The organism is Peribacillus sp. RS7, assembly GCF_041956845.1.
Classification (GTDB): domain Bacteria; phylum Bacillota; class Bacilli; order Bacillales; family DSM-1321; genus Peribacillus.
The window spans coordinates 57672-173014 of the sequence record NZ_CP168136.1; the positions used below are offsets into that span (position 1 = coordinate 57672).

Consider the following 115343-nt stretch of genomic DNA (forward strand, 5'->3'; position numbering starts at 1 on the left):
ACAGATTTACTGTTTGTTCCATTCATCATGAGATCACGACCAAGACTTTGTAATCCATATAAATAATCCTGTTTCCAATCACTCATTGTAAGCGATGGAAGATGTTCTGACGGGATATATTTTGAGCTACCTACGGCAATTTTGTCTAAAATAACTTTTTCAACTTCATCGTTACTAAAAATGATGGTATGAGGGTTAATGATAGCTACAAACGAGGCTACTAACCTGCTAATTGCATCAATCTCATAATCCTCACAAATAGTTACTTTTTTAGGTCCACTTCCATTTTCCAAAGCTTGCCGAAAATTTCGGTCATTATACTGAGGGACGAATGAAACCTCTCCTGAGAAAAAAGTACTTCCTCGCACCACATCGCCATTTATCATAATTCCTGCACCTGGGCCATTTTGACCAGAATACAAATATATAAGGGATTGCTTGTCCTTAATTCCCCTATTATTGTGATATCCGAGAACAGCAGCATTCATATCGTTCTCTACTACGACAGGTATAGAAAATTGATCCTCATAGTATCCTTTTAAATCAAAATTTTGAAACTGCTCATATCCTGGTATATAGAAAATCCGGCCACTATCAACCGAACCAGGAACGCCAATTGCCATAGAACTGATTTTCGAATTTTTAGTCATTATGTTTTCAATGCACGTAGTTAATAAATTTAAACCATCATCCATTAATACACTCGGTGCTTTTCCTTGTTCCTTTACTTCTCCCACACAATTAAAAATTGTATAATTCGTCTCTGTTTTCTCTAGAAATATTGCCAGACCTAACATATGCTCGGGATTGTATCTATATCTTTTTGCTCTTCTCCCACCACTAGAACCGTCTAAACCGACTAAAATAATTTCCCCATCCTTCTCCATCTGTGCTAGGAACTTACTTATTGTCGGGAAACTAATTCCTAATGTATGGCTGAGTTCAACTTTTGTTGCACTTCCAAGTTCTAAAAGAGTTGTACGAATACCACGAAGGATTATCTTCTTAATAGATTTTGGAGTAGCTACTAACTCATTCACTAGATTCACCACCTAAAGAAATAAACTTATTAAAGAATTTTAATAAGTTACGGTGTTAATATACCATATACAAATTTGTTTTTGTACTATCCTGCCCCGTTAGTGCCATAAGAAAAAGCTGTCTTAAAGACAGCTCCGATCTTCAGCTAACGCACCCTATAGTTTAAGTACATTTTTTCACAAATAAGAAATACAAGCTGATTTTGTTGATTAAGCAATCATTAAATACAGCCACCGTATTTAAACACACGTTTTCTTTCGTGATAAAAACAGGAGGAGCTAATAAAACTCTTCGAAGGTTTATTTTTTTTCATGAAAAGCTAAGTTTATAGCTAAGGCACCTAAAACAGATGCCATGAACCAGCGTTGAATTTTAACCAAAAAAGGTCTTCTTCCAACCCAAACCGCGACCTGCCCAGCAAATAAAACAATTAGTAAATTTACAGCAAAGCTAACAAAAATTTGCACCGTTCCTAATTGAGCAGTTTGAACAAGCAGTGAACCACTATTAGGTTCCATAAATTGAGGTAAAAGTGAAACATACAAGACCGCAATTTTTGGATTTAACAAATTTGTCATAAGGCCCATAACATATAGTTTTTTTGGTGACTCTACAGCTAAATGCTTTGGCTCCAGGATTGAACTTGCTCCTGGTCTTATTGCATTCCATGCTAACCACAACAAGTAGATAACACCTAACCATTTAATGATGTCATACATTACTGGAACTAATTCGAACAAGAAGGATAAGCCCAACATTGTAGCTATGATATAAATCATAAAACCAGTAATTACACCTAAAAGAGAAATTATCCCGTCCCTTTTACCTTGCGAAATTGTCCTAGATATTAAATAAATCATATTAGGACCAGGTGAACAGACCATCCCTAAAGATACTAGAGCAAAAGCGCCTAGTGTTCCTAATTCAATCATTAAATCGCCCCCTTTTCAATCATCACTATACACGTTAAATAACGTAAGTTTCTACTAATGTACGGTCTCCTCTAAGGCACTTGATGAGGGAATTTCATCTTTATATTCCATAAAAGTCTTAATTATTAAATCCTGAATTAATGGTGCATCTGAAACTTCTGCAAAATATAATATCCCTCTCTCTTTTGTAATAATTATACATTATTATTTTACTGTTCTTATTGAACTATCCTGCCCCGTTAGTTCATTAAAAAAGGCTGCCGCATCACCCTAGTTTTTGAAGTAAAGCACCGTTAGCTTAATAAAGATAGCCTAAAAAATCTAGATCTCCTTCGCGCCAACCATACTTACCAACTTCTTTAATCATTAATCCCTCAATTTCTTCATAACCTATACCCCTTGTAATTTGACTTTCATGGTCAATTTTTAACCATTTACATTTGTTCGTAACTGACCTGTATCCATTTTTTAAATACAACATTTTGTTGTCAGAAAATAACAATAAAAAATCAATATTTCTATTGCAACAAAACTGTTCAATTTCTAAAAGTAACATCGAACCTATCCCCTGTGAGCGAGTGTTTTGGGTGACACATAAATCAATTAGACCAAGTACTCTTATAGGATCTCCGTTAAGATTCATCACTCTGTAATCTATTCCTACCTGTCCTACAAGTTGATTTTTTTCGTTAAAAGCTACAAATCTAAAATGAGGTAATTGTTTAAAATAAATTCTGTTTTTTGGATAGTCTTTTTGAAAACATTCGCGTAACAATTCTTGTATATTTGAAGTTAAATCATTACCCATCTCATAATCAAATACCATATCTATCTTCACATTATCTTCTCCAATTATCTGCATTAGGGCAGTCCTTGTCTTCTTGAACTAACGCACCCGTTAGTTTAAGTACATTTCTGCACAAACTTATATTAGTTCGCAACTAAGATTTAAGAACATAATTGATAAATTCTGTTTTTGCTTTAGTGTACGCTTCACGATCATTGCTATATTTTTTTGCTAAATTTCTTTTAAGAATAGCGTATTCATCAATAAACTGCTGATTAGTCCGTAATAAATCACGAAAAAGTAGCTGATTATCCCACCGTCCTTCTCCCTCAAGTAAAATATGTAAATGTACTACTCGTTTGTCGTTAACTACTTTCACAAAAAATCTTTGCCAAGGTCGATTGTCTATGTTAGGTGGTACATAATTCCAGTCATGATTAGCTAACAATGAAGATATTTCTTTAATTTTTTGAAATGAATCAATTTTAGCCATTAAATCAATGATTGGTTTAGCTGGTAAATTTGGAATAGATGTACTTCCATAATGTTGAATTTCCGTTATGCCGAAAGTTGAAAGAAGATTAAGAAGAAGTGCTTTTTCCTGATTACCTTTTTCTACCCACTTGGGATTTGGTTCGACAATGTCTATTGTCTCAATAGCCCAAACGGGCCATGTGCTTTCATCATGAATATCTTTCATTTTACTCTCCCTCAGATTTTAATTTTTTCAGTTTCAGAAAAATCTTTGTACCTGCATTCTTTTACAAACCTGCCTCGATAAAAGAAAAAGCTGCCTTAAAGACAGCTCCGATCTTCAGCTAACGCACCAGTTAGTTCATTAAGGAAAAACTGCAGTAATGGCAGCTCCCGCATTTTCAACTAGCTCAACTTTAGTTTGCTAAGTTTTCATTTAACCTAATTTATTCAAGAGAAGTGCAAATTTCAATATAATGTCCATCTGGGTCTGCTACATATGCAACTGTTTGTCCCCACGGCTTTGTAACAGGCTCCTTTAGGATTGTAACGCCTTTTTGACGTAGGGTTTCGATTGTTGCAACAACATCTTCTACAACAAATCCGACCTCAAATGTTTGTGTTGAGGCAGAACCTTCAGGGACATTTAAACCTGTTAACTCTTGTACATCCTTACGAGTGTTAATTGATAAGGTTATGTTACCAGTATCAAATTCAACATATGTATCTTGTTGCATTTTAATTGGTAGCCCAAGAATACCTTTGTAGAAATCCATTGTTTTTTCAAAATCATTCACATATAAAATTACATATTTCATTGATAACTTCATTTTTTCACCCTCATTATTTAAAATATAATAACCCAAATGTTACCAAAAATTGTTGTAAAAATCTAACGAGTAAACAATTTACTTTTTATCTCTTTAGATATTTTCTATTTTTGTAATGAGAATTCCTTCTTCCACTAACCTGCCCCTTTAGTTCATTAAGAAAAACCGAAATTAGCTCATTTCGGTTTTTCTTTTTAATATACGGTTAAACTCTTTTCAAAACGAAACGACTTTTTTATAGACAGTACAACCTTTTTTCAAATCCACACAAAAAGCTATCTCTAGATAGCCAGTGGAATCAAGTGTACAACCTGATTCTTTTTTCATTCAGTTAGTGATTTAATCAAAAAAGATTAAATGCATATCACTGTCAGTCCTTGATTTCGCAAAAAATTCCGCTTCATTTCCACCATCAACAAATTTACCAATACCCCAGAAATACCCACATTTTCCTCGTTCTATATATCTTGTTCCTACATGATCATTATAACTATCAGGATCGTACTCCCATAATTCAACTTTTAACTTTCCTGCTGGACCCACGTAAGGATCGCGACAAATCTTATAATCTCCACCAGTAGAGGCATACACATCACTTTCAGCACCATTAGAATAAAGAGTTTGTTCTCCCAAGTAATCCCAGCCACTTGCAAATGTAGAAGAAGGGACCAACAAAGCAGCTACCAATGCCACGACACTCATTATAAACTTTTTCATGCTCATTCTTCCTTTCCCGTTTTGACTTGAAAAAATTATGCTCCATATAATATGTTGCTTTGATAAAAGTTTGATTAAAATGGATTCTTTTCTTTTTGAATGAACATTCCATTTTATAAAAAAGTTTGATTAAAAATCACTTAGAATTCTTTAATCGAAAAGGAATGAAACGGTGCAACTTTTTTACAAACGGTACGACTTTGTTTCAAATCTACAATCACTTATACCAGCAAAAGAAATTTATATAGATTTATAGATGAACAAAATCAAAAACAAGGCATAACCCCGTCCTGATTTTCTGATTTGAATTAATTTGAACCTCGCTTTTTCCATAATGGTAATCAAGGGATTTATTTCTTTATTTTATCATTACCAATTCATAAATGAGTTATTGAAATCCATATTTCCTTTAATTAATGAACTAACCTGCCCCTTTAGTGCCATAAGAAAAAGGTTGCACTTAAACTCGCTTCACACTCCGCTCTCCAAATTTAATCAATGTAATACAAGTAAGAGCAAGATTTCTTCAAAATGTCAAATAGTCTAACATATCGTAGAATATATTAATCATATTTTGTTAACACGCAATATATTATATCTATTTGAAAATATGGTTCTACTGCATAGCGATTCTACAAGAAAGCTAACATACTATATATCTATGGGTTTATTGTAAGTAATATCTAGATATGCTAGTATTTTCATATGTCGTACATAATTTAATAAAGTGCATAATTTAATAAAGAAGGAGCTAACTAGACATGAACATTAAAAAATATCTAGGAATCACGTTTCTATTGGTTACACTATTATTTTCTGGATCTATCACTGCTATCCATAGCTCAGCAAATAGTAATCCAAAAGAAGAGAAAGTAGAAGCAACTTCAACAAATCCCAAGTTAAGCAATGTGAAAATTATAGCTACTGGAGGAACGATTGCAGGTTCTGCTACATCCAATACTGACACAACTGGTTATCAAGCAGGTGCACTTGGTGTTGAAACACTAATTAAAGCTGTTCCTGAATTAAAACAAGTAGCAAATGTGAGTGGTGAACAAATCGCCAATATTGGCAGTAACAATATGGATAATAAAACCTTATTAAAGTTGGCGAAACGAATTAATGAGTTATTAAAATCTAAAGACGTTGATGGAATTGTCGTAACGCATGGAACAGATACCTTAGAAGAAACTGCTTATTTTCTGAATCTGGTCGTAAAAAGCAACAAACCTGTCGTGATTGTTGGATCAATGAGACCGGCTACAGCTATAAGTGCAGATGGACCTTTAAACTTATATAATGCTGTAAAAATCGCTGCTAGTAAAGATGCTAAGAACAAAGGTGTTTTAATCTCATTAAATGACCGGATAGGTTCTGCACGTTATATAACAAAAACCAATACTACCATGACAGATACATTCCAATCTGAGGAACAAGGCTATTTAGGAGCAATCGCAGGTAATAAAATATTTTTCTACAATGAACCCACTCGTAAACATACAACCAAATCGGTGTTTGATGTATCAAAACTAGATAAACTTCCTCAAGTGGACATTATTTATAGCTATCAAAATGATAGTAGATATTTTTACGATGCTTCTGTGAAAGCAGGAGCTAAAGGGATCATAATAGCAGGTGAAGGAAACGGTTTAACTTCTGATACTGCTTTTGAGGGTGCTAAAGACGCTGTCAAAAAAGGCGTGATTATTACTCGCTCTAGCCGTGTAGGAAATGGTATTGTTACGAGAGAAAAGATTGATGATGAAAATAATTTTGTTACAGCGGACTCACTTAATCCTCAAAAAGCACGAATTTTGACGATGCTTGCATTAACAAAAACAGATGATCCAAAGGAAATTCAGCAATTTTTTAACGAATATTAATAATTAAAATTAGAATTCCTTGATTAACTAAAAGTGAATGAAATTTAAAGCATACGATGGTATAAATCCAACGTATGCTTCTATTTATTTTTATCCAACCCTTGGTTGAATTATTAATTTATATTTATGTTATTAGAAATTGCAATTTTATAGTGTATCTCACTCTACCTCTCTAGGGGGAAAAATAGCCTCCATCCAAAATGTAAACGATAATAGGGGTACATATTAAATAGATAATAGTAAAAAGTCCCCCATTTCAATGGTAATTATAGAATGTTTATAAAGGTGTACTTTTATGAACGGTAGCAACAAGGCTATATCGCCATTTCGGAAATTTTATACGCTAAGAGAATTCCAACCTAAAAAGTCGATCTCCTCTACGTGAACTGACCCCCTAAAGTTAGACAGGTTATATCGTTAGGCAGCCTGTTGGGCATGAGTTCGGTATTGTACCGGGCTCATGCCTTTTAATTTTGCCTTGATTCGTTTGTGATTATAGTATTCTATATATTTTGCTAGTTCTTGTTTAAAGTGTTCCACACTTTCAAATTCTTTTAGATAAAGAAGTTCCGATTTCATGATACCAAAGAAATTTTCCATAACAGCGTTATCGTAACAATTCCCTTTGCGAGACATACTTTGCGTAATGCCACGTTCCCTAAGGGCATCACGGAATTGTTTCATTTGATAATGCCAGCCTTGATCTGAATGAATAAGGAGAGTATCGTCGTCTGTTAAACGTTCAAAAGCTTGATCTAACATCGTTGAAATGAGTGAGTAGGTTGGTCTTGAACCGATTGTATACGTAATGATTTCTCCATTAAATAAGTCCAATATCGGCGATAAATATAGCTTTTCTCCAAATAATTTAAACTCTGTAATATCCGTAACCCATTTCTCATTTGGTTGTTCAGCTTTGAAATTGCGATCTAAAATATTTAGTGCAATCTTGCCCACAGTTCCTTTGTAAGAGCGATATTTTTTCATGCGGACAAGACATTTTAGCCCTAGTTCTTTCATGATACGTTGCACCTTTTTGTGGTTTACTTTGTGTCCTCGATTTCTAAGTTCATCACGAATACGCCGGTAACCAAACCGACCTTCATGTTCATCGAAAACAGATTTAATCAATACTTTCAGTTCTGCATCTGCATCAGGACGACCGAAGTTTTTCACCCAATAGTAATACGTGCTACGCGGAATGTCTGCGAGCTGTATAAGTGCTTTCACCGAGAATGCATTCCTTAATTCATAGACTACTTGTGCTTTGTCTTGTTTGGTGATTTTTCCTTGTTTTGAACTAAGGCATTCAACTTTTTTAAATAGGCATTCTCCATACGTAAACGTTCATTCTCCGCCTGTAAAGCCTCTATTGATCCTTCATCGGGTAATTGAGAATTTGATGTCTTATTATTTTTATTTTTCATGGATGGACGCCCCTTTTTCTTTGATTGTAGGGCATCAAATCCATCTGTTTCATAAGCAACTTTCCATTTTCGAAGCGTTTCATAAGAAGGAATATTAAAAATCGCTGCTGTTTTCCTGATAGACGTCCCTTGTTCGTTCATATAATTAAGTACATCTAGTTTAAACTGTGCAGGGTAGGGTGTATAGCGTTTTTCAAAAGCATCATCACCAAAAAGTTCAAATTGTTTAATCCACTGATGGAGTAAACTCGGATGAACACCAATAGATTTAGCAATGGTTTGTCCTCCCTCATTACCATCTATATATTGTCTTACTGCCTGTATTTTTTCTTCTGAAGAAAATCTCGCCATAAAAAAACTGCACCTCCAATTGTTAGTTGTGTCTAACAATTGGGGTGCAGTTCAACGTTAAGGAATCGACTTTTTTACTTCTTCTTATAAAAACTAAGGTACCTTTTATTTAATAAAGGCAAGCCAACAATGGGTCTCTGTCCCACACCATTAGCATATTTTCAGAAATCACGTCACACTTTGCCCCCTAAAAAAGACCGTCTCTTTAAAAGTAACGGTCTTTTCATTCTTATTCAATTGTTAACTGCTGATTTCATCACTGCTTTCATCATGGTGATGGTCATGATGATCCTCTAAATTTAACCTTGCTGATACTCCTGCGTGATCGGATGGCCAAAGCCCTGTTTCTGTTCGGTCTTTCTGCGATTCTCCTACTAATTCTGCTTCTATTGGTTCCCAGCCGTTATTAAATAAAATATAATCTATTCTTTGGTTCAATATAGAAACTGCATTTAATAAATCAGGAGATTGACAACAGGTAAACCCTGGTCCTTTACCAACTTTACTCCATACATCATGAAAGCCTGCATTAATAAACAAATTATAAGTGGTGCTATTAGGGATGGAGTTTAAATCTCCCGTAATAACCACGGGTAACCGTGTATTTGCAGGTCCCTGAAGAATTTCATTTGCTTGAGCATTCCGTATTGCTTCAACAGTTGGATCCAAATGTGTGTTGATCATCCTGAAAACTTGTCCATCTATCTTAACATCTACAGAGGACCATCCTCGAAGTACTGTTACAGGTTGTCCTCCTACGGGTACAATTAGATTTGTTTGGAAATTAGCTTCTTGGCGTCTAATTACCTTCAAATTTTTTTCTTTTCGAATCAATATTACATCCCTATCCAAAAATCGAACCAAATTTCCATTGCTATCAGGAAGTTCCACCGATAGATTTCGGTTCTGAGCTGCAACTTCGTAGTTCAACCCCATTTCCTCTAACTCTTTCAATAATAATTCTATAAAGTCGTAGGTAACAATTCCGAAAGTAGGGATAATAAGTTGCCATAGCTCAGCTTCTTGCAAACCGATAAGATCAGGTTTTTCCAAAGCGATAGCTCTAGCAATTGCCTTCGCACGAACAGGAAAATTGGTCGCAAGAAATTGTCGAAACACTTCTGTTACCCGCTGGGGAATTTGTGCTGGCGTTGCGGTTAAAATCGGGGTCAGATCCGCACCTAAATAAAGATTCCATGTTAGGAACGAAACATCAAGTTTGCTTCTTGAATTCATTTACACTTCACTCCCATCAATTTCATCTACTAGTAGTAGATGAAATTGATGGAGAATTGAAACGGCAGTTATACTACTACTGCTATTTATAATCAGAACTTCTTTTTGATACAGCAAAAAAAGATTTGACCTTTGAATGATTATTTTAGTTGAAAAATAAAAATCAACAGCATTGTTTAACAGGTATATTTAAAAGAAGTAACAATCAAAAAAAGTTCGTAAAAGTGTACTTTTACGAACGGGTGTAACAATGCTATACCGCCCATTTCGGAAATTTTTTAGCTTTAAACGGCGCTCAACCATTTTTGTGAAATACAACATTTTCTTTTTGGGATATTATTAAAATAATAGATCTGCTGATTTTGTTAATTTTAGTCCCTTCATCCTATCAGCCTGAAATCCTTTTATCATACCAAGAGGTTTTTGCTCGTATTTCCAAATGAAATCCTTGACAATGTAAGCGCTTTCTTTTATGATGATAATAGGTTGGATGGCATGCGTGGCCGTCATAGTATCTGGCGTAGGTGGGGCCGATACCCGGAACAGTACATAGAAGAAATCCCCTATTTTATGCAACAGCTAGCTTCTTCCGAATAGGAAACAGTGATTCATCAATCATGTTATTCAAATACAAAAAAACTCTGTATTCGGTCAAATTCAGGGTTTCCCTAGCTTGAAAGCTCCCCTTAAGATCCCTTATGTTATTACAAAATATGTATGCTTGTTTTATTGTAGAATGAGGAGGTGCTTTATGGAGAACAAAAAAAGTTCCCTTTACGATGAATTACCGTTAGAATTATTGGCAGGATTTTATTATGAAATAAATAAGAACATTGAAAATGGAATCTTGTCTGGTGCTATGCATCATGAAATTAGATTAATGGAACAAACAGCATTAAAGAGGGGTATCTCACTTGAATACCTACATGACAAGGGTGCTTGTATAATTGAAGCCGAGAAACTACTAAGAGAAACTACCCTGCAACCCTAAATTGTAGAATAAGAAGTCCAATGATGTTTTCTAGTCTACCCTAGGTGAGGCCACTACCTGGAACATTATATAGAATAAATTCCTTTTAATTAACCCTCTTGGCTACCAAAGGGTTGTTTTGGGTGGCATTCACCAAAAGAGATCATCGCCTTAAAAATTCCTAGTCTTTTTAATCTGTCCTTTAAAAGGCCTACACTATAAAAGAAATGCTATTTTTAAATCATCAGCAAGAAATTCCCCTTGCTATTGGAACTTATATAATGAAGGAAAACTTCTTGTATATCGTTAAGTATTCCCAATCCTACAAATTATCAAAAGTATTTTCAATGGCTGATTCCAATTCTTCTTTTCCTTCTCTTATATAACGTTTGGTCATGTTCAAATCTTTATGCCCCATCAATTTTGAAACGGTTTGAAGGTCTATCCCCTTATCGATTAATGTTTGGCAAAACGTATTCCGCAGCTTATGGGGAGTCGCATTATATTTAGTCAACATATATTGCACGGACCTTGGCGTTATGCGTTGATTCACACTGGATATGAAGATGGCTTCCGTTTCCATATTTAAAAATTTCTTGTATGCCTTGATCTTTTCACTAGCAGTCATGGAGAGTGGAATCTTCCTGTCTATATCACCTTTTGAATCCCGGATGAGGATATATTGCCTTTCTCCCTCTTTTTGAATGTCACTATGGTTCAAATCACAAAGTTCGGACACCCGGATACCCGTATGAATCATTGTGTAGACAATAGCAATATTCCTGAAATGCCCAGAGGCCTCGATTTCTTTTAGGAGAGCAGCTTGCTCAAGCATGTTCAGGGCTTTTGGCGGATCTTCTTTCTTTTCCTTTGCTTTACGATCGATGTTGAGGACGATTTCGGGTTTATCAAGGAACCTGGAAAACATGGTAATGGCTGAATAATGTTTTTCAATCGTTCCTCCACTCTTGTTTGACTGTTCCATATCGTCTAAATAGGTTTGGACGTGGGATTTTTCAATCTCTTCCGCCTCATCTTTAAACCATTGAAGAAGCTGGGAGATGACTCCCACATAGGTTTTAATCGTACCATCGGATTTATTTTGACCCATTAACCATTTCGCAAAAGAATGAAGAATTTGTTTATTGTCCAGGATTTCTTCTTTACTGGTCATTCGAGAAGCCCCCTACCAAAATCATGCTATTAATAAGCCTTTCCAACGAATTGTGGAATTTATACAAAAAAACCTTAGGATAATCCTAAGGTTTAGAATGCGTAGATAGGATTTGAACCTGTTTATACGGGTTTATGAATCCTAATTGATGTGATAAACATTGCTTGGCGGCGTCCTACTCTCACAGGGGGAGACCCCCAACTACCATCGGCGCTGAAGAGCTTAACTGCCGTGTTCGGAATGGAAACGGGTGTGACCTCTTCGCTATCGCCACCAAACAATAAAGGAACGTTGTTCCTTCAAAACTAGATAATAAGAAGGTATTTCATTTTTTAAAAAGCGTTGGTTAAGTCCTCGATCTATTAGTATCAGTCAGCTCCACATGTCGCCACGCTTCCACCTCTGACCTATCAACCTGATCATCTTTCAGGGATCTTACTAGCTTGCGCCATGGGAAATCTCATCTTGAGGGGGGCTTCATGCTTAGATGCTTTCAGCACTTATCCCGTCCGCACGTAGCTACCCAGCTATGCCTTTGGCAAGACAACTGGTACACCAGCGGTGCGTCCATCCCGGTCCTCTCGTACTAAGGACAGCTCCTCTCAAATTTCCTGCGCCCGCGACGGATAGGGACCGAACTGTCTCACGACGTTCTGAACCCAGCTCGCGTACCGCTTTAATGGGCGAACAGCCCAACCCTTGGGACCGACTACAGCCCCAGGATGCGATGAGCCGACATCGAGGTGCCAAACCTCCCCGTCGATGTGGACTCTTGGGGGAGATAAGCCTGTTATCCCCGGGGTAGCTTTTATCCGTTGAGCGATGGCCCTTCCATGCGGAACCACCGGATCACTAAGCCCGACTTTCGTCCCTGCTCGACTTGTAGGTCTCGCAGTCAAGCTCCCTTGTGCCTTTACACTCTACGAATGATTTCCAACCATTCTGAGGGAACCTTTGGGCGCCTCCGTTACTCTTTAGGAGGCGACCGCCCCAGTCAAACTGCCCACCTGACACTGTCTCCCACCCCGATAAGGGGCGCGGGTTAGAATTTCAATACAGCCAGGGTAGTATCCCACCAACGCCTCCACCGAAGCTAGCGCTCCGGCTTCTCAGGCTCCTACCTATCCTGTACAAGCTGTACCAAAATTCAATATCAGGCTGCAGTAAAGCTCCACGGGGTCTTTCCGTCCTGTCGCGGGTAACCTGCATCTTCACAGGTACTATAATTTCACCGAGTCTCTCGTTGAGACAGTGCCCAGATCGTTACACCTTTCGTGCGGGTCGGAACTTACCCGACAAGGAATTTCGCTACCTTAGGACCGTTATAGTTACGGCCGCCGTTTACTGGGGCTTCGGTTCAAAGCTTCGCTTGCGCTAACCTCTCCCCTTAACCTTCCAGCACCGGGCAGGTGTCAGCCCCTATACTTCGCCTTGCGGCTTCGCAGAGACCTGTGTTTTTGCTAAACAGTCGCCTGGGCCTATTCACTGCGGCTTTTCCGGGCTATTCACCCTAAAAAGCACCCCTTCTCCCGAAGTTACGGGGTCATTTTGCCGAGTTCCTTAACGAGAGTTCTCTCGCACACCTTAGGATTCTCTCCTCGCCTACCTGTGTCGGTTTGCGGTACGGGCACCTTACATCTCACTAGAGGCTTTTCTTGGCAGCGTGGAATCAGGAACTTCGGTACTATATTTCCCTCGCCATCACAGCTCCGCCTTAATGGAAACGGGATTTGCCTCGTTTCCGGCCTAACTGCTTGGACGCGCATATCCAACAGCGCGCTTACCCTATCCTTCTGCGTCCCCCCATCGTTCAAACGATGTATAGGTGGTACAGGAATATCAACCTGTTGTCCATCGCCTACGCCTTTCGGCCTCGGCTTAGGTCCCGACTAACCCTGAGCGGACGAGCCTTCCTCAGGAAACCTTAGGCATTCGGTGGAAGGGATTCTCACCCTTCTTTCGCTACTCATACCGGCATTCTCACTTCTAAGCGCTCCACCAGTCCTTCCGGTCTGACTTCAACGCCCTTAGAACGCTCTCCTACCATCGACACCTAATGGTGTCAATCCACAGCTTCGGTGATACGTTTAGCCCCGGTACATTTTCGGCGCGGAGTCACTCGACCAGTGAGCTATTACGCACTCTTTAAATGGTGGCTGCTTCTGAGCCAACATCCTGGTTGTCTAAGCAACTCCACATCCTTTTCCACTTAACGTATACTTTGGGACCTTAGCTGGTGGTCTGGGCTGTTTCCCTTTCGACTACGGATCTTATCACTCGCAGTCTGACTCCCAAGAATAAGTATTTGGCATTCGGAGTTTGACTGAATTCGGTAACCCGTTGGGGGCCCCTAGTCCAATCAGTGCTCTACCTCCAATACTCTCATCTTGAGGCTAGCCCTAAAGCTATTTCGGAGAGAACCAGCTATCTCCAGGTTCGATTGGAATTTCTCCGCTACCCACACCTCATCCCCGCACTTTTCAACGTGCGTGGGTTCGGGCCTCCATTCAGTGTTACCTGAACTTCACCCTGGACATGGGTAGATCACCTGGTTTCGGGTCTACGACCTCATACTCATTCGCCCTATTCAGACTCGCTTTCGCTGCGGCTCCGTCTTATCAACTTAACCTTGCATGAAATCGTAACTCGCCGGTTCATTCTACAAAAGGCACGCCATTACCCATTAACGGGCTTTGACTACTTGTAGGCACACGGTTTCAGGATCTATTTCACTCCCCTTCCGGGGTGCTTTTCACCTTTCCCTCACGGTACTGGTTCACTATCGGTCACTAGGGAGTATTTAGCCTTGGGAGATGGTCCTCCCTGCTTCCGACGGGATTTCTCGTGTCCCGCCGTACTCAGGATCCACTCAGGAGGGAACGAAGTTTCAACTACAGGGTTTTTACCTTCTTTGACGGACCTTTCCAGATCACTTCATTTACCCCGTTCCTTTGTAACTCCATGTTGAGTGTCCTACAACCCCAAGAGGCAAGCCTCTTGGTTTGGGCTAATTCCGTTTCGCTCGCCGCTACTCAGGAAATCGCATTTGCTTTCTCTTCCTCCGGGTACTTAGATGTTTCAGTTCCCCGGGTCTGCCTTCAGTACCCTATGTATTCAGGTAAAGATACTGTTCCATTACGAACAGTGGGTTTCCCCATTCGGAAATCTCCGGATCAAAGCTTACTTACAGCTCCCCGAAGCATATCGGTGTTAGTCCCGTCCTTCATCGGCTCCTAGTGCCAAGGCATCCACCGTGCGCCCTTTCTAACTTAACCGTTAAAAAGATCTTACAGATGCTTTGAAAAAAATTAATTGCCTTCTATCTATTATCTAGTTTTCAAGGAACAAAGCAGAAAAAACCCATCACATCGTGATGCTTTTCTTCCTATCTGAATGAATTACTCATTCAAAACTGAACAAAACAAAAGCGCTCTCGTAATTATCCTTAGAAAGGAGGTGATCCAGCCGCACCTTCCGATACGGCTACCTTGTTACGACTTCACCCCAATCATCTGTCCCACCTTAGGCGGCTGGCTCCATAAAGGTTACCTCACCGACTTCGGGTGTTACAAACTCTCGTGGTGTGACGGGCGGTGTGTACAAGGCCCGGGAACGTATTCACCGCGGCATGCTGATCCGCGATTACTAGCGATTCCGGCTTCATGTAGGCGAGTTGCAGCCTACAATCCGAACTGAGAATGGCTTTATGGGATTCGCTTACCTTCGCAGGTTTGCAGCCCTTTGTACCATCCATTGTAGCACGTGTGTAGCCCAGGTCATAAGGGGCATGATGATTTGACGTCATCCCCACCTTCCTCCGGTTTGTCACCGGCAGTCACCTTAGAGTGCCCAACTGAATGCTGGCAACTAAGATCAAGGGTTGCGCTCGTTGCGGGACTTAACCCAACATCTCACGACACGAGCTGACGACAACCATGCACCACCTGTCACTCTGTCCCCCGAAGGGGAAAGCCCTATCTCTAGGGTTGTCAGAGGATGTCAAGACCTGGTAAGGTTCTTCGCGTTGCTTCGAATTAAACCACATGCTCCACCGCTTGTGCGGGCCCCCGTCAATTCCTTTGAGTTTCAGCCTTGCGGCCGTACTCCCCAGGCGGAGTGCTTAATGCGTTAGCTGCAGCACTAAAGGGCGGAAACCCTCTAACACTTAGCACTCATCGTTTACGGCGTGGACTACCAGGGTATCTAATCCTGTTTGCTCCCCACGCTTTCGCGCCTCAGTGTCAGTTACAGACCAGAAAGTCGCCTTCGCCACTGGTGTTCCTCCAAATCTCTACGCATTTCACCGCTACACTTGGAATTCCACTTTCCTCTTCTGTACTCAAGTTCCCCAGTTTCCAATGACCCTCCACGGTTGAGCCGTGGGCTTTCACATCAGACTTAAAGAACCACCTGCGCGCGCTTTACGCCCAATAATTCCGGACAACGCTTGCCACCTACGTATTACCGCGGCTGCTGGCACGTAGTTAGCCGTGGCTTTCTGGTTAGGTACCGTCAAGGTACCAGCAGTTACTCTGGTACTTGTTCTTCCCTAACAACAGAACTTTACGACCCTAAGGCCTTCTTCGTTCACGCGGCGTTGCTCCGTCAGACTTTCGTCCATTGCGGAAGATTCCCTACTGCTGCCTCCCGTAGGAGTCTGGGCCGTGTCTCAGTCCCAGTGTGGCCGATCACCCTCTCAGGTCGGCTACGCATCGTCGCCTTGGTGAGCCATTACCTCACCAACTAGCTAATGCGCCGCGGGCCCATCTATAAGTGACAGCCGAAACCGTCTTTCCATCTTCTCTCATGCGAGAAAAGAACGTATCCGGTATTAGCTCCGGTTTCCCGAAGTTATCCCAGTCTTATAGGCAGGTTGCCCACGTGTTACTCACCCGTCCGCCGCTAATCTCAGGGAGCAAGCTCCCATCGATTCGCTCGACTTGCATGTATTAGGCACGCCGCCAGCGTTCGTCCTGAGCCAGGATCAAACTCTCCGAAGAAATGTTTGACTTGCTCATTTGCTTTTTGATAGTGTGTGCTCACTTAAAATTTAACGTTGGCGCTTTGTTTTGTTCAGTTTTCAAAGAGCAATTTTTTGTAGGTTTTTTTCAACTAATTCATCTTAACATAACGTTGAATAGTTGTCAACTTCTACGAAGTATTTCTTTTGTTAAAATCGCTCATTAATTAAGCGACTTCATTATCATACTGCTATTTTTCTTTAGTGTCAACATTTAATCCGTAAAATAAGAATCTCTAATAACACTTTCCTCTTGAAACCATCTTGTTAATGAATACAAAAAAACCACCGTCCGTGTTTCATCATTAAATTAATCAACTGGGATGCACTAAACTTAAGATTTTATCAAAACATGCCCTTATACTATTTAATGGATTATTCTTTTATAAAAAAAATTGATCATTTTAATGTTCCTTAATCAACTAACGCACCCGTTAGTTCATTAAGAAATATTGTAAACATAAATAATGCAGTAAGGATTAATGTCACAGGCTATGTTAAAATTCTTGGTTAGATTTTGAAAATACCGTAATCATTTGTGTATCCTGATTGCAGTTATTGACAAAAGGAACAATTCAAATGATCGTAGCAAACATATTAGCCGATATTTCTTTAGCGGTAGATATAAAGAATATATCTAAGGATTTCTCACCCTCCAAATTCATTTATTTAACTGTCATCTTTTTACTAAAGCACCCGTTAGTTGAATTATTTTTCTTGGTTTTTAACACACTCCATGATAGTAACCATGTAACACCCAGAAAAATCATTTCTATAATATAAGATTCAAAGTCATTCATATGTATAGCAAAAAATTCAGATGAATTAGATGAATAAAAATATACCCAAATCCACAAATAGAAAAGCACGGATAATATACCATGAACGAAGGGTCCTACCACTGCTTTCTTAGTTAACCACGCTGATAAAGTTCCCAATATAATAACAATTGGTATTTCAAGAACCTCCAAGACGTAAGGGTCAAACCAAGTTGATGCACTTATCATTATCATATACCCCATTACTATTATATAATTCTTGTCACTTTTTTTACTAAATAACTAATGTGTAAATCAACCTTTACCTTTAACATAGTCATGTCAAAAGGGAAAAAGATTACTTTTTCTTATCCTTTTCAAGTAAATCAATAATTCTATCAAGCTTTTGTTCGATACTTTCTGACTTGCTTGGCTGTTTAGTTACGAGAGAACGAACAAGAAAAAATACACCAGAAAATATCCCAAATATTAAAATAAGGAAAACCAGTTGAAATATTACATCACCAATATTCATATTAATTCCTACCTTTACAAGTATTGGTATTATTGTACCATATTTTTCACTTCACAGTTCTTTACACTACGCTTCTTGAACTCCCTCAGTTTGATGCGAATATCTCTCGAATGCTCACTTATTCGCAGGATTTCATACCCCTTGTAATTAGACTTACGGGTAAATGAAATGAGTTCAGATAAGTTAGGCTTCGTGAAGGCATCATAGTTAAATAAAGGAGTCAGCTACCACTCCACATTTTACCATATAATGTACATCTCCACGCCGCCCCTGGAGGCTTTCCCTCCCATGTCTCAACGGGTCAATTGCCCTCTCATTCCTTCGTCATGCCTATCCAAGGGGTGGAGGCCAGTTATGCTAACCTGATGGGTCACAGTGCCCTTTTGTTTAAGAAACCTGGTACTCGTACATATTTGAAATCCTACGAATAAGACAATATTCAAAATTAAAGTTAACTATTTTGAATGATACATTCTATATAACTAATGTTTTATTTCTATGCTGCTAATGGGATTAATACTTGGACTTTATTTGGACAATAAGACTCGTTTCGTCGTGCTATCCCTACAAAAATCCTTGCTAGTTTACCTATGAGTTTCATGATTGATTTCATTTTCTTTATCTTCTTTACCTTCACATTATGGGAATGGACGGCCTTAAACTCAGGGTTATTCATCACAAGGCTCATAGTTGCTAAGTAGAGAAATCGTCGTAGTCTTGACCTTCCACGCTTTGAAATGACAATCTGACCTTTCCATTTGCCTGAACTTGCTTCAGCTAGATGTAATCCCGCATGCCGCAATAGAGAGTTTCCGTGAGAGAAACCACTTAGATCTCCTGATTCACCCAGTATCCCGGCTAATGAAATTTCACTTATTCCTTTAATCATAAGTAGTTTTTTTGCAAATGGTATTTTGTAGAGAACTTCTTTAACTTGTTGTTCAACTCTTTCGAGTTGTTTGACAGCGAGGTCATATTCCTCTAATAATTGTTCTAAATGGAATTTGTAAGCATCAAGAGCTTGTCCGGTCCCAATAGAGGATTTTGCTAGATTGATTAGTAATTGAGCCTTCTTGGGTCCTGGTTGTCGTTTCATTAAAGACTTCCAACCCCTCATGACATCTAGTGTTTCTAGTGAAGATATTTCATCCGGTGTAGGAAATAAACGAAGGGTTGCGATCGCCCCTTTGCACGTTACATCTTTAAACACTTGTCTGAGTTCAGGAAAGACCACATCCACCCATCGATTTACTTGATAAATAGACATCACGAGACGTTTAACAATCACATCACGATTAGACATTAGAACTCTAAGCTTCTCAAATGATTCTGATGATGGGCGAATAAAGGAATAGTAGCCGTTTTTGACCATATCCGCGATAACGAGCGCATCTTTTTTATCACTCTTAGATTGGGTATTATCACGATTCTCTTTATTCCTTTTTACTAAGTGGGGATTGACTGTTACAACCTCAATGTTTTGGTTATATAACCATTTTGAAAGGTTAATCCAGTAATGGCCTGTAGGCTCCATACCTACTATTGCTGCATCTAAGTTTTTTAATCTTTTTAAATCATGAATCCATTTTAATAGTTTAAGGAACCCCTCTTCATTATTTTCAAATGTAAGAGGGTCTCCAACTACAATTCCACGGAAGTTAACTGCTCTTGCAACGTGTAGTTGTTGAGCGATATCCACACCAACAATAAGGTGTGTATCGGAAATTCTTTCTATTAGTTGATTTTGTTTGTCTTGCATTTTAAAATTCATAGTAGGGCTTCCTCCTTAAGACTCTGAGTTAGATTGGACTCTATACTCGTATCTTACTGAGGGGCTCTATTTTTTTCAAACCTGATATTTAACGATCTACAGGAATGCTAACCTGCCCCGTTAGTTCCATAAGAAAAAGGCAGCCTCGCAACCTTCCTTTTTGAAGTAAAGCACCTGTTTTTTCTATAAGAAAAGCACATTATTTGTCTATCTCTTTTACATAATCACAGTTCTAGGTAGTATACCTAAATATAAATAGCCTCATCAAGTTTTTGATGAGGCTATCCACTGCGTATAGTGTATTAAAGTTTTTGCACTAGAACCAATATATCTTTAGGAGCTTTTCTTTAGTTTTGAACGGCTCTAGTATAATAATATTCTTCAAGTGTAATTCCGTGGCTCATAATAATTTGAGCTATTGATTTGCCTACATATCGAAGATGCCATGGTTCATATTTATAACCAGTAACTGATTCTTTTCCTTTAGGGTATCGGATAATAAATGTTTTTCTTTTGATAAATACATCATTTTCTGTCCTGCTCCATTTGCTTCTTTCCGTTCCCTTCTTGAAACATAATCCTTGCATCACTAAAAAAATTCATAGTGTACACTTTGTTATCCATGGTTTCTTTATCAGATATTGTTCAAATACTGGCTTAATATATAAAAATGACTTCAGTATTAAACCGAACGCTGATTATGTTAACTAGAATTGCATACCGTATACGCTTAAAAACAGAAAAAACTACCCTGGTGTGTGATAGGGTAGTTTTTTCTTGCTTATACAGTTTTCACTAGAAGCTTTCCAGCTTCGTGAGTAGTTTGTTCAAGTGTCTCAGTTAAGATTACTTGATTTTATAATGGTTTTATCAATTGAGAATATTCCACTAGAAAACTTTTGCTGCTTTACATCTTCCCCAAGTATTTACACCCGAACCACCACAACAATATTAATGTCGTCTATTTTGAGAAGTAAGATTGAATGTTCTACTGAGAAATAATTACTCTACCAAGCTATAGAGTAAACTGATTACGACATCAAGTCGATCAATTGAAAATTATAGAAGTAAGGAGAACTATGATTTCAACTTATAAATCATCTGCATCATTAAATTGCATTCAAAAAAGATTGAATAGATGGTATGGCAGCACCTATAGGAACTCCATTTTTAGGTGAACGGCTAATATGAATAAATGGCTCATTATTTGGGAATGCAGTTTTTTCATAAACTTTTTTATGAACAATTTCAATGTCTTCTTCCTTTAAGTAAGAAGAGATATGCCCACCTAGAATAAATTCTCTATTAATAACAAGATTAATATTATTGATTGAAAATGCCAAATTATCTAAAAAATAATTCCACCTCTCCACATACGAAGGGATTCCAGAACGTAACTCTTGGAAGAAAAATTCTAATGATTCACCTTCTTCTAGAAGTGCACTAATAGAACAAAACGTTTCCATACACCCTTTCTTTCCGCAATAACAAGGAGAACCATGGGGATCAATTGTCATATGTTCTACCGTACCACTTTGCCCTTCTTTCCCCATATAAATTTGATCATTTATAATAAGTGCACCCCCAAGGTGGGTACCAATCGAAAGATAGACAGCATCTCCAGTATCATTACTTATCCAAAGCTCTGTGGTTGCTGCACACTTTGCATCATGGAAAAACATACAAGGATAATCGAGATGCTGTGAAAAAGCCTGAATATCCAAGCCTGTACAGTTTAATATTTTTCCGTATGTAATACTCTGTCCATCAGTTGATGTTAAAGCTTGTACTGCAAAACCAATACCAAGAACTTGCTCTTTTTCCACATTAAGAGATGAAATGAAAGCATCTACAGCATGGCTTACCTCTTTGAAATAACTATCTACATTTGAATATTCGATTGTTAGTTTTGTTTTCTCAAATGCAATACCAAGTAAATCGATTGCTAAAATGCTAACTGTCTTTTTTAGAATTTCGACACCAATACTAATACGAGCCTGTGGACAGATTGCATAGGCAACTGCACGTCTACCAACAGAGGATTCAAATTGTCCACTCTTTTCAACCAATTTTTTCTCTTCCAAACGAACTAAATTCTGGGTTACAGTTGGTAGACTCAGATGAAGTTCGTTCGCAATTTCTTGTTTTGAAAGTCTCTCGTTTTGATAAATAAGATGGTAGATCGACGAGTAGTTACTTTTCTTTATATCTTTAAATGTTATGTTATTATCCATGAAAAGAACCTCATTATATAAAAATATTTTATAAAATTATTTCATTTAACTTCAATTAAAATATATCACAGAAGCTGAAGCAATAACAACTTTCGAAAAATGCATGAAGGAAAAATTCACCTTTTTTCTATTTTTTATATTGACTACTACAAAAAAAGGCGATATTATGTAAATTAATTTTATAAATCTATTTTACAAAACTAGTTTTCAAAAGAGAAAGGAAATAGAATATGGGAATCATTGAAAAAATGAGATTGGACGAAAAGAAAATTTTTGTTACAGGGGGAGCAAGGGGTATTGGAAAGAGTGTTGCAACCGCTTTCGCTGAAGCGGGAGCAGATGTAGCGATTGTGGACTTGGATTTCGAAGAAGCCCAAAAGACTGCAGCAGAACTAGAAGAAAATCATGAGGTTCAAACGATTGCTATTAAAGCAGATGTTACAAAACCAGAAGATGTAGATTCCATGATTGAAAAAATACTGGACGTTTTTGGACGTATAGACGTTGCCTTCTGTAATGCAGGAATCTGTATGAATGTTCCAGCAGAGGAAATAACCTTTAAGCAATGGACAAAAGTGGTTGATATTAATCTTACTGGTGTGTTTTTAACAGCCCAAGCAGCTGGAAAAGTGATGTTAAAGCAAGGTGGCGGTTCAATTATTAATACAGCTTCTATGTCCGGGCATATTGTGAATGTGCCACAACCGCAGTGTTCCTATAACGCTTCTAAAGCAGGAGTGATCCAGTTGACAAAATCTCTGGCAGTGGAATGGGCTACAAGAAATGTACGTGTAAATTGTATTAGTCCAGGCTATATAGGAACAGAACTTACATTAAATTCTCCAAGCTTACAGCCATTAATTGAACGATGGAATCAAATGGCGCCTCTTCAGAGAATGGGAAGACCAGAAGAACTTCAGTCTATCTGTGTCTACCTTGCCGGAGATACTAGCAGCTTTACTACAGGAGCAGACTTTGTAGTAGATGGCGCTTTTACTTGTATTTAATAGACTGAGAATTCTGATTTTTAAAGATTGGAGGGCTATCTATGTATTATTTACTCGGTACAGATATTGGAACATCTGGTACCAAAACAGTTTTAATGGACACAGAAGGTAATCTAATTGCCCAAGATTTACAGGAATATGATGTGTTGACTCCAAAGCCGTTATGGGCTGAACAATGGCCAGAGGTATGGCTCCATGCCACGAAAACCTCTATAAGAAATACAGTGCAGAAGTCAGGAATTCCAGCGAAAAAAATACGCGGAATTGCCATTAGCGGTTTGTATGGTGGTTCTGGCATTCCATTAGATGAAAATATGGAACCTGTTAGGCCGTGTATGATTTGGATGGACCGCAGAGCAGAAGAAGAAACAAAGTGGGTTTTAGATCATATTGGAGAAAAAAGGCTTTTAGAAATTACTCATAATGGAGCCGACCCTTATTATGGTTATACCAAAATATTATGGATGAAAAATCATGAACCAGAAAACTGGAGGAAGACAAAGCTTTTTTTGCCGCCAAATGATTACATCATTTATAAACTAACAGGAGAAATTGCGATTGATTATTCTTCTGCAGGAAATATCGGCGGCATTTTTGATATGAATAACAGAACCTGGTCTAAAGAAATGATGGATGCGATGGGTATTCCTCTGTCATTAATGCCAGAAAAAATCGTAGATTCAACAGATGTTGTGGGTGGACTAACTAAAGAATCTGCATCCGAATTGGGTCTTTCTGAAGGAATGCCAGTGATAGCAAGTGGTATCGACTGCGGGGCTGCCAATATCGGCCTCGGTGTATTTGAATCTGGTATTTATGCAGCGGCAATTGGAACTTCGATGTGTGCAGCATTGATTTCAGACAAACCAGTGAAAGGAAAAGATCTGATTGTTTGGCCATATCTATATGATGCAAAAAGACTGTCCTATTATTTTGCAGGCGGGGCTACCGCAGGGGCAATTGTAAAATGGTTCCGTCAAACGATGTGCCAATTTGAAATGGAAATGGAAAAAGCCGGGGGGGGAAATGTCTATGACGTGTTAAATGAACAGGCGGCAACAATTCCAGTTGGTAGTGAAGGTCTGATTGTACTTCCTTACTTTATGGGAGAAAGAAGTCCTATTTGGGATTCGAATGCAAAAGGTACAATTGTTGGACTTTCATTAGCGCATACAAAGGCTCATATTTACCGTGCATTTTTGGAAGCGGTCGCATTTTCTTTGCGAGATGCTATGGAAGCGACTGGGGAAAACCTAGGCGAATCTATCTTGATTGCCGGAGGAGTGACAAAGTCAAAATTGTGGAGACAAATCTTTGCTGATGTGACTGGCTATCCAGTTGTCTGTCCAGTACATGATGTAGAGGCAAATATGGGAGATGTCATGCTGGCTGGAATTGGAACAGGTCTTTTATCTTATGAAGATGTGAAGAAATGGCAAGTATTAGATAAAAAGATTATGCCAAATAAACAGAATCATGAAAAGTATAACGACTATTACAAGGTTTACAAATCTATATACAAGAACTTAAAGCAGGATATGAAAACATTAACAAAACTTTCCTTAAAAGTAATGTAGAACGTGTACTAAAAAATAGATCAAAAAATTGGGGTGATACACATGGTTAAATGGAAAAAAAGAATTGGATATGGTATTGGCGATCTAGGGTGCAATCTAGTATTTAGTACAATGGCATCTTACCTTTTGTTTTTTTACACGGACGTTTTTGGAATAACAGCAGCAGTTGCCGGTACTTTAATGTTAGTAACAAAAATAATTGATGCTTTTGCAGATACTGGTATGGGATTATTGGTTGATAGAACACATACTAGATGGGGACAAGGAAGACCTTATTTCCTGATAGGGGCTATTCCTTTTGCTATATTTACTGTAATGACTTTTATTGTTCCTGATTTCAATATGACAGGAAAAATTATTTGGGCTTATGTCACTTATACCTTGTTAAACATTGCTTATACTGTGGTAAATATACCATTAAATACGATCATACCAAGGTTAACCTCAGATAACCATGAACGAAACTGGTTAGTGTCGACTAGAATGATTTGTGCATTGATTGGAACTGCTTTAGTAATGTCCATTACAACGCCTCTAGTAAATTTTTTCGGGCATGGAGATACACAAAAAGGTTTTTTATTTACGATGTGCATTTATGGCGTTGCAGCAATGTTAATATTTGTCTTTACCTTTATGAATACAAAAGAGGTTATTCCACCGTTAACCCAACCAGGGAAATCCTCTTTTAAACAAGATTTTAAAGGATTGACGGACCAAGCAGTTATTTTTTTTGTTTTGAATTTTCTCTATTTTGCCCTTTTTGTGATAAGAAATACGGCCGTAATCTATTATTTTACTTATAATCTTGGACGAGAAGACTGGCTAACTTTTGTTGGTTTATTCGGAATTCTATCAGGACTGCCGATATTAATTATTTTACCTTGGCTTCAAAAGAAGATGACGAAGAAAAATGTACTGCTCTTCAGTACTGCCATTTATATTTTCGGAGATTTATTAATCTATTTCGGGAAATCTTCAGTCTTTTTACTCATAGCAGGACTGGCAATAACCGGGCTAGGGATTTACGGCATCTTTGGCATTACATTTGCGATTCAGCCAGATGTTATTGATTATTCAGAGTACAAAAATCATAGAAGTATTTCAGGGATGATTGCTGCTTTTCAAGGATTTTTTGTAAAAGTAAGCTTGGGACTTGGGAGTGCGTTTATAGGGATTATTCTAAAAATGGGTGGTTATGTTCCAAATACCACACAAACCGCCACGTCTTTAACGTACATTGAAATGGTTTTTATATGGGTACCTTTGGCTATTTGTCTACTCATTGGAATAACGATGTGGTTCTATAAACTTGATGGTAAACGCGCAGCAATGGATGTGGAACTCAAACGTCGCCGTGCATCGGCTAACCAAAAAGTTATAAACCTTTAGTACAGCGGATTCATTAAAATAAAAAGAGATAAGATGAACAGAGCTAAAAACTCCTTGTAGAAATGGGTAAGCAACCTATATTTAGATTTATTAGCTAACTACTAAAAACTTTAAAATAATATGATTTCCAATAATAAAACAAGGGATTATACGCAACGTAATCAAAGTATTTTGCTTCCCAAAAACGAACAATCAAATCTTATAATCTAAATAATGAAAGCGTTTAAAATACTATTTGAGTGCTACCTTAAGGTTGATTTAAAAAAAGTTTCTGGATTTGAGTCAATATTTTGGACATTTGAAACTGGAAAAGCTAATTGAGGATGCCGGATGGTTTGGCCATTTTGGTTCCCTCGGGGAGATTGATTTTTCAAATGAAATGATGACGGATTTTATCTTTGTAACGATTACCTATACGCTTGGCTGGGCCGGGTCCTTGCTTGGTCTGCTGTTTTTATGGATAATCTGGCTAATTTCCCGTATATTTCAAACTGTGAAAGACCCATTTGGGAAAATGCTTGTTTCCGGCAGTTTTGCCATATTCACTGCACAGGTAACTGTCAGCATCGGAATGTCTCTCGGCTTATTACCGATAATAAGCCTATCCCTGCCATTTATGAGTTATGGTGCTTTATCAGCGATGATTAACGCCTTCTTGTTTGGTCTGGTTTTAAGTGTGTATCACAAAAAAATATTATACTGATGAAGAAAATATGAGAGTACGGTACTGTAGCTCATACTCTCTTTTCTGAAGAAACTAGGAATGGGTAAAGGCATGAAGCTTTGAAAGATGCAATGAATCATGAGGATAATTACCAGGTGGAAAATTCCCTAAAAGTTGAATATATAGGAACTGATAAATGATCAGTAAGTCGATTTATCCAAATATAGAACTAATTAAGGTCTATGTGTAGTTTTAGAATCAAGATTGATCAAAATTTTCTCCTGAACCCCCATATTAGCGTAAATAAAAAGAATCCATTTTGAAAAAAGATTGATCGAAATGGATTCTTTTCTTGTGATTAAGTATACAGTTATTATAAAATAGTTTTATTATTTTTAGTAATCCATAATGAACTAACGCACCCGTTAGTTTTATAAGAAAAGCGAAACTTCTTCAAGAATCGCGCCCTTTAATTGAAGAATACTTTGCTAATATTAGTTAGTATTGCTGTTAACTAATTGCAAAAATATCAGGTGAAAACTCAATGGTATTGTTGCTTTAAATAAAGTTTGATCAAATTGATACTAATAACCTTGATAAACGAACAAAAAGAAAAAGCGTGTTTTGAAAAAAGATTGATCAAAATACGCTTTTAATATAATTAATGAATCATTCTTTTATTAAAAAAACTTGCCGTAACTTGGTTAATAAAAATTAGAATTACAGCTGCAATCGATTTTATAGATTGGGCTTTATACAAACCCCCTTTATTTCACGGAGACTGACATGATTGATAAAACTGGAATTTTAATAAATTTATTTTAATAATGATAATATCATCGCTACAGAATTATCTACAAATGAACGCTCTGGACGAGATTTCATTAACACGGTAAGTCCGATTAATGAAACGACTAGTGTCTGTGCTAAAACTTTAGCATTAAGGCTGCTTTCGAGCTCACCTGAGCGAATACCTCGGACAATCGTTTCTTGAAATATGATCGAAAGATACATCTGATGCTCTCTTGTAAGGATTTCAAATTTTTCATCGTGAGGGGCAAGTTCCACTATTGTATTAATGCAAAAACATCCCTTGTTCGGACTTTCTTTATATTCCTCTTCCACCAAATCTTCAAAAAATGTGTGAAATGCTTCCTTTACAGATAGATTGTTTTGAAGTTTTGTTCGAATATGGGAAGCATGTAGCTTTGTATATTTGCGTAATGCAGCCTCAAACAATTCCTCTTTATCTCCAAAAGCTGAGTATAAGCTTGGTCGTTGTATCCCCATTTTGGCAGTCAAATCGCTTAGCGAAGTAGCCTTGTACCCCTTCTCCCAAAAAAGCAACATAGCATCATCCAACGCTTTTTCCTCATCAAATTCACGTTGTCGAACCATAATAAATACCTCATTTCAAAAAACAAAATTTCTTCACTAGATAATTAATCTTGTTCTTGATTCTTTTTTATTTGCTCAATGATTCCGAATCTGTCCACTTGAATCCAGTATTCCACTATTTTTCGATCCTCTAATCGGTATACGGCACTACCTATTTCAATAACCTCTTTATTTGTAGGCAGATAATCCTCATACTCTCCAATATGCATTCCTGTCTGCTTCCATCTGACATGAACTTTTTGATTTTGAGAAATTAATTCTTGAATTTCTATTTTAAAATTCCCCCATGAATCTATCATTTCTCTTATATGATCAGCATAATTCTCAGGTGACCTTATAATTGTCACCATGCTTTCTGAATTCACTTGATGTGCTCTTACCTCTTTCGCCATAAAAACCTTAGCTTGTTCGGGAGTGCAACCTGATCTGACAACTTCAAAGAAGCTTTTTATAATCTGTTCGTTTGTCTGTAGGAATTTTGGAGCTGGTGAATCGCCCCCAGATATTTCAGTTAATTCGTTATTCCCCGGTAATTGATTCAATTCATCTAATGTCCTTTCCTTATCAATTTGCCGAATTCGATTCACGGATATTTAATCCTCCTTTTAATTACCAATCGGTATATTATGATTTTATTTAATTAAAGTCCTATTGTCAAATTGTGATGATTCTTTCAAGAACAGCATTCAAATAACTGCATAACTTACTTGACATCAAAACGTTTTGTTGGTTATCCTTATTAGGAATTATTTTATACCGAACGATATATTATACCGTTAAGTACAAAAAGGGGATGTAAGTAATGGTAAAGGTGAAGGTTAAAGAAAAAACAACAATTAAAGTTGAAGATCATGATACGAAAACGGATCAATTACAAATAGTATCCGGATCAACCATGACTCGCTATATGGCACTATTGTTTGCAACAGCCTGTGGGATGGCTGTCGCCAACATATACTATGCACAACCGTTGCTAGACTCACTGGCGACCGAGTTCGGTATCGCCCATTCATCCATCGGCATTGTCATTACCATTACTCAGCTTTGTTACGCGCTAGGACTGCTACTGCTGGTACCGCTCGGTGATCTACTGAATCGACGTCGGCTAATCGTCGGTCAGATGCTTTTATCCGTGTTGTCTCTGATTGTGGTTGGCATCGCCCCCATCATCACAGTGCTGTTCACGGGGTTAGCTGCGGTCGGACTGCTTGCTGTGGTAACTCAGGTGCTCGTAGCGTTCGCATCGACTTTGGCTGTCCCAGCCGAGCGTGGACGTATAGTCGGCTTGGTGCAAAGTGGAGTCGTGATCGGCATTCTGCTCGCACGAACATTCGCTGGTGTACTAACCGATCTCGCCGGTTGGCGTTCGGTCTATCTAGTTTCTGCCGCCATGATGCTCATCATGACTGGCGTGTTGTTCCGAGTACTCCCGCGTGATGAAAGCGAAAGAGAGTCACTATCCTATCCGCAGCTGCTTCGTTCGGTGCTCACATTGTTCATGCAAGAACGAATCCTACGCATCCGCGGAGTACTGGCTCTGCTGATTTTTACCGCGTTTAGTACATTGTGGACTTCGCTGGTGCTACCTCTCAGTGCTCCACCATACTCTCTTTCACATACCGCTATTGGAGCGTTTGGTCTTGCTGGAGTTGCCGGAGCATTAGCTGCTGCTCGTGCTGGGGGTCTGGCTGATCGAGGTTTAGGGCAGCGAACAACCTGCATAGCCCTAGTTTTATTGCTAGCATCATGGTTTCTAATCAGCTTTACCGAACACTCACTGATCGCATTAGTCATTGGCGTTATCTTTCTTGACCTGGCTGTGCAAGCAGTACATGTCACCAATCAGAGTATGATTTTCACAGTGCGTCCTGAGGCGAGAAGCCGACTTACTGCTGCTTACATGATTTTTTATTCCATCGGCAGTGCCATGGGTTCAATTGTTTCAACTAATATATACGCAAACTATGGATGGATCGGAGTATGTCTATTTGGTGCCTCTGTCAGCGCTTTGGCCCTTTTGTATTGGGTAATTACCTACCGTCTAACGGAGCAGATTAGAGAGAAATAATACCGATTTTTATGTTGGTTTGAAATTTTTCAAGACCTAAAATCATACAAAGTTACAAAAAGGGGTGATACATATTAGTCATGTATAATATGTATCACCCTTTTACTTCTTGTTCAACAAACACACGCTTATATACAGGGTTTTTTCAAAGCAGTGCAGCTTTATTTCAAATATACACTTATTCAATTAAATGGCCCAATTGTTGAATAACAGCACTCTTCAACTATCCTGCCCCTTTAGTTTAATAAAAAAAGCCGGCTGGGATAGCAGCCGGCTCTTTTACTCTTGCACACTTTAATTGAAGTATATTATTTCACAAACTTTATTGTAGTAAAAAACGATCGTCACCCGAAGAGTCGTACTCATTCTCTATAATGTTAATCTATTTGTTGTTAGAGTATGCCTGAGCAATCACTTTTGCAGCCTTAGCGATGAGTTCATCATTAAAGCTTGCTTTCTCTTCATTGCGACTTGACATGATCGCTATAATAATCGGTTCTCGATTTGGTGGCCACACAATCGCTATATCATTTCGAGTTCCATAGCCACCGGCTCCGCTCTTATCTCCAACCTCCCAACTTTCTGGTACACCAGCTCGAATGAGGGAATCACCTGTAGTATTCCCTTTTAGCCAATTTGTGAAAATTTCTTGCTTATCGGTAGGAAGGTACTCACTGATTCCAAACACCTCAAGGGTAGTTGCAAGTGCTTTAGGGGTACTTGTATCCCGTGATTCCCCAGGAATAGCTCCGTTCAAATCGGGTTCAATACGGTCAACCATTGTGATAGTATCGCCACTTTCTCGTAACGCCTTTTCAAATCCATCTGGTCCGCCTAATTCTTCGAACAGAAGATTTCCTGCTGTATTATCACTATACTGCATCGCTGCTTCAGCTATTTTTCCGAGACTCATCCCTTTGTTCACAAAGTCTTCTGTAATCGGAGAATAGGTAACAATATCTTCATTGGTGAATGTCCTTATTTCCTCAAGCATTGATATCGGATTTTGCTTTAACAAAACAGCTGCGGCTAGGGCTTTGAATGTAGATGTGTACGCAAAACGTTCGTTCTCACGAAATTCCACGGTTTCTTTTGTTCCTGTATCAATGGCATAGACCCCAAGCCTCGCATCATATTCCTTCTCAAGTTGTTCAAATTTATCAATTGTGGTTTCTTTTGCCGTTATATTTTCTGACGTTTGGTTAGTTCCCCCCGTATGCTCTGTTTCTGATTGTTGTACAACCTGTTTTTTCTCATCTGAGCAGCCTGCAACCATAAGCACCAAGCCTATTGGTGCTAGTATTTGATAAAACCATCTTTTGTTCATGATGTAAACCTCCTAATTATTTGATTAGACTCTTATGTACGAATTGAAAAAACAACCTCATGCAAGGAGTTTTTACAGATTACATTTGTAGTCTGATTACATCTGTAGTATAGTATTACATATGTAATCAAATAAAGTCAATTCTTTATTTTTTAACCATCAAGCTACTATAAATATGCTATATACCTGTTTTTTAAAATTTAAAAATCCAGAGAGTTGGTATTGAAGGACATGTTTTTAACACATTTTATAATAGGTCTATTGGTGTCTTCATTTTCCGTTACTGTTATTCTACTTATACGAAAATGGTTTGGAAGACAATTAACCGCAAAATGGTACTATCATTTGTGGATGTTTCTTTTTATGGCTTTAGCACTTCCATTCATACCTACTGATTTATATAATTTTAGTTCTCTCTTTAGCGGTGGGGATGCATATCAGACTAATGCACCTAGCTCTACTAAGGAAATAAATGGTACTGATATGATGCAGGGCCTACACCTGATACAAGACTTTTCTTTATCGGTCAATCGGCCGGACCTGTCCTTACTTAATATGGGAGTAATGGGTTTATGGATGTCAGGGATGCTTTTATTTACCTTTACTATGGTTCGTGGATGGCTCACACTTAGAAGGATAAAGAATTATTCTTCTGCGTTTTCCAATCAAGAAGTTCTCGTACTTTTCGAAGAATGCAAGAAAAGACTACAGATTAAAAAATCAATAAAGATTGTTATTTCGAAAAGAGTCCAATCTCCAATGATATTCGGACTTTTTCAAACATATATCGTCTTACCATCTCAACATGAAAACTGGCTTAGCTTGAAAAATTACGAGTATATTTTTCTTCATGAACTGAGTCATTATAAAAACAAGGATTTGGTGACAAATTACGCGATATTGTTCTATCAAATCATTTATTGGTTTAATCCCCTTGTCTGGCTTGCTTTTAGAAAAATGAGATTGGATCGGGAAATCGCATGTGATACATCTGTTTTACAGTTACTAGATGATAATTCATTTAGTGAATATGGAAATACAATCATTAATTTTTTGGATCTTTCAAAACGGTCAAGTAAGCTACCGTTAGTGACACAATTAAACGGTTCTAAGCTTCAAATCAAAAAACGAATTGAACAAATTTCTGCCTATAAGCATTCCGCAAAAAAATCAATAAGAAAAAGCGTCTTTATTTATGTGTTGGCCAGTATCATTTTGACAATCCAATTACCTTTCGTTTCCGCATTAGCGACGGAAAACGACCGATACTATTTTAATAATGACGGAGCAGTTTATGAGGATTTAAATCAATTCTTTAAAGGGTATGAAGGAAGCTTTGTTTTATATGATCATAACGCACAGCAATATCGTATTTATAATGAAGAGAAAAGTACGTTGCGGGTATCACCTGATTCCACATACAAAATCTATAGTGCCTTATTTGCACTAGAATCAAATGTGATATCACCCGAAGAATCCACCCTTTCATGGGATGGGACGGAGCAACCCTATGACGCTTGGAAAATGGATCAGGATGTCTCATCTGCTTTGCAAAAATCTGTAAACTGGTATTTCCAAGAATTAGATCGTAGAACAGGATTTGAAACAATACAATCCAATCTACAAGAGATAAACTATGGAAATTCCGATATATCTGGAGAATTTGGCGAATTCTGGAACGAATCCTCATTAAAAATTTCTCCAATCGAGCAAGTCCAACTGCTGCAAGCCTTTTATAACAATCAATTGGGATATAAGGAAACGCATATCCAAACTGTGAAGGAAGCACTACTCTTAGAAAAGAATGAAGAAGCTCGCCTATCAGGAAAAACAGGTACAGGAGCAGTGAATGGAAAAAGCATCAATGGTTGGTTTATCGGGTATGTAGAGACGAAGAACAATACTTATTTCTTTGCTACCAATATACAAAATGACGATGATTCATCTGGAAGCAAGGCGGGAGAAATTACTTTATCAATTTTAAAAGATTTAGGAATCTATAAAGAAAATGGAGGGGAGAAATATGGAAAAAAACATTCCTAGTATATCAGAATCAGAATGGGAAATCATGAATGTGCTTTGGGATAAAGCCCCTCAAACAGCGAATGACATCATATTTTCCTTACAGGAGAGTACCGATTGGAAGCCGAAAACCATACGCACTCTTCTCGATCGATTGGTTCAAAAAGATGTAGTAGGTGTCAATAAAAATCTAAGAGTTTACACCTTTTACCCGCTCTATACACAGGAAGAGTGCCAGCGTGCCGAGACCGAATCATTTATCAACCGTATCTATGGAGGTACCCTGAAATCCATGCTTGTCCAATTCATTCAGGAAGATACCCTAACTGATGATGATATAAATGAACTACGCTTTATTTTAAATAAGAAACCTAAAAAGTAATATTTAAAAAGTCGATTTGGAATGTTTCCAAATCGTTTTTTTTCGGTCGAAATCGAAATAGCGGAGACATATTTGTCATGTAATTATCGCTTTCTTGCTCAGATTAAAAAAGAATTGCTTTCTTCTCTGTAAATACTACGCCCGTTAGTCATAAACTAAAAAACAAGTGTAGATCTATACACGAAAGGAGCCAATAACTATTAAGGATGTATTTATTCAACTAACTGCCCCTTTAGTTCATTAAGCAAAAAGTCACCAAATAGCTACCTCGGATCTCAACTAACGCACCTATTCAGTTAAGAATTTTCTATTTCGAATTTATGTAATAAACCAGATTATCAGTCCATTCACCAAATTAATATCTGTCCTTGTCCATATTGTGGAACACCTTCAGAACGATACTGAACGCAAAAAAGCGTATTATATACGCTTTCTTTGGCTTTGGTTCCCCTTATTTTAGGCTTTGCAGCAATTGCATATAGAAATTTTATAGTCTTTTTCAATTATATTAGTAAGTTTTTTAATTCCTTGCTGTACTCCAATGCTTGATATCTTTCTTCATTCTTTTTTCATCACAACATTGTATACACATCGAAATTTTAAGTAAATCAATGTTAAACTGGTTGTATTTCCCGAATTTTTTGTCAATATTAGATGATTAATTACCAGATCAGGGTTCATTTAAAACAAATCCTATCCGGTGTATTTACGGTGACAATATGCTCGATTTAGGTATTATTCTTCTAAATCTCTTGACTCCAAATACCGCTCCAACTTCCTTTTAACCCGTTGAAGTGCATTATCGACCGTCTTTATTTGAACATTAAGTTTCTTTGATATTTCATAATAAGTTTGTCCTTCCAGGTATAAGTCCACAACACTACTTTCCAACTCACTAAGGACTTCCGCTAAATTTAGTTCAATATCAGAAATTTCTTCTGATTTTATTAGGATTGTGACAGGGTCGATTTGTCTCTGTTCAGGGATTATTTCAATTAGGGATTGTTCCGACTCTCCTTGATAGATAGGCCTATACAATGAAACATAATTATTTAACGGAGAATGTTTTTGGCGAATAGCGGCTTTAACAGCCGTTATGATTTGTCTGGTAATGCACAGCTCCGCAAATGACCTAAAAGAAGATTTTTTGCAGTCCTTATAGTCGCGAATGGCCTTAAATAGTCCAATCATACCCTCTTGAAAGACGTCTTCCTTATCTCCACCCGTTAAAAAATAATTCATAGCTTTGGATTGGACAACACATCTGTATTTTTTGATTAAATAGTTCAGTGCATCTTCATCACCATTTTGTATTTTTCCAACCAACATTACATCTTCCATATGAGTATAGTTTTCCACTCGGTTCTTCTCGATGATTACACTCATTTAATTTCCCCCACTCACTAAGTTGAGCACCGACATAAAGGTTGCATTATCACTTCAATGTATTAAAGACCATACAATATAATAATATCTCAGAAATGACGATAAAGATATTCGCAAATATCGACATTTTCCTACAAAAAAACCTATAGTTATTCCTATTAAAAAGTACTGCTCTAAAACTAATTCCACGTAACGTATAATCAATTGATTGCATTTACACCTATAAAAGGATGATCAGAGGTATGAAAAGGAGATAATGAACAATTAGAGTATAATAGTAGGGAGTTTAGCAGTTATTGCAATTAGATTTACATTGGGAAAAAGGCATTTTTCTTAGCAGAATTTTTTTAGATTCATAAGAAAGCTTGATGCGATCAAAAAAAAAATCCAGATCTATGATGATCTGGATTTGTTAATTCCGATTGGTTTTTTTTCGATTACGCTTTATAATGGCTATCCATTCCTTTACCTTACTTATGTTGAATAATTAATGCTTACTACTGGAAGATTCATCTTAATTTATTTTCATTATTTTTATCTGGAAACAATAGAGAGAAAACAATTCCAAAGATTGTTTTTTTAGAGGTGTACCTATCCAGATTATTCTACTAATTAATCCAGACACTATTGTAGCCACAACACCTAATTGAAGATCGCTCGCGATGCAAGGCAATTTATTAACATCTTACATTTTTGCGTTTGAATCCAAGCTGCCCTTTATCTACTGCCTTTTGAATACTTTCGGAAGCTAGTAGGAAACTGCTTTTTTTCTTGTCCCGTTTGAACTCTACTGGGCCTACTGCCTTTGCGGTCTCGACCGCCTTATCATGTAGCGGCAAATATGAAATCCCCACTGTGTATATAAAATTATTCATAGCGTATTTAGTTCGTTCTGGAGAATCGTGAATCATATTTTCCACATTTTCAAGCATATTAACAATCTTGCTTTCGGAAAATTCACTGTCCGGGCGATTGCCCAATAGCCAGCAGTAGCAACTCCATCCCGCTGACATTCTCAGCTCTTCACCGCTTGCGATCCATTTATCGGCAACGTCTTGTGCAATATTTGTTTCAGCTAAAGTTACTGCAACCACATAATCGGACAGCATATAAAAATACGCCGCATCCATCCAACGCTCAAAATCAGCCTCTTCCATTGTTTTTGGGTCTGCAATTATGCCTGCAAGGTACATTGCGTCGTAGTTTCCTGTGGCGTAAAGCTGATCAGCCAAAAGTTGATTGTTTTTTATTTTCTTGGCGATTGGCTTCATAGCGCCTGTAGCCACGCCAAAAAGCGGCTCGTGCGCACCATTGGATTCGTAAATTTTCTTGGTTCGTTCCTTGCCGAGAGCTTCAAGTTCCTGCATAACAATTTGTAAATTCATCGTTTAACACTTCCTTCTTTTTGGAGGTTTTTCCCTCTTAAGATTTAAGCCCATCAAATCCATCCCCATTATCCTATAACAAATCTTTACACTTTATAGCTCGAAGGACAAATGCAAATGGAATAGTTATTTAATTATCGACGATAATTTTTGCTCGACCCATTTACTGATACTAATCCCTTCTTGTTCAGCTAAATCAGAAATCGTTTCTAACAAATTATTAGGTAATTCAAAACTAGTTTTTCTATTTGGACTACGTAATATCAAAGTATCATCTTCATGGTGCATTTCTCCATTGGTTAAATACGGTAAGATATCAGCAATACTAATCATCTCTGGCATTAACGGTCTTTCCCCTGCCCGAATGAAGAGTAAAACTGAACTATCTTGCTCTCTCATTCTTACGTTTTCAACACCCCAGTTTTTATATAAATAGTCAATGAAGGGATAAAATACAACTTCGTTTTTTGGTACCTGAAGCTCAACATAGCCTTTATAATCCAAAGTAGGTTGGTGGATCGAGTATGATGCCTTTAATGCATAATTTTTAACTCCTTCTTCATACGTCAACCACATTTGGATATTGGGTAGGTAGAAACCAAATACATTATCTTCATTACGAACCACACGTGCCTCTGGTATTTTAGTTGAATGAAATCTTTGATACAAAACAATGTCTTTTTTTGAATCATAATATTCATATTTTTTTGGTCGCTGTGTTTCAGATGGTTTGAGTGATTTCTCTGCTTCATGATAGGCTGTTTCCGAAATTACATAAGTGATTCTTTCATCACCATAAGGGACGGCCTTAGCTTTTATCGAACCATCTTGTATATACTTATAAACACTTTGTACAGATAATCCCAATTTCTTTGCAACATCATTTGGACTCATACCTGTAGGTAAAGATTGCTTTTCATACACTAATCGATCCACTTCCGCTTTTCCATAACGTGCCTCTTTATGTAATCGATGTGGATCCAGAATTTTAATGATTTTCTTCTGTTTTCCATAATGATAGACAGTTGCCTTGGATACTCCTAATAAATCAGCTACTTCTTTTTGTGTATACCATTCCACTTTATCCCCCTCCCATCCTTCTTGATTAACCGTTAATTTTATTGGAAAATCTCGTTGGTTCCCTTTCGTCAATTCCTCATGATACAAGACTGCTACCGCCTGGCCAAATTTTACACGATATTGGAGACGTGGGTGTTCGATTACTTCCAAAATCACTCCTTCTTTTTTTTCAAATTGTTTATAGTAGTAAAAACTCTCTGCGTCTTCTTCTTCCGTACATGTTTGAAGAACATAAACAGATTCCCCAATTTCATAGGATGTAGTTTGTGTGTGTTTTTCATGGTTTAGTTTATTCATTATTTGTCTAGTTACCTTTCATATCTTATCTTTAATTGTTATATGTATATCTCATGATTAACTATTTATTTCATATATCTATCATAATATATAATATTGATTTAAATAAGTATAATTTTAGATTTATCTTATATTTACCATTATAAATTTATTATTTAAATCCTACATTATTATTATAATTTTTGAATCTAGTTATATAGTTAATTAAGGCTTACCTAAATAAATATAGAATTTATTTAGGTTATACATAATTATTTAACTCTAGTAATTTGTTATAATGTAAGTAATGTTAGTGAAAAGGTAAGTACTACATATATACGTTATCTTATTAATAGGTGCATTATAAAAGTGAGGTTACAGGGATGCATGAACTGGTAGAGAAAACGAAAGAGCTTCAGAATAGTGCTTGGAAAAAAAGTTTGTCAGAAATTTCTATCCACACTTTACAAGAACGATTAGATACGACAGAAATAAATGGAGAACATCCTTTTTCGGATTTTAGCGATATAGAGATGCTACAGTGGTTTCTACAACGACGAGAGCATTTAAAACGGCAACACGAAAAATCCACCCGCACCGTCCAAGCCTATGAGCGGGAACTCATTCAATTTATTGAACAATTGCTCACTTATTCGGTAGAAATCAATGTAGACTTTGAAAAAGTTGCAGACGGTTCCCTCTTTAAATCTCTATCTACCCGGCACATTCGTAGATATCAGGAATGGTTATCAGAAAAAAGCCCCTATGTCTTAACAAAAGGAGCTTATTCCGTAGCCACATTATCCAGAAAGACAACCATCATTAAGAATTTTTTGACATTCCTGTTCGAATCAGGCTATATCACGGAGCCAATTCATGAAGGTTTCTTTAAGATCAATATTCGTAAAGATGATCGGCCGAACCGTGATTTGGGACCGAAGGAAGTCATTCAGCTACTTGATTATTTCAGGGAAATCAACCACCCCATCGTTTTTTCGATCATTCATATCCTTACGATGACAGGCATGCGCAATGAAGAGTTTACAAGACTCCGAGTCAAGGATCTTCAATATGATTCCATTACCAGCACGTATTATATAGAGGTCCTAGGTAAAGGAAATAAAAGAAGGCAAATACCATTGAAGGAAAAAGGAATGAATAGTATTCGAATGTTCCGTTCAGCTAGAGGAATCGACGATATAGAAGCAGCGGAAGGAGACGACCCGCTCTTTACGACCAATACAGGCCGTGCTTACTCTCCCTCTTATTTATCTCAATATCTAACAAAAGCCATTAAAGAGAGTGGATTGCCTTTTTTGAAGTTTCGTTCTTCTTCCATTGGTCCTCATACATTTAGACATGCTTTTGCCATCATTTCTCACCTAAATGGAGTTGATGTTTATCAGATTATGAAGAGTCTGGGTCATGAGCAGCTCTCCACTACAGAAATATATTTGGAGAAAGTTTTTGAAAAAGAACGCCATGCGATTCATTTGTGGAAACCAGACGTGTTTGGTGAGTATGTATAATAGAAGAAAGTCATCATATTCAGAGGGATTTTTGATGAATTTAGAACTTTAATTAAGTGGCCCGCTCTTAAAAGATCCGTTTCGAAAATGGTTTTAAGGACTGAAGGTATGAAAAAAGGTCGAGATTTAATAATAGATTTGCAAGTAATTTATTCAGACATCTATACAGACTTTCAATAGATGATGTCTAATGTTTTTACATCTAATTCACGTTTTGTTTCTTATCATCTTTTTATAAAGAAATAGATCAAAAGCGGGAACATCCAGTTTTGACTTGTTCCTCTTTTTAGAATAATCAATTATTTTATTAAAAACCTATGAATTTGCTGCTTATCATCTTTATATTTTTCCAATGTTATAAACCAACCTTCGAGAAAGACCAAAATGACTTATATGCTCGATAAATTTCGAACCCTCTTATAAAGCCCTTATGTTCTCTTGGATGATTCTTGAGATAGCATTAAAATCATACTTATGGTTGACGACATCTACAACAGAATCCTGTTCTTCTATTCCCATTATCCATTGATAATGATGATCTTCAGAAACATAATAAGGGAAGCGAGTCCCTGCCTTTTGTTTGCGTTGGAAAGCATGATTTTTAGAAATGGCTTCGAATAAGTTAAGTTGAAGCTTAGTTTACCTTTGTTTCCAGTTTCACTCTGACAGTAACACTATTATTATAGAAAAATTCAATTAAATATATTTAATACAGCTTTGAATCTTATGAAGATCTAGCCCGATTATTTTATTTTATAAAGAGGATGTAAGAAGGGAAGATAGACTGTTTTTGTGTTAAGTTTGCATAAGAACTATTATTGGTAGTTTAATATTTGGATTTGAGTCAATATTTTGGACACTAAAAAGTTAAATCTTAAGCTGTATTCCTAATTCGATCTTCAATGGCTTGTGGGGTTTGATAACCCAAGCTGCTGTGAATTCTTTTTCGGTTATACCAACCTTCAATAAATTGGAACATCGCTAATTTAGCTGTTTGATAGTCTAGATATTGTACGTGGTTGACTTCTTCCTTCTTTAATAGGGCATGAAAGGATTCAATACAGGCATTATCGTACGGGCAACCTTTCTGACTAAAGGATTGCTTAATATGATGGTTTTGGATATGTTGAGTAAACTCACTGCTTGTATATTGTGAGCCAAGATCGGTATGAAGAACTAAGCCCTCCGAGGGCTTTTGTGATAGGTGTGCGTTATTGAAAGCTTTTATGACCAGTTCTGTCGTCATTGAACGAGAAAATGAATACCCTACTATTTTCTTAGAATGAAGGTCTAATACCGAAGCTAAATAACACCATCCGTCTTTTAACGTATGGATATACGTAATATCTGCTACCCATTTCTCATTAATGGTCTGAGTAGTGAAGTCTCGTTTTAACAAATTATCCAATTGAATAACCTTTTCTTTAGATGGATAGGGACGGTATTTTTTCTTAGTAATAGAACGAATTCTCGCCTTGCTCATTAAGCGTTGAACACGCTTTAGACTTAGGGAAAACCCTTTGGTTAATAAGCTTTCATGAATCTTTGGAGCCCCATATCGTCCCTTGCTTTCCAGGTAAATGAGATGAATTTCCTTCGTGAGTTCTTGGTTTTCCTGTTCGCGATTTGATACGACTATTTGAAGGGACTGATAATGGCTGCTTCTTGGGATTTCTAGTATTTCACACATCTTCTGTACGGGATATTGTTTCTTGTGTTCCTCAATAAACTCGGTAAGATCTGTTTCGGTTACTTTTTCGCGAATATGGCCATAGCCTTTTTTAAGATTTCAACTTCTTGCTTTAACCGAAGGTTTTCCTTTTGAATGGCGGCTAATTCCTTTGGAGTCATGGACTCTTCCCCTAAACCGATTGGAGTAAATTCTTTAACCCATTTATAAATGGTAACTTCTGATACGCCATATTCGCCGCTTAATTCTTTGACCGAATTACCCGAGTGATAAAGATCTACAATAGTCTTCTTGAATTCATTATTGTATTTTTTACCTGTATTCTTACGTTCCAAGACGGACACATCCTCTCAAAAATCATTGTAAGGACTTAACTAAAATGTGTCCATGAAACTATACTAACTCCAATTAGACATTTAACACAACTCAATACAACAAGTAATCTTTTGATAGTTTGACTAGTGACAAAACGACAAAAAACCTCCTGGGAGGTGTGATAAAAAGTTAACTTTTTCTTATTTATTAAACTATTTTATTTTCGTCTTTAAACATTCCAATAGCTAGAAATTATTCATCACTTCTTCAATAGTAACATTGGTTCTCTCTTGTAATGAGCATTACTTTGCTAACAGAAATAAAATATATTTCAGCATGACATTTTTCCTTGCCACACATAGGATAATAGGTGTGTCTTACTGATAATGCAGGTCATGGATCTGGTACATGTATGGATATAAAGTCATGCTGTTTAGCTAATCACCGTGCACTCATATGTTAGACTGATTAATTAAATCGATTAATTTCTTCCCAGAAAATCCGTCGTTATAAGAGTCGGATAAATACTGGTTTCTAATATTTTCATATATAGCTTTATGATCGCTAGAAATAAAATAATTATTCAAAACTTTGGTAAGTTGATTAGGATCTGTTTGTATATAATCACCTAATTTGTCGAAATAATCGTATGTTCGATTACTATTTAAAAAGTTATAAATAAATACAGGTTTATTAAGTAATATACTTTCTAAAACGACTGTAGATAGTGAAGAAACCACACCGTCGACATGAGAAATTAATTCGTATAGGTTATTTTCTCTTGAAGTGTAGACTTTAATTGATTTGTATTTTTTTTCAAGTTCTAAATAAACTCCATATTTCTTCTTTCCCATCTCCCACGGATGGGGTTTTATTATTATTTGGAAATTTGGGTTATCTAAAAGATTCTTAATTAGAGTTTCTAACTTAATAAAATCTAGTTGCGGCCCAGTGATTACTAATAAGGTTTGCTTATTAGGGTCAAGTTCATACTTTTTAAAAAAGGTTTCTTTGTCCGTCCTAGAATTTGTAAAAATCTCATCAAATTTAGGATGACCTAATTCAGATATTCGATTTATGGTTAGTCCTCTTTTCGAATACCATCTTTTCTCATAATCGCCATAGACCCCAACGAATGTTGTAAAGACTGGCATAAACGCTTCTTCCCCCATTAATATCCCGTGCTGTAAACAGATACTTTTGATACCTCGCATTGAGCCAATAATAGAAAGAGCTCGACTTTGCATATCTTCAGTAGTCCCCACAACGACAGAGGAAATATCAAGTTTATCAAAAAGGTTAAATACTGTACTAAGGGTTTTCACGATTAAGGGAATTCGATTTAGAAATGTTTGTTGAAAGAATTCATTACCAAAGGCCGGATGATTTTTATACTTTTCGAATAAGATGGTAGCATTTTTTACAATTTCTTCCGAACCCTTAATATTTTTCTCTTCATATTTTGCAATACTTTCGCTTGGGATCCCAAAAATATTTGAACTTTTTGAACGAGAAAGAATAATCGTTTCATTGGGATTAAACCATTTATTATAAGTTAATTCAGGAATTCGAGTATAATCAGAGTTGATTAAAATTTTCCCATTATTAGACTTTAAAGGTACCCTAATTTTTTCAAGCCATTTTTCAAATAATGGTTGGATCATCTCCTGATTCAATTTAGGTGATTTTAAATTTGTCTGAAAGTCTTTATTCTCCATTTTGATTTTAAGTTCGTTATCAATTTGTTGATAAAAGTTAGTTAACAACACAATAGGGATTTCCCTGAATTTTAGATGATTAAATGTTTCAACAAACTCCTGATAAAGTGTCCAATAGTTTGATAAGTAGGTGTTCATCCTCCCTCCCTCCGTCTATATGCTCTAATGGATTCTCTCAGTTCTTTACAAGTTCTTTGTGGGGGTAACATTTTTGAAAAATCATTTGGGGTATCATTAAATAATTGAGCATGGATAGATTTAGGAGTAATATAATTAAAATCAAGAATTTCATTAATGGGATAAAATGGCCAAAAGTGATTGATCCTCCAAAAGAACCTAGCATCGCCTATTCTATAAAATTGAGGATCCTCATCCCAATATGAATCAAAGGTTTCTTTTATTTTAGGAAGAATGGACATTCGGTGCATAATGGAACAATGGTCGGTCATACAAGAGGCAATCCATGAAACTGATTTTGCGGGTCTGACAATCTGGTTGGTAATTTCCCCCTTCTCATTTAGATGAAACGTTTTTGATGCTGAGTATACTACCATTGCATTAGTTTGTTTATCTAAGTACTCTACCATCTGCTCAATTTTCTGCCTGTGGTGAACATTATCATCCGTAGCATAAGTAACATACTCTCCCTGTGCTAATTCTAGTGCTTTATTGATTAAAACCGCATATCTCGTTTTCTCTACCCTTTCCTCGATTGTTTGAATATCACTCTTGAAAAATTTTACTCTTTCATCATTTAAAAATGGTTCAATAACACTTCTAGTTTCGTCATTTGAATTATCATCCATAATAAACAATTCAAAATCCTGATAAGTTTGGTCTAAAATTGAACGAATAGAATCCGACACATATTCTTGTTTATTAAAACTTGTTAATATTACCGTAACTTTTGGCAAAAAATTTCCTCCTCTATATAAGGTATTTGATTCATCAGGAATGTAAACTATCAAGAGCACAACTGTTATATGGGAGACTGTGAGTGGATGATAAACACGATCGGGCATTTTTAAAACAGGAGGGCCGCAAAAAAAGCATCTCCTGCAAGGAATTCCTATTTACAAATACTATAAAAAACTCCAATCCGCTGGGGTACCTGCTTTTATTTCTTTATCTACCTTTTTCCCCAATAAATGTTCGTAATATTTAGGGGCTAATCCATAACCTGGTCTTATGACCCTTAAATTTTCTTTTGTCAAAATGTCTCCGGCCTTTATGTCCTTTACAATATAGATTGATCTTCTAAATTTCATTGATTTATGCTCTTCTTCAGTTGGACCATAAGTTATATGCCCCAAAGCTTGCCAGGCTTTTTCAGTATCTACTACTAAAGCCTGCATTTCATTCGGTTCCATAGAAAAAGCAGCGTCCACACCACCATCGGCTCGAGATGTAGTAAAATGCTTTTCAATAACAGTCGCGCCAAGTGCAACACTTGCAACAGAAACGGCAGTACCCATCGTATGATCAGATAACCCTATTTGGCAGTTGAAAAGCTCTTGCATGTGTGGAATCATCGATATGTTTGTATTTTTAGGTGAAGCTGGATAAGTACTCGTACATTTTAAAAGAATAATATTTTTACACCCAGCATCTCTTGCCGAACGAACCGTTTCATCTAACTCAGCCAGAGTTGCCATGCCTGTAGATATAATCATTGGCTTGCCTGTTGAAGCAACCTTTTTAATAAGGGGGATATCATTGTTTTCAAACGAGGCTATTTTATACATAGGTGGGTTTAAATCTTCAAGGAAATCAACGGCTGTTTCATCAAATGGAGTGCTAAAGGGGATAAGTCCCAGTTTTCTGCATCTTTCAAAAATGGGCTTATGCCACTCCCACGGAGTATAGGCTTGTTGATAAAGTTTGTAGAGGTTATTTTCATTCCATAAACTATTTTTATCTTCAATTTTAAATTCTTTATTATCTATATTCAATGTCATTGTATCGGCAGTATAGGTTTGTATTTTCAATGCATGGACGCCAGCTTTAGCTGCAGATTCAACTATTTCTAAAGCACGTTCCAAAGATTGATTATGATTTCCTGACATTTCCGCTATAATAAAAGGAGGATGATTAGGTCCAATCAATCTTCCTTCAAGATTGATATCATTCATGTGATCACGCCTCTGCTGTAAAATTCAAGTTTAATTTCCCTTTATGCATTTCCCACACTTCTTTTTGTAATCCAAAACTGATTACATCGATAAACTGATCTTCTCTGCTAATTTTGTTTTTATAAATCTCCTCATACTTAAATCCTAATTTCAGATGAAACCTTTCACTTTTTTCATTAAATGACAAGACTTCACCAACAATTTTTCTCATGAATAAACAATGAAAGGCGTAATCTAATCCTAAACACCCCATTATCGTACCCGATCCTTTAGGTGCATTACTTTCTCCAATATAAAATCCCCAGACACAAGATTGATTTTGATGGTTAATATTCTTAAAAGAGATGAGACCCAATGGTTTTTGCTGATAAATAAAAAGTCGATAATAATCCTTTTGATTTTCCAGCATATCTTCAAACCATCGACTATGATCTTCATAGGCAATTGGTTGATCATTATACATGTTCATACGAATATGCTCCGTATTTCTCCAGTTAAAGATCATTTCCTTATCTCTTTCTGATAATTCCCTTAAACAAAAGTCCATACTATTCATCCAATCTCACTATTTCTTTTATCATTGTTTGCTGGTTTACAATATTATCTTTCATTAAAAGATATGATAATCTTGACATTTCATTTCGTTCGACTTCATTTCCTATTAAGTTTGCCAATTGTTGCGTTAAAAATGTCTGTTCAAGCGTTTCCTTTTCCCCTAAATATTTAATAATTTTTTTTCTCCCTAGAGTTTTACAAATTTCCACTTGATTATCGGCAACACTCCACACTATAGAAGGCAAACTAAGAAAACACCGTTCCCATGTAGTGGTTCCACCTGCCCCAATTGACAGATCAGCTTGACACATCAATTCGGCGATATTAGTCACTTGGCAATAAAAATGCAGAAAATCATACTGTTTGCAAATTGATGCAAGCTCAGTTTTATGAAGGTTAGACCGACCAACAATAACATCTACTTGGATGTCATTACGGCCCATTTTTAGAAAAGTGGCTAGAGCTTTTCCAGTTTCATTCGTTTGATCGATTCCACCAAAAAAAATTACAATCCGTTTCACAGAGCCACTTCGTATCCTCTGCTTTCTCCACTGGTCATAAAACTCATCTCTCAACAAGACGTAACTCGGTCCTAAAAACGTTTTACAATGTGGTGGTACAAGAGAATCATAACGACTTGGATAATCCTCAAAATAATTTTGATCTATTAAAAAATCACAATCATGCTTACGGTCCGCCAAATCATCAATAACCAAAATTTTATTTGAAATTTCTCTAAGATTTCGTTCCCAGACTTCGTTAATTGCATAATGATCGACAATTAACAAATCAACGGGGCCCTTCCTTAGTAATTTTTTTGTTTGAATAGCATCAACACTCATTGGAACACCTAACCATTTAGAATGTTGCGTGTAATTTGGAATTTTGACATTCACTTGAGAAGCTGGAAGTCTTAAAACTTTATATCCGTTTATTTCGATAAAATCACATAAATTTCCGTTATGTTCTCTACAAATAAAACTGACACTGTTACCTTGTCTTCTTAACCTTCCTGCAAGAGCTAAACATCTCGTAACATGCCCTACTCCAATGTCAATTGAGGCATCAACACGTATAAATACATTCATATTTAATCCTCTAATTCTGAATTACATATTTTACTTTTCGATACTTTCTTTTGTTCAATATGGGAATTTATTAATACCCACTCAGGTTTATCTTGTAACAAATTAATAATATCTTCGAATGTAAAATATTTTTTATTCTTTTCATAAAGACTGTTAATTAATAGTTTAATCAACACTAAATCTTCTTCCGTATCAACGGTTAAGCGAAAAGGGCTTAAATCGATATGATGTTTAACACATGCTAATTTAAACTTATCAGGATGATGATGAATATAAGGTGTAACATGTTCACGATAAACAGTATCTATTGCTTCTTTATACGATTGTTCTAGTGCCCTTTTGGAGAACACCTCAACATCGAATCCACGAGGATAAGTTCTTTCGATCGTATTTGAAATATAATCGTACAGACTTATATTCGATAGGTATTCATATATGACTTTATCAATAATATTAGGATCGATTAACGGGCAATCTGATGTAAGGCGAACCACCACTTCGGCTTCGTATTTATTTGATGCTTCAAAAAATCTCATTAAAACATCATCTTCCGAACCTCGAAAATAGTCTACCGATAATCTTTCACATAGATCAACAATTGGCTGTTCCGTTTCCTTTGTAGTTGTTGCCACAACTATTTTATTGATTAATTTGGACCTTCTTACACTTTCAATTTGATATTCAAGCAAAGGTTTACCTAAAACTTCCTTCATGACCTTCCCTGGTAACCTTGTTGATCCCATTCTTGCTTGAATAATAGCTACTACCTTCAAAGAATCACCTTCTAATCAACTAGAGTAATGGGTGATAACCTTATACACAGCATTAATAACGTCGAGTACATCATTTTCTGTCATTGCTGGAAAAAGGGGTAATGTAAGGACTTCTTCATACAGCTTTTCAGCATTTGGACAAAGTCCCTTTTGAAAACCTAACCCTTGATAATACGGTAAAAAGTAAACCGGAATATAATGCACATTCACCCCAATATTTTCTTGAACCAAGGCGTTGAATATATCCTTTCTATTTCCTGTTAATTGCTCTAATTGAAGCCGAATGACATACAAATGCCAGCTTGAACTACTTTCCTCATTTTGATACGGAATAGTAATTGCACTAATTTTTTTAAACGCCTGATTATACATCGAGACATATTTCTTTCGTAAACCCAAAAATGCATCTAATTTCTTTAACTGGCTAGATGCAAGGGCTGCCTGCATATCTGTCATCCGATAGTTATAACCCAAAAAATGCATCTCATAATACCAAGGGCCATGATTTTCAAACATTTTGCCAGAATCACGAGTGATTCCATGCGAACGGAATTGTATTAGCTTGTCATAATACTCTTTATTATTAGTTGTAATGATGCCACCTTCACCGGACGTAATATGTTTAACAGGGTGAAAACTAAACATGGTCATATCGCTATCCGAACCTATCTTTTTCTGTTTATATGTTGCCCCTAATGCATGTGCTGCATCTTCAATAATAATTAAATTATGTTTTGTTGCAATATCATGTATTTCGTCCATTGAAGCAGGTGATCCCGTAAAATGAACAGGGATAATTGCCTTTGTTTTATTGGTAATCTTCCGCTCAATATCTTTTGGATCGATATTATATGTTTTTTCATCAATATCAGCAAAAACTGGCTGTCCACCTTGATATAAAACACAGTTTGCACTAGCTGCAAACGTTAAGGGGGTTGTAATTACTTCGTCCCCTTCACCTATACCGGCTGCAAAGCATGCGCCATGTAGAGCTGCCGTTCCATTGGAGAACGTTACAGCATACTTTGCTCCTACATAATCAGCTATATCCCGTTCAAAGTTTGAGACGTAAGGACCAGTAGTAAGATAATCTCCTTTTAAAACATTAACAACCGAATCGATATCTTCATCATCGATCCATTGTCGTCCGTAAGGAAGATAAGTATCTCTAATTGGTCTATTATTCAATATAGCCTCCCTCCTTCCTCTTTTTATTAACTAAGTACTATGAATCTCATACTAGGTTTCTTAACTCTTCGACAGATAGCCATTGATCATTCGTGTTGCTTACATAGCTAAAACCATCAGGCAATGGCTTTCCACCTTTGGAAGATTCAGCATTCCACCACGGAAATTCCGGTTGGATTACATAGTATGTGCCGTAGTCTAATGTCCGACGAGCATCATCTTCGGTTATCATCGCTTCATGTAATTTTTCACCTGGGCGAATACCCTTAAACTCAACTTCACATTCCGGAGCAATCGCTATTGCTAGATCCGTAACTTTCATACTAGGAATTTTCGGAACGAAAATTTCTCCGCCTTTCATTCTATGGAGGTTATCAATAACAAACTGTACACCTTGATCTAATGTAATCCAGAATCGTGTCATACGCTCATCTGTAATCGGTATTTTACCAGTAGCTCTAATTTTCTTAAAAAATGGAACTACACTACCCCGACTGCCAACGACATTCCCATAACGAACCACACTAAAACGAGTCTTCTTATTTCCAGCATACGAATTTGCTGCAACAAATAATTTATCTGACGCTAATTTTGTTGCCCCATATAGATTAACCGGGCTTGCGGCTTTATCAGTGCTTAAAGCTATGACTTTTTCTACCCCTCTGTCAATAGCTGCCTCAATAATATTTTGGGCACCATTGATATTTGTCTTAATGGCTTCAAACGGATTATATTCACAAACACCCACATGTTTTAAGGCAGCAGCATGAATTACAACATCGACACCGTCAAATGCACGAAATAATCTCTCTTTATCTCGTACATCCCCTATAAAAAAGCGAATTCTGGGATCAGTATACTCCTGAGCCATTTCATATTGCTTTAATTCATCCCGACTGAATATAATGACTTTCTTAACATCCATCTCCAATACCTTACTGACAAATTTTTTCCCAAACGAACCCGTACCACCAGTTACCAAGATTGTTTTACCTTTCAAATAAAACATACCTTCCCCCTCTTTTTTACTTTTTTTGATTAATTGAAAGTATCATAATATTTTCTCTAGGATAAATTGAATTCTATGAAAAAAGGTATGACCATTCAAAACCCTTTCTTTTGCATTTTTACTATATTGACTTCTTGCCTTTTCGTTATTCAGAAAATGATTAATCAATTCTATACAATGATCATTATTTGCATAGGAAACAATTTCATTAGAAACATTAAAATGCATATCTAAATCTGGTTTATTAGGAATTAGTTGAAAGCCACCACAGGCTGCGATATCAAAGGTTCTATTATTTACACTTTTACTTTCAATACCAAGTGTATTTATATTTTTTTCAAAGTCGTAAGTACGATGAGGGTTCAAAATAATTTTTGAACAATTAAATAGGTTTCTTACAAATTCAGGAACAACCCATTTATTGATAATAGTCAATTTTTCTGCGTTATTACTGTTTGCTATATATTTTCTCCACCGAGGCCCAACAAGAATCAAACCATGATGTGTATGATTTAGAATATGTTTTACTAATTCAATCCTTTCTGGGTATGGATAGCCAACGAGACATAAGTCATATACATACTTGTTAGGAGTAGCAGAAGGTTGATATAGGATAGGATCTGTCCCTAAAGGAAGGTGGAAAAAGTTTTTTTCGGGAAACTTCTTTTTATAAAACTCAAAAGCCCCTAAATCTATTGTAAATACATAATCATACTCCTTAACTACTTCAATTGAGCTATCAATATAAAAAGGATCTTCTGTTAACCAAATACTTAAAATTGAACCACTTTTTTTTAAGAACTCCATTAATTGTTTATCTACCTTATAACCAACCAGTGTAATGATTAAATCTGGTATAAATTCTTTGACCTTTTCAATTGTTTCTTGAGTGTACACTGGGTTTATTTTAGTAATGGTATGATCAAAGAACATAAATGCTTCTTCTATTGCTTGTTCAAAATAAGGGTATATACCCCTATAGCCAGATGAAATCAGTAAGATTTTCATAAAAAAATACTCCTCTTTCTTGAAAAGGGGAAAATATAAAACCTTAAGAACAACATATCAAGGCAAGGTTACTGAAAACGATTCTATGTCTTCACAACGTAATGCTGTTAATTGAGTTTCCATTAATGGTGAAATCAATTCTTCTTCCAAAATTTGCACGACGCAATCATTCACCTTTTTTAGCTCCCCCTCTATAATGTCGCCAGACTTTGTTCGTATAGTAACGTTTTGCCCTGTATATTTTCCTAGTAATTCACATAAACAGTCTTTTTTAGAAAAAAACATTATTATCACTCCTTTTTTATATTCCATAATAACTAGACACGATATGAGGAGACTAAAATAGGTTTATGAAAAAGAAACGATAAACATCAGTTTCTAGCCCGGTCTTATAAAATTCAAAATAGTGTCCTTAGATGGGGGACTTTACTTTTTGTTTCTTGGTAATGTATTCATAAGAGGACGAGCATGTGAGGGCACACACAAACCAAAATCCAAAAATAGGAATATTAGAGCAAAAAGACAAAAACCGATCTCCTGTGAAAGAGGTCGGTTTTTTACTTTAAAACAAAAATGAAGGTGTGTGAGGTCTACATAAATGCACGGCAGCTTTCCTTGTTGAAGAGTACGGCGAGATAAATACCTTCCACTATTTCTACAGATGGATGTGTGGTTCTACCCCAAATTAAATGGTGTTACGTTGGTATAACAATAGCTTGGATTGATCGATTTCTAGCCCTGAAAAGTGCAGATTCAGGTATTCCGCCTAAAGCGAAAATGCTAATTTCAATCGAATAAGTGAAAATTCCATTTCCTGGAGCATCAATGATATTAATATTCATAGGCTTAGTTAGCTCATTATTATCTAGTGCTAAGCCAGTTAATCTATCTTGATTTTGGAACGTGTATATAGGATTCCCATTTCGTCGAATTATTAATTCCCATCCCAACTGATAGCTAGTATTAGGGATTACATAGCTAAATGTATAATTCCCCAAAATTAAAACTTGTGATAGTCCAGTAACAGTTACAGGAGTAGTTGAAAGGGGGAACTTTGTGCCAGCTGTTAGTGCTGTGGTTAACAAAGAAGGATCTTGGTTAAAACCTATGGTTGCAATTCCTAATGGGCCCTGTGGTCCTTGATCCCCTTGTGGTCCTTGGTCACCTTGTGGTCCTTGGAATCCTTGCGGTCCTTGGTCGCCTTGTGGTCCTTGGAACCCTTGCGGTCCTTGGTCGCCTTGCGGTCCTTGGAACCCTTGCGGTCCTTGATCCCCTTGTGGTCCTTGAAAACCTTGCGGTCCTTGATCGCCTTGTGGTCCTTGAACCCCTTGAGCACCTTGTGATCCTTGAACCCCTTGTGGTCCTTGGTCACCTTGTGGTCCTTGAGCCCCTTGAGGTCCTTGAACGCCTTGCGGCCCTTGATTACCATTAGCTGGTACAATTACATTCACTCTAACGTTTTGCTCCACCTTTTGTTCCTGTTTAGATGAACATTTACATTTACTATGTCCGCAATCCTTACATTTTTTTTTATCGCATTTACATTTACCTTGACCACAATCAGAACATTTTTTATCCTTTTTATCCTTACTCATTTTTTCACCTCTTTTCCAAGGAATTACTATCCTATGAAAAACTGGCATTAAATTGAATTGGACAAGTACTTATAAATCCAAGCTATTTGCAGTTAACAATTAATCTTATATGAAGTAACAAATCCGTTTGTATACTTTTACGAATGGGAGTAACAATGCAGTACCCCCATTTCGCAAATTTTATGGCTAAGAGATGTCAACCTAAAAAGTCGAACTCCTCTACGTTAAGGGCTCGACTTTACTCTTCTAGATTTCCCTGCTTGTACAACATAATTGGTTTTGTGAGGAATTCATCATGTGTTTTTTTGACCTATGCCATACTTGCCCCACTTAAATCCTTTGAAACACCCATTTTTTCATCCTATCGGGTAGGTTTCCTATATCGCATTGAAATCGATATTTTTCTGCCAGTCTTCATATGATTCAGGATCGATTTTCTTTGCTTGTTCCAGGAATTTATCCAATAACCCCAATTTCTTTAGATCACGAAACATCTTCGGATTATATGGATCATTCATTGTGAGACCATCTGAATGATCGATTGCTTTCAGCACATTCCCCTCTGTTACAACAAAATGTCCGATTGAGGTCTTGATCCTAATAAATCCAACTCTCTTTAGTTCCTTTCGAATCATTATGATTTGTTCTGTAAACGATTCGGGAATATCTTGAATTTCTTTCAAATAATCTTTTAAATTTGGACCTTTTAAATACTCCATAATTACATAGTTTGGTCCAACTTCATATAACCTCGGAACAATATGAGCTTCCTTCGCTGCTTCAAGTGCTTTCCCCTCTTTAGTTGCTGCATTTGGATTGACATAAATCTTTACGCAACGATCCCTATCTAACTGGAAAACAGCACCTTGAGTTCCTTCCCCAATTAGTTTTAATGTGGTCGGATTATGAATAATAAGCTCTTTTGCACCGTTCTTTTCTATTCTTTCAACCTTAATTAATTTAAAATCATTCATCTAATCTACCACCTCTTTTCTTCTTTTTGATAACCCTAATATCTATAATATGAAATCATCGATTTGTTGCTTTAGGTTAATAACACACTTTTTCACAAAATTAAGTCATACCCTCTTTTACAGGGTTCTTAATGATGAAAAATGTACTTAAGGAAAGCCTTTTCCCAGCATTTCTTCAGTGTCTTATGCTCATACACTACAATTAAGAACTTTACAAAAAACATACAAATATATGTACTTGTCCGTTTCAAATCCTTTCCAATTTGCATTTACTATAAAAGAGGAATAACCAGAAAGGAACTGATCAGAAAGGAGACTTTACATGGGATACATTGAAGATTTACGTGCGCTCGTTGGGCCAAGAGCTTTGATACTTACAGGGGTCACCGTTTTGGTTATCGATCAGAACAGCCGTTTTCTGATGGTACAATCCGATAAAATGTGGAAATTGCCAGGCGGCTTTATTGAATTAGGAGAATCTGCGGAAGAAGCATGCAGGCGTGAAATTTTGGAGGAAACAGGAATTAATATCGGTAACCTTCAATTAATTGGCGTTTTTTCAGGAAAGGAATATTTTACGAAGCTGGCTAATGGTGATCAATACTTTCCAGTCAACATTGCTTACGTGACCGAAGACATACTCAGCGGGGATTTAAAACCTGATGATATAGAAATACAAAAGGTTCAATTTTTTAAATGGTCCGCCTTTCCGAAAGATTTAACTGAACGAGATCGACAAATATTTCAAAGTTTTATCGAAAATTTGATTTTAGAGGGAAGGAAGGGATTGAAATAGTGAAGACAATCGCTTTTTACATTAGAGAACCTATTAAAATAAATCAAGGATTTATGTACAATCAGATCATTATGTTGGATCAATATCGGCCTATTGTAATAGGCCCTTACCCAAATAGCGACAATGTTCAATATCAATTTGAACATTATTATAATTTGAACGAAATTCAAGACCTTGGAGCCTTCTTTAAGGAGCAAAATGTAGTTGTGATTCACGCTCATCAAGGGAAACATTCCATCGATATTTTACCAACAGCTATAGAGTATGATATTCCTTTGATTGTGCATTTTCGAGGACGTGATTCATCCACTCAAACATATAGAAGATTTCGCAAAAATGTCCTCCGATATCAAAATTTAGTAAAACATGGAGCTGGTTGTTTTGCAGTTTGCCATTTTCTCGCAGATGAACTAATGAAATTAGGATTTAAAGAAGATAAAATACATGTATTATATGGTGGTCTAGATTTAGATTTATACCCATTTTTCCAACGCTCCTTACCTAAGGAAGGAGAAATCCGAATCTTGTCTGTAGCCAGACTTGTCGAGAAAAAAGGATTCCTTACGCTTTTGAAGGCTTTTCAACGGATTCATCAGGAATTCCCAAGAACGACACTGCACATTATTGGGACAGGAGAAGATGAAGAGAAGATAAGAGTTTTCATTGATGAAAACCAATTAACCGAACACGTTTTTCTTAGAGGACCAATGGATTCCAACCAAATTTCTAAGGAATTAAGAAATTCCCATCTCTTTTGCCTTGCTAGTGAAACGGGCGAAGATGGCGATGTAGAAGGGATTCCAAATGCATTAAAAGAAGCCATGGCAAGCGGTTTACCAGTCATCTCCACCTTTCACGGAGGGATTCCAGAATTGATTGAGCATAAAAAATCAGGATTCCTTGTTCCTGAGAAAGATGATTTAAAATTGGCTCAAGGTATAAAATATTTCCTGAGTCATCCAAGAGTATGGAAAAGATATACTAGAAGTGCAAGACAGGTTATTGATGAAAATTTTGATTTGAATAAGCAAATCATCGAACAACAAAGGCTATACAGCTTAATAGAAAAAAATAACGGAGTTAATTGACATGGAAACCATGGGACAGTCCAAATATCCAGTTGAGCTTGTACAAACTTTAGTGGGTGGAACGGCTCATGTCATTCGTTTTAGCGATGGTAAAAAATATGTAGTGAAATGGAACGGTACTCAGAGTAAAAGAGCCAAAGAAGTAGTAAATGAGTATGTGGTCGGTAAATTAGCAATGTTTCTTTCCCTTCCTGTTGTCCCCTTTGAACTAGTATTTATCCCAGAAGAATTCATAAAGAATACTCCTAAATTACATTCAAAAAAATACAAATTCAGTTCTGGATGCCAATATGCGTGTTTATTTATCGAAAACAGTATTGTACCAGATGAAGTAGTTAAAGCTTTTCCATCCAAGACGGAAGTGAAAAATCACGATATGCTTGCCGCAATGGTGGTATTCGATCTTTGGGTGAATAACATCGATCGGACTATGAGCAATTTACTTCTGGAACATCTTAGTGATGGCAGCTATTTTGTCCATTTGATTGATCATGGTATATGTTTTCCGGGTGGATATCAATGGTCTGCAAAAACGCTTACTCAGAATCTGAATTATGATATCCCTTACCAAGAAACTTACCGATGGGCCATCTCTATGCTTAATGAAGAAGAATTTATATCGTTTGTAGATAAAATTGTATCCCTTCCAAACGAATTAATCTATGAAGTTACCCAATCCATCCCTGAAGAGTGGGGAGTCTCGAACGAGGAAAGTGCAGCGCTGTACAATTTTCTTGTAGAACAGAAAAGTCATTTACCGAATCTTATAGCCAATTTCATCAATCAATACAAGAGCAATATAGTTAATAAAAAAGATAAAGAGAAAAAGGTAAAGAATAAAAAAGATAAGAAAAATAAAAAGAAATAGAGCTAGACAAATATTTCTAAAGGAGACAAAGTGATATGACAAAATACCCAGTTAAATATGTACAAACCTTAAGGGGCGGAACCGCACATGTCATTCTTTTCAGTGATGGCAAAGAATATGTAGTGAAGTGGTTCGATACTAAGAAAGGAAGAGAAAAAGAAGTAGTCAATGAGTACCTGATCGGCAAATTGGCAGAGCTCCTTTCACTTCCCGTTATCCCATTTGACCTTGTATTTATACCGGAAGACTTTATCAAGAAGACTCCTGAATTACAATCTACTAAACTCAACTATAGTTCTGGATACCAGTATGGCTGTCTTTTTATTGAAAACAGTACAGTTTTCGAGAATGTTAGAGTAAATCCTCCCACTAAGACGGATGTTAAAAACCGAGATATGCTTGCCGGTATAACGGTATTCGACCAATGGGTGAATAATTCTGACCGAGGTACGATGAATGTCATTTTGGAAATTCTCAATGATGGAGGCTATTATGTCCATATGATTGATCATGGCAGAGTTTTTCCGGGTCGCTACCAATGGTCTGCTCAAACGCTAAGTGAAACACCGGTATATAACTACCACTGGCCTTTTTATAAATGGGCTTTCTCTCTTCTCGATGATCACAAAGAGCTTACATCGTTTATAGAAAAAATAGTGAATTTGCCAAACGAATCGATCTATGAAGTGATCCAATCCATCCCTAAAGAGTGGAATGTGGGTACGAAGGATAGAGATGCTCTTTACCAGTTTCTTTTAGAACAGAAAAATAAATTGCCAGATATCGTGGATCGTATCATCCATCATCATAGCAATCCAAAATAACGTGGGTTTTTTCCCACAGAATAAAGTAACTCCCTTATTAGCTTTAAGGGAGTTACTTATTTTGTCTATAAATCTTTCCATTCCATATAGGATTCCGGGTCCATTTCTTTTAACTGTTCCAAGAACAATGGTAATAGACCCAACTTTTTTAAACCTTTGAATATCAGCTCTGGCCGGTATCGAACCCTTGTATAGGAGCTATAATGATCTATTACTTTTAATTCCTCTTCCTTTGTTACAATAATGTGGCGCAAATCGGCATCCAATCTGGTAAACTTCAAACGCTTCATTTCATTTAGCACAAAAAGAATTTGCCTCATTATTTTTTCGGATAGGACCCCTCCAGACTCTAAATACTGGAATAAAGTTGGCCCCTCAATATATTCCATAATAATATAGTTTTGCCCCACCTCATAAAGCCGGGGAATTGTGGGAGAATTCTGTGCAATTTTTAATACATGCCCCTCTTTAACGGCATATTCTGGTTTTGCACAAATTTTCACGCATTTGTCTGAAGAAATTTTAAAAACGGCTCCTTGCGCCCCCTTACCAATCAGCGGAAACGACGTTGGATTTTTTATTACATCTACTTTTTTAATCCCTTCAGTAACACTAATAGATTTAAAGTCCTCCACTTTCGATCACTCCTTCACATTTCCTATCATGATATTACTTTTTATCCTTTTTTTTCTTTTTCTCTAAGTTTCTCCATTCCATATAGGATTCTGGATCTGTTTGTTTTACTTGTTCCAAAAATGATGAAAATAGACCCTTTTCATTCAAATCTTTGAACAGCTCCGTAGGAACGGAGTCAATTTTTATAAAAGAGTTCGCATGGTCTATTACTATAAGCTCTTCTTGAGAATTCACGAAGATGTGTCTTAATTTTGCGTCCAGCCGCGTAAACTTTAAACGTTTCATTTCTTTTAGCAAGAATAGGATTTTCTTCGTCATATCTTCCGGTAAGAAATCTTTTGATGCAAGTAATTGGTCTAAAGAAGGACCGTCAATGTACTCCATTACAATATAATGGGATCCGACTTCAAAAAGCCTTGGAACTATGCGCGCTTCCTGTGCAGCTCTTAACGCTTGACTCTCATTTTGACAACGTTCTGGGTCCGGAAAAATCTTCACACAGCGATCAGGAGAAATTTTAAAAACAGCGCCTTGTTTTCCCTTCCCTATCATCGGATACGATGTTGGATTGTCAACAACGGTTACTGTTTTTTTACCACTTGAAACAATAATAGATTTAAAATCCTCCAATATCGATCAACTCCTTATTATATGATTGGGCTCCTTGATTGAGGTCCATAGCTTACTATATTTTATGTAAATGATTAGAGTTTGCTATAGTCAAGCGCCGTTTCCTTGTCCCATTGACACCATATAATGAATTTATAAGATCCTTTTCTCTTCAAAATATATTTGACCCGTGAATTTCTAAAATTTTAGTGAAAAGGAGGAGAACAGCATGAATGATTTCAGCTCTATTACTGTGACTCGCAGAGGAAAAGAAGAGGAGTTGGTTGTTAATAATCCGACTTCATACCCATTGATAGGCAAAGGGATACAGGGAGCCGTATTCAAGTTAACGGAAGATCGTTGTGTGAAAATATTCTTAAAACCGAAAAATGTTAAGAAGGAAAAAGAGGCGATGATCAAAGGTCAAGGTTTGCCATTTATGCCGAAGTTTTTTGAATCAGGCCCAAATTATATCATTATGGAATACATCGATGGTCCTTCATTACGTGATTATCTTAAGGAACAAGGAACGATATCCGAATCTATTACTCAACAGCTGGTTAATATGAAAAAGGAAATGAATCGTTTAGGATTTACTAATTTAGATCGCTGCGTCATTCGTCACATATTTGTTGATAATCGGCAGATTCTGAAAGTCGTAGATCATGCGAATTCTTATGATCGGAAACCCATACCGGTTCGGCTTTTAGATTCCTTATCCGAACTAGGATTAATTGACCCCTTTTTGCGGCAAGTCAAAGTTTTGGACTCTGAACTATATTCCGAATGGAATAACTTCCTGTCAAAGCCGCGCAAGTGAAGGCAACGAGCTACTTTCAAGTTTGAGTTAATAATAAACCAAACCCTTGCAAGTAATTAACCCCAATCTTGCACATCAATCCCTAAATAATCCCATGGTAAGAAGCAACCTTGTCCATGATTTTTTTTATTTGGTATCCAGAAAGAGAAATTCATACATTCATTTCGAGAGAAAATGTCCTTATTTAACCGCCAGTAGTTCAACAGGGATTTGCATAAAGTTCTCTTTTTTATGCAGCTGTAAGGCTTTCCTAAGAAGATCAAAACGTTGATTTATCAACAATTTTAAAAAACGGAAAACGCCCATCCTTTGATAGAAAAGTGATTGGCGTTTTTGCAAACTTCAAAAGTTGTAAACTGTTGCTGGACGTTGACCTGTTTTCCTTATTGAATTTGTATAACAGTTAAAGAAGCATTTGAATATGCTGCATTATTATTAAGCTGTGTAGCCTGAATACTAATCATATCTCCAACATTTAAGGTAAATTGCACTGTAATACCTGTACGTAGTATAGAAAAAGTACCTGGAGCAGAACTTATAAAGGCACTAAATTCAGGTCCGAAAAATATACCATTATTAACCAGAGAAAATACAGCGCCGTTTCCAGGATCTAATAATACCTCTAAACTTGCTGATATCTCATATACACCTGTATTATCTATAGTTATAGTATCAGTTGTCGGATCAGGAATCGTGTTTAGAGCAGGACCTGGTGAAGAAAAAATAATATTGGTACCCAAAGTAACCGGATGTAGGAATGCGTCTCCACGTAATGACCCGAAAGCTTTTAATGCCGTTGGTCCTTGGTCGCCTTGCGGCCCTTGAACCCCCTGAGGTCCTTGAGCACCTTGTGGTCCTGCAGGTACGTTTACAATCACTTCAACGTTTTGATCTACCTGTTGTTCTTGTTTAGATTCGCATTTGCATTTACTTTTTCCGCAATCCTTACATTTTTTATGTTTGCATTTACATTTACTATGTCCACAATCCTTACATTTTTTATCTTTACCCAAATTAATCCCCCCTCCCTTATAAACTCTGAGATAATATATGATTCTGGTATTATATTAGATTGGACAACCCCGAAAAACTCTTAAGCAAATTCTTCTTCAAGTCGAAAAAAAGGATGTGCTTTCTTATTTTTTGAAAAAAGATTGATTAAAACCTTAAATTAGCTACATTTTTGGATGAAGTAAACCTAAAAGAGATTGTTTTAAATCCTGATATATTGTAAAAATGCATGTCTTTCGGCTGTTGTGCAATATATTTATAGGCTGCATGTCCTTCATTTAAGAGTTCTAGAATCGTATCCCCAAGATGTTGCTATACAAAGTTGATTCTTTTTAGAGGCTTTAATATCTCTTAACCGTCGCCTATATAAATGGCTTTTTTGCGGTTTAATCCATAACTTTTAAGAAAAGAGGTAATTTCTTTTGCTTTAGAAAAAGGATTAAACGAATAATTCTAAAAGGCAACTAAGGATATTGCACTGCTGCAAGGTATCCTGCATCTTTCCATCCTGACGTGTTGCTAAATGTTTATAAGGTTCTCCTTCTTCATTTACTTTCCGAAGTTCTTCTTGCTGTTTTTCAACCCAATTTAACAGCATATTAACTTCAAGAAAATCAGCGATTTTTTATATTATAGGCTCTATTCTTTGTGAAAAGTGTACTTTTACGTACGGAAGGTTCAATAGCTAAAACAGCCTAAAGTTTATTTGTGCATACAAATTATAAAATGCACCTTCAAACCTGACTATTTTTTAGCGCCTTAGCTTATTTTAAATTCCATAATGGAGCGTTTCTCTTGTAATAGAAATCAAATTTGAAGAAAACCGACCAATACAGGTCGGCTTATTCTATACTATCTATAGTAGTAGCCGTAACGTCGACGAATCCACCGGACATATAGAAACTCTCTCTTGATGTGTTAAGGAGATACTAAATTGGTTTTTACATAACATAATATGCTCTAATTTTAAAAATGACAGCAATATTACAATTTATGAGTAGTTTTATATTGACTCCCTAACTTGATGAATCTACATTTTAATTGTGCGATTTCTTTTCCCCATAATCCTTCAACGTCCGATTTACCTTCTTTACCTCTCCCCGCTAAATTTCTGACTCTTTGATCCGCAATGTGATCTCTGCCTGTTTTTCCTCAGATGTCACCTCAATCTCTTCTTCCCGTTGTTCAAGTGAGAATAGGTATTTAAATATCTTCTGTGTTTAAAATAGGGGTTTTTTATTTGGTTTTATCCAATCCGAAAAATTCTAGATTCATAAAATAAAGTAATGTTTTGTGAAAAGGAGGATACAAAATTGGGTAAGGATAAAAAAGATAAAAAATGTAAAGATTGTGGACATAGCAAATGCAAATGCGATCATAACAAATGTAAGGATTGCGGACATAGTCAATGCAGATGCGATCATAACAAATGTAAGGATTGCGGACATAGTCAATGCAAATGCGATTCTAAACAAGAACAAAAGGTCGAGCAAAACGTTAATGTGGAAGTAAACGTATCTGATAATGATAAAAAAGGACCGCAAGGGCCTCAAGGACCACAAGGAACACAAGGGCCTCAAGGACCACAAGGGTCACAAGGAACACAAGGGCCACAAGGAACACAAGGGCCACAAGGGCCACAAGGGCCACAAGGACCACAAGGACCACAAGGGCCACAAGGCGATCAAGGACCTCAAGGCGACCAAGGACCTCAAGGCGACCAAGGACCTCAAGGCGACCAAGGACCGCAAGGCGACCAAGGTCCGCAAGGCGATCAAGGACCACAGGGCGATCAAGGACCGCAAGGGCCTCAAGGACCACAAGGCGATCAAGGACCGCAAGGGCCTCAAGGACCACAAGGCGATCAAGGACCACAAGGACCACAAGGGACTCAAGGCCCACAAGGCGATCAAGGACCGCAAGGTGACCAAGGCCCGCAAGGTGACCAAGGACCACAAGGTGACCAAGGCCCACAAGGCGACCAAGGACCTCAAGGCGACCAAGGACCTCAAGGCGACCAAGGACCTCAAGGCGACCAAGGACCTCAAGGCCCACAAGGCCCGCAAGGCGACCAAGGCCCGCAAGGCGACCAAGGCCCGCAAGGCGACCAAGGACCGCAAGGCGACCAAGGTCCGCAAGGCGACCAAGGACCACAAGGGGTTCAAGGACCACAAGGGGATCAAGGCCCGCAAGGCCCACAAGGCGACCAAGGCCCGCAAGGCGACCAAGGCCCGCAAGGCGACCAAGGCCCGCAAGGCGACCAAGGCCCGCAAGGATTCCAAGGCCCACAAGGGGATCAAGGCCCACAAGGTGACCAAGGCCCGCAAGGGTTCCAAGGCCCACAAGGCGACCAAGGCCCGCAAGGCGACCAAGGCCCACAAGGATTCCAAGGACCTCAAGGCGATCAAGGCCCACAAGGATTCCAAGGACCTCAAGGCGATCAAGGGCCGCAAGGATTCCAAGGGCCTCAAGGCGATCAAGGGCCGCAAGGATTCCAAGGGCCGCAAGGATTCCAAGGGCCGCAAGGCGATCAAGGACCGCAAGGATTCCAAGGGCCGCAAGGTGATCAAGGGCCGCAAGGATTTCAAGGGCCACAAGGCGATCAAGGGCCGCAAGGATTCCAAGGACCTCAAGGCGACCAAGGGCCGCAAGGATTCCAAGGACCTCAAGGCGATCAAGGGCCGCAAGGATTCCAAGGGCCTCAAGGCGATCAAGGGCCGCAAGGATTCCAAGGGCCTCAAGGATTCCAAGGGCCACAAGGTGCTACTGGTGCTCAAGGCGTTCAAGGACCTCAGGGACCTCAGGGACTTCAAGGATTCCAAGGGCCTCAAGGAGACCAAGGACCACAAGGTGCCACTGGTGCTCAAGGATTCCAAGGACCACAAGGTGCTACTGGTGCTCAAGGATTCCAAGGACCACAAGGTGCTACTGGTGCTCAAGGATCTGGAGGATTAATTCCATTTTCAACGGGTATTATCCTCAGTGGTGCTGCAGTAGTCTCAGCTGCTCCTATTTTAATGGGTTTTGGTAATAACACGGTTGAAGTTATTGACGGTTCTGGAGAATCAACTAGTCCACCAGAAGCAGGTGGTTTTGCTTTCCCAATTCCGTTTGATGGAACCGTTCAAAATTTACAAATAAGTGCAGATTTATTGGTTGCTTCAGTGGCTTCTATAAATGTGACAGCTCTTGTATATGATTTTACAGTTTTCCGCGCACCGTCATCTCCTAATGATGGGATTAGTCATCTTTCTTCATTTTACGTGACAACTCTGCTGACTAGCTCGCTTACTTTTGGAGGTCCAGGTAATACGGTTACTGCCGGTACTTTCTATACAGCAACCAATATAAATCTCGGATCATTAGTAGTCGCTGAGGGTGATCGTATTGGTATTCGTATAAGGACGCGTGTAGGGTCTGATCCCTCAGCAGCTGATATCACCCAACTCTCATTTAGCGCCAGTCTATCTTATACTCCTTCATAAGCCTCCAACATTGTAATACGCCCTTTATTTCATGGATGGGTAAACGATTCAGGAAATGAACTGCCGCAGTTGGAAATATTCCCAACTAAGGAATTAACCTGTCATTTATATGACAGGTTTTAATTTTATGATCAAAAAGACCTTGGAGAGTCTATAGATATAGCAAAAGAGGGGGGGTTCTGTGGTTACTTGGAATCTCGAGTGACTGGACCATCTGAAAGAGGGCTGAAAATGTACGTCACCCAGGATTAAACCATCCTGTACCAAATTTTCTTAGAGACGGATGGCCTCACATACAGTCTCTCTTTATCCTTTTTATAAACATGGAGGGGATTTTAAGAAAATCCAAAACCATGGTCAAAATCGTGGTCACAACCTGACATATAGAATACCTCCTTATTTATTTTCAAGGAGGTACTTAAGTGGGTTTTATCATCGTATGGCTCTAATTAGGAAAAAGAATAAAGAGGTAAACACATGGGGCGCCCTTCACAACCTAGAAAAAAGATAGAAGAGGCCCTCCGAGTACATAATAGTAGAAACACGAATCGATTAAATGTAAAAGACATTGTGAAACTCACTGGTTTATAACCAATAGCCAAAGGTTTTTCCAATTGGATGCTGGATTTTTTGTATTAAATGACCGGTATAAAATCATGAAAAGCAAAATTTTAATTTCCATATAAATGGATGATCTTTCTAACATCAGCCATTCGATCAGGAGACTCTTCGTTGAATGGATATTGTAATTCTCATTGTCTTTGAGATTGTATTGACGATTTTAGAAATTGTAGGATGGATTCCATGAATCCTGAATCCTATTCAACAATCCTGCATCTTTACTTTATAAGAGAGGTTGCTGCAGCAACTCCTTTTATAAAGTAAAGCACCTGTTCGTTGATTACAATTTATAGAACAATACTTCCCATTAAGCCTACAAAGCATTGGGCTATTGATTTTACACAGCCACGAAGGATATTGTTGTTAATAGTAAGCATGGTTTATTCGGAATTGATTGCAATAAATTCGCAAAAAAGAGGGGAAAGCTTTGGTAGATTTAGTATTCTTGAATCTGGACATATTGAACAATAAATCCTACTAACTAAGAATAGTGAGTATTAAACTATTAGGGGATGTTATATATTATATATATTCTATCGAGGTATATTTTAAAATACACGGAATCTTTACGGAGGTTAATCGAAGTGCTCAGTACCTCCAACATTTTTTGAACTAGAAAAGGAAAGAAAATGGACTGAAACTACGGAATTTTTTCGTAGGGCTCCAAGAAACTATTTGCTGAAACACAAGTGAATTTTGCATTACAGAAAAACTAGTCCACTAATTGTCATTCTAAATTAGACCTGATCTTATCTTCTGTTTTTTTCTGACTTGTCCTTTTTATAAGGATAAACCATGGCTTACATAACAATCTTACAGATACTAAAATTGGTCAAATCTAATCTAGACTAGATTACAATCTAAAAAACCAGACTAGACTAAATTTGTTCTTTCATTTCCATGATAAAACCTTACTTCTTGTAACTATCGATATTTGACCAAATGGCATTTTAACCAGCAGACGTCCATATACTATTTTCAAAGGAGGAAGGAAATTGGTGTATAGACCTACCGTAAGATACCCGGACGTATATAAAAATTATATAGAGAATGTATATAAAGTGACTGATCTAGATCGTAATCAAATTATCCGTTTGGCCTTATTTATAGCCGCACATTCAAATGAATATAAAACTATTCTCCAAAAACATAAAATTGCTGACGTCCCTCTCCCCTGCCCGCATTGGGGGCGGGATGAAGATGGTTGCTGGAAAGATCAAAACTATATAAAAAAACATAATCTAGCCCCATTCAAAATTACTGAACAGGGTGAAATTAAGATTACTTTGAGCTAATTATTTCTTTTTAGATTCATTTGTGCTTTTTACGTAATGTAGCGTGGATGCCTTGTTAGCAAGCTTTTCAGCCAGTTCCTTTGAAATATCTTTACTCATTTCGTATCACCTCACTAAAAAAAGCCTTGCCAAAAATTCTGAAATAAATACCTCCCTCCACTCTTGGCTTAGCAAAACGACGTAACCAACTAACCAACCAACCCAAAGAAAAAGGCAATTTTGAAAGGGGAATAGCAAATGGGAAAGGTTAACCATTTGAATCCGGTTCTATCTTCATCTAATAAAAAAATGATTGAAACACAAAAAAGAAAAGTTCGTTCGGATAAGCTGCATGACATAAAGATTCCCGTGGACGAATCCGTGGACATGATATTAAGAAAGGAATCCCGACGATACTGGAATGGGTCTAAAACAGCCTTTGGCACAGAGATACTGTTATTTGGACTTACACAGGTGCTCGTATATCCTGACGTCACCTATACGGACCAGCCTTACACGGTTCATTGCAAAGTAGATCATGCAACTTATCAAAAAATAGGCGATTATGCGGACGTTTGGAAATGTAGCGTTCGAAAAGCAGCTCATCGAATATTTGTAGAAGCATACAAAAAGAAACAACTAGGGGGCGTAACCGATGGGGAAATATAGCCAAGCCAATCTTATTGATGAAGAACTATCTTTGATTGGATCATCAAACTTTATCGGAAAATTTCTCCATAGAGTAAATAAATCTTCTACCGTCTTACTGAGTATAGACGTTCCCTTGAATCTTTTTTTAAGAGCAGAAGTTTTTTGTGAAGATATTCAAGACCTATCAGACATGCATTTCGAACAAAATGACTTAATGAATCTTTTATATAATGACTTCTTACTTTTTGCGAAAAAGAATCCAGATTCGAAGTCCTTATTCCGATTGCTCACATCATTGGATCAGTATGCTGGTAAAGATTCAAGACTTGAAAAGTATGGGGAAACTACCTTTAAATTAATCCATAAAGTTAAAAACCAAGAAATGAAAACGTTGAATTTACGAATGAGAAGAAAATTCGCTTTGCGTGGAGAGGTGTTGCTTGCAGATATGGATGAAGTTCAGCCAGAACATGGCTACACATTAGAAAAGGTATTTGAACTTCTTTATATTGATTTTATTGATAAATTCCGAAAAGGTAATCATGCAGGTGCCGTAGAAAATATCCTACGCCTTCTTGATAATGACATTGAATAGAAAATACACGTAAGGTTATATGCTTTAAAATGTATGGCACACATATACCGTTGATAGGCTTAGCTTCAAAAACTTCTCTTGTTGCGAGTTTGAGATATTAGGTTCACCACTTATCCTATCCTGCGTCTTTAACTTAAATAAGTTTAACAATCTAATACTCACTCACTTCAACATAAATATCAAACACCACTTTAACAAAAGAAATACCAGATCATTTATATACCTACCCATATTCATGGAGCATGATATGTTTGGATGGAATATCTTCAAAAAAAATAAGCATTGTTAAAATGCTTATTTTGCGTTTAACCACTCTTTCATTTTATCTAAGCTGACTGTATAAGGACGTTTAATTAAATTCCTTTCATATCGGGACAAGGTACTATGGGAGATTCCCATTTCCTTAGCAGCCTCTAAAATGCTTAATCCCCGGTCGATTCTTTCCTTATTAATCGTCTCAGGGGAAACCTGTTTTTCTTCAACTATCTCCCTAGTTGCAACAGCCTCCCTGTCCGTCATACCCTTCAACATAGTTAATAAATTTTCTGTGTCGTAATCCTGATCCTCAATCAATAATAAGTCTTGGTAATCTCCCATTCCCGTTATTTCATTAGGTGGGATGATTTGGACACGAGCCTTTAACCAGGTGTTAGCGAACCAATTTCTCTCCTGCTCTATTTGCTTCTCAAGGTTGTTTTCCTTATAGCTCCAACCTTTAATTATTCCATCTTGCTGCAGAGTATCCAATATTTCTTCAAATTGTTCCTTAATCCTTGAACCATATCTCGGGTTCACGTCCAAATCCATGACTTTTAAAAGACCTTTATCTCCCCCGATAAGATAAGCCCTAAGATAATCCGCACTCTTCTGGCGAATTCTCCATTGCCAGGACAAGTACCTGGATAACCGTTTATGGTACTTTTGCTTAATTGGATGGTATTCGAGAGTCTTTAATGCAAGAAGCCCACTGCTTCTTTGGGAACCGTACAAGAAGTTGGCAAGCAATTCCCCCGGACGAATGCTACATTCATAAATACCAATCGGGTTATCCCCCCGGTAGGCTACAGTCACGCTATCCACCAAAAACAAGGGATTGAACTGCACTTGTCCAATTTCTTCAAAATCTCCCTGATCCTCATTGATGAACCTCAAATTCTCTTTTTCAATTCTGATCCATATCGTTGTGAGTGCGGCCAATCTTTTCATGATATCATCGCGCTCTTTTTTCCGGTAAGACATTTGGTAGCCGTCTAAATCTTCCTTCCTCCCTTGCAATCTCCTTAAATTCAAAGCGTCATCTGTATGGAAATGAATCATTTGGTCCTTATGAGTAGCCTGTTGCATCCAAAGTATAGAGACAATATCAAAAATGTCTGCGGTTAAGTCATCCATCGACGTGATAGCTTGAGAAGTGAGGTTTTTCCATTGTTCGATGGCTACATTCGATTTCATCATCAGATAATCATTTTCCGCCCTCACTTGAGCCGTCGCCTCTAACGCTCTTTCCGCAATTCTTGCAGTAGGAATCTCAGTAGCAATGTCGAATTCATTTTTACTGATGGTCTCCCTTAATTTGTGAAATAATAAGGCCGAACCGGACTCGGCAAAATTTTGATTCAACAAGGCATTTATCACTTCCCTGTTGTTAGACTTTGGAGAGCTGGGTGAATTCTCTTCTTCTATTGTCTGTATGTATGGAAGTACAAAATTTCTAATTTCTTCTATGTATTCATCGACCCATTGTTCCATATTCTCGAATTTCAATTCATAATCTTTCACCAAGCTATCCAAAATCACAAAGAATGCTTTTAATGTTTGGCTAGGCTGGTAATCATCTTGACCTGACATAAGATGATTAATATCCATTTTCCATTCAACATAGATTTGAGGATAATCTGGAAAAACCGTTTTCATGACATTCAAAAATTTTGTTTGCAGGGTTTGTATCATTATTCTTTAATCCACCCTTCTTTTATTGACTCCTTGTATTCAAATGAGTACTGTTGGATGTAATCTTGAAAAAACACTGTTTCCAAAATACCCAAATCATGCAGAATGCTAATTGACTCAAAAGAAAGAAATTGAACAATCGGGTTTTTTTCCAGGATGGCATTTTTCAACTGTTGGACGTCCTTTTCCTGATAAAGGATAAAATTTCCCACCTGTTCTTTGATGTCGTTAGGGGAATAGCTGGTATCTTTAAAAGGTTGATTATGCGTACATTCATAGACCATCTCCCCTTTTATATAATAAGTCCTGACACTAAAACCTTTCCCAGCCTTATAAAATTCGATTTGTTTTCGAAACCAAATGGGGCCACTATATAAATGGACCACTGGTTTAGGAAGCACGCCACGTAGTTGATAGGTGGAAACCTTTCTCCGATCCCATCCGAGAATTTCCCCCACCTCTTTAACTCCAACTAAAAAATCCATATTTGTTCCCCTTTTAATCTAGTAATATGGTAATTATGAGTGAGCAGTGTTGCTTTTGTCAACAAACGGTTAAAAAGAGCAACCTCTTTTAGTTTTGACGTTTGCTTTCACAATATGCACAAGGCTCTTTGTATGGATTTTCTTGTGTGTATTTTCACTAAAATCTATAACTTTCGGTGCTATTTTGCATATTCCACTTTAAAACTCAGCTACCTTCACAAGAGAAGATTAGTTGGGTTTCGTTATTATTTACGTCCAATCACCAAGCTGGTTTTGTGCAACTTGTACAACTTCTGCGGTGAATACGTTCAATTTGAGTAAATAGCCTATGAATCAATCTAAAATAACTGTTTGTGACTCATAATCAGAAAAGTCCTTATTTGTATCAATAATTGATAATCCGAAAAGGAGTTATTGAACGATAGCAGCTAATGGTTATTCAATTAAAGGGTGCGTTTGTGAATTAACTAAAGCCCAAATTCTCAGTGTTGTAAGCTAGAGATTGGGCTTTTATTATAAATATAAAAGTTACAACCAAATCTTACGTGAATTTTTATTTCCTTCTGTTCAATAAGGGGGAAAATGACGGGCACTTGCACACGTTGTTGTGCAAGTTTTTACATTTCCGTTCTATTTTAGATGATGAACTTTGGTTATATCAGCATTTCTTTCAACTCTCTCATTTAAGGGAAGACGTTTCCTTTTTCAATGTGCACACCATTATATGGGATTACATCTATTCTTTCATTTGACGTTTCCTTTTTCAATGTGCACACCATTATATGGGATTACATCTATTCTTTCATTTGACGTTTCCTTTTTCAATGTGCACACCATTATATGGGATTACATCTATTCTTTCATTTGACGTTTCCTCTCACAATGCGCACACCATTATATGGGATTGCAACTATTCTTTCATTTGACGTTTCCTCTCACAATGCTCACATCATTATATGGGATTGCAACTATTCTTTCATTTGACGTTTCCTCTCACAATGCGCACACCATTATATGGGATTGCAACTATTCTTTCATTTGACGTTTCCTCTCACAATGCGCACACCATTATATGGGATTACATCTATTCTTTCATTTTTTTTGACATTTCCTCTCACAGTGCGCACACCATTATATGGGTTTGCATCTATTTTTTTCGATATGACGTTTGCTCTCACAATGTGCACAACGATAAGGGGATACAGGTTTATCTCCCGTTAACAAAACATCTTATAAACTCGACATCATCTTGCACATCTCATACATCCATAATAAGCTGTGCAACTTTTTCCCGTTTGACGTTTCCTTTCACAATGTGCACAATTCCCTATATTTGATCTGAAATTTTTAAATGCATTTTGATAAACATCCAATTACACCCCTACATTACCAACAAAAATTTCAGCCAAAATTAAGAACACCACACAAAATAGTGCCAAATTAATCTCTTTTTGTTCTAAAATGATTAAAATGACGTTTGCTCTCACACAAACTTGCACACATTTCTGTGCAAGTTTTTTTATTCATGCTCATTTTCGGATGGACTATTTTATAAAAACATTGATATATCAACGTTTTTCCGAATCCCCTCCCCTATAAATTCATGACGTTTCCTTTCACACCATGCACAAACCTTGTGAAAAAATGACGTTTGCTCTCACACAAAATTTTTTAGATTTTTTTTCAATCCCTTGCCCCCCAAGGGATGAGCACCCGTTGTGCAACTTTGAAAATCCCTTAATAAAGGACACCATTTCCTGTTTTTCCATTCTGCTATAATTTAAACTAGAAAAATAGGCGAGAGGAGTGCCCAAAATGAAAGAATCTAGAATAAGAATCCATGGTTTTAGAATGCATCACGCTATCTTAAAAGAATTCCATTTTCTTCGTGATCAGTCATTTGAGCGCCCTCCTGCTTCTGCCTATGTCGTATATATGACCATGTTAAATCAATTACACGTAGAACAAAACCAACGAGGCATGCTTAAGGAATATAATCTTTCTTACTGGGCAAAGAAACTTGGAATTTCTTATTCTACCCTATGGGGAGGAAGAAAGTTCTTAGAAGATCATCATTTTGTGAAAGAGGAAATCCACGAAGGGTTACCTGTTATCGTGTTAAAAGATGTTGAAAAGTATAATACACCTGAACTTAATGGTGTATCTCTCAACTACCTAATCATACCGCATGCCCTTTTTGAAACGAATATTTTAGCAGAATTCGTACGTACCTCCAACCCGGAAGGAATTGAACTTCTCTTATCCTTACTAAACCAGTTCCGGACTGGTCTGTCTTTCAGCAAGACAGGTGAAATGGAGAAAATCAAACAAGAACGGACTATGAAGACACTTAAACTTCAACTAAACAAAAATGCAAAAGGGGTTCGTAAAACTTTAAGCGTTTTAGAAGCTCTATTTTCCATCGAATTTACAGGGGTGGAGATTCGTGGCAAGCAAATATGGATAAAAAAAGCCTCCTTTTCCTTGAAGCCGGAATGTGTGGAAGAAAACACGGATGAATTCAATGTCAACTCACTCATGGCGAAACTATCCAAGGAGCTCACCTACTTCTTTGATGGACATCAAATTAAATTTAAACCAAGGGACCAAATCGATGTCATGATTTCCTATAAACAGGAAGTAATGAATAAACTGAACTATCTTATGGATGAGGACTATGAAAGCTTCACCATACGTGATCGATTCATAAAAAATTTCTTTTTACAAACAATGGATCAGATAGGAATTCATATACATACAGAAAAACAACGAAAAGGGTCTTTCCATTTCTACTCGATTGGCGCCTTTTTCAGAATGGCCTTTAGAAAGTACCTTCCTGGGGCCTTAAAAAAGATTCCTTATGAATTAATCCATGAAGCCAAAATCAAAGAATACACCAAAACCGGCCAAGCGCCAGAGCTGCACGGTGTAATTTAATAGCTTAACCAGCCTTGTGAAAAAATAGGACATTCACAGGGCTATTAGAATTTACTCCAAAAAAGCAGAAAAGCATTTACTTATAACAAAAGTCTTTCCTTCCCACATCTGCAACAGTTTTTGGCAGATTTATTGAGAAGGATTTTTTTTTACGTCTATTTGTTTCCGAATGTTGCCTTGTGTAATAGTGGATATTATAAATATGATACTGTGTATTTGTGAATAGTTTAAAAAAAGGCCTGTGTAAATGTGACTTCTTTTGCATTCTATATGTGGGAACGTGGAAACTCTGTTATAGCAACACTTAAGAATGGCTAGAACTCTTGTGTCTCAAGGGATATACCTAACAATTGAAAATTGCCTATTAGTTCTGTTTCTTTTATTAAATTTGTTTTCTCTTATTAAATATACTTTTTTATTAAATTTGTTTATTTACGAGTAAATCCCTTCAAACAGAACAATTAAATATTAGATTAATATGAAGAAATATAAATCTAAATAAACTGTCTTTTAAAAGATTACATATTAAATTTATGTCTTATTCTAATATCTTTATACAATCGCCAATAGATATCCAGAATATAGATGTTAAGCTGTGAAACGAACCCCATTCTAGAGAACCGTTCACGAAAATCGATTTTACCAATATTCTAGTTCTAAACCATGAAAAGGATACAAGTTTAGGCCCCCTTAGATGGGGCCATAAACTTGTATCCTTTTCAATTCAACGTTATTAAGGGGTAAGGTCTTCCCTTTCCCCTCTTACTTGCTATAAATGTATAGAGAGGCAATGAAAAGCTATAGACCATCCTTGATCTTCATTAAGCAAAAGGACACTTTAATTCCTGATATGAATCAGAACGATGAAATGTAAAAAAGTCTTTTTGCGATAAAGTGCTAAAAGTTTAGGAACAGCCAATTTTTTTCTCTAACACTTGGACCAGAAACTAATAAAAAGGAACCATTAATCTTCCATGGTTTGTTCTAGAACTTTACTTTCATTTGTTAGAAGTGCTGTTTCAGACTTTAACCTTTTCTCTAAAGCGAGTGACTCTTCTTCAATTTGGCTAATCTTCTTCCTTAGTGTTTCAATTTCTTCAAGAAACTCCACTTCTATATGGTCAGCTTTAATGTCTCTTTCATCCACCAGTATTTCAGCTTCTAAATTCAAGGTGTCTTCTGTATTTTTTTTTGCAAAAAATGAGAAAAAACCTGTATTTTTCTTTTGTTCCAAACTTTTACGTAACACATTCGCTGCTTGTCGATCCATTTTGCGATTTAACCGATGATTTTTAATCTTTTCTTCAATAACTTCAATTTGTCTTTGCCTATCAGCTATTCCCGTTCTCCGTCTTAGCAACTCCACTTCAATTAGATTGATCGTATTTTGTAGAGTAAAGGTTCTCATCATTACATTCTGCCTTCTATCAAATTCAGAGAATAATTGATCTAAGGTTTCTTCATTATATTTACTCCCTTTTGCTTTCCCGCCATTTTGTTGAGGAATCGATTTTAGCGATAACTTAACTTGGATATCAGAGATTGTTTCGCCCCTCTCAATTGCCAGTAAAGTCATATGGATTTTAAAAACGCTGAGGTACGGCAATCGTTTTTTTCTGCCCTCTACATATATCTCTAAGTATCCCTCTAGCATCCTGACGTAATACCTTAGGGTTGAATTAGCTATATGAAAGATTTTATCGGAACAATCAGTAGTTGAATACATGGCATTGGGATCTAACTCTAATATATCTTTCTTAAATAGATTGCTACTATATTCCTTATCAAGCACCAACGAAGTATATAATGCATCGTCACGAAGTGTTTCTTTAATGAAATCCTTATTAGCCTGGACTCTATTTGTCACGATAACCCTCCTCTTAACGCTAGTTTAACTATAGCTTATTTTTATCTACCTATCGCTAAGCGTCAATTTATCCATATCTATAGTTTACCTACTAGATAAATACTAATCAACTACGTTTGCTGGCTTTAATAGAAAAAATGAAGTGAATTCGACTTAAACTAATCTAATCTAATCTAGTTTATTTTAAAAGTATCAAAAGAATAAATTAGATTAGTCTAGATTAATGAGTGGAGTTCTTCTTTGTAAATTAAGTTAAAACACCGATAACGTCAATTTAACGATAAACAACTGCAGTATAAAAAAACATTTAGCGATAATTTGCGGGTATCTATAGTTTGGAAGAGGTAGTTAAAACGCCGATAACGACAACTTAGCGCCAAATACTTTATGGACAATAACCAAAAATTAAATGGTTTTGAGTTAATATCTAGATTAAGATCTAGATAGCGCTGGTTTATCGATGTGTGGTTAGCGATAGAGTACCGATAACGCTAATCTAGCGCTAACTCATTATTGACTTTAATGAAAAGTCTCTATATATTGGATATAAGTAGAATAGACTAAACTAGATTAGTCCAAAGGGGGAAAATCATGACAAAACTTGATTTTTTATTTAAAGAGGATTATTTAATCGCAGGAGTAGATAGTGGGAACATTTCTAATAAAATTACATATATCGATCAAAATGGAAATGTTGTTTCAATAAATATCGCGAGTATAATCGGGGAAAACGCTGAAACTACTGCCGAAGATATGCCAGATGAGAGCTCAGATAAATCTTTTCCCGATGATATGATTCTTCATTTACATATTAAAAGTAAAGCCTTACCTAAGAATCGAACAAATGCTTATTATACAGTAGGGGAATATGCTCAAATTTCAACGAATGACAAAAATAATTTAAGAGAAACCAGCAGTGATGCAAGAGATAAATTAGGGAATGAAATCCATGTAGTAACAACTTTAGCAGGATTAGCCTTAGCAGCTTGGAAATCGGGTAAGACCGATAAGGTAGACGTACCATTGAGTTTTGGACTTCCAATAGAAGAGGCCAAACAGGCGTCTTCGGAAAAAATAAACTTGTATATGGGTGAGCATGAAATTACAGCAATAAAAGGGCCTTATAAAGGAAAAACCATAACCCTTAACATTACGGATGTTCAGCTTAATGTGGAAGGCGTAACGAGCTACTTGGCATTGGCCTTTGATTTAGTAGATGGGGAAGTGGTGGAAACCGAATTTTCATCACAAATCCATGACGAGTTTGCCATAGCTGATTTAGGAGCCGGAACATTGGATTTAGCTCTATATGATGAAAATGGTTTAAATTCAACTAAATCCACAAATCATCTGATAGGTACAAATAAATATATTGATTTAATTATGAAAGAAGCAGCAGAACTAAAGGAATTTGACAGCATACGGAGCCGTTTTGAAAGGGTGGGTAAAACACCTAAGATTTCTTTTACACGTGAAGAATTCATGAGGAAGTTCATTAAGCCAGAAATCGATAAAATGATTATAAAACCTAAATATTCTCCTGTTTTTAAAGCGACATGGCAGTCCAAAACAGCAGATATCACAAAGATTGTTGATAAATACACGAAAGAATATGCCGAAGAAGTGAAAGATAAAGTCATCCGGTATTTTGTTGATACAAACGTTGGGCAAATGATTATTGTTGGGGGAGGACTTCTCTTCGCCTATCAATACTTAGCTGAACTTAAAGATGAAGATTGTCTATTTCCTCCGAATATAGATCAAGCCAGTTTCTTTACTAGTAAGGCATATCTCTTGAAAAATATTATTGCTGAAATTGAAAAGCAATCTATTGAAGCTTGAAAATTAAAGAAATGAGAGCAACATCTTCACTTAGTTGTGATACAAGGTGGTGGTAACGTTGTCCAATAGAAAAATCACTCCAGGTCGAGGTATTCAATATACCCCAAAAACTTCGATAAAATGGGCTAATGAATTTAATGAGTTGGCAGACAGCTTTAAAAGTAGAAATGAACTTATTAGCGCGCTTATTGAAGATGGATTAAAGGTTCGGAATGGATCTTATAAGGAACAAGGTATTTACCTTCCACTAGACGCCTTTGCGAATGAACAATTAGCAATTTTGAAAACAGAGGAAGGGCAGAAGATTCTTTATAATATCGTTTCTTTAATTGTCGGGAATCCGGAAGGGGCGGCGCTTGCCCAGCAAATGGTGCAGCCGGTACCCGAGAAAAGTAAGCCAGCTTCCACACCAAACAGTCTATCTGAAGGACAAGTGAATTATGAAGAAGATACTGATGAAGGTAAGGGTCAATCAAACGAAGCCCTATCTAAACTATTGAAGTTGGGGAAGATGACCAATTTAAGGGGATAAAAGGACCCTTTAAATTATAGTACTGATATACTTAAGAGGCTAAGGTGTTGAATTAGCCTCTTTTTTTTATTCACTTAAATTAGGAATTATAGGCATTTGAGGATTTCGGTGAGTGTATTGGCCTTTACAGGTGTTTAAAATTTCTTTGAGTATTAAAAATTTAAAAACTAATAAAAAAGTAAAAACGGAAAAATGGTTATTTTAAAAGGGTTTTAAGAACCTTCAAAATTTGCACCTGTTAATTTGTAATAGGAGGTTAGTTTTTCCTTATGCTCTTTTGAAGTTATCTTAGGGTAGGGTTGAATCAAACTGGTGACGTTTACTAGAGGTATCTCTTTATGTATTGTTACTTTTAGTTATCATCTATTATTTTGTAGAAAGTTATTTCAATTGGTGCTAGTTTTTTGTATGGTTTAATTAGGAGGTGATTTATAGTGAAAGCAAAAAGTTCTCTTTACGATAAATTACCGGTAGAATTATTGGCTGGGTTTTATTTTGAAATAAATAAGAATATTGAAAAAGGAAGCTTGTCTGATGCTATGTATCATGAAATTAGATTAATGGAACAAATAGCCTTAAGAAGGGGTATCTCACTTGAATACCTACATCATAAGGGTTCCTGTATAATTGAAGATGAGAAACTACTAATAGGGAACAACCATGCAACACTAAAGCGTAGAATAACAAGTCCAAAAATGTTTTCTAGTAATCATTGGAAATGTAAGCGCTTTCTGTTATAATGAAAATGGGTTGGATGGCATGTGTGGCTGTCATAGTATCTGGCGTAGGCGGGGCCGATACCGGAAGAGGACTTAGAGAAAAGAAAACTATCCTTTTTTAGCTGAATAAAATCATACATAAACAATAAAAGTGAAAGACACCAAACCCCTTGGATCCCAAGGGGTTTATTTAATAATTCCTGTTCGGTGGGATATTAATGATACGCGATTTAATACGGTTGACGAAGAGTTGGATAAATTAGACGGGCAAGTTCTGGCACGATTAAAGACTATAAACTCCATCAAGTACTATAACGAAAAATACTCCTGTACCAACTTTTTAGGCAGAAACAAGGGCATTGGCAATAGTTGCGTTTTATTGATTTAACCTTAGGTTATTTACTACTATGCCACTGGTTGTATTTTTTATTCACATTGTTCTTAATTTGCTTTGGCATAAGAATACCCCTGCAACCAACCTTGGGAAATAGGCGGGGAACAGAGGCCATTCGCTTTACAAATTAATTTGAGAAGATCATCTATATGTATATTCCCCAACTAATGAATCTACTATTCACGGTATCCAAAGAGGGGGACGTGAAGGGGACATTGATGGTTTTATAGGGGGACACAAAGGGGACATTGATGAATTTTTTATGTACCCACATAAACACTAGGCTTTGCCTAGTTCCACAACGTAGTTGGGGACAGTTTTTCCTTATGCTCTTTCTCTCTTTTTTCACTCTTCCCAGAACTTCATGGCTTTTTTATCATTGGTATAGACAGTGACGTGTTTTTGTTTCTTTAAGTGTTGATAAGGTTCGCCTTCGCCAGTTATTTTACGAAGCTCTTCATGCTGTTTCTCAACCCGATTTAATAATTTATTAACTTCAAGAAAATCAGCTTTTTCTTTCTTCATATCTTCACTCCTTTTTTCATTTACAGGGTTAAAATAAGGTTCTTATTAACGTGACTTATGGACCCAATAGTTTTCATTAGCTTCACTATTAATTACCTCAAACAAACGTAAAAAGTAATATACAGTTTCTTTTATTTGGTCTTCTGTTTCATTATAGGGAATATCAACTACAGGTAAACCAATACTCCAACAAAAAGCACGTTTAATTCTATCTAACCTCATTCTATTCCTATAACCTTCATAACCGCCAAAAAACTCATTCCTTATAGGTCTGTAATGTTGGACGCCATTGAGTTCAATTACAAATAAAGGGTGATGATTTTTACATACAAGAAAGTCCAAACGAAGTTTCGACTCGTGACCGAAACGGTCCAGACTTACCTCCTTTATAAATTCAACCCTCATTTCTGCAAGCAATTCCGTTATATATTTAGCTCCATCTGACTCTCTGTATTTCTTTTTGCATTTAGGGCATGTTTCGCCACCTTTGATTTTGATAGGTTGAACAAACGATTCATGGCCTCGAGAACATAAATGTATTCCTTTAGTTCTCATAGATTTATAAGGTCCTATAAAAATTATGTCCCATCTGTTATCATCTAAGAATCTTAAGTATATCTGATGATTAGAAGATATTTTATTATTTAAATCGGATCTCCATTCAACAGAACTCCAAACATATGGTTTCTCGGGTTCTTAAAAATTAATAACATAGGCCTTAATAAAATTACTTTCCCATTCATTCTCAAGCAACTGTACAAAATCAATATATTTTTCCAAGGATGCAGACGATTTAGATTTTCTTTTTAACATATGGATACAATCGTATCGATCTTTAATAAAATAAACAATTTGCCCTTCGAATAGCATAGGATCATCCTTTTTCAGAATTGAATATCGTAAATAGAATAATATTACTGACGTTTTTAAATAACTTTATTGTAACTTAACAGTTGGTTGACTTGCTAAAGCAAAGTTGTAATAAAACGACCATTTACACTTTTAGTCTATCCTTGCTGCATCGATGAAAACTTGAGGTATGTAGTAGGAAGAGCATAAGGAAAAACTGTCCCCAACTACGTTGTGGTCCTAGGCAAAGCCTAGTGTTTTAATGGGTCCATGAATTCTTTACAGGTGGGCTGATGTGGGACACCTGATTTACATAGGTGGGGCTGACATGGGATACCTGATTTTTCTCAGGTGGGCTGATATTGGATCATTCCTTAATGCTCCCTTCGGTCCGCTTACCATGGAAAATCGCCAAATGTAGCAACTCTCCTTTTTACAAGGAGTATGCCTGTATTTATAAAAGAAAAAACACCGATTCGATTATTCGGACGGTGTATTCCACTAACGCTCCTGTTAGTGGAATAAGAGCACGAAAGGAGGTGACCAAAGGACATCCTCCTTCCAATTATAACGGAATCTCAAATTGTCCCTTTCGCTTCTGCACCAAACTAGCGATAAAGGAACGCATCAGCTTCATGGAAAACTGAAAGATCGGGCTTTGAATAAAGGTATATGCAAACGTCATAATAAACACTGGACCTCCAAGGATGAACCCGATAATCAAGATGAGGCTCTCGACAACGATTCTTGCCCAACTGACCGATAACCCGGTTTTTTCCGAAACGGAAAGCATGAAACCATCCCTAGGACCAGCCCCAATTCCCGCAGCCACATAGATTCCTCCGCCAATTCCGGTTATGATGATACCCATCAACAAGATGAGTATATTCAACCACCAATGCTCCGTTTCATGAGGAAGAATGTTGAGATGCAAAAAGAAATCCATGATCGGGTCGATTGACAAGGCATTTAGAAAGGTACCAATATTAATATACTCCCTATCCACGACAAAGACGATCAACACAAGTACTAAACCACACATGACACTCCACGTCCCAATTGTGAACCCGAACCGCTCGAACAGGGCGACGTTTAAAACCTCCCATGGATGCAGCCCCAAGGATTGAACATTCACCGCAATCGCATTCCCTAATCCAAAGAAAGTTAATCCAAGAAAAAAAATAAAATACCGTAATAGCCGCAATTCCATCTCTTCACCTCTACATCTTATATATCCATCTACTTTAGATGAAGAAGGTTAAATGAACAAGATGATCTATCCAAATCAAAAGTTGTTACCAAATGATTAACAGTGAAGTATATAAAGAAGTTCCTTAAGGTGGTAGGTTATTGCAGAACTGCCGGAGAAGTTAATATAATATTCCATTCCCTAGATAGGAGGGTTACAAATTGGAAAAACAATTATTAACTATGGCTCAAATCGCAAAACAATTAAACACGTTACTTTAAGAAAAATAGTCAGTCCACCCCTTCGGGATCTAGTAAACATTTGTATTTGGTTCAAATTATTTTTATAAAAAACATTTAGCAAAATTCTTGGTACATCAAAATGAATAAAATTACTTGAAGAAAAAGAAGTTGAATTATTGAAAAACGCTAAAATGTTTCAATACGTTGTTCGTTTCTTCTTCCGTAATGCCGATATAACGCAGGGTAACGGATGGATGAGAATGATGCAGAATCCGTTGCAGCATGGCAATATCCTTCGTGGCTTTGTAAAACCAATAGCCAAACGTTTTTCGTAAGGTATGATTACCAACATGTTCCACGCCAGCGAACTCTGCAGCCTTATTTAATTGCCGGTAGGCCTGAGTAGGGGTTATGGGGCGTTCTCCCTTCCTAGAGGGGAATAAACAGGGACTCTGGACGTTTTTGGCGTACTCATAGACCTCCTGGAAGCAATTCGCGATATAGATGTCGCGGATTTTTTGCGTTTTACCTTCCTTGACCCGGAGAATCTTGTTTTGTTTGCTTTTAAGGTCCAGAATCTGCTTCGTGTTGAGCTTGAGTAGGTCCCCGACACGTAGGCCGGTCTCGCAGCCTACAACAAACAGGATGTAATCACGTTCCGAACAATGGCGCTTCAGCGCCCATTTCATATCTTCTAACTGCTGCTGATCCCGGATCGGCTGCACATCTTTTGGTTGCGTCATCTTCATCGACCTTTCTTCTCTATTTAAAAATCCGGCTTCAAAACCCTTATGTACCAACGATTTGAATGTATGATTTTTATTACATCTTAATTATAAAGAGAAAAAACGGTGAAAGTCAATGAAATCAATAATTTGAATGTGCGATAATTCCCATTATCATACATTCAAATTCAAGTGGAAAAGTATGATACAATCAAGGATTTTGAATGTTATGATTAAGAAAATCTGGTGGCAGATGTTATGGCATAGAAGGAATTAATTGCAGAGTCTATGAAAAAAAAATGAGGTGAAGAAAAATGGTTGCAAAAACAGAAGAAGATTTTAATGGTTTGAAGGAAATTGGCAAAATTGTTGCCTCCATTAGAGATGAATTGATACAAAGAACAATTCCTGGCATAACGACCAAAGAACTTGACGATATAGCCGGAGAGCTTTTAGAGAAAGCAGGTGCAGTTTCAGCCCCAAAAGGTGAATATGATTTTCCTGGCTATACTTGCATTAGTGTTAATGAAGAAGTGGCACATGGTATTCCGGGTCCTCGGGTTATTCATGAAGGAGATTTAGTAAATATAGATGTTTCTGGTTCCAAAAACGGTTATTTCGCAGATACAGGAATCTCGTTTGTAGTAGGCGAAGGAGAAGCAGTATTAACCAAAATATGCGACGTTGCTAAAAAGGCATTTGAAGCAGGTCTTAAGAAAGCAAAACCCGGTTCCAAAAAAAGTAGAATCGGAAAAGCAGTATTCGAAACAGCGAGACAGCATGGATTCACTGTTATCAAAAACCTTACAGGACATGGTGTTGGACGTAGAATACACGAAGCACCTGACCATATTTGTAATTATTATGATCCATGGGATAATGAAATATTAAAGGAAGGGATGGTTATCGCATTCGAACCATTTATCTCAACCTTTGAAGAAGAAGCATTCCAAAAAGAAGACGGTTGGACCTATGCCACAGAAAAAAGCTATGTAGCTCAATTGGAACATACGATTATCCTTACTAAAAATGGTCCAATTATTGTCACACTTTAATTCAAACATACGCGAAAAAGAAAAATATATGGAGTTCGCTTACTAACGGATGCGTTAGCGCCATAAGAAGGCCGCCAATTGGCGGCCTTTTGAATGTGCGATTCTTTCAATTATCATACATTCGAATTTAAGTAAAAAAATACCCTTATTCAGCTAGGGGGGGGCAAATGTTTTATGTATCGGTTAATGGTTAAGATCTAACGCTAGTCATGAACTGTATTTATCAGTTACTCAAAAAGGTCGAAAATAGGAATTAATCAGCTGTTTTGAAATATTTTGTAGTATGAGTACGGTTGGATAGGAGTGAAGAATCGTGGGGAAGTGTGCCAAAAAAATATGTAAACATATAGTGTCGCACGTTCATGTCCAGAACCACGACTTTGCTGCTTCTTCATAACGAAAATATATAACAAAGCCTGTGGAATTAATTATTCCACAGGCTTTGTTATATATTTTTTATAAATAAAGTTCCCTATCATAAAAAGAAGAATACCTTATAAAAAGGGTTTGTACTTTTTATTAACAAAGGAGAGACCAAAAGTTGACGAACAACCTTAATTTTTGTGGGCCACTGGGAAAATGTTGTTCAGGAGAAATCCAAGGGCCAAGTGTAACTGCTAATTCTATGTTTGCCTCTAATACAGTTGGTACTGTGATTTCGGTAGCTCTCGGAGGCGCTACAAGTATTCCCCTTCCCAATAATCAAAACTTAGATAGTTTTGTAACTAATGGTGCAAACACCATTTTCACTGTCCCAGTAACCGGCCGTTACTACATTACCTATCAAATTAATACAACAGCTGCACTCGGAATAGGAGCTGGTTCAAGAATTTTACTAAATGGTACTACTCCAATTCCAGGTTCTATATTAAGACCAGTTATAAGCGTTTCAACCTTTAATAATGATGTCATTGTAAACCTAACTGCTGGTGACACAATATCATTGCAATTATCTAGCAGTATACTCTTAGTAGCTACTCTCTTATCAGCAGGAGGATCAACAGGTGCATCCCTAACAATTATTAGAGTAGAGTAAAGGGACAATATTTGAAGTACTCTCTTAAATAACAAAAAACAGATATTATTAACATTATATGGCACTGAATGTATTCTAAATATAAATTAGGAGGGAGATTAATATTGATGCAATTCGGGAATTGTTGTAATGGTCTATTAGGGATTGTGAATGATGCAGTGTGTTTTACTGTTGATTTAAGTAATACAGCTGGGGTAGCTTTAGAGCTTTGGAATGATGCTACCCCTTTTATTATAAATGGAACAATTGTAGTAGAAAACAACGGAATTATCGGAGCTTCACCAACGGCTGCTCTCTCTGTAAATGGAACTCCAGTTGGTGGATTTATAGTCACAGCAGGTCAAGTCAAATCTATTACTATGAACAATATAAATTCGATTGGACTCATCGGATCAGGTACAGGAACAGCAAGTATCAGAGTTTCATTTTCCTTAAATTATAAATTTTAATTAGAATTTAGAAAAAATTATAAAAAGTGTCATACCATTTTTTTGGAAAAAAGAAGGTGTTTCTGGAAGAAAGGACCTTGAAAAATAGTTCCATACTTTAGGGTAAATAGAAGCTAGAGTTCCTGAATTTAAAGGTCAGATTCAAGCACAAGAAAAAGGCCTCGACTTATTTGGCACCATATGGAGGGCCTTTCGTTTTTATGGATGAAGGTGGATCTCAGGATACAAGCAGCCAGATGTGATCGATTTATGTAAACTATAGGTTTAAAGTGAAATATCACTTTTCTATCCCATTAATACGGGCCTTCATAATCTATGAAGGCCCGTATTAAATACTATATCCTATTTGGAATTCTGAAAATTAATTCTTTAAATAACCCAAGTTAATAATATTGAAATTACTAAACTTTGAATCATAATCATACATTCAAAATTGACGTGAAAAATTACCCTTAATGAACTAAAGGGGCAGAAAATCTATTTAAAGATTATAGTACAGAACTATATACCATTAAAGATCCATCCAATCCCTCATCTTTTGATGAAATCGCTAACCGTAAATTTCAAATACCAGAATTGGTATCCAAACAAATTAATAAAAGTATTGAAGTACAAGATGTGAAACTTGAAGAACTGCACCAGAACCCCATTTGCTAGTGAAGATATAGTTTTAGTGGGTTGATTTACTGATTATGAGTCTGAATTTCCTGGGACAGCACTTAAAGGTTTTAAGCTAGAACACGCTTGTATAGTGTCAGACGGTATGTCCCACTTGTTCCTGCGGGCATTTGAATAACAAAAGAAGTCGGATTTTTCACAGTTTTACCAATCGTATTTCCTGGTGGAACTGGCCCGATCGTAGTTGTAACAGGAGCTGTTGATGAATTGACTGTACCTGTTACAGTTGTAACGCTTGCAACAGAATTAAACATTTCAAAAGTCCCTTCAAAGTAAGCACCAACAGGAGCAGTAAATACTGTCTCATCTACTATTCCAATCGTTGGACCATTAAAATTACCGCAAATGCTTTCTTGAAATATCTGAGCAGGAGGACAACAAGAGTCATTAAAACACATTGTATTTTTCTCCTTTCGAATGATTTTTTCCAGATACGTTTTATCTGTGCGATACTTGATCTTCATTCCTGTAATAGAGTATGGAAGATTTATAGAAATTCTTATATATATTGTCCGTTTTAATAGATATAGAGTAATAACTTAGAAAAAGGTATTCCTTTATATCTTTATTACGCTAGAACACGCTTATACAAATTGATACAATATGACCCACTATCTCCAGCACCTGCTGTAATAGTAAAACTAGTAGGTTGATTAACTGATTGTGAGTCAGTATTTCCTGGAGCAGCACTTAAAGCTATCGCTGGAGTTGATGTCCCCGTTGCCGTTACTGTAGCCGTACTAGAAGCTGAGTTGAAAATTTCAAAAGTTCCTGAAGAATAAGCACCTGCTGGAGCAGACCATACTTCAACCCCTGCTAAAGGTCCGTTAAAATTACCACAAATTTTTTCTTGAAACACCTGTGCAGGAGGGCAGCAACCTCCGTTAATTCCATTTGAACCACACATTATGAATTCCTCCTATTTACTATTAAACAGCTTGTATTAGCCATTCAGTATTATAGAATGTGAATTTTTCAGTCTTGCAACTGACATGAGTGGAACATGTAGAAATTAATGCTAAATTGTCCCATTTTATAGAATTTTTATTCTGTTCAATAGAAATAGAAAAGGCGGAAGACCATTTTCCTTAAATACGAGGAATACTTGAGAAGGATACAGAATTGAATAAAACCCCTTGGGATTTAAAAAATAGTTTGATCATTTGTAAAAAGTTTACGTTTGTCATCGTAAAAAATAGGAAAGCACACTTCCAAACAAAATTCCCCTTCAATTCTCCCTGTTCCTACCCTAAATACACTAATGGATACAGCGTCATCAACTGTTGCAGAAAGCGTATTGCCGGGAGGAACGGTGAATCCAATAGGACTTCCTTCATTTCGAATCACGAGAACCCGAATCGATGCAATACTCATAGTGCTATTGAATACAGAAATTGTTACGGTAGGGTCCTTCACCATTCTCTCTCTCCAAATCTCTAAATTCGGAACCTGATCGCTCAATAACAGATTCCCACATGTGCTATTGCATTTTACAACTGGCCCTATTGGCGTCTCTACATTCACATTCACTTCTACTTTTACTTTTTGCTCGACTTTACATTTGCATTGTTTATGCCCACATTCTTTACATTTTTTATGTTTGCACCTGCATTTACTGTGCCTGCAATCTGAACATTTTTTTTGTTCACTCAAATTACCTCCACCACCTAATTCACTTTACTATATTTTATTAACATACCGGACAAGTTGCCTGTACTTAAAGCTTGAAGGGAATCACGTTAGTTAAATAAGAGGGTTTTCTAGTTTTTCCGAATGTACGATTCTTTACATAATCGTACATTCGAATTATAGAAAAACTACCCTTCTTCAACTATCGGGGCAGTTTAGTTGAAGAAGGGTAATGGTTTTTTTATGGTAATGGCGGGTGAACTACTTGTCCAATCCACTCCAATTTAATGCCAGTTCCATACGATAGAAGTAATGCTTGGGAAAAGGGGTGAAAAATTGGGTAAGGATAAAAAATGTTCAGATTGCGGACATGGTAAATGTAACTGCTCCTCTAAACAGGAACAAAAGGTAGAGCAAAACGTTGAAGTGAAGGTAAACGTACCTGCTAATGATAAAAAAGGGAATCAAGGACCACAAGGCGACCAAGGACCTCAGGGTGTCCAAGGACCGCAAGGCGACCAAGGACCTCAGGGTGTCCAAGGACCGCAAGGCGAGCAAGGACCTCAGGGTGTTCAAGGACCACAAGGCGAGCAAGGACCTCAGGGTGTTCAAGGACCACAAGGCGAGCAAGGACCTCAGGGTGTTCAAGGACCACAAGGCGAGCAAGGACCTCAGGGTGTCCAAGGACCTCAGGGTGTTCAAGGACCACAAGGCGAGCAAGGACCTCAGGGCGTTCAAGGACCGCAAGGCGAGCAAGGACCTCAGGGTGTTCAAGGACCACAAGGCGACCAAGGACCTCAGGGTATTCAAGGACCACAAGGCGACCAAGGACCTCAGGGTGTTCAAGGACCACAAGGCGACCAAGGACCTCAGGGTGTCCAAGGACCTCAGGGTGTCCAAGGACCTCAGGGTGTCCAAGGACCTCAGGGTGTTCAAGGACCACAAGGCGAGCAAGGACTTCAGGGTGTTCAAGGACCGCAAGGCGTCCAAGGACCACAAGGCGACCAAGGACCGCAAGGCGTCCAAGGACCACAAGGTGCTCAAGGACCGCAAGGCGACCAAGGACCTCAGGGTGTTCAAGGACCACAAGGCGAGCAAGGACCTCAGGGTGTCCAAGGACCGCAAGGCGAGCAAGGACCTCAGGGTGTTCAAGGACCACAAGGCGAGCAAGGACCTCAGGGTGTTCAAGGACCACAAGGCGAGCAAGGACCTCAGGGTGTTCAAGGACCACAAGGCGAGCAAGGACCTCAGGGTGTCCAAGGACCTCAGGGTGTTCAAGGACCACAAGGCGAGCAAGGACCTCAGGGCGTTCAAGGACCGCAAGGCGTCCAAGGACCACAAGGTGCTCAAGGACCTCAGGGTGTTCAAGGACCACAAGGCGAGCAAGGACCTCAGGGTGTTCAAGGACCGCAAGGCGACCAAGGACCGCAAGGCGTCCAAGGACCACAAGGTACTCAAGGACCTCAAGGACCTCAAGGACCTCAGGGTATTCAAGGACCACAAGGCGACCAAGGACCGCAAGGCGTCCAAGGACCACAAGGTACTCAAGGACCTCAGGGTGTTCAAGGACCACAAGGCGTCCAAGGACCTATAGGAGGAGTTGAAGGTTGTCTATGTGATTGTTGTGTTTTTCCTATGCAGAACGTTTTAGAACAACTTGTTGGGCAAACTGTAATTCTTGGCACTATTGCAGACGCACCAAATGTACCTCCACTCTTTTTCTTATTCACTATTATTGAAGTGAATGATTTTTTAGTTACTGTTACAGATGGAGCGACAACCTTTGTTGTAAATATTTCTGATGTAACAGGGGTAGGATTTTTACCACCAGGACCAACTATCAACTTGTTGCCACCTGTTGATTCTGGGTGCGAATGTGATTGTCGTGAACGGCCAATTAGACAATTGCTGGATACACTTATCGGTTCTACAGTGAATCTTTTAGCAAGTAATGGTTCTATTGCTGCAGATTTTAACGTGGAACAAACAGGTCTTGGCATAGTGTTAGGTACTTTACCAATAAGTCCTGAAACAATCGTTAGATTTGCAATTTCAACTTGCAAAATTACGGCTGTAGGCAGACTAGTTGAATAATGAATGATGTTAAAAACAAATATTTAGTGAGAAAGTAGTTATAAAAAATTAGTAATTTTATTAGTGTATTATAATTCCACTTGAAACTTATTACAGTGAAAATTTATTGTTATAGAATTAACGGGTGCGTAAGTTCATTAAGAAAAAGTAAAAAAGTCGATTCCTTAACGTAGAGGAAATCGGCTTTTTAGGTTGGAATTCTCTTAGCGTATAAAATTTCCGAAATGGGCGGTATAGTCACCTTTGGAAGGAGAAAGAAAATGTCATCGAATAAAAGAAAAATGATGGATAGACACGCAGGTGACACGCCCATGTGCACCATAGGAGACACGTCGACGTGCTTTCCATGTCATGCCTGAAAAGGAGGAAGAAATCATGAAACCTGTTTTGCTTCAAGAAATTATTGAAAGAGTCAATGAAAAGGGAGAAAGTCCTCTTGATATAGCCACCTCGTACGGAGTCAGTAAAGATACTACTTCGTAGAATCAAAGAATCTACCGGTATCCTCATTGATAACAAGACGAAAAATTATCAGGATGAAGATAGAACTAAATCCAAAAGCTACAAGGATCCGCCGGGCTTATAAAGTGAGTGATCAAGTCTGGCAACTGTTTGATGAAATCGTGGAACTTGCTCGAATGGATAAGGGAAATGCTTTGGAGAATGCTTTAGTAGACTTCATTGAGCGTTATAAATAGGAATAAAGGAAAAACTAAAATAAAAACCACAGAAGCTACCCTTTCGTGTCAGACAGCTTCTGTGGTTAGATTTAACATATTTTTTACAAAGTCGAAAAAGATTAAAACACAAATTTGGAAAATAAATGTTTTATGTATCGGTTAATGGTTAAGATCCAACGCTATGTTCTACTGCATTCTCCCAACTAGGAAAATAATACAATGCATTTTTCATTAACTCTGGATCTGACTTCTTTACCTGTTTCTTCCTAAGTGGCTGCCCTTCTTTTTGTACTAATTCAGAAATTTGATTCACGACTTCTTCAACACTCATATTCACTTCCATTTGTTTCCTCCTTCTCACGGTTTATTTTTATATATTTTCCTATTTAAGAAAAATAATACATTTTCTTCAACAAAACTGCCCAGTTTGTTGAAGAAAGAGCACTAAAAAACAATAGCATTGTTGCTACCGTTCGTAAAAGTACACTTTTACGAACCTACAGCTTTCATAATTAGATAAATAAAGATGAAATAGAAAAAGCTCTAGTGGTTAATCTAGGGCTTTTTATGAATCATCTAGCAAACCCTTGCTACATCAAGGTTGTATAAAATCCTGAATATACGATAAAAAACGACTAAGAACCAAACCCCTGATACACATGGGTTTGGCTTTTTTAGCTACTTCCTAAAATTGACTTAATGTGAACTAGATTTGTATAACGCATTCATTCATTCGATCCTTTGAGGTCTTCTTCAACGGGGTAGTTTAGTTTATTTTCTTAATTTATTGGACAAATTATTATTAGTTGAAATTGTGCAATGGTACGTTAATACAAAATTAGGTATAAGTTTGTCAAAAAACATATAGAAGTTGGAGAGAAATGAATAGTAAAATTGAGAACTTAACAAAACGACTATCTGCTGCTCAAATAATTGTTTTTTATTACCTAGTAGCTGTAGTGGTTTCAACCATTTTATTGCTGCTACCTATTACTCAAAAGCAGAATGCAGAGCTCTCATTTATTGATGGAGTATTCATTTCTATTAGTGCGGTAACTGTAACAGGATTATCTACGGCAGATGTAAGCCATCTGCTTAGTGTTCCCGGTACGTTTATTTTTACAATCATCCTCCAGTTTGGTGGAATTGGGATCGTGGCTTTCGGAACAATACTATGGCTATCAGGAAAGAAAATAGGACTCAGGGCAAGAATACTCATGACGACAGAACAAAACAGCCCCACTTTTTCCGGGATTGTTCGGTTCATACGAATGATCTTCTTTTTCTTTGTCATGATTGAGCTATTAGGGGCTGTTGTATTCGGTACATATTTTTTGAAGTATTTCCCAACATGGCAAGAGGCTTATTTGCAGGGTTTCTTCGCTTCTGTGTCTGCTACGACAAATGCTGGTTTTGATATCACAGGAAAATCACTGATTCCGTTCGCAGACGATTATTTTGTCCTGACCCTAAATATAGTACTCTTTATTATCGGATCCCTTGGGTTTCCTGTTTTAATGGAGGTAAGTCAGTGGCTCAGGCATAAGGGAAAGATGCCATTCCGGTTCACCTTGTTCACAAAAATTACAACCGTAACTTTTTTCATACTGATCGTAATTGGAGCCATTTTCATCTATCTGTTTGAGTACAGTCATTTCTATTCAGAAAAGACTTGGCATCAATCCTTTGTCCATTCTTTGTTTTATTCGATATCTTCAAGGACTGGCGGAATGGCGATCAGCGACATCAACCAATTTTCAGTACCTACCCTTTTGTTACTGAGTATTTTTATGTTCATAGGGGCATCCCCCAGCAGTGCTGGGGGTGGGATAAGAACCACCACGTTTGCTGTGATGCTGCTTACCATTTACAACTATGCGAAAGGGAACAGAACAATAAAAATATTCAAAAGGGAGATCGATGAGGAAGATATCATCAAGTCATTCATCGTTTTCACAACAGGTATGATCCTGTGCAGTGTGGCAGCTGTCATTCTTGTATGCATTGAATCTGCCTTTTCCCTAATGGAAATTTTATTCGAAGTTTCCTCTGCTTTTGGCACTGTAGGCCTTTCGCTTGGCATTACACCGGAATTGAGTACTGCTGGGAAGGTCGTAATCATGATTTTAATGTTTATAGGGAAAATCGGGATGTTTACCTTCTTATTCAGTATGGGAGGCAAACCAGTTAAACATGCGTATCACTATCCCAAAGAGCGCATCATTATAGGATAAAAAATGTACTACTGCAAAGGTAATCCAATAATAAAGGATAAAAAACGGTAATCAACATACAAAAGTGCAATAATTGTAATGAAAATCCTTATCTTCTTCAACTATCCTCCACTTATATTGAATAAGCAGCAAAAAGGATCTTTCAGTTTTGAAGATTCCTTTTTACATGCCGATAACATCTGATTATGTTAACCATCCCCTTACAAATAAGGTTTTAGTTGCATTGATGGCAACCTTTTAGCTTTAAGGCTAGTATTCTATCTTTTGGTCTTTTCCCCTTGCTCGTATAAAAATACCGAAATGGGAGGTATAGCATTGTTGCTACCGTTTGTATAAGTAGACTTTTTGGGAACGGTGGAGTTTCTTCTCAAAACAGCTGTTATTAGCGTTCGTTAAAGAATGAAAATACTTTACGAACGCCCGCGGGCTTCTATAGACTTTTACGGACGTCCTGGACGAAATTCTTATAGGTTGTGACAAATTGATCTGGGTAGTTCCGTGATATATAAGCCTAATGGGGTGTTCTCCCAAATAGGGACTCTGGACGTTTTTAGCATAGTCATAGACTTCCTGGAAGCAATTCGCGATATACATGTCGCGGATTTTTTGCGTTTTGCCTTCCTTGACTCGGAGAATCTTGTTTTGTTTGCCTTTGAGGTCCAGGATCTACTTCGTGGTCAACTTAAGCCACGAAGGCCGGTTTCACATCCCACAACAAACAGGATGTGAAACCGTATTTAGCAGAATACAAAACACTTACTAAATTAACAACATTTGTATATTTGTTTATATATCTATAAGACTACATAAGGATTTGTATAGCCATGAGTTGAATACATGGTGATGTGAAGGTAATAGGATGATGTATACCGAATAAAATCAGTAAGAGGTTTAGGAGGGGATTACATGACAACATACTTAGAACAATTCGCACGGAATCGGAGAAGAAAAGAAAAGACAGAAGTATTAACCGCACGCCTTCCAGAAAGCTTGTACTATGATTTTAAAGGTTATTGCGCCGAACTCGGTCTATCTATCAGTGAAGCTGTTTGTCTACTAGTAGAGCGTGAAATGAGTGGGAAAGTGAGAGTATCAGAAGAACTTGCAACTTCGGATGAATACAAAATGAATGATGATGTAGTCGAAATGGATACGGAAGTAGTCAAAGTGGTCGCAAGAAGAAGTAATTCAAATACAAATAGATTCATAACGACACAATGGCAGGTAAATGGACAGCTTCCATGTCCATATTGTGGTCGATGGCTGGTGTCTACTAATTTTTCTAGACATGCAAAACTACACTCAACGACTACGCTGGAAATTTTCACGAATGAGAAGTATAGGGAGAAAATCACTTCAATGATTAAGGCGAAACAAGAAGAACTAAATTAGCAACCATTGTCATTAGTTCAACTAACTTGCCCTGTTACAGTGGATTCGTACCATTTGCAGAGTGCAATTTGATATTTTTTATTGTCTTAAATAGTTCAAATCGTGACATGCAAATAAAGGTACGGGCATTACCATCACAGATCTTAGAAATGAAGTCGAAATTATCTTTTGTTTAGTTAGATAATTTGTTTTTAGAATACCATTAGTAAGAGAATTTATAATGAAGCCATATAAAACATGTCAAGTTGTGGAATGCCGCTTTCTAAAGATGAATTAGGTGGAGGAACTGAAAATGACGGTAGTAAAAGTACTGAATATTGTAGTCATTGTTATGTAAATGGTGAATTTACTCAAAATATTACTGCGATAGAAATGCAAGAATTTGTTCAAAATTATTTGATGAAGAATATGAAAATGCCTAAATTTTTCACTAGAGGAATTCCAAAGTTAGTGCGATGGAAGTAGTCAACTACTAGAAATCCAACATGCATCTCCCACCTGAAAAAAGGAGATACTAGATTTTAAAAGTATCTTCTTTGTATTTTTGAAACATTCCCGTTTTTATTAAACGGTAATTATACGAATTTAAGGGCAATACTACTTACGAATTGTAGTATTGTCCTTAGTTTTTCACATCTGAAAACGACTTTATTGTCTTTATCAAAATGAGATATTATTATGTTCAAGCTATTGTTTCAATGAATTTAAAAGAAGGTTCTGATAAATTTAGGAAATATGCCTGGTCATTTTCTTACTATCAAAAGTGTTATTTTCCCTAACAATTATAATAGTGACAAATAAATTATATATATTTAGGAATAGACCTCGCTAGAATATTTTAATTTAATATATACACAAAGTGGTGGTTTGTAGATACCCATTGAATAATGTATACGTATAGGAATTCAATATGTACGGAGTACCAAGTGTAAACAACAAAAGAGTTAAGACAAGAACATCTCTAAAGGAACTCATATGGGACGTAAAGGAAAGGACGAGAAGGACGTTAAAAAGGCTTTGAAGCTGTATCAAGAAAGAGAATCTAATGGATTAAGTGTAAATGAGATAGCTAAAATGACAGGCGTTCCACGTTCCACTATTTACGCTAAAGCAAAAGAGGCGAGACTTTAATAGGGGGTAGCATCAGGAAAATGCGTATTTACAATGATAAGCATTCTGATACAAGTCATATGGACATTATGAACTCTATTTTGTAGGTGATTGGATTGTGTCTAAGGAGATAACTGTTACTAGATGAAATGAGAATAAATAGTTGATTGACTTGAACAGTTTGTCCGGTTCACCCTAGATAAATCGGAATAAACTATATTAACAAAGAGAAAAGGGGGAAATTAATAAATGAGTAACATTATTACATCAGGTCCATTTGCTGTACCATTATTTATTGACGGTACTAGTAATCTACCTGTAGATCGTTTACTGATCGGACTTAAAAATCCCACTGATGAAACTAAAACTGTTCGTGTAACAGTTGAACGGTTGCCAGATGTTGTATTCCCAACTACTGCTCCAGAAACTGCAATTCCAGGTTTCAACCAACTACAAGTAAGTCTACCCTCAGAACACTTCACGATAATAAGAATAGATGCTGGTCCAGCTACTTTCCAAGGTGGTAACTGGCTTCGTGTAACCATTGAAGGTGATACAGATGAAGAAGCAGAGGGCATTGAAGTGGCATTATTCGGTGGTAATGATGGACGTCCAACTGTGTCAATGATTTTTAAACATGAAGATTTTATCGAGGTAGATGAAGATTAACTTAGATTATATCTAACGGATCTTATGTCACGCAAAAAAAAGAGGTTGGGTACCCAAAAGGTACCCAACCTCTTTCATTACCGATAATATCAAAACGGAACCTGCTTAGCCTGTAATGGGCTGGGCGTTTTTACTTTTTACGGTATAGCGTAAACCATTCAGAACCTTGTAGAACCTAGTCAATTTATAGTTGCTTTACCATACTGATAGAGTTAAAATTATGATAACTTAATATGAACGGACAACAAAAAAGCATTCCCGTATATTAGTGTTTCTCAGACACTATAAACTCTACTTCCATTGGATTCAACTAGTAAATGCTAGTATTTTGCATACATAATCGGACAAAGTTTTACAAAAGGCGTTATCTCTTTAACTTGGAAGCTGACAGGTTAAGGGATAGCGTCTTTTTTGTGTACTGTTCAGGTGCAATTGCCTGAAAGTACCCTAAAAACTGATTTGGATAGCCTACGTTCGTGCAGAGAGTACCTAGTATACTCTTACAAAGTGGGCAACCCTCAATGGATTCCTATTCATCTGTTGAGGGAAGGTGAGAACTACCTTAAAAGGTCTTCAACGCCCATTTCATATCTTCTAACTGCTGCTGAACACGAATTGGCTGCAGATCTTTTGGTTAGTCATCTTGATCGACCTTTCTTTCTTCATTCTAAACCCGGCTCCTTCCCCTTTAAAACCTTGTTTGAATGTGCGATTTTTTTCTTTTTTCAGTAAAAAGAGAAAATCATAAAAAGCCAATGAAATCAATGTTCTGATTTCACGAAAATTACAATTATCATACTTTCAAAACCGAAAAGAAACATCCCCATGGTTAATCATTGGAATTTTATTATTTCGCAAATTAAATTCTATTCATGATAAGATAAAAAAATCAAATACTAGTAAGGAAGGGGGGAGTCAATCAATTCTGGCTCTTTCCTGCCTTTATTGCCCACCCGATATTTTGGAGGTTTTTTTTTGAATGTTATCGTAAATAAATTTAAAAAAATGGGTTACAAGCATGTTTCTTTGTACGCCATCATAGCACTTTGTTTTGTCGCCTCTGTTTTCTTTGTTAATCACAATTATTCATTCTATGAACTTCCAATAGCGAAAGTCATTAAAACAAATCTGGAAAATACAACTGAATTGAATGATATGTATCAAAATGAAGATCGACTATTTACCCAAAGTATAATAGCCGAATTACAAAATGGAGAAGAAAAAGGACAGCTTATCCATTTAAAGAATGAATATTCCTCATCCGGAGCTTATGATCAAGAATATCAAGTTGGAAATGATTTATTTGTTTCGATTGATACGAAGACAGAAGAAAATTCAGAGTTAACTGGAACCATAAAAGACGTAAAGCGTGATAAATTTGTGTTGATTGTAGCTTGGATTTTTATCTTGACATTACTTATCGTTGGTAAAAAGCAAGGACTGTTTTCAATTATAAGTTTGGCAGTGAATGCCATTTTGTTGTCATATGCATTAGATTTTTATTTGAATACATCTGACATTAGTTTGGTATTGATATGCAGTATAAGTATCATTCTATTTACGGTCCTTTCCCTTTTACTGGTTAACGGTTTTAATGAAAAAACATATGCAGCTATTATTGCGACACTGTTAGGGACTTTTTTATCGCTGTTCATTACTTATCTTGTTATGTGGTTAACTTCCGAAAATGGCCTTCGATATGAAGAAATGCAATTTGTCACTCGTCCTTATAAAATGGTGTTTATGGCAGGGTTATTTATCGGATCTTTAGGAGCCGTAATGGATATAGCCATTACCATGTCTTCTTCGATTTTTGGGTTGTATGAAAAGAACAACCACATATCAGTAAAAGCACTTAAAACTTCAGGATTAGAGATTGGAAAAGACATTATGGGAACCATGACAAATATTTTGTTTTTTGCCTATATAAGTGGCTCCATACCTATGATTATTTTGTATTTGAAAAATGCTTCTGCATTGGGATTTACCCTTTCCATGAATCTTACATTGGAGTTGGCCCGTGCCCTAGCTGGGGGTATTGGAATCGTGTTAACTATTCCGATAGGTCTATATATTTCTATTTTTTTCATTAATCGAAAGAGGGAAAAATAATGAATGTATTAGTGTTGCTAGCGTTCATATTATTAATATTGATGATCTTGATAGGTGGAAAAAAAGGAGCACGTTCATTTTTTGCTTTTTTTCTAAATTTTGGTGTGGTACTTTTCACCATCATTTTTATGACAAATCCAAATAATGATCCGTATATCGTAACATTGATTGCATGTACGGTGATTAGTTATATTAATTTATTTTTTATTAACGAAGTGAACAGTACAACAAAAACAGCGTTCATTTCTACTATTATCACGATTGTTATTGTCCTCTTTTTTATTGTTCTTGTGACTGAAAATGCGATGATACAAGGTTTTGGTGAGGAAGAAATAGAAGAGCTTAACATCTTTTCCCTATATATTGGAGTAGATTTTGTTAAAATTGGAGCTTCAGTAATTATTATGAGTACTATTGGTGCCATTATCGATACAGCCATGGCCATTTCATCTCCCATGCGAGAAATGTTTCATCACAATCCATCCATTAGCAAGAAAGATTTATTTACATTTGGATTAAGTATGGGGAGGGATATCTTAGGAACAACTACGAATACATTATTTTTTGCCTTCTTTGGAGGCTATTTGGCATTGCTGATATGGTTTAAGGATTTATCCTATTCTGTTGGAGAAATCGTAAACTCAAAAATATTTAGTGCTGAAATGATCACTATATTTTGTGCTGGAACAGGTGTAGCCCTGATAATTCCTATAACTGCCTTGATCACTGCTTATTTTTTAGTGAAAACAAGAGAAAATAAAGAGAAAGTTATATAGGTTTCATGGCAAAAGGGCCTATAAGTACTCATTTGTATAAAAGGAATAAGTCCCTAATAGCATTGCAAAGAGTATCCACCTGCTCTGTTTAATCCATGTTACAGTTTCATTGGAGGGAGGTAATATTAGTTTTGCATTGCCTTCAATAATGGCCATTATATGAATACAGATAGAGAAAAAGGCTGCCAATTGGCAGCCTTTTGTATGATTGTTTTTAAAATCATACATCCGGTGTTTACTATCTTTTTTTTTCTAAATTAGTTCTCTGATAAACAAAAAAATCTTTGGAACAAATCCCTAAATATTTTTTTCTAATGATTCTATATAACTTCAATTAAAGGACTTTTGATTTCAATTAAGTCTTTTTGTAGGAATGTTAAGCCTGGTACTGTAAATGATCCAGCATCAACAGCAAAGTGATTAATAAACAGGTCAGGATCGCCAGGATGTTCAACTCTTAATTCATAATGGAAGGGAACTACCAGGATATTACGCGTTTCTAGTCGGTTAGGTAGTATCGTTACAGTCAGGGTAGTTGCGATAGGACTTCCAGTGTTCCAGTTGATAATCTGGAATCTAATAGTTTGAGTAGTCGTACCAAGGTTAACTAGTTCTATATGGGCTCGGCTTGTCCTACAGCTGTGTTTAATACTCCTGTAGAAAGAATCTCAAATTGCTCCGAAGAGCTACTTTCTTCGTGACTCATATATAGCACACCCTTTTTATATAATCATTAGTTGTGGAGACTATTCTTTTTAAGTCTAAAAAACAATGTAATATAGCATATTATTTTTTTTTCAAAAAGGACACGGTTTTTGTTTAAGGGTATCGCCAGCAAATCCCTTTACTGTCACATAGGATCTATGATTTCAATAAGGATTAACTCTTGCAAAAATATTCAAGTACTCGTTCAATCAATCTAGTAACCTACTTTCCTTCTATATCATTACTGATTTCTTCATTTATCCGAATATCCCTTGAAGTCCAACCCTTTTTTAGCTAATTGAGCCTCACGTGTTAAGTTATGATTCACGTACCCCAGGGAGATAATCCCAAGGCTTTTATAGACCAGCGTCAATTATGAAAGCTGCTCTTTATTGAGCAGCTTTCCAGGTGTAACCGCTGGTTCTCTGTAGGTTGTATGAGCTCATATAGGTACTTATCTATGTTTTGTTTCCCAATCAAAATTAATTTCTTTATCATCCCAAGGAATTCTTTTCTCATCTGGTTGGGAGGGGTTATACGACTTTGTCGTACAATACAGAACTGTTGCTGGATTTTCACCAAGCACACGGTAACCGTGAGCTACACCTTTGGGAATAAGTAAAATACTAGGATTGTTTTCGCCCATATAATAAACATTGGTTTCACCCTTGGTAGCAGAGTGTTCTCTTAAATCATATAAAACAACTTGAGCATTACCTGATGGGATAAACCAAAGGTCATCTTGCTCTTCATGGTAGTGAAATGCTTTGATGACGCCTGGATAAGATGTAGTCCATGAAAGTTGACCAAAATGAGATAAAAGATGGTCATCATCTCTTACCACTTCTGCAAAAAATCCTCTATCATCACAATGCTTAATCAATTTCTTAGAAATGACACCTTCAATGGCCATTTTCATCAACTTCCTTTTTTAAGTATTCATGTAATCCTTCTTTCCAATTTCGCAAAGAGATCCCATTGGAATTCAACTTTTTTTGACTTAAAACCGAATACATGGGTCTGGGTGTTTTAAGACCGTATTCTTCCGTAGAAACAGGGATGACTACAGTTTGTGAGTTTAAGAATGTTACAATTTCGGTGGCAAACTCAAACCAGCTGCAACTTCCAGAGTTTGTGACATGATAAATGCCATGCGGTTTTGTTAGTAGTTTATTAATCACTATTCCAAGGTCTTTCGTGTAAGTAGGACAACCATATTGGTCTTGAACAACACGGATTTCTTGTGAATGACGGGCTAACTTTTTTATGGTATTGACGAAATTTTTCCCCTCATGTCCGTATAACCATGACGTTCTAATAATCGTGGTATTTTCATTAGCAGTTAGTGCTAAAGCTTCGCCTAGTAGTTTGCTTTTTCCATAAATCGTTTGGGGGTCAGGAGTATCCTCTTCTTCATAAGGTTCACTTTTTTCTCCTTCAAATACATAGTCCGTACTAATATGAAAAAACTTCGCTTTTTTCTCCTTTGCTTCACTCGCTAGATAATAAGGTCCAATTCCATTAATTAAATAAGCTTGATCTATATCCGTTTCGCAAAGGTCAACTTGTGTAAAGGCTGCAGTATTAATAAGATAATCCGGCTGGATTTTCTCAATCACTTCTTTTATTTTCGTACGATTCGTAATATCTAATTGTTGTTTAGTATATGGATATACCACATAGCCTTCCTCTTTAAATAGCTGAATGAGTTCTTTTCCTAATTGGCCGCCTGCACCTGTAATGACAATCTTCATGGGGGAGTACCTTTAAATTTGTTCATGTGCCATCGCACTGTTTTTTCTAACGATTGATCAAAATAAGAGGTTTGTTTCCAGCCTAACTCGTTTTGTAACTTGGAAGAATCAATGGCATATCTTCGGTCATGACCTTTTCTGTCTTCAACAAATTCAATCAAGTGTTCAGGCTTACCCATTATTCCTAAAATTTGTTTTACGACATCGATATTTTTTCTTTCATTTCCGCCACCAATATTATAAACTTCACCCCATTTTCCTTTTTCAAGAATAAGGGAAATTGCTTTACAATGATCTTCTACAAACAGCCAATCTCTTATTTGTAGACCATCCCCATAAACAGGGATTTTGTGGTTGTGAAGCGCGCTATACACAATGGTAGGAATGAATTTTTCCATATTTTGAAAAGGACCAAAATTATTACTGCATCTTGTCGTTATTAAAGGTAATTTAAAGGTCTCATTGTAAGAGCGCACCAATAAATCTGAGCTTGCTTTTGTAGCTGAATAGGGATTGTTAGGTGAAAGAGGGGATTCTTCTGTGAATGGTTGTTGAGTCGGGCTTAAAGTACCATATACTTCGTCTGTGGAAATATGGATCATTTTTTTAGCCTGGCCCTTGATTAATAGTTGTAATAATTGATAAGTACCGACAATATTTGTTTGTATGAATTTATCTGCATTTTGAATACTGTTATCAACATGGGACTCAGCGGCAAAATGAATAATGGCTTCATAATTTTGATCCATTACAGCTTCCATATCTTCCTCATTAACAATACTTCCCTTAATAAAGCGTAATCTAGAATCAGATGTTAAGGTGCGTATCTCTTCAGGATGACTTGCATACGTAAGAGAATCTATAACGGTTATATTGTATGAAGTATTTTTTAGCAAATAGTGAACAAAGTTGAGACCGATGAAACCAGCCCCACCTGTAACTAGAAGATTCATAGTTGCCTCCTTTCATCAAACACTGTTAATTTTCTATTAATCTTACAAGGTATTGCCCATATTCATTTTTCTCTAATGGTTTAGCTAAGGCAAGAAGTTGTTGTGGTGAAATAAATCCTTTTCGAAAGGCAATTTCTTCTATACAAGCAATTTGAACGTTTTGCCGGCTTTGAATGGTTTGAATATATAAAGAAGCGTCAAGAAGTGATTCATGAGTACCAGTATCTAACCAGCTAAATCCTCTATCCAATAACTCAACATTCAGCTGGTTTTTCTTGAGGTAACATTCATTCACCGAAGTAATTTCATATTCTCCTCGAGCAGATTTCTTAATACTCTTGGCGATATCAACAACGCTATTATCATAAAAATAAAGTCCTGTAATGGCATAATTTGATTTAGGCGTTACAGGTTTTTCTTCCAAAGAGATCACTTTCCGATTTTCATCAAATTCTACAACACCAAATCGTTCAGGATCTTTAACACGATAGCCGAATATCGTTGCACCGTTTTGTCGAGTAACGACATCTTCTAGTGTTTTAGTGAAATTATGTCCATAAAAAATATTGTCCCCTAATATTAAAGATACAGAATCCTTTCCTATAAAATCCTCACCTATAATAAAAGCCTGTGCGATACCATCCGGTTTTTCCTGTGATATATAACTAATTTTGATTCCTAATTGTGACCCATCACCTAATAAACTTTTAAAACGAGGTGTATCAATAGGTGTAGAAATGACTAAGATATCTTTAATTCCAGCGAGCATTAGCACGGACAATGGATAATAAATTAAGGGTTTATCATAAACAGGTAATAGCTGTTTTGAGACAACCTTCGTTAACGGATATAATCTAGTGCCATATCCACCAGCTAATATGATTCCTTTCATTATTATTCACCTCCCCAAATAGTATGATGTAAAAGACAAAATGAATTGAATTTTTATATTATCAGTTTCGGAACTTCTCGGAAATTAATCCTTTTCATCATATGCGCCAAGATTGTTTCTGTGTAAATGAAGTACGATATTAAATGATGTATATGGATTTCTTACGATATCGAGGATTAATATGTGAAAAGGCTACAAAGCTACGTTTGAAAACGTGCTTTGTAGCCTTTTAGCCTCTTGGTTTACTCAGATAAAAATAAACCGGGTTTTCTATTGGTCTTAGTCCTAAATTTCTTCACTGGAAACCATTTAGTTTATAACGATAAGGGTTTATTATCTACATTCTAATCTAAATCCTTTTTAAACTTTGCAGGGACCCCCGCATAAAGCGTTTTCGCAGGAACATCATTCTTTACAAATGCTCCGCCTCCTATAACCGACCAAGCACCAATATTGATTTTTTCACTGATAGAGGAACCAATGCCAACGTATGCTCCTTCACCAATCGTAACATTACCTGCAATATTAACTCCAGGACCTACCGTTACATAGTCGCTAATGACATTATCATGACTAATGTTCGAACTCCGATTTATGATAACAAAATTCCCTATTTGAACATTTGTGGTTATAATGGTTCCTTCACAAATAATCGATCCAACTCCAAGTGTGTTTCTCTTTGAAATGAAAACAGAAGGGTGCACTATTGTATCAGCAATCTCAAAACCTGCATGTATTGTTTTGGTGACAAACCGCTTTTTCAGAGATGGGTCTCCTACACCCGCACAAACAATTTTAATTTTGTTCCGAAGAGGATAAATATCATGAAGATCGCCCAAAACCGGTACATCATCTATTATTTTCCCCTTCATTTCCGATCTTTCATCAAGAAATCCTATAACCTCATAACTTGAATTTTCACACAGGTGATTTATCTCACGTGCATGCCCTCCGCAGCCCCAAATGACGATTTTTTTCATGATTCCAATCCTTTTGCTAGTACTTGTGTAACTTGCACAATATCACTTTTTTCCATTTCCTCCCAAAGAGGTAAGCTCATTATGCGTCCTGAAATATTATTGGTAACTGGCATTACTGTCCGATTGAATGATGTGAAAAATTTTTGTTGATGACAAGATGGGGAAAAATAGGTTCGTGCTTCTATTTGATTGTCAGCCAGCAATTTCACAAAATCTAAATTACTTTGATTTTTTGGACAGAGAACAGGCATAAATTGATGGGCAATGTCCCCTTCTGCTTTTTGGAGCTGCCACTCATTTTTTAACACAGGGGTTTGTTGAAATTGCTCTAGGTACCATTGATGAATTTGTTGTCTTTTTCGGCTTTTTTCAGGAAAGGCATCCAGAGTTGCAAGAGCTACAGCTGCGCTATATTCCGAAAGTTTGCTATTAAGACCTTGTGATATAGTTTCCCTATTAGTCGAGAACCCAAAATTTCCTGCTTGTCGAATTTGACTGATCAAGTCTTTGTCCGCACTATAGACTAAGCCGCCTTCGCCAATTCCAAATGATTTAGTAGCATGAAAGCTGTATACGATAGGGCCGGGGAAATTCTTACCAAATGATCCACTACGCCCTGATGTTCCAAAACTAGGGGCAGCATCAAAAACCACCGGTATTCCCGACTCATGAATCTGCTTATAAAAGGATAGGTCTAAGTCTGTTCCAAAGGTTGCGTAGGGAACAACTACCGCCACTTCATCTCCTAATTTTATTAATGAATCTTTAACAAGTTCTTCATTCATACACCAATCGTCTTTGTTCACATCTACAAAATAAGGTTCTAAACCACACCACATTGCCGCTAAAGGGGTGGCAGAAAAAGTAAAGCTAGGCATTAATGCAAACCGCCCTTTAGGACGTTTACTCTGATTAATAGCTAATATCAATCCACTGGTAGCATTATTGACCGTGAGCACCGCTCCGTTTCCTTCATAGTATTCGGTTAGGACTCTATTTTCAAAAAGAGTATTTAATGGTCCATAATTACTGTACAATCTGGATTGTTCAATCTGGGCTAAATAATTGGTAAATGTGTCTTGTTTCACCAAGTTGGGTCTTAAAAACGGAATTTTACGGATGTTTTTCATCTCCGTTTCAACTAATCTATAGTTTTAATTACTTTTTCACATATTGGCTTATAAGTATTCGATGATCCATCCAAAACCCAAAAATAAATGGTTCAGATATCCTGTTTTATTGCTGTAAGGGAGGATTGTTGGTAGACAAGCTGCATTATGTTATGACGATGTTGGTGCAAAGCAGATTTAGGTCAGGGCTTTCTAATAAAAAACCTATCTTGAATCAAAAGTAAGTCTAGCCGTTTATATATTCCATTTGATACGAATCGCGATTGATGAGATTTATTCAATTCAAAAGTTCTTGGGTGTCCCTTCCATTCATATTCCTTTTGAATAAATTTTATGGCTATAAAGTGGCAATTAGCAGGAATCCTATTATTTTAAAAATTCTTCATTAAAAACTGATGAACAATGACATCCGTTTGGCTATATAAGGAAATTCATCGAGCGTAACCTAGAGTGTCACGAAAACGGGACAAAAGTACATGTACCAAGGCTGGGTTTTCATTATCTCTTTGAAATAGAAAGATGATTTTCAGCATAAGATTACATTGAGGATTAAGAGTAAATCAGACAGGAAGTGTTATATACTCAGCGGGGATGATTTTTAGGTTAATTTGTACCAGATAGTATATAAAATATCTTGCCAAAGAATCATTGAATACGGAAGAAGTCCGGAAGCCCGGCTGTTTATTCAATTTAATGGATCATTGCTGTACAACATATGTGGGAAAAACCAAGCATAAAACAAATGTTGCTTTGCAACAAGAAATGTAATTTGCTATTGCTCTGAAAAAAATATGTCTGGAACAAAGAAGGATATATATATTATAAATGTGAATTGTATCAGTTCAAAAATGGCAATTCATAGGAGATCGGCAAATACTTATCACTTTGGATAATTATTAGACTTGGATGAAAACCTTAAACAGTGCATTCCAATTGTTGGGCACCCCCTTTAGAATGTATCAAATGGAGTATTTATTACATGGATCAGGGAGCTGCGAATTCTGTTAAACTCTCCAAGCCGGACGATACGAATGGAGCAGCATTAACGATTTCTATTAAATTGGTCAGACAAAGGAGTATTCCTAAAGTTAATTTCATTATGGTGGATATAGATCCTAAAAACCCTCGTCTTTACGTTTCATTGGGAACTGAATGGAGGGAGTTTCCATCGCTGGTCCAAGTGCATTTTTATGAGAAAAAACGATGGTTACATTTTAATTACACAGCTGATATTCATTCACACATTTATTTTACTGCTGGCTAAAATCTACCATCCTCTACCTGAGAATATAACAATACCACCGACAAAATCTTCTGAAAGGCATTTAGTATCAGGGTACACTGCTAGTTACAAGTCCCAAAGACAATCGTGTAGGGGAGAGACCTGTAGATGATTCTGGATGGAATTGCTTATATTTTTCATGAAAATTCATCCAAAGTTTCTATCCTTTCCTATCCCGTACTCTAGTCCTGAAGAAGAGGGAAAGTCAATTATTTAAAACACTGGGATAGAAACCAACTTTAAAGAGTTAGAAGTAGTGGTTGTTGGTCGTGTTCCCTCAGAAGTTGAAGCTTAGCTGCTAAAGCACCTATGCGAGCAATCCGATGGTGGCCAATGGAACCTGATGATTCTTTGGAAACGTGTATCCAATATGCAAAATATTGTGCTTCATGTCAGGAGAAAATAGTAATAGTTCCTTATTACATTAGAAAATACAACCCGACTAGTCGTGGGGCTTTTTAAGAACTCCAAAATGTTAATACAAAAGTTTGAAAACGGGTCATAAACATAAAATGAATGAACGTAAAAAAACAGTCTTAAAGCCGCTCGTCGGGCACCTCAGTTCTCCAAACCGTTCTTTTTATGTTTTAAATGGCTCTCTTAACTTATGGTTTGGGGTTCTTTTTTTGCCCCAAAAGTGATAACAACATTTTGAACTTATACATTCTCTGTATAAAAGGGAAGGTCTGTTAGGTAGTTTCCCATTGCCGGCTAATTGATACCAACTTTGTGTGGTGCATTGTTGGGGATTGTCCTATCTGTGGTATGTATTTATAAAAGGATTAATGCTATACAGAACACGATCATAGCTGGGTATTTCAGTTCTATTTTTGCTTCTGTTAATAACAGTTGCTTCGCTAAAGTTAAATGAATAAGCAGAAAATAATTAACAGTAGACAACTAGAGACTAAACAAAATGACCCTGGTTTAAAATACCAGAGTCATCAATAGCTGCTTAAACGATTAGGATTTCTTTACTAACCTTTAATCAGGTTTAGATAACTTAATCTGAATTAACTTTTACTGTTATTTCAATTTACGTATGAGGCGCAAACTATCGTAATCACAAACAAGTACATACTCTTTACTCTCACATAGTTCATCAACAGCCCTTCTAACATCAGGATAAACAGTGTAGTCATGAAACGCTATAAATCCTCCGCGGACAACTCTTGGAGCATATAACTCTATATCTCTTTTTACGCCTAAATAACTATGGTCTCCATCTACAAACAGGGCAGATATGCTCTCAGGACAATCTTTTATAGCATCATGGCTGAAATTTTTTATTGGAGTTACATAGTTTGCAAGACGGAAATTTAGAATATTATTCTGAAATTCATTAAAATAATCGGCATAAGCTCCATTAGAGATAAAAGGATCAATGGCAAAAATTGTTCGTTTTCTTTCACTTATCGACTTGCTCCCGAGACCTAATGCAACAGTACTTTTACCTTTAAAGGAACCGATCTCAACAATTTCCCCATCTAAATGATCAACAAGAGCTGGCAAATGTAGTAATGCAGTTTGCTCTGAAGGTGTCAACCACCCACTGACTGAATCAATGAAATTATACAATTGGCTAATTTGAAACTGAGTAATTTTAGGTCACCTCTCACAAAACCCGTTATTTTCTAATGCATTTTTTACCGCTTCTAAATATTGGAACTCGTATTTTTTATCCGGTTCTAAATAGGTTCCTTCGCCCCATTCATTCCAGGCATTAATAAACAAAATGTCACTGTTTATTTCAAGAGATCTTTTTATTTGTTGTGTTAGATAAAAGGAAAATTTTTCGGGAGTCGCGCCGGTGAAGATGAGGGGGGCATTTCCTGCAACCCGGGCGGAGTTATCCCAATCGAGGAAGGCTCCTAGATAAGTTTTTAGACTATCCTTGTCAGCCATTCTTTCTAGTATAGAGGACCAGTATTTATCGTAATCCATTAGATCAAATTTTTGCTTATAACCATCAACTGCTCTTCCACAATGGATACCATTTGTTAAATACATTGTGTATCCAGGCTCAAACTCAAGACGAGCATCGAAACCTTTAAGTTGAGGGTTGTTAAATCTATTTAAAGTTTGGATAACATAAATTCCATCAAGCCCATTTTCAACAGCTAATTTTTGCCAATACTCCAGCATTTCCTCGCAATTGGGAATATCGCTAGGACGATAAATCAGAAATAAAGGTTTGTTTGCTACTCTGATATACCTTTTATCTTTAAATGCTGTTAGGAGAAATTCGAAATGTTCTTTCCAATCTGCTTTTTCTCCGTAATCTTGATCTGCCAATACCTCATGATTTGAACCGGTCCATGTTCTGGTCCACGGATCGTTTGCCCAGGAAAGACAGAAGGGGAAATCGGGCTTCCCTTTTTGAAGAACTACATCAAATGGTTTATGAAGAAATCTTTTTCCTTTAAACCAGTAATGATAATAACAAAATCCATAGATGCCATATTTTCTTGCAATTTGTGCTTGCCATTCCCTTGCAGATTCGTCTGTCAAATCATAGTAATAGTCTTGGTATGGCTCTTTCGGCTGATAATGTCCAGGAAATAGAGGCTCTGCTTTTTTTGTATTGGTCCATTCGGTGAATCCTTTTCCCCACCAACGATTATTTTCTGGAGTTTCATGGAATTGAGGTAAATAAAAGGCTATAAGTTTCAAATTTTTGTCACTCCTATAATAATGTTTAAATTAGAACACTTTTGTTTCATTAATATTTAAACCAATAGGATTGAGCTTCACCCATTCATTCATTCATTGATAATCACAGCTGTAGTTATATTGTATTCATCCCATTCTTATTTTGGGATACATTTCAGGCTTAATTGCGATATGGAAAGTAAACGTGAAATTTGCTTAGGAGTTTTCCATATATATTATCAAACCCTAATCAAATAAAGGGAGATGTATAAAAGAGCAGCTTCCATCCGTTATATAAGCTTGTCATCCAAAAGAGTCCTGTATAAAAGAAATTTATTTATTATCGTGACAAACTGTAGAGATTTCTTATTTTATCGGTGGGATATATTTGCATGTTCCAATAAAGGAAATAATCTAATTATCTCTAATTTTCAAGATAACCAGTGTGCAAAAACCATGAGCCAAACCTTTTGGAATAAGAACCTGGCGTATTAATTTTTTTTACTAAAAATTACATCCTATCCACTGACCAAAAGTCTGGGGTTTATTCGAGTAACAAAAATAACATTCAAAATGGCACCTGAATAAACTCGGTGCAACTTTGTGATAGAGAATGGTTTCTTAATCCCCACCAATATATCAATGTGCAATAGGATGCTTTTTGCAGTCTCATTAATTAATTTCATTATTGATAGCCAGTGGACAGGGAATACAGAAAGTTAAAACACTCATGCAGTAACTTTATTGTAAATTTAGCTGATTAATCAAACGTGGATAGGAGCATTACAAATTCTTATGAATTCATGAATGCTAATATACCTTGGAACACAAATTATTTTGGATATTACTGGGAATTAAACGTTTTATTCAAATTTTCCCCTTATAGTTTCCCTTGAACTAAGATGGTAATTTACAGAATAAACCCCTTCATCTTCCAACAGTCTATATTTCACCTTTTCAGATGAAGAGAATGGTTAAGGTTTATAAAAACTTACAAATGAATCAACACGAATCAATAATTTGTGTGTCGGATTTTTGAAAAGGGGATGGATATGTCAAGAAATCGCATTTCAACAACACCTGAATGTGGCTTTGCTTAAGGGGATTGTGCAGAGCACGTTGAGAGCCAGCATGCTCATTGGTATGGTTGGGATTGTGGCTTTGGATACAGTATATATTATCGAGTCTGGGTACATGAAATGAATCGATGGCAAAATGTGCAAAGACAAACTACCATGAATGGGAATACCATCGGTCATTTGGTTGGTTTACTGTTGAAGGCTATCCTCAAATGCAGGACACCAGATAACAGAAGCAGTCGCTTAATTCTTGTGTAGATTGAATAGTCGTTTGGTATCAATAGTTATTGGACATGTGAAGCACGATGTCAGTAACAACTAAACCTCGGCATGGACCCTGTGGGTCAGCGTGACTGACATCCATCTCATTGTAAGGTTGGAGGAAGGAATTTGAGAGCGAAGACTCTGTGAGACATGGGAGGGTTGAACTTCGTGAGATATGTAGACATCCACCAGTGCGATCATAATTTCTACCCTATTTTTATATGGAGTTTGCTAGTGTATTATAAGTCTTTTTTTTAAATCCCCAATTATATCCTTTTAGATAGTTTAATCAATTTGGAAGAAAACCCTTGTAATCTGATGACTATGAAACTCTAAGAAAACCCGAGAAATCGAGAGAGCTTGCGCTTTCTATATTGAGGGAGGTTAAATGAACAAGAAAATATTGGCATATAATGAGAACAAGAATAAGCTTATGTAAATTGACCTTATTGACAACATAGGAAATCAGGTTTCTTATGATATGGATACAAAAATGGGCAACCATCCAGATATACAATTACTTATACGTAAGAACTTCCAGAAAACCATGATATAATGTTAGATTTCGGAGAAGAAGTCCTAGTTGTTGGAATAGTCTATAATAGATAAATTGGTACATATAGAATGTACTGTAATTTATTACTTCATTTGATTTTTCATTAAATGAATCTGTTCTAAAAGTTCTATATGTTTAAGATCAAAAAAATCTTTTGGAGCTTGAGTATAATCACGGAGGAAATTTCTTATTATTGAAACCTCTTTCTGAAGGGACAAGCTTATATTGTTTCTATCTAATGAATCGCGGAAACTTCTTCCTAACCATCCTACAGAGGATTTTAATCTTAATTGTTCACATAATATTAATTCTGGATTTACGGGAAGTGTTGTATCTGATAATTTTGCTATACCTCCGAACCCCCATGGAAGTTTTTTATTGTTAACAATTGTGGCATATTCTTGTAATGAGCCATTCAATATAGGTTCAAAAATAGTCTTGTATCCAAAACTTATGCTAAGATCATTAAATCCTATATGAATTTCATGAACGCCCTTCAAATCAACTATTTGAGGAAGAAGTTCTGCTGCTTCCTTAGTTTCAATCAACAAGCTATTTTTAACCGTCCCATCCGTTAGCTTTAGAAAAGTTTTTACCTCATCCATGGAATGAAAAAAAGGGAGCATCACGATATCCGCTCCCATTCGGATTACGGTATCCACCTCTTTTTTTGAATTATTGTTAATAGGATTTATACGGACAAAAAGAGAATTTTTTTTTAATTTTTTTTTTATTGTTGGAATATCAATGATCGAATGATCTGATAAAAAAAGATTTCTACCAGATTGGCGGATGTTTTTATCTTTTACCTCTAGGTCAATCATAATACGATCTATTCCTGCAGCCTGTACATAAGTAGCCATAATAGGGTCGTTGGTAATAAAAGATAAAATCATAGGTTAATCCACCTTCCATGCTATTACTTCTTCAATGAATATATCCAGTCGGCATTTGTCAATGTAGATGAAGAGGATCATGGGTTTACTTTACAATACTTTAACAGATTCTTTTTTCAACTTTTCAAATTCCTGAAGTTTTTTTTCTTCATCCCATAAATAATGATATCCCCATTTATTAATATGATCCATTACTCTAAGCCTTGTTCTTAGTTCAGACAATCGTCTGTTTAAATAGTTAAATCCTATATATTTATAGTGTAAAAGCAGTATTTCTTTATTGGACGGCTTTTTAACATTACCCGTAGGAGAAGCAGAATGCCTACCAACAGAAAAATTTATGTCTTTAATCTCACTCGGATTAAAAATTTGGGGTTTATCTAGATATTCCTTTTTAACTCCATACCTTATACTTTCATACAAAGGTTCGTTACTATTGGGGAATAAATCCGAAACCATTTCATAACCTTCGGGTACAATGAGTGTAATACCATTAGAAGTACATTCTTCCAGGTACTTTCTAAAATTAGGATGATAAAAATGTTCATCTATGTTACAGATGATAACCCAGTCGGCCTTCACTTTGTTATGTTTCCAGCATTGATTGTATTGATCTAGTGTTGATTGAACAACAGAAAAACCCTGTATCTCGAATTTATTTACATTCACTTTGGAATGTGATCGTAAAATTGATAAGGAATTGTCTGTTGAGTCATTATCAAAAATATAATACTGATCAACTATGTTATCATAATGCTTGAAAAAATACGGAAGCATTTTTTCTTCGTTCCAGCATAAGGCATATAAATGTATTATCACGTGATGCGCCCCTTCCATAAGTTGAAAGTTCTTTTAGTATTAGATTAACCGTTATATCATCTTTTGAATTGAAAACGTTTGTTATAATGGTTCATTTTTCATGATTTCCCCATCCTTTACAGTGATCTCGAACCATATATTTTTCTTTCAATCTTATTAATACTCTAAGGCCTATATAATATGCTATTTATAGACGAATAAATTAGGACAGTAGTCGATTTTCAATCTCAGTTAAGGCAATGGAAGAAGGCAGCATTAGAACAATGCCACAGCTGTTTACGAAAGAGAACAAAAAAACAGGATCAACTCATATCGGATTATAAAGTCCAGTTTCAAAACTATACCCCGACGAAGCTATCGTTGCTTAAAAGAATTAAAGAGAAGAAAAGAACGGCTGTATCTTTTAGATTAGGAGGATTCTGAACTGCCTGTCAACATCGGTTTATTTTTGTTGATGGACAAGTAGAAAAGGGGCCAGTAATAGAGTTTTTTTCACTAAAAAGGGAAGCTGATTAAAAAGTTTAAATAAAAAAGTGAATAATTTAAATAAAGGAAGGTTAGGAAAGGAAGTTCAATAGGAACAACAAAAAGACAGTTATTTTAGTGTCGGAAAAACCGTCTTTTCACTTCAATGTAATGTTTTAGCGTGTAATTTATGTTAATATGTTGGCACTCTACAGAGTTTGAAGGTTTGTTTTAACTTTTCATTACCTTTACCGGTCATAGTATTTATTACCCTCTTATGATAGATTATTCTTTTCAATCTAAGCTAATTTCATGTTTATATTGTTTTCAAGTAAATATTGATTTAACTTATTTATCGTTTCTTTATTTATCTCTATACCAGTATCAGAAAATTGTTTTTTAAAATTGGATTTTCTGTCACCTGGAATCAAAATTTCATCCCCTTTAATTACACTAGAACTTGATTTTATTATATTGTAATAATCTTTAATTAAATCATAGAAAACTTCTCCTATAATTAATTTAGGATCAATTACAACAAACATAAAGCCTACGTTCATGCAATTTTCCATATTTCTATAAAAAGATCCAACATCATTTAAGAATGATGCACCAGATAGTACCCCAGATAAAATATCTACCATCATAGAAATACCATATCCTTTATAACCACCTAAAGGTAATACCATACCTTCAACGGCCTTTTGAGGGTCTGTCGTTGGATCTCCATTTATATCGGTAGCCCAGCCTATGGGTATCTCTTTCCCATCTCTTAATGCGATATTTATTTTTGATTTAGCAACCTGACTAGTAGCCATATCTAAAGTAATTGGAAATCCTTTTTTAACTGGAATTGAAATTGAAAACGGATTAGTACCTAAAAGTTTTTCATTTCCGTTCCACGGAGCCATAGCTGGAGGAGTATTACACATTACTATACCAATCAAACCTTCTTCTGCAGCCATGGCTGAATAGTAAAATGCAGGACCAAATGTATTGTTATTATAAGAAAATACACTAAATGTTCCTTTTTGTTTTGCTTCTTCTTTTGCTAATTTCATAGAATACTCTGCTGACAATGCTCCGAATGAGCCATCACCATCTACTACTGCAAATGAGATTCCTTCTCTTACTTTTCTTATATTGGGATTAATATTGTAACCACCTACCTTTAACTTTTCAATATGAGCGGGGACTACCGTTACTCCATGAGTATTTACTCCACACAAATCCGCTTCAATAAAAGAGTTTGTAATTACCTCTGAATCCCTCTCAGAAATCCCGTAACTATTAAATAAAGTTGTAATAACTCTTTTAACTTGACTAACTTGAACTCTAGTAGTGTTTTGGTTATTCATTAATTTACCTCCTATTTAATCTGATTTACTAACCCAAAATAAAAGGGGCAGCAAGAAGTGTGATTAATAAGGTTGGTGACTATTATTGCGATACGCAAACTTTTAGATACTGTAAATGTGCAATTGAATTATTATATTCAGCCCTTGCTTTAAGAATGCTAAAGTTAAAGCTTGGGGGGGATTTAATCGTAAAAAGACATATAAAGGAAATTTTGGGGAGTTGTCCAAAATGAGATTGAATACATACATAAATTAGTAGCATTATAATTCATAGATGAAAAGGATGGATATTGAGGTTCTAAGTTTCTACATATCATAATTTGCATCAGGAGGTAGAAGATAATATCTCTACATATGAAAAATTTACTGATTAATATTCAATGTAAATGAACATATGAAAGCATTTGACTCCATCTATGATCATTCTAGGATCACCCACGCACCGAATTTTGCTGCAGGTTAGGAATGCATTTCTTAGAAATGAAGAAATTACATACGGCTGTATTTTGGTATGTTAGTGAATCAAATTGGGAATGGAAATGTGTTTATGAAAAAAACCATCATTATTATACCTCTCAATTTTTAAAATGGTTTTTTTTTAAAAACTTCTCCTCATTTGTCTTCCCACTCGAGTCATTCGTCCGATGTACTTTGGACCTATTACAATGTTTTACAGCTAGTTTTAGAATTCCCTTTCCCCAATAAGCATACATAATCTGTAACAATAATTACTTCTTTGGTTAATCAAGCTTTTGAACTCGTTTTTCTCCGAATATAATGGATGAATTCTGGTTTCTTTAACATAGGCCCTCATAGTTCAGCAGCATAACAATTCTTGATCCTTACTAATCCAGTACTCTTCCTGATTTTACTTTCCCCCTATTATCTTTCATATATATGCTCATTGTGACGAAAATCGTGTTAGTCAGTCACATTGTTAAGTTCCAAAGTAAGGTTAAATTCATTAAAGGAAGAACGAGGCTTATTCATTCCTCATACAACGATCGTGTCTTTGGTTCATTTCCTTTATTCAAAGTCTGGATAACGTAGACTTATAAGAATATGCTTAGGGATTTTAAAATGGTTCGTTGTTTTAAAAAAATGGGCAGGTTTTATCCAATCCAATTAATTCAGGATTCATAAGATAAAGTAATGTTTTGTGAAAAGGAGGATACAAAATTGGGTAAGGATAAAAAAGATAAAAAATGTAAAGATTGTGGACATAGCAAATGCAAATGCGATCATAACAAATGTAAGGATTGCGGACATAGTCAATGCAGATGCGATCATAACAAATGTAAGGATTGCGGACATAGTCAATGCAAATGCGATTCTAAACAAGAACAAAAGGTCGAGCAAAACGTTAATGTGGAAGTAAACGTATCTGATAATGATAAAAAAGGACCGCAAGGGCCTCAAGGACCACAAGGAACACAAGGGTCTCAAGGACCACAAGGGTCACAAGGAACACAAGGGCCACAAGGGCCACAAGGGCCACAAGGACCACAAGGACCACAAGGACCACAAGGGCCACAAGGCGATCAAGGACCACAAGGGCCTCAAGGACCACAAGGCGATCAAGGACCACAAGGGCCTCAAGGACCACAAGGCGATCAAGGACCGCAAGGGCCTCAAGGAACACAGGGCGATCAAGGACCGCAAGGGCCTCAAGGACCACAAGGCGATCAAGGACCGCAAGGGCCTCAAGGACCACAAGGCGATCAAGGACCACAAGGACCACAAGGGACTCAAGGCCCACAAGGCGATCAAGGACCGCAAGGTGACCAAGGCCCGCAAGGTGACCAAGGCCCACAAGGCGACCAAGGCCCACAAGGCGACCAAGGCCCGCAAGGCCCACAAGGCCCGCAAGGCGACCAAGGCCCGCAAGGCGACCAAGGCCCGCAAGGCGACCAAGGCCCGCAAGGCCCACAAGGCCCGCAAGGCGACCAAGGCCCGCAAGGCGACGAAGGCCCGCAAGGCGACCAAGGTCCGCAAGGCGACCAAGGACCACAAGGGGTTCAAGGACCACAAGGGGATCAAGGCCCGCAAGGCCCACAAGGCGACCAAGGCCCGCAAGGCGACCAAGGCCCGCAAGGCGACCAAGGCCCGCAAGGATTCCAAGGCCCACAAGGGGATCAAGGCCCACAAGGTGACCAAGGCCCGCAAGGGTTCCAAGGCCCACAAGGCGACCAAGGCCCGCAAGGCGACCAAGGCCCACAAGGATTCCAAGGCCCGCAAGGCGATCAAGGCCCACAAGGATTCCAAGGCCCGCAAGGCGATCAAGGCCCGCAAGGCGATCAAGGCCCGCAAGGATTCCAAGGCCCACAAGGCGACCAAGGCCCGCAAGGATTCCAAGGCCCACAAGGGGACCAAGGCCCGCAAGGATTCCAAGGCCCACAAGGAGACCAAGGCCCGCAAGGATTCCAAGGCCCACA

General features: G+C 36.9%; 95 protein-coding genes, 3 rRNA genes and 3 pseudogenes (2 of these 101 cut by a window edge). 40 read left to right on the plus strand and 61 right to left on the minus strand.

The genetic code is table 11. From position 1 onward, the window contains the following. The 6 genes from ACDZ29_RS27915 to ACDZ29_RS27940 all read right to left on the minus strand — a co-directional run. A protein-coding gene (locus ACDZ29_RS27915) for an ROK family protein (RefSeq protein ID WP_375091346.1) crosses the window boundary here: on the minus strand, positions 1-1040 show its 5' portion. The gene continues 10 nt to the left of window position 1, outside the view; the window shows 1040 of its 1050 coding nt (coding positions 1-1040); the start codon lies at positions 1038-1040; its stop codon lies off the left edge, out of view. 300 nt (positions 1041-1340) lie between these two features. Continuing rightward, a complete protein-coding gene (locus ACDZ29_RS27920; protein ID WP_375091347.1) occupies positions 1341-1973 on the minus strand; it encodes a LysE family translocator in 633 nt (210 codons plus the stop codon). Positions 1974-2271: 298 nt separating this feature from the next. Continuing rightward, positions 2272-2811, minus strand: coding sequence for a GNAT family N-acetyltransferase (locus tag ACDZ29_RS27925; RefSeq protein WP_375091348.1), 540 nt, complete (start codon positions 2809-2811; stop codon positions 2272-2274). Between the two features lie 103 nt (positions 2812-2914). Continuing rightward, positions 2915-3460, minus strand: a complete 546-nt coding sequence (locus ACDZ29_RS27930; protein ID WP_375091349.1) for a GrpB family protein — start codon at positions 3458-3460, stop codon at positions 2915-2917. Between the two features lie 220 nt (positions 3461-3680). Then, on the minus strand, positions 3681-4064 hold the full coding sequence (locus ACDZ29_RS27935; protein ID WP_375091350.1) for a VOC family protein: 384 nt from the start codon (positions 4062-4064) through the stop codon (positions 3681-3683). Positions 4065-4403: 339 nt separating this feature from the next. Continuing rightward, on the minus strand, positions 4404-4781 hold the full coding sequence (locus ACDZ29_RS27940) for a hypothetical protein (RefSeq protein WP_375091351.1): 378 nt from the start codon (positions 4779-4781) through the stop codon (positions 4404-4406). A 761-nt stretch (positions 4782-5542) separates the two neighbouring features. Here ACDZ29_RS27940 and ACDZ29_RS27945 point away from each other — a divergent pair. Then, a complete protein-coding gene (locus ACDZ29_RS27945) occupies positions 5543-6664 on the plus strand; it encodes a type II asparaginase (protein WP_375091352.1) in 1122 nt (373 codons plus the stop codon). Between the two features lie 417 nt (positions 6665-7081). Here the strand turns inward: ACDZ29_RS27945 and ACDZ29_RS27950 are convergent. Both ACDZ29_RS27950 and ACDZ29_RS27955 read right to left on the minus strand, forming a co-directional pair. After that, a protein-coding gene (locus ACDZ29_RS27950) for an IS3 family transposase (protein WP_375091382.1) occupies positions 7082-8442 on the minus strand; the annotation gives its coding sequence in 2 pieces (ribosomal slippage) (positions 7082-7986 and positions 7986-8442; 1362 coding nt in all). Between the two features lie 240 nt (positions 8443-8682). After that, entirely contained in the window at positions 8683-9678 is a 996-nt protein-coding gene (locus ACDZ29_RS27955; RefSeq protein WP_375091353.1) for an endonuclease/exonuclease/phosphatase family protein, read from the minus strand. 751 nt (positions 9679-10429) lie between these two features. Between ACDZ29_RS27955 and ACDZ29_RS27960 the strand changes: the two genes are divergently transcribed. Further along, positions 10430-10669 carry a hypothetical protein gene (locus ACDZ29_RS27960; RefSeq protein ID WP_375091354.1) on the plus strand — a complete coding sequence of 80 codons (240 nt, stop codon included), beginning with the start codon at positions 10430-10432 and terminating at the stop codon, positions 10667-10669. A gap of 301 nt (positions 10670-10970) precedes the next feature. Here ACDZ29_RS27960 and ACDZ29_RS27965 read toward each other — a convergent pair whose 3' ends face one another. The 9 genes from ACDZ29_RS27965 to ACDZ29_RS28005 all read right to left on the minus strand — a co-directional run bounded on the left by ACDZ29_RS27965 (position 10971) and on the right by ACDZ29_RS28005 (position 22140). Then, on the minus strand, positions 10971-11822 hold the full coding sequence (locus ACDZ29_RS27965; protein ID WP_375091355.1) for a tyrosine-type recombinase/integrase: 852 nt from the start codon (positions 11820-11822) through the stop codon (positions 10971-10973). Positions 11823-11984: 162 nt separating this feature from the next. After that, positions 11985-12100: ribosomal RNA gene (gene rrf / locus ACDZ29_RS27970) — 5S ribosomal RNA — on the minus strand. 64 nt (positions 12101-12164) lie between these two features. Beyond that, positions 12165-15097, minus strand: a 23S ribosomal RNA gene (locus tag ACDZ29_RS27975). 174 nt (positions 15098-15271) lie between these two features. Next, positions 15272-16822 (minus strand): 16S ribosomal RNA (locus ACDZ29_RS27980). The 16S, 23S and 5S rRNA genes sit together here, the layout of an rRNA operon. Before the next feature lie 685 nt (positions 16823-17507). Continuing rightward, on the minus strand, positions 17508-17849 hold the full coding sequence (locus ACDZ29_RS27985; RefSeq protein ID WP_375091356.1) for a hypothetical protein: 342 nt from the start codon (positions 17847-17849) through the stop codon (positions 17508-17510). A gap of 109 nt (positions 17850-17958) precedes the next feature. Beyond that, positions 17959-18135: a DUF4083 family protein gene (locus ACDZ29_RS27990; protein WP_375091357.1), complete on the minus strand. Its 177-nt coding sequence runs from the start codon at positions 18133-18135 to the stop codon at positions 17959-17961. A 496-nt stretch (positions 18136-18631) separates the two neighbouring features. After that, positions 18632-19906: an IS110 family transposase gene (locus ACDZ29_RS27995; RefSeq protein ID WP_375091358.1), complete on the minus strand. Its 1275-nt coding sequence runs from the start codon at positions 19904-19906 to the stop codon at positions 18632-18634. A gap of 347 nt (positions 19907-20253) precedes the next feature. Further along, on the minus strand, positions 20254-20493 hold the full coding sequence (locus tag ACDZ29_RS28000) for a D-alanyl-D-alanine carboxypeptidase family protein (protein ID WP_375091359.1): 240 nt from the start codon (positions 20491-20493) through the stop codon (positions 20254-20256). A 522-nt stretch (positions 20494-21015) separates the two neighbouring features. Beyond that, the gene (locus ACDZ29_RS28005) at positions 21016-22140 is read right to left on the minus strand and encodes an ROK family protein (RefSeq protein ID WP_375091360.1); all 1125 of its coding nucleotides are present in this window, start codon (positions 22138-22140) and stop codon (positions 21016-21018) included. 230 nt (positions 22141-22370) lie between these two features. Here ACDZ29_RS28005 and ACDZ29_RS28010 point away from each other — a divergent pair, with 230 nt between their 5' ends. From ACDZ29_RS28010 to ACDZ29_RS28025, 4 genes are all read left to right on the plus strand, one after another. Continuing rightward, a complete protein-coding gene (locus ACDZ29_RS28010; protein WP_375091361.1) occupies positions 22371-23147 on the plus strand; it encodes an SDR family oxidoreductase in 777 nt (258 codons plus the stop codon). 41 nt (positions 23148-23188) lie between these two features. Continuing rightward, positions 23189-24724, plus strand: a complete 1536-nt coding sequence (locus ACDZ29_RS28015; RefSeq protein WP_375091362.1) for an FGGY-family carbohydrate kinase — start codon at positions 23189-23191, stop codon at positions 24722-24724. A 42-nt stretch (positions 24725-24766) separates the two neighbouring features. Next, a complete protein-coding gene (locus ACDZ29_RS28020; RefSeq protein ID WP_375091363.1) occupies positions 24767-26113 on the plus strand; it encodes a glycoside-pentoside-hexuronide (GPH):cation symporter in 1347 nt (448 codons plus the stop codon). 298 nt (positions 26114-26411) lie between these two features. Beyond that, entirely contained in the window at positions 26412-26816 is a 405-nt protein-coding gene (locus ACDZ29_RS28025; protein ID WP_375091364.1) for an FtsW/RodA/SpoVE family cell cycle protein, read from the plus strand. A gap of 777 nt (positions 26817-27593) precedes the next feature. Here ACDZ29_RS28025 and ACDZ29_RS28030 read toward each other — a convergent pair. Then, a complete protein-coding gene (locus tag ACDZ29_RS28030; protein ID WP_289323193.1) occupies positions 27594-28175 on the minus strand; it encodes a TetR/AcrR family transcriptional regulator in 582 nt (193 codons plus the stop codon). A 44-nt stretch (positions 28176-28219) separates the two neighbouring features. Then, positions 28220-28762, minus strand: a complete 543-nt coding sequence (locus tag ACDZ29_RS28035; protein ID WP_375091365.1) for an ester cyclase — start codon at positions 28760-28762, stop codon at positions 28220-28222. 308 nt (positions 28763-29070) lie between these two features. Between ACDZ29_RS28035 and ACDZ29_RS28040 the strand changes: the two genes are divergently transcribed. Further along, a complete protein-coding gene (locus ACDZ29_RS28040; protein ID WP_375091371.1) occupies positions 29071-30243 on the plus strand; it encodes an MFS transporter in 1173 nt (390 codons plus the stop codon). Between the two features lie 382 nt (positions 30244-30625). On the opposite strand, the gene bla is transcribed toward ACDZ29_RS28040, so the two are convergent. After that, on the minus strand, positions 30626-31570 hold the full coding sequence (bla, locus tag ACDZ29_RS28045; RefSeq protein ID WP_375091366.1) for a class A beta-lactamase: 945 nt from the start codon (positions 31568-31570) through the stop codon (positions 30626-30628). A gap of 231 nt (positions 31571-31801) precedes the next feature. Between bla and ACDZ29_RS28050 the strand changes: the two genes are divergently transcribed. Further along, a complete protein-coding gene (locus tag ACDZ29_RS28050) occupies positions 31802-33613 on the plus strand; it encodes a BlaR1 family beta-lactam sensor/signal transducer (RefSeq protein ID WP_375091372.1) in 1812 nt (603 codons plus the stop codon). Next, positions 33594-33974 (plus strand): penicillinase repressor BlaI, encoded by a 381-nt coding sequence (blaI, locus tag ACDZ29_RS28055; protein ID WP_370017198.1) that lies wholly within the window; start codon positions 33594-33596, stop codon positions 33972-33974. The genes ACDZ29_RS28050 and blaI overlap by 20 nt, the downstream gene beginning before the upstream one ends. A 735-nt stretch (positions 33975-34709) precedes the next feature. On the opposite strand, the gene sigH is transcribed toward blaI, so the two are convergent. From sigH to ACDZ29_RS28070, 3 genes are all read right to left on the minus strand, one after another. Continuing rightward, complete coding sequence (gene sigH, locus ACDZ29_RS28060; RefSeq protein WP_375091367.1) at positions 34710-35360, minus strand: RNA polymerase sporulation sigma factor SigH; 651 nt, start codon at positions 35358-35360, stop codon at positions 34710-34712. Positions 35361-36037: 677 nt separating this feature from the next. Continuing rightward, entirely contained in the window at positions 36038-36745 is a 708-nt protein-coding gene (locus ACDZ29_RS28065; RefSeq protein WP_375091368.1) for a DNA alkylation repair protein, read from the minus strand. Positions 36746-36871: 126 nt separating this feature from the next. Further along, positions 36872-37975 (minus strand): helix-turn-helix domain-containing protein, encoded by a 1104-nt coding sequence (locus tag ACDZ29_RS28070; RefSeq protein WP_375091369.1) that lies wholly within the window; start codon positions 37973-37975, stop codon positions 36872-36874. Between the two features lie 509 nt (positions 37976-38484). Between ACDZ29_RS28070 and ACDZ29_RS28075 the strand changes: the two genes are divergently transcribed. Further along, positions 38485-39630, plus strand: a complete 1146-nt coding sequence (locus ACDZ29_RS28075; protein ID WP_375091370.1) for a tyrosine-type recombinase/integrase — start codon at positions 38485-38487, stop codon at positions 39628-39630. Positions 39631-40504: 874 nt separating this feature from the next. On the opposite strand, the gene ACDZ29_RS28080 is transcribed toward ACDZ29_RS28075, so the two are convergent. The 13 genes from ACDZ29_RS28080 to ACDZ29_RS28140 form a co-directional block, all read right to left on the minus strand. Next, a protein-coding gene (locus tag ACDZ29_RS28080; RefSeq protein ID WP_370014669.1) for an IS3 family transposase occupies positions 40505-41655 on the minus strand; the annotation gives its coding sequence in 2 pieces (ribosomal slippage) (positions 40505-41406 and positions 41406-41655; 1152 coding nt in all). A gap of 432 nt (positions 41656-42087) precedes the next feature. Then, positions 42088-43491, minus strand: a complete 1404-nt coding sequence (locus ACDZ29_RS28085; protein ID WP_375091239.1) for a spore coat protein — start codon at positions 43489-43491, stop codon at positions 42088-42090. After that, the gene (locus tag ACDZ29_RS28090; RefSeq protein ID WP_375091240.1) at positions 43488-44267 is read right to left on the minus strand and encodes a glycosyltransferase family 2 protein; all 780 of its coding nucleotides are present in this window, start codon (positions 44265-44267) and stop codon (positions 43488-43490) included. Before ACDZ29_RS28090 ends, ACDZ29_RS28085 begins: the two co-directional genes overlap by 4 nt. A 168-nt stretch (positions 44268-44435) precedes the next feature. After that, complete coding sequence (gene pseI / locus ACDZ29_RS28095) at positions 44436-45485, minus strand: pseudaminic acid synthase (RefSeq protein ID WP_375091241.1); 1050 nt, start codon at positions 45483-45485, stop codon at positions 44436-44438. 4 nt (positions 45486-45489) lie between these two features. Further along, positions 45490-46041 carry a UDP-4-amino-4,6-dideoxy-N-acetyl-beta-L-altrosamine N-acetyltransferase gene (gene pseH, locus ACDZ29_RS28100; protein ID WP_375091242.1) on the minus strand — a complete coding sequence of 184 codons (552 nt, stop codon included), beginning with the start codon at positions 46039-46041 and terminating at the stop codon, positions 45490-45492. Further along, positions 46034-47128 carry a UDP-2,4-diacetamido-2,4,6-trideoxy-beta-L-altropyranose hydrolase gene (gene pseG, locus ACDZ29_RS28105; RefSeq protein WP_375091243.1) on the minus strand — a complete coding sequence of 365 codons (1095 nt, stop codon included), beginning with the start codon at positions 47126-47128 and terminating at the stop codon, positions 46034-46036. The genes pseH and pseG overlap by 8 nt, the downstream gene beginning before the upstream one ends. Before the next feature lie 2 nt (positions 47129-47130). Continuing rightward, positions 47131-47901 (minus strand): cytidylyltransferase domain-containing protein, encoded by a 771-nt coding sequence (locus ACDZ29_RS28110; protein ID WP_375091244.1) that lies wholly within the window; start codon positions 47899-47901, stop codon positions 47131-47133. A gap of 15 nt (positions 47902-47916) precedes the next feature. Then, positions 47917-49089, minus strand: a complete 1173-nt coding sequence (gene pseC, locus ACDZ29_RS28115) for a UDP-4-amino-4,6-dideoxy-N-acetyl-beta-L-altrosamine transaminase (RefSeq protein WP_375091245.1) — start codon at positions 49087-49089, stop codon at positions 47917-47919. Positions 49090-49135: 46 nt separating this feature from the next. Next, positions 49136-50098, minus strand: a complete 963-nt coding sequence (gene pseB / locus ACDZ29_RS28120) for a UDP-N-acetylglucosamine 4,6-dehydratase (inverting) (RefSeq protein ID WP_375091246.1) — start codon at positions 50096-50098, stop codon at positions 49136-49138. Positions 50099-50140: 42 nt separating this feature from the next. Next, positions 50141-51106, minus strand: a complete 966-nt coding sequence (locus ACDZ29_RS28125; RefSeq protein WP_375091247.1) for a glycosyltransferase — start codon at positions 51104-51106, stop codon at positions 50141-50143. A gap of 57 nt (positions 51107-51163) precedes the next feature. Continuing rightward, positions 51164-51391, minus strand: coding sequence for a hypothetical protein (locus ACDZ29_RS28130; RefSeq protein ID WP_375091248.1), 228 nt, complete (start codon positions 51389-51391; stop codon positions 51164-51166). A 410-nt stretch (positions 51392-51801) separates the two neighbouring features. Then, on the minus strand, positions 51802-52701 hold the full coding sequence (locus ACDZ29_RS28135) for a hypothetical protein (protein WP_375091249.1): 900 nt from the start codon (positions 52699-52701) through the stop codon (positions 51802-51804). Between the two features lie 377 nt (positions 52702-53078). Then, positions 53079-53675, minus strand: a complete 597-nt coding sequence (locus tag ACDZ29_RS28140; RefSeq protein WP_375091250.1) for an RIO1 family regulatory kinase/ATPase — start codon at positions 53673-53675, stop codon at positions 53079-53081. 322 nt (positions 53676-53997) lie between these two features. Between ACDZ29_RS28140 and ACDZ29_RS28145 the strand changes: the two genes are divergently transcribed. From ACDZ29_RS28145 to ACDZ29_RS28160, 4 genes are read left to right on the plus strand one after another with little or no spacing between them, the layout of a single operon-like run. Then, complete coding sequence (locus tag ACDZ29_RS28145) at positions 53998-54471, plus strand: NUDIX hydrolase (RefSeq protein WP_375091251.1); 474 nt, start codon at positions 53998-54000, stop codon at positions 54469-54471. After that, positions 54471-55559, plus strand: coding sequence for a glycosyltransferase (locus tag ACDZ29_RS28150; protein WP_289323176.1), 1089 nt, complete (start codon positions 54471-54473; stop codon positions 55557-55559). Before ACDZ29_RS28145 ends, ACDZ29_RS28150 begins: the two co-directional genes overlap by 1 nt. A gap of 1 nt (position 55560) precedes the next feature. Continuing rightward, positions 55561-56427, plus strand: a complete 867-nt coding sequence (locus ACDZ29_RS28155) for a HipA family kinase (RefSeq protein ID WP_375091252.1) — start codon at positions 55561-55563, stop codon at positions 56425-56427. 35 nt (positions 56428-56462) lie between these two features. Then, entirely contained in the window at positions 56463-57251 is a 789-nt protein-coding gene (locus ACDZ29_RS28160) for a HipA family kinase (protein WP_375091253.1), read from the plus strand. Positions 57252-57316: 65 nt separating this feature from the next. Here ACDZ29_RS28160 and ACDZ29_RS28165 read toward each other — a convergent pair whose 3' ends face one another. Further along, a complete protein-coding gene (locus tag ACDZ29_RS28165; RefSeq protein WP_375091254.1) occupies positions 57317-57886 on the minus strand; it encodes a kinase in 570 nt (189 codons plus the stop codon). A 34-nt stretch (positions 57887-57920) separates the two neighbouring features. After that, positions 57921-58517, minus strand: coding sequence for a hypothetical protein (locus ACDZ29_RS28170; protein ID WP_375091255.1), 597 nt, complete (start codon positions 58515-58517; stop codon positions 57921-57923). A gap of 208 nt (positions 58518-58725) precedes the next feature. On the opposite strand from ACDZ29_RS28170, the gene ACDZ29_RS28175 reads away from it, so the two are divergent. Continuing rightward, complete coding sequence (locus ACDZ29_RS28175) at positions 58726-59316, plus strand: hypothetical protein (RefSeq protein ID WP_375091256.1); 591 nt, start codon at positions 58726-58728, stop codon at positions 59314-59316. A 383-nt stretch (positions 59317-59699) separates the two neighbouring features. Here ACDZ29_RS28175 and ACDZ29_RS28180 read toward each other — a convergent pair whose 3' ends face one another. Beyond that, positions 59700-60329, minus strand: coding sequence for a hypothetical protein (locus ACDZ29_RS28180; protein ID WP_375091257.1), 630 nt, complete (start codon positions 60327-60329; stop codon positions 59700-59702). A 1348-nt stretch (positions 60330-61677) separates the two neighbouring features. Here ACDZ29_RS28180 and ACDZ29_RS28185 point away from each other — a divergent pair. The 5 genes from ACDZ29_RS28185 (at position 61678) to ACDZ29_RS28205 (ending at position 66953) form a co-directional block, all read left to right on the plus strand. After that, a complete protein-coding gene (locus tag ACDZ29_RS28185; protein WP_375091292.1) occupies positions 61678-61839 on the plus strand; it encodes a hypothetical protein in 162 nt (53 codons plus the stop codon). Further along, positions 61830-63812: a collagen-like protein gene (locus ACDZ29_RS28190; RefSeq protein ID WP_375091373.1), complete on the plus strand. Its 1983-nt coding sequence runs from the start codon at positions 61830-61832 to the stop codon at positions 63810-63812. The genes ACDZ29_RS28185 and ACDZ29_RS28190 overlap by 10 nt, the downstream gene beginning before the upstream one ends. Positions 63813-65428: 1616 nt before the next feature. After that, positions 65429-65728: a hypothetical protein gene (locus ACDZ29_RS28195; RefSeq protein ID WP_375091258.1), complete on the plus strand. Its 300-nt coding sequence runs from the start codon at positions 65429-65431 to the stop codon at positions 65726-65728. Positions 65729-65965: 237 nt separating this feature from the next. Further along, positions 65966-66376 (plus strand): hypothetical protein, encoded by a 411-nt coding sequence (locus ACDZ29_RS28200; protein ID WP_370017247.1) that lies wholly within the window; start codon positions 65966-65968, stop codon positions 66374-66376. Further along, the gene (locus tag ACDZ29_RS28205) at positions 66363-66953 is read left to right on the plus strand and encodes a hypothetical protein (protein WP_375091259.1); all 591 of its coding nucleotides are present in this window, start codon (positions 66363-66365) and stop codon (positions 66951-66953) included. Before ACDZ29_RS28200 ends, ACDZ29_RS28205 begins: the two co-directional genes overlap by 14 nt. A 294-nt stretch (positions 66954-67247) precedes the next feature. Here the strand turns inward: ACDZ29_RS28205 and ACDZ29_RS28210 are convergent, their stop codons facing one another. Both ACDZ29_RS28210 and ACDZ29_RS28215 read right to left on the minus strand, forming a co-directional pair. Beyond that, entirely contained in the window at positions 67248-68903 is a 1656-nt protein-coding gene (locus ACDZ29_RS28210) for a helix-turn-helix domain-containing protein (RefSeq protein ID WP_375091260.1), read from the minus strand. Continuing rightward, positions 68903-69388 (minus strand): hypothetical protein, encoded by a 486-nt coding sequence (locus ACDZ29_RS28215; protein WP_375091261.1) that lies wholly within the window; start codon positions 69386-69388, stop codon positions 68903-68905. Before ACDZ29_RS28215 ends, ACDZ29_RS28210 begins: the two co-directional genes overlap by 1 nt. 1815 nt (positions 69389-71203) lie before the next feature. Here ACDZ29_RS28215 and ACDZ29_RS28220 point away from each other — a divergent pair. Further along, positions 71204-72325, plus strand: a complete 1122-nt coding sequence (locus ACDZ29_RS28220; protein ID WP_375091262.1) for a hypothetical protein — start codon at positions 71204-71206, stop codon at positions 72323-72325. Positions 72326-73289: 964 nt separating this feature from the next. On the opposite strand, the gene ACDZ29_RS28225 is transcribed toward ACDZ29_RS28220, so the two are convergent. Further along, positions 73290-74192, minus strand: coding sequence for a hypothetical protein (locus tag ACDZ29_RS28225; RefSeq protein ID WP_289323158.1), 903 nt, complete (start codon positions 74190-74192; stop codon positions 73290-73292). Between the two features lie 591 nt (positions 74193-74783). On the opposite strand from ACDZ29_RS28225, the gene ACDZ29_RS28230 reads away from it, so the two are divergent. From ACDZ29_RS28230 to ACDZ29_RS28240, 3 genes are all read left to right on the plus strand, one after another. Continuing rightward, complete coding sequence (locus tag ACDZ29_RS28230; RefSeq protein WP_375091263.1) at positions 74784-76034, plus strand: hypothetical protein; 1251 nt, start codon at positions 74784-74786, stop codon at positions 76032-76034. A 58-nt stretch (positions 76035-76092) separates the two neighbouring features. After that, on the plus strand, positions 76093-76566 hold the full coding sequence (locus ACDZ29_RS28235; RefSeq protein WP_375091264.1) for a hypothetical protein: 474 nt from the start codon (positions 76093-76095) through the stop codon (positions 76564-76566). Positions 76567-77000: 434 nt separating this feature from the next. After that, complete coding sequence (locus tag ACDZ29_RS28240) at positions 77001-77306, plus strand: hypothetical protein (RefSeq protein ID WP_375091265.1); 306 nt, start codon at positions 77001-77003, stop codon at positions 77304-77306. A gap of 718 nt (positions 77307-78024) precedes the next feature. Here the strand turns inward: ACDZ29_RS28240 and ACDZ29_RS28245 are convergent. From ACDZ29_RS28245 to ACDZ29_RS28260, 4 genes are all read right to left on the minus strand, one after another. Further along, positions 78025-78204 (minus strand): hypothetical protein, encoded by a 180-nt coding sequence (locus ACDZ29_RS28245; RefSeq protein WP_375091266.1) that lies wholly within the window; start codon positions 78202-78204, stop codon positions 78025-78027. 45 nt (positions 78205-78249) lie between these two features. Next, the gene (locus ACDZ29_RS28250; RefSeq protein WP_375091267.1) at positions 78250-78759 is read right to left on the minus strand and encodes a DUF2726 domain-containing protein; all 510 of its coding nucleotides are present in this window, start codon (positions 78757-78759) and stop codon (positions 78250-78252) included. An 859-nt stretch (positions 78760-79618) separates the two neighbouring features. Beyond that, positions 79619-80263, minus strand: coding sequence for a YitT family protein (locus tag ACDZ29_RS28255; RefSeq protein ID WP_375091268.1), 645 nt, complete (start codon positions 80261-80263; stop codon positions 79619-79621). 394 nt (positions 80264-80657) lie between these two features. Further along, on the minus strand, positions 80658-81227 hold the full coding sequence (locus ACDZ29_RS28260) for a tyrosine-type recombinase/integrase (RefSeq protein ID WP_375091374.1): 570 nt from the start codon (positions 81225-81227) through the stop codon (positions 80658-80660). A 296-nt stretch (positions 81228-81523) separates the two neighbouring features. Here ACDZ29_RS28260 and map point away from each other — a divergent pair, with 296 nt between their 5' ends. The 3 genes from map (at position 81524) to ACDZ29_RS28275 (ending at position 83749) form a co-directional block, all read left to right on the plus strand. Then, the gene (gene map, locus ACDZ29_RS28265) at positions 81524-82264 is read left to right on the plus strand and encodes a type I methionyl aminopeptidase (RefSeq protein WP_375091269.1); all 741 of its coding nucleotides are present in this window, start codon (positions 81524-81526) and stop codon (positions 82262-82264) included. 541 nt (positions 82265-82805) lie between these two features. After that, complete coding sequence (locus tag ACDZ29_RS28270) at positions 82806-83300, plus strand: hypothetical protein (protein WP_375091270.1); 495 nt, start codon at positions 82806-82808, stop codon at positions 83298-83300. 104 nt (positions 83301-83404) lie between these two features. Next, the gene (locus ACDZ29_RS28275; RefSeq protein WP_375091271.1) at positions 83405-83749 is read left to right on the plus strand and encodes a DUF3992 domain-containing protein; all 345 of its coding nucleotides are present in this window, start codon (positions 83405-83407) and stop codon (positions 83747-83749) included. A gap of 728 nt (positions 83750-84477) precedes the next feature. On the opposite strand, the gene ACDZ29_RS28280 is transcribed toward ACDZ29_RS28275, so the two are convergent. The 3 genes from ACDZ29_RS28280 to ACDZ29_RS28290 all read right to left on the minus strand — a co-directional run bounded on the left by ACDZ29_RS28280 (position 84478) and on the right by ACDZ29_RS28290 (position 85888). Next, positions 84478-84891 (minus strand): S-Ena type endospore appendage, encoded by a 414-nt coding sequence (locus ACDZ29_RS28280; protein WP_375091272.1) that lies wholly within the window; start codon positions 84889-84891, stop codon positions 84478-84480. A gap of 104 nt (positions 84892-84995) precedes the next feature. Then, positions 84996-85334: an S-Ena type endospore appendage gene (locus ACDZ29_RS28285; protein ID WP_375091273.1), complete on the minus strand. Its 339-nt coding sequence runs from the start codon at positions 85332-85334 to the stop codon at positions 84996-84998. Between the two features lie 236 nt (positions 85335-85570). Then, positions 85571-85888, minus strand: a complete 318-nt coding sequence (locus ACDZ29_RS28290) for an S-Ena type endospore appendage (protein ID WP_375091274.1) — start codon at positions 85886-85888, stop codon at positions 85571-85573. Positions 85889-87352: 1464 nt separating this feature from the next. Here ACDZ29_RS28290 and ACDZ29_RS28295 point away from each other — a divergent pair. Together ACDZ29_RS28295 and ACDZ29_RS28300 are read left to right on the plus strand one after the other, a co-directional pair. After that, positions 87353-88150, plus strand: a pseudogene (locus tag ACDZ29_RS28295) (bclA protein); the annotation flags it as partial. A 536-nt stretch (positions 88151-88686) separates the two neighbouring features. After that, entirely contained in the window at positions 88687-88848 is a 162-nt protein-coding gene (locus ACDZ29_RS28300) for a hypothetical protein (protein WP_375091275.1), read from the plus strand. Positions 88849-88996: 148 nt separating this feature from the next. Here the strand turns inward: ACDZ29_RS28300 and ACDZ29_RS28305 are convergent, their stop codons facing one another. Continuing rightward, positions 88997-89173 (minus strand): hypothetical protein, encoded by a 177-nt coding sequence (locus tag ACDZ29_RS28305; RefSeq protein WP_375091276.1) that lies wholly within the window; start codon positions 89171-89173, stop codon positions 88997-88999. A gap of 538 nt (positions 89174-89711) precedes the next feature. On the opposite strand from ACDZ29_RS28305, the gene ACDZ29_RS28310 reads away from it, so the two are divergent. The 7 genes and pseudogenes from ACDZ29_RS28310 (at position 89712) to ACDZ29_RS28340 (ending at position 97123) form a co-directional block, all read left to right on the plus strand. Then, the gene (locus tag ACDZ29_RS28310) at positions 89712-91064 is read left to right on the plus strand and encodes a TrkH family potassium uptake protein (RefSeq protein ID WP_375091277.1); all 1353 of its coding nucleotides are present in this window, start codon (positions 89712-89714) and stop codon (positions 91062-91064) included. A 906-nt stretch (positions 91065-91970) separates the two neighbouring features. After that, positions 91971-92456 (plus strand): hypothetical protein, encoded by a 486-nt coding sequence (locus ACDZ29_RS28315; protein WP_289323152.1) that lies wholly within the window; start codon positions 91971-91973, stop codon positions 92454-92456. 237 nt (positions 92457-92693) lie between these two features. Continuing rightward, a complete protein-coding gene (locus tag ACDZ29_RS28320) occupies positions 92694-92921 on the plus strand; it encodes a zinc ribbon domain-containing protein (protein ID WP_375091278.1) in 228 nt (75 codons plus the stop codon). Positions 92922-93422: 501 nt separating this feature from the next. Next, a pseudogene (locus ACDZ29_RS28325) lies at positions 93423-93587 on the plus strand (helix-turn-helix domain-containing protein); the annotation flags it as partial. Positions 93588-93815: 228 nt separating this feature from the next. Then, positions 93816-94235 (plus strand): hypothetical protein, encoded by a 420-nt coding sequence (locus ACDZ29_RS28330; protein WP_375091279.1) that lies wholly within the window; start codon positions 93816-93818, stop codon positions 94233-94235. 975 nt (positions 94236-95210) lie between these two features. Then, on the plus strand, positions 95211-96347 hold the full coding sequence (locus ACDZ29_RS28335) for a YibE/F family protein (RefSeq protein WP_375091280.1): 1137 nt from the start codon (positions 95211-95213) through the stop codon (positions 96345-96347). Further along, positions 96347-97123 (plus strand): YibE/F family protein, encoded by a 777-nt coding sequence (locus tag ACDZ29_RS28340; protein ID WP_375091281.1) that lies wholly within the window; start codon positions 96347-96349, stop codon positions 97121-97123. Before ACDZ29_RS28335 ends, ACDZ29_RS28340 begins: the two co-directional genes overlap by 1 nt. A 1159-nt stretch (positions 97124-98282) precedes the next feature. Here the strand turns inward: ACDZ29_RS28340 and ACDZ29_RS28345 are convergent. From ACDZ29_RS28345 to ACDZ29_RS28370, 6 genes are all read right to left on the minus strand, one after another. Next, positions 98283-98741: a dTDP-4-dehydrorhamnose 3,5-epimerase family protein gene (locus ACDZ29_RS28345; protein ID WP_289323146.1), complete on the minus strand. Its 459-nt coding sequence runs from the start codon at positions 98739-98741 to the stop codon at positions 98283-98285. Further along, complete coding sequence (rfbD, locus tag ACDZ29_RS28350) at positions 98731-99582, minus strand: dTDP-4-dehydrorhamnose reductase (protein WP_375091282.1); 852 nt, start codon at positions 99580-99582, stop codon at positions 98731-98733. Before rfbD ends, ACDZ29_RS28345 begins: the two co-directional genes overlap by 11 nt. After that, a complete protein-coding gene (rfbB, locus tag ACDZ29_RS28355) occupies positions 99579-100535 on the minus strand; it encodes a dTDP-glucose 4,6-dehydratase (RefSeq protein ID WP_375091283.1) in 957 nt (318 codons plus the stop codon). Before rfbB ends, rfbD begins: the two co-directional genes overlap by 4 nt. A 25-nt stretch (positions 100536-100560) precedes the next feature. Continuing rightward, positions 100561-101427 carry a glucose-1-phosphate thymidylyltransferase RfbA gene (rfbA, locus tag ACDZ29_RS28360; RefSeq protein ID WP_375091284.1) on the minus strand — a complete coding sequence of 289 codons (867 nt, stop codon included), beginning with the start codon at positions 101425-101427 and terminating at the stop codon, positions 100561-100563. Positions 101428-101771: 344 nt separating this feature from the next. Continuing rightward, complete coding sequence (locus tag ACDZ29_RS28365) at positions 101772-102407, minus strand: acetyltransferase (RefSeq protein WP_375091285.1); 636 nt, start codon at positions 102405-102407, stop codon at positions 101772-101774. Next, positions 102404-103528: a DegT/DnrJ/EryC1/StrS family aminotransferase gene (locus tag ACDZ29_RS28370; protein ID WP_375091375.1), complete on the minus strand. Its 1125-nt coding sequence runs from the start codon at positions 103526-103528 to the stop codon at positions 102404-102406. Before ACDZ29_RS28370 ends, ACDZ29_RS28365 begins: the two co-directional genes overlap by 4 nt. Positions 103529-104516: 988 nt before the next feature. Between ACDZ29_RS28370 and ACDZ29_RS28375 the strand changes: the two genes are divergently transcribed. Beyond that, positions 104517-104801, plus strand: coding sequence for a hypothetical protein (locus ACDZ29_RS28375; RefSeq protein ID WP_375091286.1), 285 nt, complete (start codon positions 104517-104519; stop codon positions 104799-104801). 1044 nt (positions 104802-105845) lie between these two features. Here the strand turns inward: ACDZ29_RS28375 and ACDZ29_RS28380 are convergent. Further along, positions 105846-106397 (minus strand): class I SAM-dependent methyltransferase, encoded by a 552-nt coding sequence (locus ACDZ29_RS28380; protein ID WP_375091287.1) that lies wholly within the window; start codon positions 106395-106397, stop codon positions 105846-105848. Between the two features lie 30 nt (positions 106398-106427). Next, on the minus strand, positions 106428-107492 hold the full coding sequence (locus ACDZ29_RS28385; RefSeq protein ID WP_375091288.1) for a glycoside hydrolase family 99-like domain-containing protein: 1065 nt from the start codon (positions 107490-107492) through the stop codon (positions 106428-106430). A 1058-nt stretch (positions 107493-108550) separates the two neighbouring features. Here ACDZ29_RS28385 and ACDZ29_RS28390 point away from each other — a divergent pair. Next, positions 108551-108742, plus strand: a pseudogene (locus ACDZ29_RS28390) (glycosyl transferase family 2); the annotation flags it as partial. A gap of 711 nt (positions 108743-109453) precedes the next feature. Here the strand turns inward: ACDZ29_RS28390 and ACDZ29_RS28395 are convergent. From ACDZ29_RS28395 to ACDZ29_RS28405, 3 genes are all read right to left on the minus strand, one after another. Then, entirely contained in the window at positions 109454-110266 is an 813-nt protein-coding gene (locus ACDZ29_RS28395) for an aldolase/citrate lyase family protein (protein ID WP_375091289.1), read from the minus strand. Positions 110267-110356: 90 nt separating this feature from the next. Then, the gene (locus ACDZ29_RS28400; RefSeq protein ID WP_375091290.1) at positions 110357-111085 is read right to left on the minus strand and encodes a glycosyltransferase family 2 protein; all 729 of its coding nucleotides are present in this window, start codon (positions 111083-111085) and stop codon (positions 110357-110359) included. Positions 111086-111849: 764 nt separating this feature from the next. After that, positions 111850-112908, minus strand: a complete 1059-nt coding sequence (locus ACDZ29_RS28405; protein WP_375091291.1) for an Ldh family oxidoreductase — start codon at positions 112906-112908, stop codon at positions 111850-111852. Between the two features lie 1216 nt (positions 112909-114124). On the opposite strand from ACDZ29_RS28405, the gene ACDZ29_RS28410 reads away from it, so the two are divergent. Both ACDZ29_RS28410 and ACDZ29_RS28415 read left to right on the plus strand, forming a co-directional pair. Further along, positions 114125-114286, plus strand: coding sequence for a hypothetical protein (locus ACDZ29_RS28410; RefSeq protein WP_375091292.1), 162 nt, complete (start codon positions 114125-114127; stop codon positions 114284-114286). 12 nt (positions 114287-114298) lie between these two features. Further along, positions 114299-115343, plus strand: partial view of a hypothetical protein gene (locus ACDZ29_RS28415; RefSeq protein ID WP_375091293.1) — the 5' portion only. The gene runs 362 nt beyond the window's last position; 1045 of the gene's 1407 nt are visible here — the first part of the coding sequence; the start codon lies at positions 114299-114301; the stop codon falls past the right edge of the window.

What these genes read in the sequence shown, in the direction of transcription:
- ACDZ29_RS28010 (WP_375091361.1), top strand. Translation starts at nt 22,371, where the DNA reads ATGGGAATCATTGAAAAAATGAGATTGGACGAAAAGAAAATTTTTGTT.
- ACDZ29_RS27920 (WP_375091347.1), bottom strand. Translation starts at nt 1,973, where the DNA reads ATGATTGAATTAGGAACACTAGGCGCTTTTGCTCTAGTATCTTTAGGG.
- ACDZ29_RS28300 (WP_375091275.1), top strand. Translation starts at nt 88,687, where the DNA reads ATGAAGATAGAACTAAATCCAAAAGCTACAAGGATCCGCCGGGCTTAT.
- ACDZ29_RS27995 (WP_375091358.1), bottom strand. Translation starts at nt 19,906, where the DNA reads ATGAATTTTAAAATGCAAGACAAACAAAATCAACTAATAGAAAGAATT.
- ACDZ29_RS28320 (WP_375091278.1), top strand. Translation starts at nt 92,694, where the DNA reads ATGTCAAGTTGTGGAATGCCGCTTTCTAAAGATGAATTAGGTGGAGGA.
- ACDZ29_RS28175 (WP_375091256.1), top strand. Translation starts at nt 58,726, where the DNA reads ATGAATGATTTCAGCTCTATTACTGTGACTCGCAGAGGAAAAGAAGAG.
- ACDZ29_RS28000 (WP_375091359.1), bottom strand. Translation starts at nt 20,493, where the DNA reads ATGCAAGGATTATGTTTCAAGAAGGGAACGGAAAGAAGCAAATGGAGC.
- ACDZ29_RS28285 (WP_375091273.1), bottom strand. Translation starts at nt 85,334, where the DNA reads ATGTGTGGTTCAAATGGAATTAACGGAGGTTGCTGCCCTCCTGCACAG.
- ACDZ29_RS28230 (WP_375091263.1), top strand. Translation starts at nt 74,784, where the DNA reads ATGACAAAACTTGATTTTTTATTTAAAGAGGATTATTTAATCGCAGGA.
- ACDZ29_RS28340 (WP_375091281.1), top strand. Translation starts at nt 96,347, where the DNA reads ATGAATGTATTAGTGTTGCTAGCGTTCATATTATTAATATTGATGATC.
- bla (WP_375091366.1), bottom strand. Translation starts at nt 31,570, where the DNA reads ATGAACAAAAGATGGTTTTATCAAATACTAGCACCAATAGGCTTGGTG.
- ACDZ29_RS27990 (WP_375091357.1), bottom strand. Translation starts at nt 18,135, where the DNA reads ATGAATATTGGTGATGTAATATTTCAACTGGTTTTCCTTATTTTAATA.
- ACDZ29_RS28020 (WP_375091363.1), top strand. Translation starts at nt 24,767, where the DNA reads ATGGTTAAATGGAAAAAAAGAATTGGATATGGTATTGGCGATCTAGGG.
- map (WP_375091269.1), top strand. Translation starts at nt 81,524, where the DNA reads ATGGTTGCAAAAACAGAAGAAGATTTTAATGGTTTGAAGGAAATTGGC.
- ACDZ29_RS28075 (WP_375091370.1), top strand. Translation starts at nt 38,485, where the DNA reads ATGCATGAACTGGTAGAGAAAACGAAAGAGCTTCAGAATAGTGCTTGG.
- ACDZ29_RS28085 (WP_375091239.1), bottom strand. Translation starts at nt 43,491, where the DNA reads ATGAACACCTACTTATCAAACTATTGGACACTTTATCAGGAGTTTGTT.
- ACDZ29_RS28330 (WP_375091279.1), top strand. Translation starts at nt 93,816, where the DNA reads ATGAGTAACATTATTACATCAGGTCCATTTGCTGTACCATTATTTATT.
- ACDZ29_RS28130 (WP_375091248.1), bottom strand. Translation starts at nt 51,391, where the DNA reads ATGTTTTTTTCTAAAAAAGACTGTTTATGTGAATTACTAGGAAAATAT.
- ACDZ29_RS28375 (WP_375091286.1), top strand. Translation starts at nt 104,517, where the DNA reads ATGGATCAGGGAGCTGCGAATTCTGTTAAACTCTCCAAGCCGGACGAT.
- ACDZ29_RS28040 (WP_375091371.1), top strand. Translation starts at nt 29,071, where the DNA reads ATGACTCGCTATATGGCACTATTGTTTGCAACAGCCTGTGGGATGGCT.
- ACDZ29_RS28200 (WP_370017247.1), top strand. Translation starts at nt 65,966, where the DNA reads ATGGGAAAGGTTAACCATTTGAATCCGGTTCTATCTTCATCTAATAAA.
- pseB (WP_375091246.1), bottom strand. Translation starts at nt 50,098, where the DNA reads ATGTTTTATTTGAAAGGTAAAACAATCTTGGTAACTGGTGGTACGGGT.
- ACDZ29_RS28155 (WP_375091252.1), top strand. Translation starts at nt 55,561, where the DNA reads ATGGAAACCATGGGACAGTCCAAATATCCAGTTGAGCTTGTACAAACT.
- pseG (WP_375091243.1), bottom strand. Translation starts at nt 47,128, where the DNA reads ATGAATGTATTTATACGTGTTGATGCCTCAATTGACATTGGAGTAGGG.
- ACDZ29_RS28345 (WP_289323146.1), bottom strand. Translation starts at nt 98,741, where the DNA reads ATGGCCATTGAAGGTGTCATTTCTAAGAAATTGATTAAGCATTGTGAT.
- ACDZ29_RS28220 (WP_375091262.1), top strand. Translation starts at nt 71,204, where the DNA reads ATGAAAGAATCTAGAATAAGAATCCATGGTTTTAGAATGCATCACGCT.
- pseI (WP_375091241.1), bottom strand. Translation starts at nt 45,485, where the DNA reads ATGAATGATATCAATCTTGAAGGAAGATTGATTGGACCTAATCATCCT.
- rfbB (WP_375091283.1), bottom strand. Translation starts at nt 100,535, where the DNA reads ATGAATCTTCTAGTTACAGGTGGGGCTGGTTTCATCGGTCTCAACTTT.
- ACDZ29_RS27960 (WP_375091354.1), top strand. Translation starts at nt 10,430, where the DNA reads ATGGAGAACAAAAAAAGTTCCCTTTACGATGAATTACCGTTAGAATTA.
- sigH (WP_375091367.1), bottom strand. Translation starts at nt 35,360, where the DNA reads ATGAGTGTAATCATCGAGAAGAACCGAGTGGAAAACTATACTCATATG.
- ACDZ29_RS28215 (WP_375091261.1), bottom strand. Translation starts at nt 69,388, where the DNA reads ATGGATTTTTTAGTTGGAGTTAAAGAGGTGGGGGAAATTCTCGGATGG.
- ACDZ29_RS28210 (WP_375091260.1), bottom strand. Translation starts at nt 68,903, where the DNA reads ATGATACAAACCCTGCAAACAAAATTTTTGAATGTCATGAAAACGGTT.
- ACDZ29_RS28135 (WP_375091249.1), bottom strand. Translation starts at nt 52,701, where the DNA reads ATGAGTAAGGATAAAAAGGATAAAAAATGTTCTGATTGTGGTCAAGGT.
- ACDZ29_RS27935 (WP_375091350.1), bottom strand. Translation starts at nt 4,064, where the DNA reads ATGAAGTTATCAATGAAATATGTAATTTTATATGTGAATGATTTTGAA.
- ACDZ29_RS28365 (WP_375091285.1), bottom strand. Translation starts at nt 102,407, where the DNA reads ATGAAAAAAATCGTCATTTGGGGCTGCGGAGGGCATGCACGTGAGATA.
- ACDZ29_RS28305 (WP_375091276.1), bottom strand. Translation starts at nt 89,173, where the DNA reads ATGGAAGTGAATATGAGTGTTGAAGAAGTCGTGAATCAAATTTCTGAA.
- ACDZ29_RS28245 (WP_375091266.1), bottom strand. Translation starts at nt 78,204, where the DNA reads ATGAAGAAAGAAAAAGCTGATTTTCTTGAAGTTAATAAATTATTAAAT.
- rfbD (WP_375091282.1), bottom strand. Translation starts at nt 99,582, where the DNA reads ATGAAGATTGTCATTACAGGTGCAGGCGGCCAATTAGGAAAAGAACTC.
- ACDZ29_RS28260 (WP_375091374.1), bottom strand. Translation starts at nt 81,227, where the DNA reads ATGACGCAACCAAAAGATGTGCAGCCGATCCGGGATCAGCAGCAGTTA.
- ACDZ29_RS28205 (WP_375091259.1), top strand. Translation starts at nt 66,363, where the DNA reads ATGGGGAAATATAGCCAAGCCAATCTTATTGATGAAGAACTATCTTTG.
- ACDZ29_RS28125 (WP_375091247.1), bottom strand. Translation starts at nt 51,106, where the DNA reads ATGAAAATCTTACTGATTTCATCTGGCTATAGGGGTATATACCCTTAT.
- ACDZ29_RS28015 (WP_375091362.1), top strand. Translation starts at nt 23,189, where the DNA reads ATGTATTATTTACTCGGTACAGATATTGGAACATCTGGTACCAAAACA.
- ACDZ29_RS28140 (WP_375091250.1), bottom strand. Translation starts at nt 53,675, where the DNA reads ATGAATGATTTTAAATTAATTAAGGTTGAAAGAATAGAAAAGAACGGT.
- ACDZ29_RS28250 (WP_375091267.1), bottom strand. Translation starts at nt 78,759, where the DNA reads ATGAGAACTAAAGGAATACATTTATGTTCTCGAGGCCATGAATCGTTT.
- blaI (WP_370017198.1), top strand. Translation starts at nt 33,594, where the DNA reads ATGGAAAAAAACATTCCTAGTATATCAGAATCAGAATGGGAAATCATG.
- ACDZ29_RS27930 (WP_375091349.1), bottom strand. Translation starts at nt 3,460, where the DNA reads ATGAAAGATATTCATGATGAAAGCACATGGCCCGTTTGGGCTATTGAG.
- ACDZ29_RS27985 (WP_375091356.1), bottom strand. Translation starts at nt 17,849, where the DNA reads ATGATAAGTGCATCAACTTGGTTTGACCCTTACGTCTTGGAGGTTCTT.
- ACDZ29_RS28160 (WP_375091253.1), top strand. Translation starts at nt 56,463, where the DNA reads ATGACAAAATACCCAGTTAAATATGTACAAACCTTAAGGGGCGGAACC.
- ACDZ29_RS27955 (WP_375091353.1), bottom strand. Translation starts at nt 9,678, where the DNA reads ATGAATTCAAGAAGCAAACTTGATGTTTCGTTCCTAACATGGAATCTT.
- ACDZ29_RS28405 (WP_375091291.1), bottom strand. Translation starts at nt 112,908, where the DNA reads ATGAATAACCAAAACACTACTAGAGTTCAAGTTAGTCAAGTTAAAAGA.
- ACDZ29_RS28315 (WP_289323152.1), top strand. Translation starts at nt 91,971, where the DNA reads ATGACAACATACTTAGAACAATTCGCACGGAATCGGAGAAGAAAAGAA.
- ACDZ29_RS28065 (WP_375091368.1), bottom strand. Translation starts at nt 36,745, where the DNA reads ATGAATTTACAAATTGTTATGCAGGAACTTGAAGCTCTCGGCAAGGAA.
- ACDZ29_RS28145 (WP_375091251.1), top strand. Translation starts at nt 53,998, where the DNA reads ATGGGATACATTGAAGATTTACGTGCGCTCGTTGGGCCAAGAGCTTTG.
- rfbA (WP_375091284.1), bottom strand. Translation starts at nt 101,427, where the DNA reads ATGAAAGGAATCATATTAGCTGGTGGATATGGCACTAGATTATATCCG.
- ACDZ29_RS28050 (WP_375091372.1), top strand. Translation starts at nt 31,802, where the DNA reads ATGTTTTTAACACATTTTATAATAGGTCTATTGGTGTCTTCATTTTCC.
- ACDZ29_RS28030 (WP_289323193.1), bottom strand. Translation starts at nt 28,175, where the DNA reads ATGGTTCGACAACGTGAATTTGATGAGGAAAAAGCGTTGGATGATGCT.
- ACDZ29_RS28255 (WP_375091268.1), bottom strand. Translation starts at nt 80,263, where the DNA reads ATGGAATTGCGGCTATTACGGTATTTTATTTTTTTTCTTGGATTAACT.
- ACDZ29_RS28310 (WP_375091277.1), top strand. Translation starts at nt 89,712, where the DNA reads ATGAATAGTAAAATTGAGAACTTAACAAAACGACTATCTGCTGCTCAA.
- ACDZ29_RS28395 (WP_375091289.1), bottom strand. Translation starts at nt 110,266, where the DNA reads ATGATTTTATCTTTTATTACCAACGACCCTATTATGGCTACTTATGTA.
- ACDZ29_RS27965 (WP_375091355.1), bottom strand. Translation starts at nt 11,822, where the DNA reads ATGACCAGTAAAGAAGAAATCCTGGACAATAAACAAATTCTTCATTCT.
- ACDZ29_RS27940 (WP_375091351.1), bottom strand. Translation starts at nt 4,781, where the DNA reads ATGAAAAAGTTTATAATGAGTGTCGTGGCATTGGTAGCTGCTTTGTTG.
- ACDZ29_RS28280 (WP_375091272.1), bottom strand. Translation starts at nt 84,891, where the DNA reads ATGAAGATCAAGTATCGCACAGATAAAACGTATCTGGAAAAAATCATT.
- pseH (WP_375091242.1), bottom strand. Translation starts at nt 46,041, where the DNA reads ATGAATAGTATGGACTTTTGTTTAAGGGAATTATCAGAAAGAGATAAG.
- ACDZ29_RS27945 (WP_375091352.1), top strand. Translation starts at nt 5,543, where the DNA reads ATGAACATTAAAAAATATCTAGGAATCACGTTTCTATTGGTTACACTA.
- ACDZ29_RS28005 (WP_375091360.1), bottom strand. Translation starts at nt 22,140, where the DNA reads ATGGATAATAACATAACATTTAAAGATATAAAGAAAAGTAACTACTCG.